The sequence below is a fragment of the Psychrobacter nivimaris genome, assembly GCF_043419765.1.
Taxonomy (GTDB): domain Bacteria; phylum Pseudomonadota; class Gammaproteobacteria; order Pseudomonadales; family Moraxellaceae; genus Psychrobacter.
In genome coordinates, this window is sequence record NZ_JBHOFX010000003.1 from 519,042 (window position 1) to 634,384 (window position 115,343).

Consider the following 115,343-nt stretch of genomic DNA (forward strand, 5'->3'; position numbering starts at 1 on the left):
TCGGTAAAGGCGTGACCTTTGATTCAGGCGGTATCTCAATCAAGCCCGGTGCGGCAATGGATGAGATGAAGTTTGATATGGGTGGCTCAGCCTCAGTACTTGGCACAATCAAAGCCTTGTGTGAAGCACGTCTACCAATCAACGTAGTCGGTGCACTAGCCTGTGCTGAAAACATGCCATCAGGTGATGCGACGCGTCCAGGCGATATCGTCAAAGCGATGAATGGTAAATCAGTTGAAATCTTGAATACTGATGCCGAAGGTCGCTTGGTACTAGCAGATACCTTGTGCTATGTGCAGCGTTATCAGCCAAAAGCCATCATCGATGTTGCTACCTTGACTGGCGCTTGTGTGGTTGCGCTAGGCCATGTTCGTTCAGCCGTATTTAGTAATGATGAAGACGTCCTGTTTGATTTAGAAAATGCCAGCAACCTATCAGGCGATCTTATCTGGCATATGCCTTTAGATGACGAATATCAAGCTCAGCTTGATTCACCAATCGCCGATATGCAAAACATCGGTGGTAAAGGTGCTGGTGCGGTAACTGCAGCCTGCTTCTTATCGCGTTTCATCGAAGAAGGTCAAGCATGGGCGCATTTAGACATCGCTGGTACTGCATGGAACTCAGGTAAAGACAAAGCAGCTACTGGTCGTCCTGTACCATTGTTTATGCAATACCTAAAAAACAGTGCAGAGATGGCTTAATCCATTTATGAAAATTAGTTTTTATGTATTAAGTGAAAGTAAGGCCCAAGATTTCTTGGGCTTTATTTGTCAGCTGACTCAGACGGCGCTTAACAAAAGCGCTCAGTCTTTGCTGATTTTAATTGAAGATGAGACATTACTAGCAAATCTAGATACGGCACTTTGGGCACAAGAGCCTACGAGTTTTATACCGCATCAATGTCTTTCTGATAATGACAATAAAAGTACCGATGATAGAGATACTGATGATAGCAACATCAACATTGCTACTTCTGAAGTATTAGCGCCTGTATTGCTAGGCAATCATATGCCAGCAGATTTTAATGGTATCGTGCTCAATACGACGACACGTCCCGTCAACGATTTTATGGCTACTACTAATAATTCAAAACCCTCCCGAGTCCTTGAGCTAATCCAGCCTGATGCCACAAGTACACAAGAAGGTCGCAATAAATATAAAGCCTACCAGCAATTAGGTTACGATCTGACCCACTTTAAGGTGTAGCTCTACTGTTTATTTCCCTCTTACCTTTCATAGCGAAATCTCTTCCTACCTTATATATCACTGCCTATATCACTACTTTTACTCTCTCATTGATGAGGTATTCTGAGTAGCTAGCCCTTGCCTATAAGTGCTGCATTCTTTTTTATACTAATTATATGACTCTATCATCCTTATGTTTGCACACAACAGCTACTGCTATGAGCGGTATGCGAATATGTCAAAAAATGCTACCATCCTTCGATAAATTTTCTGTTGTGACAATTCACTTACTTTTAACGGACTTGAGGGTGTACAGATGCGTTCATTGATTGCGATGTATCAGCGTATAGGGCTGGTGCCGCTTATTATTATTGGTTTGGTGTTAGGGGTATTGATTGGTTGGCTGGCGCCAAGTATCGGCACCGCCATAGGGTTGCTTGGTACACTCTTTGTCGGCGCACTAAAAGCAGTCGCTCCCATCCTAGTATTTATTTTGGTTATGGCAGCCATTAGTCAACATCGCAGTGGCAATGAAGTCTACGTAAAGCCGGTGCTTATCATGTACATGTTCGGCACTTTTTTGGCAGCGCTAACAGCAGTCGGTGCCAGCTTTTTATTCCCGACTGAGCTGGTCTTGATCAACGCCGATATCGCGCAAGTACCACCTGCTGACCTAAAAGAAGTCTTGACGAACTTGCTCATGAACTTGGTCGCCAATCCGATCAATGCAATCGCTGAAGCCAACTATATTGGTATCTTAGCATGGGCAATTATTATCGGTTTTGCCTTGCGCCAAGCCAGTGATACTGCTCGCAATGTTGTCGGTGATTTTGCTGATGCCATCTCACAAGTGGTTAAATGGATTATTGCTTTAGCCCCATTTGGTATCTTAGGCCTAGTCGCTAGCACGGTTGCTGAGACAGGCTTTGCTTCTTTGGCAGGCTACGCGCGTATCTTAATGGTATTAATCAGCTGTATGTTATTCATTGCTTTGGTTGCCAATCCGCTTATCGTCCTTATTAAAACTGGCAAGAACCCTTATCCACTCGTGTTCAGATGTCTGCGCGAATCAGGAATTACTGCCTTCTTTACACGTAGTTCAGCGGCCAATATTCCAGTCAACATGAACCTTGCCCGTAAACTTGGATTGCATGAAGACACTTATTCGGTGACTATCCCACTAGGTGCCACTATCAATATGGCTGGTGCTGCGATTACCATTAACGTCTTAACGCTTGCTGCTGCTCATACGTTGGGTATCGAAGTGACGTTTGCATCAGCGCTGCTACTCAGTCTGGTTGCTACGATTAGTGCTTGCGGTGCTTCTGGTGTTGCTGGTGGTTCATTACTATTGATTCCACTCGCTGCTAGCTTATTTAGCATTCCAAATGATATCGCGATGCAAGTGGTTGCGATTGGCTTTATCATCGGTGTGATTCAGGATTCAGCTGAGACTGCCTTGAACTCTTCAACTGATGTATTGTTTACAGCAGCAGCTGATCCGACGTATTCGCGTTAATTTTTTCTGAAGTGTTTTATATAGATATAAAAAAAGGGCCTTTAAAGGGCCCTTTTTTTATGCGGTATTTTACTGTTTTGATTACTTTAAATTGTCTATATCGACTTCGATGACTGGTGTTTGCTGCTCTATCTGACGTTTAAGTTGGCGCAGCTGCTCAACTTCATCTAAAAGCTCAAGTATCAATCCAATAGCAGGTACGCTGGCTTCAAAATCACGACTCAATCGCGATGCACGGCGCACTGTCGTCAGCTGATAACCAGTAAATTTTTCATGCTCTGGTACATCATACTCAATGATATTTTCTTCGATTAATTCGATGACCCATTGGCGCTCTTGGCCACAGGCAGAGACCAGTTCATCTAAGCTCATGATGATGTCTGTAAATTCAGTCGAGTGGTTCATAGCTATTATCCTCGTTTTCTCTTTATTTCATCGGTATCGTATTCATCTCTGCTATTCATTTATTACTTCAGTAATAAATAATGGTTGTTCATAATCTTGTTTAACGACTAATATTGGTATCAGCAAAGGCTTGTTTTAGCTGTTCATAAGCCTGTCTCGACGCATCACTACTGACATCAGGGTTAACAATATTTAGAGTTAGATACAAGTCGCCTGCTTGCTTGGCAGGGATACCCTTGCCTTTAAGACGTAAATTGCTACCGGACTTACTGTTCTTAGGAATGGTCACACCAAGCGTACCCGCTGGCGTACTGACGTTGATTTTTTCGCCCAGTGCCGCTTCCCACGGTGCAATATTCACGGTTTGATAAACGTCTGCGCCTTCTATACGAATATTGGCATCATGACGAATTTTAACCTTCAAAAACAAATCGCCATTTTTGCCATTACTGCTACCAGCAGCGCCTTGCCCTGCTAACCGAATTTGCTTACCGTCAGTGATGCCTTTAGGGATTTTTATCTTAAGGGTTTTATTGTCGTAGTCGACATTGCCATTGGGCTGACGAACAGGGACGTTTAGCTTAATGCTGTAGTCGTCGCCACTATAGACTGAAGATAAATCAACGGTAATCTCGGCATGCTGATCCTGACCTTTGCTATCTTGCGTCCCAAAGCCGCCACCAAATTGATCGAAGCCACTGCTTTGAGAGCGACTGCCGGTTTGTCCACCAGCTGACCCACGTGCACCGCGACCAAATGCTGAAAAAATGTCATCGAAGCGAAAACCACCATCACCAAAGGCCTCACCGTCACCAAACTGATCTTTGATATCTTCCCAGCGAAAACCACCTTGACCCGCACCAGTTTGCCCACTGCCACCAAACCCACTTGATCTACTTTGACCTGCAAACGGATTATTGAGCATAGCGTCATATTCAGCGCGCTTGTCTTTATCTCTGATCGTTTCGTAAGCGTTGTTTATTTCTGCAATTTTATTATCAGCGTCTGGATGATCACTGACATCGGGATGGTATTGACGAACGAGCTTACGGTATTTTTTTTTGATATCAGCGTCTGAGGCGTCTTTTTTGACCCCTAAAATGTCATAGTAGTTTTTCTCTGCCATGTTATTTTCCCCAAAATAAAAACATATTAGTGGTATCAGTCTGCCAATTTCAAACGATACGGTATAGATAGCTACTAGATTCTGCTATAGCAATTTTTGTAGCCTACTTATCATCATAACAATAATTACCACAAACACCGTTATATAAATATTACCAGTAATGATGCCAAGCAATATCTACAATATTCTGTAATACAGGTAAGCGAACGCTTTTACCTTGAGTTAGATTTTTTAAAAATTTAGTATTATCAGCTCTATATTGGAACTACAAGAATGCCAAAAATTTTCTATTTACAGGGTAGTAAGAATATAGCAAGGTTTTTTTACATTATATTATCTATTACTATTTGAGTTTTCATAACGATAATTATGCTATATCGATAGATTTGGTCTTTATATATTACCTATTTATATTGCGTTGTTGGCTTTCCAGTATTTTGTCGGCTTCTTTATGAGAATCACTCTTTATAAGTCTAATCCTAGTATCTACGTCATCATTATTTTTGCTAAAAAATAGTTATTTTTCCTTAAAAAACAGCTATTTGACCTCATGAGTTTTTTACACGGCAGTAATAATATGACAAGCTAGCTCTTGTAGAATCCCCTATTATTCATACTCATAGGGAGTATAGATAACGTAGGCAAAAGCATCTGTCTATTTTATTAATTGCTTAAAGGTATTAAATGTCTTATTTAATCAAGTCTTTGGTTGTCACTTTATCGCTACTACTTAGCACCACAGTTTTCGCAGCCAATACTAGTTACTACGGTAGTAAGTTTCATGGTAAGCGCACAGCTAGTGGCAGTATCTTCAATATGAACTCATTAACCGCTGCACATCGTACGTTACCGTTCGGCACGAAGGTACAAGTAACCAATCAAAAGACAAAGCAGAGCGTCGTTGTAAAAATCACGGACAGAGGACCTTTTATTAGAGGTCGTATCCTTGATTTATCAAAAGCCGCTGCTGGTGAAATAAACTGTCAGCTTTGTACGACCACGATGGAAATACTGTCGTACGGTGATGGCAAATATCGTAAGGAATAATGTAATAAAAAAGGGATGGCTTATGCCATCCCTTTTTTATGTCTGCTTATGTAACTAACTATCTAGAACGCTTTATGCGAACTTAGCTTCCATCTCTTCTAAAGTCGTCATTGATAGTAGTAATTTCTCTTCATTGTCGCTATGCTGCTGCTGTAGCGCTGTTTGCTCATTGAGTAATACAAGTAGGTCAGACTTACGGCTCTCTTCGTATAGCTCGGTATCAGCCAGTTTTTCTTCCAGCATTACAAGCTGCTTATCAATCTTAGCCAGGGTCTTTTCTGTTTCCTCTATCTCGCGGCGGATAGGTGCAGTCATTTTACGCTGTTCAGCGGCTAGTTTACGCTGCTCTTCTTTACTAAGCGCAGGCGTCACAGCTTTACTGTTTGACGAATTATCAGATGCCTTGTTGCTTACTTGGCTATTATCTGTTTCACGTGAAACAAACTTCTTACTCTCTTTTTTGCTTTTTTTCTTACCTGTATTCTTATCTGATGCGTTCTCTTGCTTGCGCTTCTCTGCTAGCCATTTACCATAGTCACCAATGTCGCCATCGAACTCTTCGATAATACCATCGTGTACCAGATACAGCTCATCACAGACATTAGCAATCAACTCTCGATCATGCGAGACCAGTACCACTGCACCTTTAAAGCCTTGTAAGGCGATAGTCAATGCTTGACGCATTTGTAAGTCTAAATGGTTGGTAGGCTCATCGAGTACAAGGACGTTTGGACGCTGCCAAACAATCAATGCCAAGGTCAAACGCGCACGCTCACCACCTGAAAATAGCTCGCTTGGTGTATCAATACGCTCACCGCGGAAATCAAAGCTACCCAAAAACGAGCGTAGCATCGCATCAGAGGTTTTGCCTGCTAGGCGACGTAACATCTCTATAGGCGTTGCTTTGGCATCTAGGATATCCATTTGATGCTGATTGAAATAGCCTAGCTTTAGGGTATCCGAAACACGATACTTCCCTGTTAGTACGCCAAGCTCACCGACTAAGGCTTTAATCAGCGTTGATTTACCAGCGCCATTCATACCTAGTAAGCCAAGACGGGTATCAGGTGTCACTTGTACATTGGCATTGTGTAGAAGCGGTGTCTCACTATAGCCAATATCTGCGTTGGTCAGCTCAATCAGCGGTGAGCTCATGTTTGCAGGCTCATAAAACTGGAACGAGAAAGGGTTATCAGCCATCATTGGTGACAGCTCTGCCATACGCTCTAACTGCTTAATACGGCTCTGTGCTTGCTTAGCTTTACTGGCTTTAGCACGGAAACGACGAATAAAGTCATCCAAGTGAGCCTTGGTCGCTTCTTGCTTTTCAAACGCTTGCTGCTGCTGCGCCATACGTTCGTGACGGGTACGGATAAACTGCTGATAGTTACCGGTATATAGGGTAATTTTTTGTTGCTCTACATGCAGGATATGACCGACTGTCGCGTCCAAAAACGCTTGATCATGCGAAATGACAATGACCAGACCCATATAAGCATTGATCCATGTCTCAAGCCACAGGATAGCATCCAAATCCAAATGGTTGGTTGGCTCATCGAGTAACATCAAGTCAGCACGGCTCATTAAGGTTTTGGCGAGGTTTAAGCGCATACGCCAACCACCAGAAAACCCTTCTACCGGCAGCTCATGCTGGCTAGTCTTAAAACCAAGACCTGCCATAATTTGTGCCGCTTTGGTTGGCGTACGATATCCGTCGATTTCATCAAACTGCTGGTGTAGCACACCAATTTGCTCATCACTCACGCTGCTCAAATCATTTAGCGCAGCATTAATCTCATACCACTGCTCATCACCGCTCAATACATAATCGATTGCAGACTGCGTCGTAGCACCAACTTCCTGTGCCATGTGCGCCACATGCCAGCTATCAGGAATACTGACTTCACCTTTATCAAGGGTGACCTCTGTATCGCCTGTACCCATCTGCGTCAGTAGTAGCGCAAATAAGGTAGATTTGCCTGTGCCGTTGTTGCCCGTCAGTCCAACTTTGTGACCTGGATGGAGCTGAAAGCTTGCACCTGCAAACAATTCACGACCATCACGGCGAACACCAACGTCTTTAAATTCGATCATATAATTTCTTCATCTCAACAATAATATAGATATAGGGCAATAAGAAACACACATAGGGTATGCCAACTGGCGGCTATTATTTCAAACGCTTGCTCCATAGGCAAACAATTAAATAACTATTTCAAAACTAAGTATTTATTACGCCAAACACCTTAAGTTGCACAAGCGACTCTTGAGCTCATACATGGTTGTTACTATTATAAAGGTTATGGCCGTAAAATACCGTAATATGACTAATAAGCTTTAAGACTGTCTAATATTATTAAGTAGTGTTTTATATAGTCACACGCTATTATTTTTTAGTCTGGTTATTGGTTTAGCCCATTGACGCAGTTATTTTAAAAAATACAATATCAAAATTGGGACACTGCTATTCATTAGTAAAATTCAATAGTTGCATCACTCTTGACAAACGAATCCGCACCCCCATTATGATATACTGCTAAAAGATAAGTGCCCTCTATCAATAGAGCCAATAAAATGTTGTGGTGGCACAAATACTATTTTGAAATTGTACAAACAGCTTATAATGCACTAATAGCTTTGCCATAATGACAGCACCCAATTAAATCAAACGCCGTGCGTATTTTTATTTGCAAGTACCCTATTGCAAACTCAAACAGGACGACGACCGCATTTGATCCTAGCAACTGAGGTAGATATGAACGAATCAGCCAACCAATTTAGTCCAAGCTCAAGCCAGCCAGTAGACCCAACCGTATTAAGCCTAACCGACAGTGCGGCGCAAAAAGTACGCCGTCTACGCGAAGAAGAAGGCGATAGCGATCTTATGTTACGTGTCTATGTGACGGGTGGCGGTTGTTCTGGTTTCTCTTACGGGTTTAACTTTGCCAACGATCTAAACGAAGACGATGCCAATTTTGATAATGGTGATGTGACGTTAGTCGTCGATTCGCTAAGCTATCAATACTTGCAAGGCTCGACCGTTGACTATACTGAAGGACTGGAAGGCGCACGTTTTGTGGTGACCAATCCAAATGCCACGACCACGTGCGGCTGCGGTTCGTCATTCTCTATATAAGCCAAATAGACGCGGTCGCGCTATGGTTATTAAGATAATGCGGTAGTATGCCAATACTATGTCAAATGGCTTGTAGGCATAATGAACAAAGCATCTATCTCTCAGGTAGATGCTTTTTTTATCAAAATGTCTGGCCAGAATAACGCTGTATTCGAGATGAATTTGTATTAAAAACAGGGTCAAAATCCTCACAAATCGCGTTGCCTAAAGCTTATCGTATTTGTAATTGTCCGTGGTTTTCAAGACAGCTTTGAGCTAAACTGACGGAATTATTGACCTAACATTTACCTATTTTATGGACAAACGCTTATCGTGTTTTGATCCGCCATAATAAATAACAATAGATGACTATTATGAGTAATTTTGCGAGTAGCTTTGTTAATTTCGAAATCCCTAATTGGTTTGATAGCCAACACTTAACGGGTATGCTCCGCGGTATTGAAAAAGAGGGCCTGCGCGTAAAGCCTGATGGTTTCTTGGCACAGACCCCGCATCCAGCCAAACTTGGATCAAAACTTACTCATCCTTTTATTACTACCGATTACTCAGAAAGCCTGCTTGAGCTCATCACTGAACCAAAGTCCTCACCAAAAGAAACCCTTAATATGCTGCGCCAATTGCACGTATTAGTCTATCAGGGCATACCTGAAGGTGAGCTGATGTGGCCATTATCGATGCCTTGTATGTTGTCTTCTAAAGATGAGGATATCCCACTAGCTGATTATGGTAGCTCTAATACGGGTAAGCTAAAAACCCTATATCGTAGTGGACTTGGTATTCGCTATGGTCGTCGCATGCAGACGATTGCTGGTTTGCATTACAACTTATCTTTTGGTGATACGTTGTTTGAGACATGGCAAGCCCAAACACCGACTGCACAAAGCCAAACATTGACAGAGTTTAAAAACGAAAAATACCTAGGGTTGATTCGCAACTTTAAACGTCTAACCAGCCTTGTTTTATATTTGCTAGGTGCCAGTCCAAGCGTATGTCCTTGTTTCTTGGCAGGGCGTGAGCACGATTTAGAATTGCTTAATGATTCGACCTATTACAAACCTGCTGCGACTAGCCTGCGTATGGGCAAGCTTGGCTATACCAATAGTGTGCAAGAGCAGCTTGATATCCGTTATAACTATCTGCCGGAATATGTCGATGGTCTACGCCGTGCCATTCAAACACCGCACGAAAGCTTTGCTAAGCTTGGCTTAGAAGACGAAGATGGCAATCCAATCCAAATCAACAATCATATTTTACAAATAGAAAACGAGTACTACAGCCCTATTCGTCCTAAACAAATCGCGATGAGCGGTGAAACACCAACCGAAGCGCTTGAGCGTCGCGGTATCGCCTATGTCGAATTCCGTGCTATCGATCTTGACCCATACAGTGACGTAGGTATTCGCCTATCTAGTGCTTGCTTCTTGGAAGTGATGGCGCTGTATTGCCTGTTCAGTGACTCACCAGACCTGCTACCTGAAGAAGAAGATACACTCGCTATCAATCTTGAGCGTGTGGTCAATGAAGGTCGCCGTGATGATTTGCACATTATCAATAATGGTCAAGAGCAGTCACTTGAAAGCTGGATGCTCACGCATCTAGAACGTATGCAGCCACTTGCTGCACTGCTTGATGCTCACTACGGTGGTAACGATTACCGTGCGGCCGTAGCATTGATGCAAGGCAAAGCAGGACACTCTGAGTCGACTATCTCTGCACAAGTAAATTCCGACAGTAAACGCTTAGGCAGCTTATGGCAGCTTGGATTTACATTGGCTCAGCAGCATCGCGAGTCTTTACTACAGCAGACACTTAGTCCAAATACCCAAGCTAAATACGAGGTATTGGCAGAAAAATCTATCTTGCAGCAAGCTGAGATTGAGCAGTCTGAAACAGAAGACTTTATGGAATTTTTACAGCAGTATCGCTAAGCTTTGATTGCTAGCTTTTAACTGCCAGTTATTGATTGCTGAGTTCTGATGACTAGTTTTCGATTGCTAAGGTCTAATTGCTAAGTCCTGACTATGAAATTTTGACTGCTTAATCTCGATTGCTACCCTACATCTATTATAGATAAACCCATAAGAGTAACCGCACAATGCGACAGCTAACCACTTACCGTAACCTGCAAGTATTTTTGGTGATAATGGCCATCATAGGCATGAGTTTTGCGCTGTTTTATCTACAGCGTCATTTAGGGCTTTCACCTTGCCCGCTCTGTATTTTTCAGCGTGTTGGTCTAATCGTCATGGGCGGATTCGCCCTGATATCAGCGTTGTTTAATCCTAAATCTAAAGTAATAAGACTACTATTATGGCTTGGTAGTCTAGTAGGTATCGGCTGGGCAACTGCGGTAGCAGCACGCCATGTATGGCTGCAACATTTACCTGCTGACCAAGTACCTTCTTGTGGTCCAGGACTGAACTATTGGCTTGATACCCTCCCTATCCTACAAGTATTCAAAGAAGTATTTGCAGGATCTGGTGAATGTGCCTCTGTTGATTGGACGCTTATGGGATTAAGTATTCCTGAGCAGTCGTTGATTCTATTTAGTGTGCTACTGATCGTACATGTCTTGATATTAATGCGTATCGTAAAATCTTCCAAGTAGTATCTTATGACTTAACAAGACGTTAGGTTTCTTTCCTAGTTCTGCTTTTAAAATAGACATTGCTATCTTCGATACAATGTCTATTTTTTTGTCTACTATTAACCCGCCCTTACAACCCATATTAGCGTTACCAACAGGTATCGCTCATGTCAACTTATGCCTTTTAGATATAAAGCCAACAACAAAAAGCCCACAGAGATATTTTCAAGCCTTTGATATCTTTAGACAGCTTACCTTATAAACGGATAAGCATTAGATATTTGTCGCTTTCTACTCATAAGCTATCTGTATTTTGAATATAAGATAATGCTATCAAGTTCTTAATTTATATTATTACTACGCGCCCATGCCTTATTATCCTTATCTTTGACAATGGCTTTACGTTGTCGATAGTATAGATGAGCTTGAAAAATACTTGTTAAAAACTGTTTTTGGTATGACCATGATATATTTTGCTCCCGTTCGCTCTACTACGCTTGCTATCGTAAAACGGTGGCGTCCTTCGTTACTTGTAGCGTCACTATGCGTGCTACTCGTAGGCTGTGATAGTGCCTCTTCCAGTACCGATAAAGACATGGTATCTACGCTTGCGTCGACTGGTTCTGAGTCGCAGGATGCTTCACAATCATTGCAAGATGACAATGCTAAAAATGCTGAGCTAGCGAGTAATGATGAGACAGGCGATATGGTGGAAGGGCAATCATTAATTGCTGCTGCTCAGTCAAATAAAGATACCTATGCAGACATCTCTCTGGAGCGATCAGAAGCAAAAAGCAGTATGCTGCAAGCAACATTGATGGGCGATTATGGCGGTATGGTCTCTTGTACAGATTGCGACAGTATCGACGTTACATTGAACTTATTCGCCGATGGTTCCGTACTAAAAGCAAGTTACTATCATAATCCTGAAAAACCAAAAACACCCCTACTCGAATCCGGTATCTACCGACAAGACAATGATAAAATCACCATTGTCTATGAAGGGAAAAATATCGAGACCTACCATATCCAAGACAACCACTTGATACGGATTGATGAACACGATAATTTAGAGGATGACTATACGTTATCACGAAAATAAAAGCGTCATCATGCTGACTGTTAGTTGGCGTATCTCTACATACTAAAACGACCAAATTACATTAGCTACATAGCGCCTACTTGTTAGGCGTTTTTTATTGGTCATCGAACAGGGTTTACTTTACAATGATTGCTTGTTTGCCCAGCTGATATATTGGTCATTGTTTATCAAAGTGGTTATTTTTACTGATAACAGCTAGGCACCTCACACTTTATTTTATTCGCTCTCTATTCTTTTCATTCAAGCGCGTACGGAACGTCTATGCATATTCATATCCTTGGTATTTGTGGTACTTTTATGGGCTCACTGGCATTGCTAGCACGTGCGCTTGGGCATACGGTCACAGGTTCAGATGCCAATGTCTATCCTCCTATGTCCACTCAACTCGAAAATGCTGGCGTGACTATAGAAGAAGGCTATCTGGTAGAGCACTTGCAACCAACGCCAGACTTAGTGGTTGTTGGGAACGCGATGAAACGCGGCATGGATGTGATTGAGTATATGCTAGATAATGGCTTGCGCTATACCTCAGGTCCGCAGTTCTTATCTGAGCAAGTATTGCAGTCACGCCACGTAATCGCTGTTGCAGGTACGCATGGCAAGACCACAACCACGACGATGCTTGCTTGGATATTACATTATGCTGGTATCGATGCAGGGTTTTTGATTGGCGGTGTGCCATTGGTTGATACGACTGACAAGCACTTACAGCAAGTGTTCGCGCACAGCAGCTATTTGGGTGCTGATAAAAGCGATGATGATAAATCTGGTTACTTTGTGATTGAAGCAGATGAGTACGACTCTGCCTTCTTTGATAAGCGCTCGAAGTTCGTTCACTATCGTCCGCGTACTGCTATTTTGAATAACCTTGAGTTTGATCATGCAGATATTTTTGCGGATCTCAATGCAATACAGACTCAGTTTCACCATATGGTGCGTATGATTCCAAGCACTGGCAAAATTATTATGCCAGCCGCGACCATTAGTTTAGAAGATACGCTAGCGAAAGGGGTTTGGACACCTATCTGGCGTTCTGCCGTCATCGACTCTACTTTAGCTGATACCAGCGAAAATACGCGTGCTTTAAAAGATAGTAGCGATTGGCAGGCTGAGCTAATTCAAGAAGACGGTAGCCAGTTCAAAGTCAATTTTGCCGCTAATGAAGAAGCAACTGCTATCGTAAACTGGTCAATGAGCGGTATCCATAACGTCAACAATGCATTAGTTGCTGTGGCTGCGGCCTATGATGTTGGGGTCAGTGTTGAGACTGCCTGTGCTGCTTTATCAGATTTTGCTGGTATCAAGCGCCGGATGGAGTTGATTGGCGACGTCAATGACATCTTAGTCTTTGATGATTTTGCTCATCATCCAACGGCTATTACAACCACATTAGATGGTGCCAAAAAGAAGCTGGCTGATAGACGTATTTGGGCTATCATTGAGCCGCGTAGCAACACCATGAAAATGGGCATTCATCAAGACAGCTTGGCTCAATCAGCGGCACTTGCTGACTACACGTTATGGTACGAGCCTACCGGTTTGGAATGGGGCTTAAAAGAGGTCATCGAAAAAGCTAAGGCTACTAGCGACGCTATCGGCAACCAACAAGTGCTATCAAGCATTGATGCTATTATTGAGCATATCGGCAGTCATGCAAAAGCAGGTGATGCGATTGTGGTCATGTCAAATGGCGGTTTTGAAGGGATTCATCAGCGTTTGTTAACCTCACTACATAATGGTTAACGCTTCTAGCTAAAATAAAGAAGCAGCTCTTATAAATAAACAGTTCTTCTTATTCTCTTATGTACAAACGCAGCTCATCTAATAGATGGCTGCGTTTTTTACTTCTAATATTTATATGCCTTCATTATATGAATTTGGCACTACAGATACCACGTTGATAAATGCTGTTAGCACCACTGCTACCTTTGTAACCTTTCGTTTACTTATTGCCCTTACTCGATAGCAAATCAGACTTTTTCCTCACATAGCCCCTACAGTAGTAACATTTTATGCTTACTTTTGCGTCCAGGGAGTGTTTACAATAGATTTATCAAAACTTGTAACACATTATAAATATTAATAATATTAGGAGAGTAACATGAGCTTTATTTGGATGATTATTGTAGGTTTAGTCGCAGGTTTATTAGCACGTGCTATCAAACCAGGTAATGACCCTATGGGTTGGATTATGACTATCGTATTGGGTATCGTTGGTGCAATGCTAGGTGGTTTCCTAGCTGGCCTAATCGGTATCAACGCTGATGGCGGTTTCACTGGTCTTATATTCTCAGTAATTGGTGCAATTATCTTATTGTTCCTATATGAAATGATTGTAAACAAACGCCGTGCATAATTAGTCATAAGCCATGCATAGTTTAGTCATAAATGATTACTAGCTAATTAAAATACTATATAAACAAAGCCTTGCATTAAGCAGGGCTTTTTTATGCCATTTATCATCGATAATTTAGTCTTTCTATATGCATATAGCATCATATGACTGCGAAAGTATTGATAAGCATTACTTTTGTCCCCATTTATCTTATAATATCAACCCTATTTTGTCCTTATCATTGAGGTGAGCGTTATGGCACTACTCCCTATCTTAAGTTACCCAGATCCTCGCTTGCGTACTATCGCCAAGCCTGTCAAGGAAGTGACTGCTGAAATCAAAACCTTAATCGCAGACATGATCGAGACGATGTATGATGCTCAAGGCATCGGGCTTGCAGCCAGTCAAGTGGATCATCATATTCAGCTTATCGTTATGGATTTGTCTGAAGACAAAAGCTCTCCTAGAGTTTTTATCAATCCAAAAGTCACGCCACTGGTAGAAGAAAAGCAACCGTATGAAGAAGGCTGCTTATCTGTACCTGATGTCTATGACAAAGTCGAACGTCCTAATAAGGTCCGTATCGAAGCGTTAGACGGTAACGGTGAGGTCATCGATGAGGTAGTTGAAGGATTGCTTGCTGTTTGTATTCAGCATGAAATGGATCATCTCAATGGCGTAATCTTCGTTGACTACTTGTCTCGTCTTAAACAGACGCGTGCTCGTGATAAAGTCCGCAAAGTTCTTAAAATACGTGAAAAGCAAGAAGCTCAATCAGCAGAAAAACAGACACAAGCCGTCAATTCTTAAAGCTCTACTCTTTATTCTTATCTCTTTATTTCGTCTTTATCCTTCACATAGTTACGTCTACAGTGGGTGTTAATATTTAGCATTCACTGTTTGGCGATAATTTTTCTAACCGATACAGTTTCCACAAAAGGTTTACTACTATGACAATGATCAAAATTGACCAATATTTTGAACCTGCCAGCTGGCAGAAATTCACCAAGGCTGCTGAAGGTCGCGAGACGCCTTTCTTAGTAGTTGACCTTAGTCGTATCGAAACCAAATACCATGAGATGGTAAGCCTGTTTCCTAATGCAAAATTGCATTATGCAATGAAAGCTAGCCCTGCAGTGGAAGTAATCGATCTACTAGCAAACCTTGGTTCAAACTTTGACTGTGCCTCTATTTATGAGCTTGATCGCGTGCTTGGTTGCGGCGTTGAGCCATCGCGCATCTCGTATGGCAACACCATCAAAAAAGCTGAGCATGTCAAATATGCCTTTGAGAAAGGCATCGATCTATATGCGACTGACTCAGAAGCGGATCTAAAAAACATTGCCAAACACGCTCCAGGCTCTAAAGTGTTTGTGCGTATCTTGGTGCAAGGATCAGAGACAGCAGAATGGCCATTATCACGTAAGTTTGGTTGCCATCCTAATATGGCAATCGACCTACTGGTTCAAGCACGCGAGTTGGGCTTGGTTCCTTATGGTATCTCGTTCCACGTCGGTAGCCAGCAAAAAGACGTCGCTGCATGGGATGATGCATTATCCAAAGTTAAATATATGTTTGACTGGATGAAGAACGAAGAAGGTATCAAGCTGCAAATGATCAATTTGGGTGGCGGCTTCCCGACCAATTACATCAGCGAAGTTAACCCTATCAAAGTCTATGCGGAAGAGATTACCAGCTATCTGACTGACGATTATGATGATGACGAAATGCCAGAGATTATTTTAGAGCCGGGTCGTTCGTTGGTTGGTGGTTCAGGCGTTTTGGTCAGTGATGTGGTACTGATCTCTCGTAAGTCTGATACCGATTTGACTCGTTGGGTATATACCGACGTTGGTCTATTCCAAGGCTTAATCGAGACGCTAGGTGAAGCTATCAAGTACCCTGTCTATACGCCTAAGATGGAAACGTCTACCAGTGAAGGTACTGTGGTGTTGGCAGGTCCAACTTGTGACTCAACTGATATTATGTATGAAGAAGCAGGTTATCAGCTACCAGAAGAGCTTGAGATTGGTGACAAAATCTACTGGCTCACCACTGGTGCTTATACCAACTCTTACTCATCGGTAGAGTTCAATGGCTTCCCACCGCTTGAAGTGGTCTATATTGATTAGTGCTTAATATTGTTCCACAAAAAAGCGCGGCACGGTTAATACCCGTGTCGCGCTTTTTTTGTGCGTAACGACTTAGTAACTAGTCAACTCGCAAAGAAATAGGCACGCTATTATTAGTATTACGGCTACCGTTGCTGGTGCTACTGCTTGAGTTTTGTGAAACTTGTCCAATCGTCACCCATTGTCCACGTGGTACGATAATCGTACTGTTCAATCTTTGACCTCGAATAGCATTGCTAGCACTGCCAGTAGAATTGTTAGTAGAACTCATGTGATTATAAGGTGAATTCGGCTGCACTAACCTTTCTTCCACTTGTGAAAGTTGTATTTCTACCTGCCCGCTAGGCAGCAGTCTTGGTGTGACGGCAATCCCTTGTGTCGTTGGTAGTAGTATTTGCTGCTGAATCACAATCTGTGGTTTGAAGTTATCGTTAGCTGAACGATGATAAGTTAAATGGTTATTAGCATTGTAGGTTTGAGTTAGCGAGTAGAGCGTACCTGTGCTGATACTCGCCGCACTGCCAGATAGTGTTTGTACTTGATATAGATTATTACCCTGCTGCTGGCTGCTACGCTGACTAATGCCCCCTGCACCTTGAATACCGCGATTAGTGATAATGACTTGACCCTGCTGAATACTACCTTGCCCGCTACTACTATTGCCAACACGTACGGCGACCGTCAATGCCTGTGGCTGACGGTCAATCTGAGACAACAATTGCTGTACCGCCTGATAATTGCGTACCGTCGTTCGCAGTACCAATTTATCTTGATAGGTAGTCACCGTACCACCGTCTGCGCTACTATTTAATTGTTGCCTAACTGCAGGTAACAGACTAGCCCCACCATAAGTATGGATAACATAGGTTTGAGAAGTACTGGCTTGTACGCTAATTGGTAGAACCGCTAGACTCAGTGCAAAGGCTGATAGGCTTGCAAGGTTGGTGGTACAAAAAGTATTTATCAGTTTATGCCTAACATAACGTTTGATACTATTCATACCTGCTCCCTTGCTGCTATTAAGTCATCGAGCTATCAGTTATAACGCTAAACTTGACCGTCAACCATAAATAGTCGTTAGTCACTTAATCCAAGTACATCTTGCATGTTGTACTGACCTACTTCCTGCTCAACAACCCAAGTTGCGGCACGTACGGCACCAGCGGCAAATGTCATGCGCGCGCGTGCACGATGGGTAATCTCGACCACTTCGCCATCTGCGATAAACATCACAGTATGGTCGCCTACAATTTCGCCACCACGTACTGCGTGAATACCAATTGTCCCAGATTCGCGCTCGCCAGTTTGTCCTTCGCGGCCATAAATAGCGACGTCTTTTAAGTTCTGTCCGCGGGCTTCTGCGACGGCTTCAGCCATCATATATGCCGTACCAGAAGGCGCATCAATTTTATGCTTATGATGTGCCTCAATGATTTCTACATCAGCATCATTACCAAACGCTTTGGCAGCCATACCGAGTAGCTTCAATGATAAATTAACGCCTGTCGAATAGTTGCCCGCATATACGATAGTGATTTTCTCACTTGCTTTTGCCAGTACTTGTTCTTGCTGTTCATTGAATCCTGTGGTACCGATGACCATAGCGACATTATATTCAGCACAAACTTGCATGTTTTTTTCAGTGGCGTCAGGCAAGCTAAAATCAATCAGTACATCGATATCGTTAATCACAGCGGCTAAGTCATCAACGATTTGCACATTTAAATGGCCGATAGCAGCAACTTCGCCGGCATCTGCTCCGACTAAGCTAGAGCCTTGACGCTCAATCGCTGCTGTTAATGTAGTTTGCGGGTTATTCTGTACTGCCTCGATAAGCATACGACCCATACGCCCGCCTGCACCGATTACCCCAACGTTGATAGATTTAGTATTTACTTGTTCGCTCATGTTTTTACCTTAGATTTTTTATATTTGATGAAACTATTTTTGACTATCATTTATCGTAAGTTTAGCAAATATCATCACACGAAGGGCTTTTTATACCATCAATAAAAAACCCAAAGGTTTCATGTGAAACCTTTGGGCTTATTTTAATACTAGTTACTTAGTTAGACTATTTCTTAATCGAACAAGTCGCCGATTTTTTTAAAGAATGACTTTTTATGTGGCGACTGTTGATGCTTGCTGTCATCATCCAAAGTGTCTTGGAATTGGCGTAACAAGTCTTTTTGCTCACGAGTCAGATTCACTGGCGTTTCGATAACCACACGGCAAATCAAGTCACCTTTCATGGTAGTACGGACTGGCGTTACGCCTTTGCCGCGTACACGCAGCAACTTACCGCTTTGCGTACCTTCTGCCACTTTGATTTTTACTTTACCATCTAAGGTTGGGATTTCGACTTCTTTACCCAATGCTGCATCAGTGATGCTTACTGGCACATCCATATATAGGTCAGCGCCTTGACGGGTAAAGACATTGTGCTGTTTGACCCGTACTTCGACATATAGATCGCCATTTTGTACGCCAGCGCCGCCCGCTTCACCTTCGCCTGCTAGACGAACGCGATCACCATCATCGACGCCTGCAGGGATAGAAACTTCTAACGTGCGTGATTTGTCTTTTACGCCATTGCCATGACAGTCTGAACAAGGGTTTTTGATCTGTTTACCAGTACCGCCGCAATGAGGACAAGCTTGCTGTACCGCAAAGAAACCTTGCTGCATACGTACTTGACCTTGGCCATGACAAGTCTGACAGGTAACCACATCGGAAGCATTTTTTGCCCCTTTACCATCACAGGTATCACAAGGCGCAGGAGCCGTGAAACTGATTTCTTTTTTGCAGCCACGTACGGCTTCTTCTAATGTCAGCTCAATCACATAACGCAAGTCAGAGCCGCGACGCGAACGCCCACCGCCGCCACCACGCTGCTGACCAAAGATATCACCGAAGTTACCAAAGATATCGCCAAAGATATCTTGGAAGTTACCGCCACCTGCGCCGCCGAAGCCGCCGCCACCCATGCCGTTTTCAAAAGCTGCATGGCCCATACGGTCGTAGGCTGAACGTTTCTCTTCATCACTCAATACTTCATAAGCCATTGAAGCTTCTTTGAATTTGTCTTCCGAATCAGGATCATCAGAGTTGCGATCTGGATGGTATTTCATGGCAAGCTTACGGTAGGCTCGCTTAATTTCTTTGCTGTCAGCGGTCTTGCTGACACCTAATATTTCATAAAAATCGCGCTTACTCATGCTCTCTCCTATCGTCTTTACAGCCACACCGGTTCGTCAAATCATCAGCTCAATTGATAATTGTCTTAATCTTATTCATGATTCTTAGCCATCAGATATGTATAACGTTTCACATGAAACATAACAATTCATTATGCTATAGAACCATAATGCTTAGACTTAACCAACAAATACGGTGAAGGCTGCTTAGCCAAATCAATTATAAAAAGTTTGCGCTATTTATGGAGATGGTCTGCTGATTTATCAAGCTCTTAAATGATGAAATTAGCAGTTGGCATTGCTGCGGCAAAAGCCAAACGATTCATTAAGGTTACTGCAAAGCTTTTCGTACCTGAGCGGTGCATAGTCGTGCTAATATTTACCGTCACATCTACGGTCATTTATACTCATAGTGATGACGCTTGCGACAAGGTATCAAGTCTTATGAAAAAGCTGGTTATTCTATTAATCATCATTGCGGTAGCAGTGTATGCAGGCTCGCCTTACTACAGTGCTTATCAGCTCAAAAACGCTTATGATGATAAAGACGGTGCCACTATCGCAGCGGCTATTGATTATGAGCAAGTGCGACCAAGCGTTCAAAATCAGCTAACCAGCCAATTTGCGACGACAATGACTAAGTATCCACTAATTTCTGAATTGGGCGGTGAGCCGTTGACCAAAGCCGCGAATGGTTTTATCGCGCAGGCAGTTGAAGGGGCCATCACGCCGCAAAATATCGAAAAGGTGATTAATACCCAAGGTCAAGCCAATACAGCAACCAAAGAGCTAGCCGCAGCATGGGCCATCGCTAGCGATCAAGTCGACTTGAAAAACCTAATTCAGAACTTAATCATTCAGCGCGGTGATGTCGATGCCGTGGTCAAAAGCCAAATGCAGCAAGTCATGAAAAAACAAGCTGCCGAACTTGAGCAGCAAGTCGCCCAAGGCAATGACAGTGAGAAGCCAACGCTGGGCTACTGCGGTATCAACTGCTTTAGTATTAGTGGTCAGGTAAAAGGCTACCCTCTCACTATCGAGATGCAGCGTGAAGGGCTTATCAATTGGAAAATCGTTGATATCGTCTTACCATAGAACATTCAAAAAGCTTTTGAGATGTAAAAATGTCTGAATAGAACCATAAAAAACCGCCTTATGAACTGATTCATAAGGCGGCTTTTTATGACTGGGCTTAACCGTCTAATATCTTAAAATTTTGAACTGCTGAAGCACTTAACCCTACCAATCGATTATTCAACACCCAAGAATTCTAAAAATTCTGGACTCTCAAAACTCGCCTGATACAGCACGCCATCTTCACGATAGATGGCAGGCGTCGCCATCACAGCAAGTCCAGCTGCTTTTTCACGATTGGGTGTCACATGGTCAACTGTACAACTTGCTGATGCAGGCGTCATTTCACCCTGTAGCATCGCCTTATCAAATGCCTGACGACGACTGTCTTCATTCGCTTGGCACCAGATACCACGCATCTGCTTCGGTGACGCCTCATATATCGGATAGCCAATGACATTAACCGTCACGCCTTTTGCATTGAGTGATGGCACTTGCTGATGCAAGCGGCGGCAGTAAGGGCAGTTCACATCATCTGCCACATAGATGACGGCTCTCTCAGTAGTGGTCGCTGGATAAGTAATCAGCTGGCTTTTGTCCAATGACGCAAACACAGACTGGTTTTTGCGTTTTTCAAAGTTCTCATCGAGGCCGATAAATTGACCATTTTCGATGACTGATATTTCACCATCGGTAATATACTGCGCATCGTCCGATAGTAAAAACGGCACGCCTTCTAGCGTTGCACCCCAGATGACACCCGGTACTGCGGTATAAAAGAATGGTGTTTTAGCGCTCATATTCTTAAGCGCACTCATATTTGCTAGCATGTCAGACTTGACACTCGTATTGACAGGTTTGCCTACTTGCGCACTCGTGCTACGTACTGGCGTTTTAGTGATAACTTGCTTACTTGGGTTTTTCTGTAGCTCACCCTGTATGACGTAACGACCATCTTCGGTGATGTGCAGCGGCAACTGGCCAGCCAAATTGACTTGATACATATTGGGCAGTTTGGATGGCACAATAGAAGTAATCTGTGTTTTGATACCTGCTTGGGTCAGTACTTGGCGCAATCGCTTATCAACAGTCGCACTCACTGCTTGAGCTGCTTGTGAATTTGTAGTGCTTTGCGTTACGTTATTGCTATTAGCATCCGCTGAACTTGGCTGAGCGCAAGCAGTGGTTGCTAATAGTATGATGCTGATTAGGCTAGCGGACTTTAATACAGGTAATGTCACAGAGAGATTCCTATCTGGTTTTTAATAATGACGATTTTCGATATTAAGACCAATTCCAAAGCTATTACTAACTGAAAGGTAGCAATCCACTTTCTGATTAGTCAGATTTTTAGAGTTGGTTTAAGGGGTGTCTGTCATAAAAATATAGATAAAAAAGACTGTAGCATATGGGATAGTTTTGCAAAGCACAAAATGGCTAAAGTCGCAAAACTGCTACTTAGCTTTAAGAGATAGGCAACACAGGTAGGTAGTAGACATAAATACAATATAGCAGACCGCAAAAAGCAGCACACTGGGTAGCGGCTGCTAATGGGTTTAAAACAATAATTTCAAGACAAATACTAAGGCCAAAGCTTAATAGTTTCAGTGCTCATTTATTAAAATTTGGCAACTTCTTCTGGCGTTAAGAAACGGCTATCGCCTTTTTCTAGGCCTTCTAGATTGATATGACCGATACTGGCGCGATGCAGCTCAGTGACTCGATTACCGAAGTAACCCATCATACGTTTGACCTGATGGTATTTGCCCTGCTCCAATGTTAGGCGTGCATGTTTTTCATCGATGAACTCAAGGACAGCAGGCTTGGTTGGCTCGTAATCCCCTTCAAGCAAGATGCCTTCCGCCACTTTCTTCACGGCTTTTTCTTGTGCATCACTGTCCATTGCATCTGCCAAAGTCAGCTCGTACACCTTTGCATGCTCATGCTTAGGACTGGTGACACGGTGCAGCCAGCCGCCATCATCACTCATGAGCAATGCGCCAGTAGTATCGACATCGAGACGTCCAGCGATACGCAGGCTACCCAATTCTGGTACAGCAATCAGTTCGGTGACAATTGGATACTCTTTAACTTTTAGCGTGCACTCGAAGCCTTCAGGCTTATATAACAAGATATAGCGATTGCCCGCAGCAACCGACAATGGCTCGCCTGCCCACATCACATCATCATTGACGACATCAACATGTAGACCAGGATCTTTAACCACTTGATCATTTACGGTAATTTCGCCGGCGTGCATGATCTTTTTTGACTCTTTACGCGACAGCTCGGTGGCTTTACTAATGAATTTATCTAAACGCATACTATTTACTACCATCGGTTTTATTATACCAGCCCTAAATCAGAAACTAACGACGCCAGCACTCAGCCGTGAGCGGCTCGTTATCTTCGATGGTTAGAAATGGTACTATAATGAAAAATTAAATGAACACTGTGCTCAATACAAAGCCAGTGAAAGTCAGACCAGTTTAACATATCCAACCTAAGCCTGATGAAATATGAGCTATCAAACACTAAAACGTGCCGTTACCACGCGACTCGAAATTAAAAAATCTGAGTTTATCGCTTACGCCTATCCGGTAACCTCTCGCGAGCAAGCAATGTTTCACGTGGAACAACTGCGCGAGCAATATGCCGATGCACGGCATTTTTGTTGGGCATACATCATCGGTGATCCAGATAATACCACTAGTGCTGGTTTCGATGATGATGGTGAGCCAAGCGGTACAGCGGGTCGACCGATATTGAATGTATTGCAGCATAAGTCGATCGGCAACGTAATTGTCATCGTGGTGCGTTATTTCGGTGGTATCAAATTGGGCGCTGGCGGTCTGACGCGTGCTTATGCAGGCTCTGCCCAAGCGGCCGTCGACGAGATGATACTAAACCCTTATGTACCGATGACCCAGATTCAAATACTGGCAGAGTTTGCGACTGAAGCGCAATGCCGCTATATGATAGAGAGCCTTGGCGGTCATATCGACGATGTCTCCTATAGCAAACAAGTGACCTTAACCGCCACACTTGCTGAAGCAGATGTCGAAAATTTAAAAGCGCGCTTAGCAATGGATGGTCGAGTATTGGATAAACCAGAAGACTAAAAATCTGACTAGCTATTCTCGTCGCAAATTTTGGACAGTTCTGTGTTCAATATATTTATTCGTTAAATTGTTTCAGTAGCTGTTTTCAATAACTGTTTTCAATAACTGTTTTCAGTAATCATGCGTTCACTGAAAATTATTGGTTTTCACAGGTACTGGCGTTATGATAAAAAACCCTTATCACACTACTCTATTTATTTTTTCACGATCATTAAATAAGACCAATATATGTCAACTTCAACCAAACCTTTTTCTCCAGCACCTTTTAAGCCGCCCTTTTGGCTAACCAATCCACACTTACAAAGCATCTTGCCTAAGTTTTTCGCGCCAAAGGCACCGACCTACCGCCGTGTGGTCGAAAAAGACTCACTGGACGAGAGCGATGTTGCCTATGATTTCTATGATGCGCATCCTGTAGAAGTGTCAAAAAATGGTGAGCTTGAGCAAACCCCATTGATTGTCCTCTTCCACGGGATGGAAGGCAGTAGTGACAGTCATTACGCTCGCGCACTGGCGTACCAAATGCACGCGCAGGGCTGGCACTTTGTGGTGGCACATTTCCGTAGTTGCGGCGGTATTCCTGCTAGTGGCACGGTGTTCTACAACGCAGGCGACACTGACGAGGTGCATCATGCGCTACAGAATTTGCGTGAGCAGTATGCCAATATCTATGCGGTTGGCGTCTCATTAGGTGGCAATGCACTGGCCAAATACATGGGCGAATATGAGGACAAAGTCCTATGTAAAGGTGCTGTTGTCATCTCCGCGCCAGTCGATATGTCTTCAGCTGCCATTACTATGCACAGCTTTTTGAGTCATCGTATCTATACGCCTTATCTGCTTAACCCAATTATCAAAAAAGCATTGGCGAACGACCTTACGCAAGATGAAATCAACTCTATCAAAGCTGCCAATCGTATCAGTGATTTCGATGATATCTTTACCGCGCCGCGTCACGGATATCGCTCCAAAAACGACTATTATCATACCGCATCCGCCATGCCATATTTGCGCAACGTCACTCACCCTCTGCTATTAATCAGTGCAAAAGACGATCCTTTTATTGGCTTCACTGCTACCCCAAACGATGTCTCTGAGAGTGTCACTATCTTAGATACTGACCACGGTGGGCACATTGGTTATTTGCGTTATCGCTCAGACAACGGTCAGTCCAAAAACAAATCGTCTGTCACCAATGATAAAGAGTCGAAGATTTCAAAATTCGATATCAACTGGATACCTGAAACTGTCAGCGCTTATTTTAATTGGATTGGTGTGGCTTCTACTAGCGAACCTTCTCAAGGTGTGATCTCTGACAATAAATAATCACTGTCATCAATGACAAAATAATAACGCCAACGTTCATAACTTTTTGAGAGTGTTTTATGTACCCATTTATCCGTTATGCTAGCACCATTGCTCATGCTGCCCTAAAGGCAAAAAAAGGCGACACACTGACGTTTAAGGACACCAGTGAAATTCAGTTTCGCTGCCGCTTATCCGATATAGATAATTTTTTGGAGATGAATAACGGCCGCGTATTTACGCTGTATGATTTGGGTCGTATGGACTTTGCAGTACGGACTGGGCTTGGCAAGCAGTTGTTAAAACAACGCTGGGGTTTGGTCATCGCTGGCAGCACTATTCAATACCGTAAGCGTATTCGCGCCTTTCAAAAAGTCACGCTCAAAACCAAAATCGTCGGTATCGACGCGCGCTGGCTGTATATTGAGCAATCAATGTGGGTCAAAGGACAGCCCTGCTCATCTGGACTACTGCGTACGGGTGTTACTAAGGGTGGTAGAGTGATCGACACGGCACAAGTACTGGCTGCACTTGGCCAATCTGACTGGGACCTACCGCCAACGGGTTACGTGGCTGAGTGGATCAAAAGTGATGCTGATCGTCCGTGGCCGCCTGTCGATACAGCTGACTAACTTAACGTTATAAGCTAGAAATTCATTACTTTTAACTTATTTAACAGATAGTACAAGCAAGCAACCTTATAGCTACTATTTCATAACAACTCATTATATAAATACATATAATAAATGTTAGGATAGTAGTGAGTACATACTCAGACAAAACAAATATAGTCTTATAAGGAGAATAATATGGCTAATAAAACAGATTATGTCGGTACGTTATTTGATAATAGCGAATCAAACCCAAGTAAAATTACCTTAGCGTTTACCATGGCAGGCGTGGCACTGAAAAAAGGCCATTCTGCTACTGTGATCTTAATGGTGGATGCTGTACATCTGGCAAAGCCAAATGCGCTAGACAATGTAGATATCGGCGATCCGTTCGAGCCAGCTGGTGAGTTACTAGAAGCCTTTATCGAAAAAGGTGGTCAAGTATTGGTCTGCGGCGCTTGTATGAAACACAACGGTGTAGAAGAGTCAGATATCGACAAGCGCTTTGAAGTGATTAGTGGTGATGATGTGGTTGAGCTACTGATGAATGCAAAAGGGTCTCTGCAGTTGAATTAATAGTAAATGTTAAAAATCGAAGTTATAAGAATGGGTCAATTTTCTTAGTCGTCTTTTTGGTGGCTTGAAGGATTGGCTCATTTTTTTAGGATAAATTAGCTCTTATTTAATGCTTTCTAATAATGAGAGCTAATCGTAGAACTTCACGTGATCTAACAAAAAATTCATTAAAATACTAAATCTTAACTCACTTAAATTATCTCTATTCAAATAATCTATCAAATATATTATAAATCTACTTAACATATGGCTAATGAATATTATTTGCCAGAGTAGAAACACTGTGATTAATCCAAGGAATAAAACAAGTCCAGTTTGTTCGATTAAAAAATATTTTAAACCAAAAAAAATAACTATTATTGAAAGAGGTTCAATCTCAAATGTGTTTATTGTCATAACTGTAAATAAAGAGATAAAAGCAATAAACAAAGCTAGAATTCTAGGTTTTGATTGAGGGTCATAGATATAATTAAACCAGTTGATTTTAGCATTACGATTGTACTTATCTTTCAAACTCTTCCATTCAGATAATTTTTTTACAAATTCGCAGATATCAGTTCGTGATCCAATTTTATCTCTTATCCAATATAATCTTACCTCATCTATCGTTACAAAGCTCTTATTATGGATTAGGGACTGCTTCTGTAATATTGATTTTTCATTCTTATCACGACATATAATAAATATTGTGAAACTTACCGCTCCTAACACAGCTGAATATAAAGAATCAGAACCTTGTCTAACGGCAACGAATAAAAGGTATATTGATACTATTGAGATTATTGGAGCAACAACGGTAATTAAAAAAATATAATGTTTAGGTAGGTTTTTGAAAGAGTATAATTGTGCATAGAAATCATCTGAAAGATTCTTAATTTGATTTTTATTTACAGTTGATTTTTTCTCATAACTTTTCCTCTCATCACAAGTGACTATTTTATAGCTATAATCACTCAAGTCATAATCTATAAGTGGCGAGTAATAATCGTTTTTATTCTTTCGTATTTTTTTATATATTTTTTTTAACATAGTATGATCAGTAACAGTGAGGGGGTATGCTAGAGTCAGCATGATTAACACATATTATATACTTTCTTTATTTTATTTCACTCGATGTTTTAACTACAACTACGTAGTCAAAACTCTCTCTTCTGACCTATTCAGCAACTAAATAAACACTATCTCACATACTGCTAGTCTAGCTCTGTTAAAGTAAGTCATGCAAACACCCTACTAAAAAGGCAGTCAGTCATGACCTTACTTGATACCCTAAACTTGACCTATCCTATCGTTCAAGCACCAATGGCAGGAGCAACCACACCTGAGCTGGTAGCGACGGTGAGTAATTTTGGTGGGCTGGGCTCATTAGGGTCTGGCATGACGGCACTAGATGTTTTGACCAGCCAAATTGATACTATTAAATCGCTGACCGACCGACCTTTTATGATCAATCTAATGGTGCTCTCTGAGCAGGACTGTGCGACCTTTAATACGGTAATGCCTGCTTGGTTAAGTCAATACTATCAAGACAATAATATCGAGTTTGCACTACCTGAGCGCCCAGCGCTAAGCTTTTTAGACCAGTTACAAGTGCTCTATGACAATCCCGTTCCTGTCGCCAGTTTTACCTTTGGTATTATCAGTGCCGAGCAAGTTCAGCGTCTGCAAAGTCTCGGCACGCGCGTCATCGGCACCGCCAACCATCCACTAGAAGCCAAAGCATGGGCAGATATTGGCGCAGATGCGGTATGTGTACAAGGGGTCGAAGCGGGTGGACATCGCGGTGGTTGGTTACCACAAAGTGAAAGCGATCCATTGGGATTATTGACTTTGATTGGCCAGACGCGCGCCTGTACTGATATTCCTTTGATTGCAGCAGGTGGCATTATGACGGGACAGGATATCAAGGCAGTACAAGCGGCAGGTGCTGAGCTTGCACAAATGGGGACGGCGTTTTTGACCACTGACCAATGCGGTATCAATGATACTTATAAACAAGCCTTACTCGATGCCAGTCACAGCAGACGCAGCTCAGAAACGCGCTTAACTCGATTATTTTCAGGTAAACTCGCTCGTGGTTTATTGAATAATTATCTACGTGACTTTGCCAAATTTGAAAGCGCTAATGAGCTACCGCCCTATCCTCAATTAAATGCCATGACCAAATTTATGCGAGCTAATGCGTCTCAGAACAGAGATGCAGAACATCAATCTCTTTGGGCTGGACAAGGGGTAGCTTTGGTCAAACAAGAGAGCACGCTTGAACTGCTTGAGCGACTGGTAAAAACGTTATAGGCTTGAATATTTTTATCAGTTCGCACTACTCTAACAGAAAATCTACCGCCGCAGCTGCATGAATAGCTGTGGTATCAAATACAGGTATAGGGCTATCAGCCTGTTTAATAAGTAAACCAATCTCTGTGCAACCCAAGATCACACCCTCTGCCCCTTGCGCTGCCAAATCTTTAATCACTTGACGATAATACTCTCGTGAGCTGTCTTTAAATTCACCGACACACAGCTCTTTTTTGATAATGCGATGTACTTCTACTCTCGCCTCATCTTCTGGTATCAATACTTGTAAACCCGCATCAATAAGACGCTGCTTATAGAAATCTTGAGTCATCGTAAACTGAGTACCAAGTAAGGCTATTTGGGTAAGATTTTGTTTTTTGATAGCATCAGTAGTCGCATCAGCGATATGAGTCAATGGCAAGTCTGTGGCGGAGCGCACGTCATCGACCAGTTTGTGCATCGTGTTAGAGGCAATCATGATTCCTTGTACGCCAGCTGCTTGTAGACGCTGAGCACTGTGAGCCATTATTACACCTAGCTCTTCCCATTTGCCTTGCTCCTGTAACGTATTGATCAACGCAAAATCTACACTATGAATCAATAAATCTGCTGAATGTAGTCCGCCAAGCTGATGCTTGACACCTTCATTAATCAGACGATAATAGCTCTCGGTACTCTCCCAGCTCATACCACCGATGATTCCTAATGTTTTTTGTTGAGACCCTCGTTGTTCTTGAGCTGCCATACTATACTCCTATTTGTTTTTGGTCTTAGTTATAGTAAGTTATCGTAGCAAAACCGACTGTTGAGAACGCGCTATTTTTAGAGATATTCCTTTTAGAAATAACCTCTTCAAAGAGCTTTAAAATGCTGCCTTAAAGACAATAATCATATTAATAAAATATCGCAAACCCTACCATTAATAATAACGATTTTACCTGTTTGACCTCACGGAGTATGATGAACACTGGTAGCCAATACCTTATCCATTTATTATGCCTGCTCACCACCTAACTATTAACTTACAACGTATGCCCGCATCATAGGCTGGGCGTAGCTAACATCAAGTAGGACAACCGAATACTATGGCCAACTTCCCCACTATCAGAATACGTACGCGCCGCAAATATTACCGCCTTATCTTTACAGGTCTGATGGCGATGATGATGTCACTGATTATCTCAACAGCCCTGTTGGTGGTCAAACAAGGCTTTATCGACGGATTTTTTATGGAGTTGATGCATTCGTGGGGACTGGCCTTTATGTTTGCGTGGCCAAGCGCATATATCTGTGCCTATCTAGTACAAGAGCATGTACTTAGTAGAATAGAGTTTTATTAAACAGTATCGATAGCTATCATAATTCTGAGTCATCGTCGTTATAAGATAGTTTAGATATAGGGCAAGCAAGTCAAGGTTCTATAGAGAATAGACTGAACTGGCCTAATGCCGTATTCCATATATATGCGATTGACTATCTAACGCTAGAGAATATTACTGATGTAAGCCAAGCTTTCTATAACAAAATCCCGTTAGCGCAAATGTATCCGACTCCTAGACGACCAGTCTATTTTTAAGTATAGTGTCTTTGTTAGTCGATAACCTCTAAGCATCATTATCATGGTATCGTTTCTACTAGAAGAAAAAATACATCGATGAATGATCTCAATGACATGATGTTTATAGTCGGTTATTCATACACTTATACGTAAATTAAATCATAAATACATAAAGGAAATCATCATGCGTAGTGCTATTCATAACAGCTTTGGCAAACCTTCTGACGTATTGAGCGTTGGCGACAGCCCCATGCCGCAGCCAGCGGCCAACGAAGTCCGTATCAAAACCATTCTTTCCCCTATTCATAACCATGACCTGCTAACCGTAAGTGGTCAATACGGCTATAAGCCTGAGATGCCAGCCATCGGTGGTAGTGAGGCGTTAGGTATTATCGATGCCGTGGGCGATGATGTCACAGATCTAAGCGTCGGCCAGCGTGTGGCGTGTGCCAGTGTGCACGAGACGTGGGCAGAGTATTTTGTTGCACCTGCTAGCATGGTATTTAACATGCCTGATAGTATCGAAGACGAGTTGGCTGCACAGCTGATCGCTATGCCGCTGTCTGCCCTAATGCTATTAGAGTTCCTAGAAGTAGATAGCGGTCAATGGATTATTCACAACGCGGCAAACGGCGCTGTGGGTAAAACACTTGCGATGCTAGCAGCAGCACGCGGCGTGAATACGATTAACCTCGTACGTAGTAAAGATGCGATAGAAGAGCTGACCTCGCTCGGTATCAAAAACAATGTCGTCACAGCTGACGATGACTGGAAAGATCAAGTTCGCGCCATCATTGGTGACGACAAGATTACAGCAGCCGTCGATTCAGTCGGTGGTGAGTCGAGCAATGAGCTACTATCATTACTGGGTAGCAAAGGCACGCTGGTCTCATTTGGTATCATGTCAGGCAAGCCAATGGCACTAGATGCTGGCAGCTTAATCTTCAAGCAAGCCGTTGTAAAAGGCTTCTGGGGCAGCAAAACCAGTCAAGAAATGGATCTAGACAACAAACAACGTCTGATCACTGAATTGCTAGAACGCGCATCGAATGGCGATTTGAAGCTACCGATCGAAGCCGTCTATAGTCTGGACGATATCGCAACAGCGGTCTCTGGAAAAGTACAATCAAGTAAAAAAGGCAAAGTGCTTTTAAAACCTTAATTCCTACACTCACCTCATAATTTCGTAATAAGGGCAAAAACCAGCGGTATTAGCAAATATAAAAAAGCCCCTGTGTATTAGCGATAAGATACGGTGGGCTTTTTTAACCATTCTGTTGTAGCAGTAATCATATCTATCGCCAAGCCAATCAGCGCAAATAATAAGATTTAATAAGGATATAACCATGTCAAACGATACAACATTCAAAGCATTAGTCGTTGAAGAAACCAGCGATGGTGAATTCAAAAAAAGCATTCAAGAGCGCAAAGTTAGTGACTTGCCAGAGAATGACTTGCTCATCGAAGTACATTATTCGTCGTTAAACTTTAAAGATGCGATGTCGGCTACTGGTAATAAACGAATCACCAAACAGTACCCGCATACCCCTGGTATCGATGCAGCAGGCGTCGTCGTCAGTGACAAGTCAGGCACGTTTACTGTAGGGCAAGAAGTATTGGTATTCGGCTATGATCTCGGTATGGACACAGATGGTGGCCTTGGTCAGATGATCTCAATCCCCGCAGAGTGGGCACTGGCTTGTCCAGAAACGCTCACCCTAAAAGAAGCAATGACATATGGTACAGGCGGCTTAACCGCAGCGCTAAGTGTGCAAAAGCTAGAAAAAATGGGCGCAAAACCAAGTGATGGCCCAGTTGCTGTGACTGGGGCAACAGGTGGCGTCGGTACGATCAGTATCGCTATCTTAAAGCAGCTCGGCTATGAGGTGATTGCATTCTCTGGTAAGCCTGAGCAAAGCGAGCATTTAAAGGCACTAGGCGCAAGCGAAGTACGTCATCGCGATACCATCAATGAAATCGGTAATAAGCCTGTTGGCCGTGAGCTATGGGCAAATGCCATTGATACCATCGGCGGCGACTACCTATCTAATTTGCTTAAGCAAACCAAAGCGGGCGGCGCGGTGACCAGTTGTGGTCTAGCAGGCGGCGCTGAGTTTTCGATGACGGTCATGCCGTTTATCACTAGAGCGGTATCATTATTGGGTATCGACTCGGTCTATATACCATTGGCTGATAAAGAAGCCATTTGGAAACGTGTTGCCACCGATATGAAGCTACCTAATCTTGAAAGCTATGGTGAAGAGATTAAGTTAGAGCAAACACCTGAATACTTAGATCGCTTTATGTCTAGCAAAGTGGTTGGACGTTATGTGGTGAATGTGAAGGGCTAAGTTTTTAAGAGTTAGTTTTATACATAAAAGGCAGCATCTATTTTGAGGTGCTGCTTTTTTTATAATTGGTTAGTTTCTGTCTACTAATACTTTAAAGAGCTAATTTATATAACTCACATTAAAACATTATTCAATTATGCCAATAAAATCTTGCAGAATAGGCCCTAATTCTGCATCTTCAAGGATACACCAACTTATAAATGCACTGTATGGAGCCGTAGCTTTGAGAAGTAGTTTGATTCGTTCAACGGCAATTGCTTTTTCTTCCGGTAAAGCAACTGGGTTATAGTAATTGTTTAACTGCTTTAAAAGCAGATTGTATTGGTCAAATACTTTTCTTCTTAAAGATGAAGATGAGACCTTTTTATTAGGTGTATGATCACTATTGAATACTTTATTTAAAAATTCAGCTGTTAGCTTAGTTTTTTCATCATCGTACTGAGCTTCAATTTGAAGATGTTTAGCATATGGCGTTGTTGGTGGTAAATGTTTAATAGCTTGAATAACATTAGTATTTGGATCACAGCAATCAAGAAGATCGTCATACTTAGCAAGCTTTATATTGTTGCAACGCGCACACGAGAAATATAAGTTATTCCAATCGAACTTTAGATCTTCATCACCTTTATGTGGAATGAAGTGTTCAACATTAATGTCTTGAGGTTCACTAGTTTCACAGATATAGCATTTCTTGTGAAATACTTTGTTGAGTGCTTCCCATACATCTTCAGAGTCATACCTTCGTCTATTGGCTAGCGATGCAGGGGTCGATTCACGCCTTACTACATTAAACATACTACTACCCCTTTGCTTTGTTAATTACTAGTTTTGCCGAATTAACAAAGTAAAGCGATTCAGAATCTAAAAAATCTTCATTTTGGACCAACTTATCTAAAAGCGCCTGAACCTCTTGAGGATCAGGCGGTTGCTTTTCCAAAAGTTTAGCGAGGGCCTCAATATTTTGTTGAAGTAAATTAGAAATGGGGAGTACGCCAAACAAACCTTCAAGTACTGCCTCGTACGAATACATAGATAGATCTTCAACTTGCTCTAGCTTTGACAAGTCATAAATCACAGCATCTTTAACAGATGAAACAACAAATGGTGAGTGAGTAGTAACAATAAACTGAACTTTAGGAAATGCCTTCGTTAGAAACGACAATATCTTCTTTTGTAACGACACATGAAGGTGGGCGTCTATTTCATCAATCATAACGATACCAGTTAACTTTTCTGGTTCAATAGAACGTAACGATACCTTAGTAATTAAGTCGGCATAGATTGCCATAATTGAAGAAAAGCCAGACGACAACGTCTGAAAGGTATAGGGGTTTTTATTTGGCTGATGCAGCTCAAAAGAAAACGAGTCAGACTTAAATTCTAATTTAAGTTGTTTGTCTTCAAAAAGGTTCTGTAAGTCAGCCTCTAGCTTGTTGAACCATCTATCAATACGCTCCGCTTCTAATAGATCATTATTGATTTTCTTAGATTCAGAAAAAGCTTGATTAGCTTTACTTGTTACTAGAAACTCTTCAAAGACTGAAGATGTAGTTTTCTTTTGATGTCGATTGGAGGCTGTTTCTTTATCTTTACTTTTAAGACTATTAATTGAAACGACAGAAGATGGTTTTAGGATATCTGACTTCCTACCCGCCTCAAATTGAAGAAGAACGGCTTGAAAATTTGTATGCTTTATAATAAAACCTTCGAGATCAGATAGACCTATTGGAGGATTCTCTAATTTTTCTATTTTCTTTTCAGCTTCTTCTTTTTGACTTCTCCAAGAGTCGTAACCTCTGTTTGTCGGGCCAACCCTCTTCATAGCTTGCTCACAGCCGCTAATATTTTGCTTAAGTTGTTGGATAGTAGAGTTGTTTCTTTCAACTATACTATCAATTAAATTATCGTAAACAAGGTTTAATAGTTGAGTTTTACCACAACCATTCCCACCAGTTAAGATCAACGTCTTACCATTAACATCGATATCTACTTCTTTATCAGTGTAAGGAATCTTAGTTTTAATTTTATTTAGATAGCCTGACATAGTGTCACCTCAATTGATATTAGCTGAATTGTATATCATTTGATTTACAATAGTGGATTCGACTTAGGAAAAACAGATAGAAAATGTGGAATGGCTTTGTCGCAGCTTTAGTGAGTAGATAAGATAATATAGGAAAGCGATAATAGCTTCAAAGCTTCCAAACCAAAAAAAACACCCAACCAAGTTGAGTGTTTTTTTATTACTATATTGAACTAATCAGATTTTTGGCTTGATGTTATTCCCACTCAATCGTTGCAGGTGGCTTGCTCGACACATCATAGGTCACGCGTGATACTTCCGCGATTTCATTCATAATGCGGTTCGATACCGTCTCGATCAAATCATATGGCAGATGCGCAAAGCGAGCCGTCATAAAGTCTACGGTTTCAACCGCACGTAGCGCGATTACCCATGCATAGCGGCGGCCATCGCCGACCACGCCAACTGATTTGATTGGTTGGAATACGGCAAATGCTTGTGCAGTCTTGTCATACCAGCCTGAACGCTCAAGCTCTTGCATAAAGATTGCATCAGCCAAACGCAAGATATCAGCATATTCTTTTTTCACTTCGCCAAGGATACGTACGCCCAAACCTGGACCTGGGAACGGATGACGATAGATCATTTTGGCTGGTAGGCCCAAGGTAATACCAAGCTTACGTACTTCGTCTTTGAACAAATCACGTAACGGCTCAATCAGTTTAAATGCCAAATCATCTGGCAAACCGCCTACGTTATGATGGCTCTTAATCACGTGTGCTTTGCCTTGATGTGACTTAGCAGATTCGATAACGTCTGGGTAAATCGTACCCTGCGCTAAGAACTCAACGACTTTACCATCGCTCTGCTCACTCACTTGACGCGCGCTATCAGCGAATACGTCGATGAAGGTTTTGCCGATGATTTTACGTTTTTTCTCTGGATCAGACTCGCCCGCCAACGCGTTTAAGAATAAGTCTTCGGCATCGACGCGGATGACTTTTACACCCATGTTTTCTGCAAAGATTTGCATGACTTGGTCGCCTTCGTGCAGACGCAATAGACCGTTATCAACGAACACACAAGTCAGCTGATCGCCAATGGCTTTGTGCAATAACGCTGCTACCACTGAGCTATCGACACCGCCTGACAGACCTAGCAATACTTGCTTGTCACCGATTTGCTCTTTTAATTGTGCGATACGCATCTCAGCGATGTTGTCTGGTGTCCAATCGCCTGCGCACTCACATATTTCATGAACGAAACGACCTAGCAACGCCTGACCTTGTAAGGTATGCGTGACTTCTGGGTGGAACTGTAGGCCGTAGTATTGCTTGTCATCATTGGCCATAATCGCGATTGGACAGCTTGGCGTACTAGCAATGATGTCGAAGCCTTCAGGTACTTCGATGACCTTGTCACCATGACTCATCCAAACGTTTAGCTTGGCAGCCGCGCCGTCAGTCTTGCTGTCTTCGATACCGTCAGTCAGCTGCGAGTGACCATTTACTTCGATAGTCGCCGCGCCAAACTCATGAATATCACTGGCATGAACTTGCCCGCCGAAACGATCTGCCATTGCTTGCATACCGTAGCAGATACCTAGTACTGGCACGCCTAGATCAAATACCGCATCGTTGATACGTGGGCTGTTTTCTGCGTGGACGCTCTCAGGGCCACCTGACAAGATGACGCCTTTTGCGCCAAAATCGATGATGCGCTGAGTGTCGATATCATAAGGGAACATCTCACAAAACACCCCAGAATCGCGCACACGGCGAGCGATTAACTGGCTATATTGCGAGCCAAAATCGAGGATTAAGATGCGATCTTCTTTGATTGCAGGAGTGGCAGCAGCAGTGGTCATAAATCGATATCCATCAATAGATAAATTGGTGCCCTATTTTAACAAGTTTACGCCCTCTATTGGCTATTAGATGGTTAATTATTAACAGTTATGCATAAATATTTAAATTTTCAGAAGGTAAGTGCTCGAAAACAACCCGACTTAAATAAATAATAAAGAAAACCAAAAGCACTTCATTACAGGGGTATCGCAATCAAACAAACAAAACTATGTATTTATCGTTACTATGCTCATAGCGGCTATGCTGACCATTGCCACAAAAATACGATACATATAACAGTAATAAAGATAGAAGCCATCTAAGAACCTATTTCAACCACGAGAAAAAGGAGTTCTAGACTTAAAAACTGAATAAGTGATAGTAAGTGATAGACAGTAACATCAAATACAAAGAGCAATATAAAGAGACAATGAAATGAGTAACTTTGATAACGAGCAAAATCGTCGGAAACCAGATAAGGGCGTGGGTAAACTTTCAAAAGAATACCTTCCAGATTATGTAAAAGCACGATCAAAGCACCATAAACCTCCACATCTAGGCACTTTTGATGTAGGGATGTCAGTACCACAGTGGCGTCCTGACCACGTACCTGACACCCGTATCGACAAATTTACGTTTTTTATGGTGTTAGCTATCCTTTTCAGTATCGCCGTACCTTTGATATTATTTCCCGAACAAGGTAAAGCCTGGGTAGGAATAGCACGTAGCTTTGTAGTTGATAACTTTGGCTTCGCTTATCTAGCGTTCGGTGTTCTCGCCATGATGTTCGTCATTTACATCGTGATATCTGACATCGGTAAGATCAAACTAGGCCGCCCAGAAGAAACTCCTGAGTTTTCAGATTCTTCTTGGGCGTCCATGTTATTTTGCGGCGGTATTGGTGCCAGCATTCTTTATTGGGGTTTGATTGAATGGGCTTATTACTACCAAGGTCCACCTTTTAACCTACCTGGTGGCTCACCTGATGCCATTCGTTGGGCAACCACTTACGGTATCTTTCATTGGGGCCCTGTTGCTTGGGCCATCTACCTAGTACCTGCTGTGCCTATCGCTTATTTTTATTATGTGCGTCAGACACCGATACTCAAAGTTAGCCAAACACTCATGCCTTTGTTGGGTGAAAAACTGGCAAGTAGTAACTGGGCGAAGTTGCTTGATGTCTTGTTTATATTCGGTATGGTTGGTGGTGGTGCGACAACGCTGGGACTTGCTTCTCCGCTTATCAATGAAGGCTTATACAATCTGTTTGGTTTGCCACGTAACACCACGATGCAGATTGTTGTGTTATTAGTGACCACCATGATCTTTGCATACAGTGCCTATCAAGGGCTAAAAGGCGGTATTCAAAAACTCTCCAACATTAACTTTTACTTAGCAGTCGCCTTTTTATTATTTATTTTGATTGTTGGGCCAACTGTCTTTATTTTGAATACAGGTTTAGAAGCGCTAGGGCGTTCTATCACCGAAATGCCACTCATGATGACGTATATCGAACCCTTTAAAGACTTCCAAGAGTTCGGCTTTGAACACACAACCTTTCCACAAGATTGGACTGTTTTTTATTGGGCATGGTGGCTAGTATTTGCACCAACTATCGGTCTGTTTATTGCCAAAATCTCTAGAGGACGTACCATACGTAATATGGTCTTAGGATCCATGTTCTATGGCTCGCTTGGCTGTGCCATGTTTATGATTATCTTAGGCAACTATGGCTTGTATTTGCAATTAACAGGTACGGTCGATGTGGTTGCCGTACTTAATAATGAGTCACCAACGGCTGCCATCTTTGCGATATTAAATAGCTTGCCGATGTCATATGTAGTCATCTCTGTGTTTACCTTTTTGGCCATTATCTTTACCGCCACAACCTTTGACTCAATCTCTTATATTTTGGCATCTGTCGTACAGGTAGAAGTAGACGATGAGCCGCATCGTTGGAATCGCCTGTTTTGGGCATTTACTTTGTGTTTATTACCCGCCATTTTGATGTTCTTGGGAGATCTACAAACCTTGCAGACGGCTTCTATTATCGCGGGTGCACCGCTTATTGTTATTCTGTGTATGATGATGATGTCTGTGATTAAAGCCGCTAGATATGATCTAGCTTATCAGCCTGATTACGGTCTAAAAACCATTCATATCGAAGAGCTACCTGACAATGCACCGTGGGAAGTAGGCGAAACATCAGAATCTCTAGAAGGCTCAGTCATGCATCAACATGAAGAGTGGGAGCAAATGCGTGAGGATACGGAAAATGCTGAGAACGCGAAAAATGATAATTAATTATTACTAATAAAAATCACTATTAACGTTGTTTTAGAGCAGTGAAAAGGCTGGACTACATTGGTAGACCAGCCTTTTTTATTATTTAGATTTTTTGTTATATAGCCACTTTATAACATCTTGACGCTATCACTCAGGGTTTAACAACATCACCCAACGCTGCATGAATGCGATTCAACCCTTCTATCAATACTTCTTTAGGACAGGCCACATTTAGGCGCATCTTTAAATGTCCTTCCTCACCATATTTAATACCAGCATTAAGCTCAACTTTGGCAGCTCTAAGCGCATCATACAGCACCTGATCGTCTTGGCTATATGCTGAGCAATCTAGCCAGATTAAGTACGATGCTTCTGGGCGCATGATTTTAATATCAGGCAAATGCTCATTTAAAAACTGCATCGTCAATTCAATATTGGCCTCGATATAACTAAGCGCCTGCTCTAGCCACTCACCGCCGTACTCATAAGCACTACGCATGGCTGTATACGCAAATAGATTCAGCTCATACTCATCATTTAACTGCTGCTGCTGGCTAATTTTTTTGACTAATTCCTTATCTGTTGCAAATATCATCGAGCCTTTGATGCCTGCGATGTTAAAGGTTTTGGTCATTGATGTCAGGCTAACCACGTTATGCTCGTAGCCTTTTGCTAGTGTTAGAAATGGTATAAATGTGTGATCCGTTAAGGTCAAATCTTGATGAATCTCGTCACTAACAATCGCCACATTGTGCTTTTTGCAAATCGCAAGTAGCGCTTCCAGCTCGTCCTTCGTCCATACACGCCCGCCAGGATTATGCGGATTACAGAGTAGATAAAGCTTAACCTCATGCTCGATGATTTTGGCTTCGATATCAGCCAAGTCCAGATGATACTTACCTTCGACTTCCTTTAATGCAGAGAGCACAAGCTTGCGACCATTTTGCTCAACCTTAATCATAAAAGGCGTATAAATAGGATCGTTGACCATTACCGCCTCGCCTACCTTGGTAAAGACATTCATCATCAGCGCTAGGCTTGGCACGACACCAGGGGAAAACAAAATATTTTGCTTCTCTAACTGCAAGTCATAACGACTGCCATGCCAGTTAATAATCGAATCGTACAAAGCGTCAGTAGGTTTGGTATAGCCCAAGATACCATGCTGCATGACTTGCTCAACCGCGCTTAATATCGGCGTGGCCGCCTTAAAATCCATATCTGCTACCCATAGCGCAATTGTGTCATCGGTATAGTGCCACTTGAGTGAGCCGGTATCTCGTCTGTCGATTATTTCATCAAAGTTATATTGCATTGGTACTCTTCTTATTTAGCATAATAATGGTTTGGAACGTTAAAAACACAGCGCAGTATATCCATTATATTATCAATATACGCTACGCTATCTGCTCTAGTAGATTAAGGCGCATTCGATTTTTTACAAATAATTAAAGTGCTTTTAGACTCTAATTATCCATTTATCGGCTTAAATAACCGACAAAGATATAAAGTAAACATTATTTTAATAATGGTTAAAAATTAATGCTACATTAAGGTTTCGGACTCTATCTATCATAAAGTTATTTGTGCCAGAGTGCGCTGATGTTGCCATGATTATAATCTATCAACATCTACCCAAACTATCTAATAAGCCATCAAGGCTAACAAAAAGGAATGAAGAATGAAAATGGACTTTTTAACGAAATCAGTACTAAAGATTAGTGCGCTCACCTTTGCCATTGCCGCAACCGCTTCTTGCACTGCTATGGCAACAGGAACTGACCATCAAACTGCAAACGCAGCTAGCAGCACCGCCATCACTCTTGGAAACGCTGCTACGACTAGCGGCACCAATGATACCGTTGCCATTGGTAGTCAGGCCAATACAGGATTAAACTCAGCTACTGCCGTTGGCGGTCAAGCGAACGCTGCCGGTCTAGGCTCAACCTCTATCGGTTGGCAATCAAAAGCCACTGCCGAACGTGCACAAGCTTTTGGTCATCTAGCCAATGCAAGTGGTGTACGCTCTACCGCTGTCGGTGAGGCAGCTATGGCAGGTGGCAATAATGATACGGTTGCTGTCGGCAATAAAGCCAATGCAGGCCTAAATTCAGCCACTGCCGTTGGCGGTGAAGCCAATGCTGCAGGTCTAGGCTCAACGTCTATCGGTTGGCAATCTAAAGCCACTGCTGAACGTGCACAAGCATTTGGTCATCTAGCCAATGCAAGCGGTATGCGCTCTACCGCTGTGGGTGAAGCGGCAGCAGCACAAGGCGCAACTTCGGTGGCGGTCGGTAATAAATCTATGGCAGGCGGCATGAACAGTATCGCTATCGGTAACGAGGCAAAAGCTTCTAAAGACAACCAAGTCGTCTTAGGTAATGCCGGACAAGTTCAGTCTAGTACTGCTGCACAATCAGGTACGGTCAGAATCGTCACTATCGATGACAACGGCACTTTGGGTACGATGATGGTTGACTACTACAAGTCGGCTAAATAATCGTCAATCACAGCCTAGTTTCTAACGCTGGTACAGATGTAATTAGCTACACTCAATAAAATAAAAAAGACCTCGCAATTGCAAGGTCTTTTTTGGTTTGCTTGGTGGTATTTTGGAGTGCTGCGTTAGATTTTGTGGTTATCAGAGTTATTATAAAATTGGAGCTAATCCTGCCATCCGCTATTATCTGCTTATAGCTGTCGTAATCGAAACTGCTAACTACATTTATACCAACCTCCTGGACTAAAAACTAATTTTGTGACATGCTTGACAATATAGCGAAATATTGAATTAAATCGTGTACTAATAGCGCCTTAATTCATATAATTCCTATATTACTTTAATATTGTTTATAAAACAGGCGTCTAAATGTCATTTAAAGTGTTAGATTTATTCTCGGGTGCAGGCGGAATGGCTGAAGGCTTTCTTCAGGCTGGTTTTGTCATACCCTATGCAAGTGATATAAGTGAGCAGGCTAAAGAAACCTACACAAACCGTCATGAACAGTTAGGCCATGATATTAAGTTCTTTCAAGGTGATATAAATGAGTTAAAAACTTCAGAGAACTTAAAGAGGTTTCTTGGTAATGATATAAATAACATTGATGTAGTTACAGGTGGACCGCCGTGTCAGGGGTTTAGTTTGGCAGGAAGACGGGACGAAAATGATACTCGTAACAAACTAATCCATAGCTATATTGAGGTACTTGAAGCCGTTAAACCTAAATACTTCGTGATGGAGAATGTATTAGGTATTTTATCATCTGAAATTAGCAACTTTCAGGGACTAGCTAATCCCTATAAGAACGAGAAGCTAACTACAATTTTAGATAAAGAGTTTGAGCATATAGGCTACTCACATGTGGTACGTAAGGTTATGGACGCCAGTCAGTATGGTGTACCTCAGAAACGTATGAGAGTGATATTTCTAGGGACGAGAGATGATGTCTATCCCAAATTAAAACATCCAGAGCCAGCAGTAGAGTATTTGAATTCTGCTCAATCCGCTATTGAGGATTTAGAAAATATTGATATAGGGAAAAAGGTTTTACAATACAATAAGTCTGCTACCTCGATCTATCAATTGGATTCTAGAAAAGGTAGAACACCTAATATAGATGGAAAAACAATTGAAGCTACCTCTCTTTATAATCATGAAGCTAGTAGACATACCACAATTGTGACAGAACGATTTAAGAGTCTTAAACCAGGCGAAAACATTCGCAATATGCTCAGCCGCCTTTCGACTGAAAAGGCAAAAAAACTAGCGACCAAGAAGAATAACTGTAAAAAAATCATAGCTGACCAACCTTCGCCAACCGTATTAACCTTACCAGACGACTTGGTTCATTATAAGAAAAATAGAATCATGACGGTTCGAGAAATGGCCCGACTTCAGTCATTTGATGATAGCTTTGAATTTTTAGGAAAGCGTACAACTGGTGGAAGTAGACGCAAAAGTGAGACTCCTCAATATACGCTTGTAGGTAATGCTGTTCCACCACTCTTAGCCAAAGCAATTGGTAATGAAATAATGGCATGTTTAGTTAAGTCTAAATCAATTGATACTAAAAATAGCGAAGTAGCGTCAAAGGAGCTGCTAAATGAAATTTAAAACAAGTTCTGGTATTAAGAGTATTGTCGGTAAAGACTTAATAACGGATCGTTATGTTGCCATATTTGAGCTTGTTAAAAATAGCTATGATGCTAGAGCTACAGAAGTAATTGTTTCTTTTAACACTTCTGATGATTCTGAAAATGGCGTTGGCACGTTGGACGACGGAAAAATTTACATCGTCGATAATGGCACTGGGATGTCTAAGGACGATTTAGATAATAAGTGGCTCAAACTTGCCTACTCAGATAAACAAGAAGGTTCTTTTGAAGAAGATAATTCTGAAGACAGTTTAAGAGAAGTTAAAAATCGCGTATTAGTTGGTTCTAAAGGAATTGGTAGGTTCTCTAGTGATAGTTTGGGTTCGGTCATTGTTATACGTACAAAGATTAAGCATGAAAATATTGAACATCAGCTGACTGTAAACTGGGATGACTTTGACAAAGATCTTAAAACACTTTTTGAAGATGTAAATTTAAAATATCAGGAAAATAGTTTACTATCTCGTACCGATGTAGAAAGCTATACAATTATCGAAATTGCTAATCTTAGAAATGTTTGGGATGACGAACAGCTAGAAGGTGTTACTGAAAAACTTAGGAGGTTAAAAAACCCTTTTACTAAAGATGATGACTTAGATATCTATTGTGGTGTCAATATATTTGATTTGAACCAAAGAAATGATGTTAATAAATCTAATCTTATCTATAGTAATATTGCAGAAGTCCTTAAAGAAAAAAGTATTAATATAACTGCATCTATAAGTTGCTCAAATAAGGGAGAGCATAAAACTGTTATTACGTTGAGTGATAGAGGTAATTTAGTATATAGGGTTGAAAAAGTAGATGATTCAATTTTGACACATGTCGATAAAATGGACATTTCGGTAAACTATCTAACTACTAGTGCTAAATCTACCTTTACAAGGCGTATGGGGATCCAGCCAATCAACTATGGAAATATTTTCATATATCGCAATGGTTTCCATGTTAGCCCTTATGGGGAAGAACACTATGACATCTTTGGTTTAAACCTTAGAAAAACACAGGGTTATAGTCGCTATTTGGCTACACGTGAGCTTATAGGATTTATTAGCATAGAAGATAGCGCAAATTTCTTTAAAGAAACCTCTTCAAGGAATAATGGTTTTATTGAGAATGGTTATTTCAAAGCTCTTAAAGATTTCTATATGGACTTCATACAACGCCCACTTGAACGTTATGTTCAAATAATAAACTGGGGAGAGATAAGAGATACAGGAGAAGAAATTCATCTGACAGATACTAGCATTGAAGATAGTGTCAAAGATAATTTCAAAAAGTATATTTCTAGAAGCAACTTTAAAATTTTAGATTTTAACTCGGGTTTAGATTTTGAAAAAAACAAACCAGAAAAGATTATTGAGCGCATTGAAGAAAAAATAAAAAACCCTAATTCTAAAAAAAGTTCTAAGAAGCTGGATGAAACCAAAATACTCAGTAAGCAGTTTAAGGAACTTGAGAAAGAGAACATTGAAAAAGAGAAGTTAGCTTCGAAAAAAATGAAAGAGACTGAACTTCTTAAGGTTCAGAACATGAACTTAATCAACAAACGAAGGGATGAGTCTTATGGTGAGCAAATAACTCACCATATTACTTTACTTGCAGAAAGACTAGATGATGCTTTGCACAATTTATTATCAATAAAGTCTAGGATTAACCATGAAGATGAATATACATTCCTAACCTCAATAGACGATATAATGTCAACAAAACTTGAGATGGAAACTCTAAGAAAGCTTCTGTTGGGTACAAGCTATGACTTGAAGGCAGGGGGCGTTATCAATTGGTATGATATTACGGAGTGGTATTTAGATAAAGGTGGTAGACGCACTTATTATCCTGACTACGATAGTAATTGCCATTTAAACCTAGACCCTAAGTTGAAAAATGATAAATCAATCTGGTTAATTGATTCAAGTCATTTAGAATTAGTTATGATGATTGAAAATTTGTACAGAAATGCTTTTGAGCATGGCGCAACTTTCATAGACTTTACTTTCCAAGATGATGGGATAAATATAGTTAGTAACTCCAAAAAAATAGAGACCACAGCTTTAAACTCAATATTCGACTTAGGGTTTTCAACTAAACCTAATGGTACTGGAGTTGGCCTATCTCAAGTAAAACAGTTTTTGAAAGACGTAGGTTTAGATATTAAAGTATCTAATAAAAATGATTTAGTACATTTTGATATTTACAGAAAAGCTTAAGGTTAATTTATGCGTTTAGATTTTGATTATATTATCGTAGATGATGATTTGAAGCGGTCCAGAACAAGAAGACGTGTTGAGAAAATCCAAAGAGTTGTTGATAATAAAATAAGAAGTAAAGGATTAAATCCGAAACCTAAGCTTTTTGAAAGTCTTGATAAGTTCTATCAAGACGAAGCTAATCTAGATAAAAATCGATATGATTTATATCTAAGTGATAATAATCTTGGAAACAATGGGAATGTAACACAATGGAATCATACTAATGACGGTATTCAGCTATACCTAGATCTTCATTCAAAATTTCCATGCGATTTTATATTATATACAGGATCTACTCAGGATGAGATTATAGATACCCTGATTAATCATCTAAACTCGACAAAAGACCCTGGATTATTCTCTCGCTTTACTTTCATAAGTCGTTCATCTGATATAAATGATAACTGGCATGGTAATATTGAAAAAATTGTAGATCTTATAGTATCAAGTCGAGAAGAAATGAATACCATGAGAGGTCTTTATGCCCAACTCACTTCTCAAATTCACTATTATATAAATGAAGAGTTTGGAACTGACTTCAAATTCAGTAAAGCTATAAACCATCTAAGGAGAAATATCTCCCTTTATAATCTGACTAATGATGATATAAATAGGCTCCATGATATTCGTCGTATACGTAATGGACTTATGCATAATGACGAAAAAAAATGTACTCAAAGCCCTCATACATATTATTTAGTTTATTACAAAGATGATGCCAATACGATAGAAAAAAGAATTTATATTAGCGACTTTAATAATGTTAGAGCTGATTTAAAAGGTATATACGAAAAAATTCGGACAGCTTTTAATATTGCATAAATTGATTAAAAGAGAAATATAGCTTCTACAATATTTCTCTCATATAGAAATATTACTCTAACACCCCTTAAACTCAGCCTCACGTCTCTCAACCATCGCCATCACACCCTCTTTTGCATCTTCTGAATGAAACAGCGGTGGCAGATAACTATAAATATTAGCCAATGCAGTCGCGGCCCCATTTCGACTGGCATCTTGTGCTGAAGACAACGCCCCTCTCACACCCAAAGGCGCAGCTTTGCAGATCTCTTGTGCCAACGTCAATGCACGCTCGTACTCAGTACCGTTCGCCACTACTTCGCTGACCAAATTCAGTCTATCAGCCGTTTGCGCATCAAATGCTTTGCCCGTGAGTAGATACGGCATGGCTTTTTGCCAACCTGCCGCTGCGACAAAGCGTACCGTTGCCCCGCCAAATGGCATGATACCGCGCTGGACTTCCATTTGAGCAAAGTTGCAGTTATCACTAGCGATGACTACATCACTATTTAGCATCAGCTCGATAGCCACGGTGAAACAAGTACCTTTTACCGCGACGACCACAGGTTTGGTACGCAGTTTTCCACTGATACCCCATGGGTCGATTTGATCGTCATTAAACTCAAACACGCCATCGTTTAGCTTGTCTTGTAGCTCTACCAAATCTAGCCCAGCGGTAAAGTGATCACCATGCGCAAATATCAATGCACAGCGTAAGTTGTCGTCTGCCTCGTAGCGAGTCATGGCGTCAGATAGTTGGGCAATCATATGACTGTCAAAGGCGTTGCGTTTATTGGCACGATTTAGCCCGACAAGGCATACGTGGCCTTGCGTATTATAAGTGATGCGGTTTTCTGTGGCGTTACTATCCGTAGTCATGGTTCCATCCTTGTTAAAGTAATCATTGGCGTTTGATAAATAGTTATATAGTCAAATCTCGATCATTTATCGGTAGAGATTGAGCGATAAGTCACCTTTAATATAGACACCCTCGTTCTATAACACAAGCAATAGAGATGACTCGCATAGTACAAAAATCGATAAAAGTTGACCTCATTTACGATAAGTGCAACTATGTTGCAGGTCTAAATATGGTTCAGAGTATTTTATGGAATTTTGGCACGGTTTTTTGCTCATCACCAGCGTACACCTATTGGCTGCGGCCTCGCCTGGCCCTGATTTTGTCTTAGTCTCGCAGCAGACATTAGCAAAAGGTCGACGCACAGGTTTGATTTGTAGTCTCGGTATTACTTTAGGTCTTGCCGTCCATATTATCTATTCTGTATTAGGACTGGCGACTGTCATTGCTCATTCGCAGCCATTATTGACTACTATTAAATGGTTAGGTGGCGGCTATCTAATTTACTTAGGTTGGCAAGGTATCCAAGCAAAGCCTAAAAAGCCATCAACGCCAATTGAGGACATAGCCTCAAACTCTGATACTTCACAAGAGAAGTTTATCAATCAAACAGCACTGTCCGATAACCCTATTTCCCTTCAAAAATCCTCTGATAATACAGAATCAACGTTTGCCACCATGCGCCGTGGCTTTTTTTGCAATGTCTTTAATCCAAAAGCACCCGTGTATTTTGTGGCGATATTCACGCTCGTATTGTCACCTGACATACCGCTGTGGCAATTGGCCATTTATGGCGTATGGATGATGTTGTTACAGATGGCGTGGTTTAGTACGGTCGTCATGCTACTCTCTATCCCTGCGATTCATCGCCGCTTTCAGCGTTTTGAACATTGGATCGACCGTATATTGGGTACAGCGATGATAATATTGGGATTAAATCTGATTTTACGTAGTCGATAAGACATTCGTTACTCGTGAAATCTGCTAAAATGGTCGATTATATTCAAACATCAAAGCCACACACTATGACCCGTATTCCAGCAAATAGTACACACAGAAACAGATCGCCGGCGACCGCGAAGAAACTCGGTCAGCTACACCCACGTAACCCACACCAAGGTCGTTATGACTTTGCGGTATTGACTCGCGCCTTACCCGAGCTTGCTGACCATACCATTACCAACCCTAAAGGTGAGTCGACGATTAACTTCTCGGATCATCAGGCTGTTCGTGTGCTAAATAAAGCACTGTTGGCAAACTATTACGGTGTTAAATTTTGGGACATTCCTGAAGGCTATCTATGCCCGCCTATTCCTGGACGTGCCGATTATATTCACTATATCGCGGACTTGTTGGCGCAAACCACTCACGTAAATGCTGATAATACACCGCCGACGGGCAAGGAAATTCATGCGCTTGATATCGGTACTGGTGCCAGTGCTATCTACCCTATCGTTGGTAGTCAAAGCTATGGCTGGCGCTTTACAGCAAGTGACATTGACCCTATCTCAGTCAACACCGCAGCGCTGATTTGTGAAGCCAATCCAAAGCTGAAAAGTGCGGTCAAGGTAAAGCTGCAGCCTGAGCCTAAGTTTATCTTTAAGAACATCATTGGTCGTCAAGATTATTTTGACGTAGTGGTTTGTAACCCTCCGTTTCATGCTTCATTAGAAGAAGCGATGGAAGCCAATAGCCGTAAGCAACATAACTTGCAGCGCCATCGTGGTAAGAATGAAAGCGAACAAATCAGCCGCAGTTCAACCAAATCAGGCAATGCTGCGCAAAACTTAAACTTCGGCGGTCAGCACAAAGAGCTATGGAGTGAAGGTGGCGAAATTGCCTTCTTGACCAAGATGGCTAAAGAAAGCCAGAGCTTTGCTGAGCATGTGGGTTGGTTTACTACTTTAGTATCAAAATCTGAAAACGTTAAGCCATTGCAATTATTGTTAAAGCAGCTAAACGTCGCTCAAATGCGTATTATCGAAATGAGCCAAGGTCAGAAAAGCACTCGTGTACTAGCTTGGCGTTTTGACACTGACGAAGAGTAATCACTAAGCAAAACTACTAACTTGAGTTTCACGTGAAACAAAAAAGCACCGTTTAGATATTCAAAGCGGTGCTTTTGCATTTATGGAAAGTGAAAATCTAAATGACTTAGCTAAAAAACATCACTTTTAGACCAATCGCGATAAGCACGATACCGCCCAATGCTTCAGCTTTATTTTCTAGCCATGTGCCTGAGCGATGTCCCAAATAGATCCCGAGCCAGCCAAATATAGCGGTTACTACAGCGATAATCAAGCAAGCTAACCACGCGTTCAGTACCAATAAATTCAGCGTAAACCCTGCCGCCATTGCATCAATACTAGTTGCAACTGCTAACGTAAACATAGTGCGGTGATTGATATGTCCATGCTTACTCGTGGCTGTTACTGTATCACTATCAGTGTTAATAGCATCATCATTGACGTCCAGATCATCATTGTCAGTATCTGACTCATCGGCAGTAAACACTTCGTAAAGCATTTTGCCACCTAGAGTAATCAAAATAGTGCCGCCAATCCAAGGTGCAGCAGCGGCCAGCCAACCCAACATTGCTGCACCCAATAAGTATCCAATAAGAGGCATGATACCTTGAGCGATACCAAAGTAAAGCGCAGCATAGATAGCCAAGCGCAGTACATATTGACGACTGTATTTTTGAGCCTTAGCACCCAACCCTATCGACACTGCAAACGCATCCATCGCTAAAGCAATAGCGAGTAAAATTACTTCAACCATTTGATTCCCACAAATTATAATTATTAAGTAATAGCAACGCTAACAAATGAGTTTCACGTGAAACAAAAATACCGCCTTGAATATCAAAGCGGTATTTTTATAAATTATCAGTAACCAGTTTCAAATTTAGATATCTAAGTTCGACACTGTTAGCGCATTTTCTTCAATGAAGATACGACGCGGTTCAACGTGATCACCCATTAGACAAGTAAACATGTGATCAGCAGCGATAGCATCTTCGATGGTGACGCGTAGCATACGACGGTTTTCAGGATCCATCGTCGTATCCCATAGCTGATCGGCGTTCATCTCACCTAGCCCTTTATAACGCTGGATAGCTAGACCACGACGCGCATCGAGCATCATTTGTTGCCAGAGGTAATCGAAGTCGCGTACTGGGATGTCTTTAGTCGTCCCTGCACTTGCTTCACGGCGGATAAAGGCATCGCTCTCAAGCAACGTATTCCACTCGCTTGATAGACGTAACAACTTGCCATACTCACCCGAGTTGATAAAGCTAGCATCTAACAGATAATGGTGTGCCAGTTGATGCACATATACCGTAACGCGTGGTAGCCACTGTGCCTTGGTAGATAAAGCTTCACTATCTGACGCTTCGCCTTCTTCAGTACCTACTACTGGCGTCATACCCAATAAATCTGCTGCGGCTGCATCCATATTTTTTGGCTGCGGCGCATGGATATTAACCAATTCAATCTCAGGGCTTAGATCGCTACCGAAGTGATCAAGCTTAGTCTGCATCGCTGCTTTCCAATCCTGCATGGCAGACTCATCATAAGTCATATCAGTGCTAAGTTTTGGCGTATGCGTCAATGCGTCCAAAATTACCGCTGGGAAACGAATCTGCAAACGCGCTTTGATCAACTGCGTTTGGTTATAGTCATTAAGCAGTGTCTCAAGCGCTTGACCAGTAATCGCAGGCGCATCAGCACTGATATGCAGCTTGGTATTATCAATTGTTGAAGACAATAGATACGCTTTAAGCGCTTCGTCATCTTTTAGATATAACTCTTGACGGCCTTTTTTCACTTTGTATAGCGGTGGCTGAGCAATATATACATAGCCGCGCTCGATCAATTCAGGCGTTTGACGGAAGAAGAACGTCAATAGCAACGTGCGAATATGTGAGCCATCAACGTCGGCATCGGTCATGATGATGATTTTGTGATAGCGTACTTTATCAGGATTATACTCATCAGGACCGATACCACAACCTAACGCAGTAATCAGATTACCCACTTCAGCAGACGATAGCATCTTGTCAAAACGAGCACGCTCGACGTTTAGAATCTTACCTTTTAGTGGCAAGATTGCTTGCGTTTTACGGCTACGACCCTGTTTAGCTGAGCCACCTGCAGAGTCACCCTCCACAATGTATAGTTCAGATAATACTGGATCTTTTTCTTGGCAATCGGCTAACTTACCAGGCAGACCTGCAATATCCAAAGTGGTCTTGCGACGTGTCATTTCACGTGCTTTACGAGCCGCATCACGTGCACGCGCTGCATCGATAATCTTGTTAGCAATGGCTTTACCAGCACCTGGATTCTCTAGCAGATAGTCATTGAACTTGTCATGCATCGCTGATTCAACAGCAGATTTCACTTCGCTTGATACTAGCTTATCTTTGGTCTGACTTGAGAATTTTGGATCTGGTACTTTTACAGAGACAATTGCAGTCAACCCTTCACGAGCATCATCACCCGTTGCAGCAACCTTTTCTTTTTTGAATAGGTTTTCACGATCCATATAACTGTTTAGGCAACGCGTCAATGCAGAACGGAAACCAGATAAGTGAGTACCACCATCTTTCTGCGGGATATTGTTGGTGAAGCACAGTACTTTTTCGTTATATGTATCTGTCCACTGTAGCGCGACTTCTACGCTGATACCATCATCTTGCTGACTGGTAAAATGGAATACTTCATTGATACCGTCTTTACCAGCATTGATATAGCTAACAAACTCTAGCAAGCCACCTTTATGCTCAAACTCATGACGCTTATCAATACGCTCATCAGTCAAAACAATACGCACACCAGAGTTCAAAAATGATAGCTCACGTAAGCGTTTTGCTAAGATGTCGTACTCAAAGATCGTACCAGTAAACACATCACTGCTAGGATAAAAGCGGATTTGTGTACCTGTTTGATCGGTTGCTTCCATCTGTTGGATATCGCTATCAGGTACGCCATCAGTATAAGTCTGATGATAATGATAGCCTTCACGCCAGATATTCATCTCAAGCTTTTGAGACAGAGCGTTAACTACTGATACACCTACACCGTGCAGGCCTCCTGATACTTTATAGCTATTATCATCGAACTTACCGCCTGCATGCAAGACAGTCATAATAACCTGAGCTGCTGATACACCTTCTTCTGGATGGATATCAACAGGCACACCGCGTCCGTTATCCATCACACTGACAGACTCGTCTTCGTGAATAACGATATCAATCTGATCACAGTGACCAGCAAGCGCCTCATCGATAGAGTTATCCACTACCTCAAAGACCATATGATGCAAGCCTGTGCCATCATCGGTATCACCGATATACATACCAGGACGCACACGTACGGCCTCTAACCCACGCAATACGCGAATATCTTTAGAACTATAATCAGAAGGCAATACTTCTGAAACTACAGTAGGCACGGCGGCTTCAGTAGCACTGTCGTCTATCAATTGCTCGTGGTCAATAGGTAATGAATCACTCATGTACATTCCTTAATCTAGCCATAATCAGCCATTTACGATTAGCGCACTTATAAAAAGTCCGCTACATAGTGGCATCTTAGAATTAACGTCTATTATTCATAATCTAAAGTGCATATGAGCAGCTAAACCACTAACCACCGTTAGCCTCAAAAAAGGCCGCACAGAGATAAAATTAGCAAATTACTTATTAGTAATAGTCTTTGTTTTTCTAACCATTGTTAAAACTATTGAAATAAATAAAATACATAATTATCAAATACTTATAGATAATTGAAAAATAGAAATCTTTTCTATGATGCTGTCAAATAAATTGCTGAGCACAGGACAAAAATAAAGGGTTATTTTAACATTTTTTTGCTTCTAAGTCACTGTTTACTGAGAGTTTTACGGTCAGTGGCAGGTCGTTTTAACATAGTAACTATCAGGACAGATAGTAGTGGCTAGTGTACTGAATAATGAGTGGTGAAGGTAGATGGGTAATCATCAAAAGTATAAGCAGAAGAATGAAATATTAGTTAGTAAACAGAATCTTACCTTGTTTCACGTGAAACGTATTTGGTTGTGACCAAAGTTCATTAACTAAAGGTAAAATATCATCTGTCAGACTGGTCATGAATACTTGGCAAGGGAGTTTAGCGAGGGTCGATAGCAGTATTTCTATAGCTCTATCATCCAATTCTGCAGTGATATCATCTAGAAGTACAACAGGTGTTGCTCTCGATGATAAATCATCATTGATTGAGTTACTGCGCTCTTCATCGTTTAGCAACAGTGGTAGCTGCGATAGGCGTAATGCAGTAATAAGCAGTTTCTTTTCACCGCGAGATAATACATTTGCTGCCTGCTCTTTCAAAGTTGGTAGTTTGGTTTGGATACTATTTGCTGAAGCTGCTGTTCTAGCATCTGTCGTTTGGTCGCTTATAGACTCATCAGAACGCCAATGCACATGAATATCAGCACGATGATTGCCTATACGAGTATATCCCAATTGCAAATCCTGCTCTAATCGCTCATTAAGCTGCACATCTAGCGCGACACTGGTGTCATAACCAGCGTTATAGCTCAGGCTCAGTTGCTCAGCGTAAGAAGGCAATAGCTGTACGATACTCTTGGCAAAATAAGGCTGCCATTCAGTAAATACTTGCTCGCGATAATGATGAATCAAAGCAGCATGGTTGCTCAACCCTTTATCCCATGATTTCAGCTCAGCAAGCTGTACTTGGGTTAAATGACGAGTACTTTTTAGTAAACTATTGCGCTGTTTCAGGAGACGTTGATAAGCCATCCATTGTGGATGAAACCCTTGTTTCATGTGAAACACTAACCAATCTAGCAGCTGTCGACGGCTCGCACTTCCCTGCTCCAACATATCCATTGTCGATGGATCTATCAGTAACGTAGGTAGCTGCTCTGTTAAGATACTTTGGTTATAAACAGTGGTTTGATTGAGACGTAGGATAGTCGTAGCATCTGCTTGCTTTTGAATAGCTAAAGTACGACTATCATTTAGCTTAGCATGAACAGTTGTATTATTCTGATGATGCTGGATATAACGTTTAGGCTGGTGATGACGAAAGCTCTTACCTCTTGATAATAAGAATATAGCTTCTAGCAACGAGGTTTTACCACTACCATTTGCACCAATAATGACGTTGCAAGCAGCAGGCTCTAAACTAATTTGAGAAAGGTTTCTAAGATGGGATATTTGTAGACGTTCAATCATGGTATCGATAGCCGCCCATTAAAGCCTACTAGTTTAGCGGGCAAAAGTTTATTAAAAATCAATATTCCGTATTGGAAACCAAACTCTTTGAAACGTACTATTTCTATTCGATTTTGTTTATTTACAAAGAAAAACTCACTATATACGCATTGGCATAATGACATATTGATGGAACTCATCATTTAGTTGATTGACCAATACAGAGGCATTTGATTGGCTCATATGCATTTGTAAATCGCCTTGGATGACGCCTAATACATCTTGCAGATAAGCAGCGTTAAATGACAACTCCATTGGCTCACCTTGATACTTAGCTTGTATCATCTCGACTGCTTCATCCTGCTCAGCATTATTAGCACGTACTTCGACCATACCATCACTAGCAAAATTAAAAACCACACCACGAGATTTTTCATTACTCAAGATGGCAACACGACGTAGAACATCTGTCATTTTTTCCTGACTGAATAAAGCCAACTTGTCAGTATTGCTTGGCATCACACGGCGATAATCAGGGAACTTACCATCAATTAAACGTGCGGTAAATGTTACCATTAGATCTTGGCTGACCTGCCCTGCACTATCTACATCGCCAAATGGTAAGCTTACTTGTAAAAACTCTCGACCGAAGCTCAGAGTAACTACGTTATCCTGATCACCCAACATTTTACCAAGCTCAGAAGCCAAACGCTCAAGTTCGATTACTGCCTTACGTGGCAAGATAGCCTGCATATTGAGATCTGCGCTTACATTGATCACACTACGGGCTAATGCCAATCTATGGCCATCTGTTGCTACCGTTGTCAGTTGTTGCTGTGAAACGTCAAACAACATACCTGTTAAGTAATAGCGTACATCTTGAATCGCCATTGCAAACTGTGTTTTATGAATCAAATCTGTCAGACGATTACGGCTAATGGTCAGAGGGGTGATATTTTCAGGGTTACCCAAGCTCGGATAGTCTTCACTTGGCAATGTTCCTAATGTAAAACGACTCTTACCACTAGTTAATAAGCAACGCTCATTTGCTTGAGTTGCTAGATTAACTTGCGCTTGGGCAGGTAGCGATTTACAAATATCTTTTAGCTTGGTTGCAGGAAGCGTCGTTGTACCTGCTTCTACACAAGCACCAGCAGGCAATTTCAATGTCGATGTCAGCTCTACCTCTAAATCCGACGCTGTTAAGATAAGCTCAGAATCTGATAGCTGTAGCTTGATATTACCCAATATAACCATATTGTGGCGTTTATCAGCGGCTTTGGCGATCAAGTTGATAGCTTTTAGTAACGATTCTCGATTGATCGATAATTGCATGCTTAGTTACTCTTATTTGAATGATTCTTTTATAAAAATTTGTCGTAATGACTCAATAATACCTTGTCTGCTGACGATAATCTACAGAGCATCTGTGCACTTGTATTTTCGATATTATAAACCATCTGTCGTTACTAAAACACAATGATATCTGGCGCTTTTATCCTGCCTGTAACATTAGAGCTAGGGTTTTATAGTCCTTATCAAATGCAGGATCTGCTGCTCTTAACTCATTTACTTTATCGCAAGCGTGCATCACCGTCGTATGGTCGCGTCCACCGAACGACTGACCAATTTCAGGGAAGCTATCGCCTGTTAATTCACGCGACAAAGCCATCGCTATTTGACGTGGTCTTGCAATACTACGCGTACGTTTACGCCCCATAATATCTTTGACCGTGACATCATAGTACTCAGCAACTATCTTACGGATGTTATCCATATTCACTGCCTGCACACGCATCGCAACGATGTCTTTTAGTGCGTATTGCACCATCTCAAGAGTAATCTGTGCCCCTGTTAAGTTAGCATTGGCAAACACCTGATTTAGGGCACCTTCTAAACGTCTGACATTAGACACCACATTTTGCGCAATGAATAGCGCACATTCCTTTGGTAATACCATACCGTAGGAGGCTGCTTTTTTCTGCAGAATTTGCACTCGAGTATCGATCTCAGGGGGATCAACAGCGACCGTTAACCCCCAAGAAAACCGTGATCTAAATCGTTCATCAAATTCCGTCATTTGGGAGGGATGTCGATCAGAGGCTAGAATAAGTTGTTTATCACCACTAGTAAAATCTGCAAATAATGTTAGAAACTCATTACTACTTTTAGTCTTTCCTGCCAATACATGAATATCATCTACAATTAATAAATCTACTTTTTTTATTTTCTTTTTAAAATCTTCTATTTTATTATTTCTTAATGAATAAACTAATTGGTTTATAAATTTTTCAGAAGTGAAATAATAAAAACTTTGATTATTTTTTAAATAGCGATGAGCTACAGAATGCATTAAATGCGTTTTTCCCAATCCAGAAGGGCCATATATAAATAAAGGATTGTGACGATTTTTCGATTGGCGCTTACCAAGCTCATAACAAGCCTTGTAAGCCAAGTTATTGGACTTACCTGTAACAAAGGTTTCAAAAGTAAATTCGGGGTTCAGATAGCTTAATGATTTTGTATCAGCAGACTCAACTGGCTCATTATGACGCATGTTCGCGTCGATATCTGCTTTTGCGTTGTTATGATGAATAGATTCAAATTTATGTTCGGATGGGGTAGGGGAGACGTCGTCTTCTACAAACAAAGAACCTGATTGACTGTTATCTTCTGCATTGCGGCCAGCATTATCAACACGTACAACGACCTCTTCAATACTACCTTGACTGTGTTTGGTCACCAACTGCTGAATATCTTGAAGATGATTCTTCTTGATATACGTCACAAAATAATCATTGGGAGCAAGAATGATCAAAGTTTGTGCTTCTTGATGAGCTGACAGAGGTCTCAGCCACATAGTAAACACGTTGTCTTTGACGTTATAACGCAAATCGTTTAGACATTTATCCCAAATATTTGCTGTGTCTATCATGAAAAGTACTGACCTTGTAATTTGAAATAATAGTTATTTTTTAGCAATATAAATTGCTACCTAAGCCTCGATATTACACGCAACAACTAACCAAAGAGTTCGTACTGATATCCTATACGAAGGTGTATATCAAGTAGCGCCTAATTTAACACAGATACCCTGTGGATAAAACCTTGTTTTTTGTGGATAAGACTGTGGACAGTTCTGTGCATAACTTTTACAAGCTAGTTATCCATATTTAACCCACAGTTTATCCACAGGCTTACCCATAGCCTAGTAAATTGATAATAAAAAGGAAAATAGACTTAACCACAGATAATCATAGTCCCAATAATAACAATACTATATTTATATTAATCAATTATTATTATAGTGTTTGAGCCAACCTGTGGATAACTTTGTAAATTATAGAATATATAACTATAAAATTTGGTTAACTAGAAATAGGTTTTAAGGAAATATCTTTACTAGATTTGTATGAGGTATTTCCTATTTAGGGACAAAGCAAATTAGTTTATTGACCAAAACTATACTGAATGGTATAATCCTCCGTTATTACGAATTTAGTCCATTATTTTGATAGGTGAGTTATGAAACGTACATTCCAACCAAGCGTGATCAAGCGTAAACGTACTCACGGTTTCCGTGCTCGTATGGCAACTAAAAAAGGCCGTCAGGTCTTAGCTCGTCGCCGCGCTAAAGGACGTCATCGCCTTACTGTATAATCAGTAGATTGCGATAAGCATGGCTAACAGTGCTTGTTGTGTTCTTATTGTTTATAGATTGCGATAGTCAATCATCACAACTGACACTTAGCCATATATTAAAAGCGCCCACATAGGCGCTTTTTTTGTCTCTATAATTTGTTATTATTTCTTCTATCGTTATTCTACTAGGTTGTACTATGTCCAATACTCTATCAGATACACCTGCAGCTAGTTTCACTAAACAGCAACGCCTGCTTACCCCTGCAGCCTTCCGTGAGGTATTTGACGCACCTGAGCGCAAGATTCATCAGAGTCATTTAATGGCTTTTGTACGCGCCAACGAGCATGCACAGCCGCGAGTCGGTATGGCTATTACTAAGCGTAAAGTACCTACTGCTGTCGCTCGTAATCTAATCAAAAGATATGTGCGTGAAGAGTTCCGTACCAAAGCTTTTAAAATGGAAAATAAAGATATTGTTTTTATTGTCAAAAAATCTATTAAAGATATAGATAATAAAGAACTAAAAAATCAAATAATTAATATTTTAAAAAAAATAGAAAAAAAATAAAATGAATATTTTTTTTAAAAGAATATTTATAAATAAAATTTTTTATAAAATATTTTTTAATTTAATTATTTTATATCAAAAAATAGTTAGTCCTATAATACCTGCTCGTTGTCGCTATTATCCAACATGCTCAAATTATGGCAAACAAGCTTTAACATGGCATGGTGCTCGTAAGGGTGGTTGGTTGTTGTTAAAACGTCTTAGTAGGTGTCACCCTTTAGGTGGGCATGGTATAGACTTTGTACCCTTACCCTTAGCTTCTTATATATATCAATACATATCTTTGACTGATATACCAAATACTGACAATCAGGGTTTGGGTGTCTATCGAGACATTACTAGCTATGCTTCACAGCTTAATTATTTGATGAAATCAACATAAAGTCGACATCTTTAGTCTCAGATAGATACTTTATTGAGTTACCCACAAGTTATCCACACTCTTGGTATCATTTGAGACAGATTTTTAGTAAAATGATGCACATTTTATGTAAATGACTACTGATGCAGTTGCAATGTGACAGGACAGCTGTGTAGTACAGTCATGACACATGCCCTAATTTTTCATTCCCTAATTTTTTAATCTAGGAAAGGTTTATGCAAAAGATATTTCGGGTGATGATCATCATTGCGATGCTAATTACCGCTTATCTGCTGATTTTGGCATGGCGAGATGATTATGCCGATGCTCCAGCTGTAGATGCGGTGCCAGAAACTACGAGTTCGGTAGGTGCTGACATTCCTTCTACTACTGGTGCAGCAGGTGATATCCCGGTACAGACATTACCTGTGGATAATAGTGCTGTGACAGCGACTCCTGCGAAAAACGCTGGTCTAATCACGGTAACAACTGATCGCTATGATATAAAAATCAATCCAGAAGGTGGTGATATTGTTTATGCTGCGCTCAAGCAGTATGACGCAACGCTCGATAGCGATAAGCCTTTCGTATTGTTAGAAAACAATAGTAACCGTGTGTATGTGGCTCAATCTGGACTTATTGGTCAGAACGGTATTGATACAGCAGAAGGTAGAGCGACTTATAGCCATACTGCTAACAATTATGTGATGGAAGATGGACAGCAAACGTTGTCAGTGCCGCTTACTTACAAAAAAGACGGCGTGACGATTACCAAGACTTTCACTTTCACTGAAAATAAATATCCAATCGATATTAGCTATCAGATCCAAAACGCGTCTACCAATGCTTGGCAAGGTCAGATGTTTGCACAGTTAAAGCGTGATGATAGTAAAGATCCTGGTATGTCTGATAAAGGCGCGCTGAGCATGGCGACTTATCTAGGCGGTGCTTGGGGTACACCAGATGATCCTTATAATAAGCTGAAATTTGGTGACTTTAGTGATGGTGAATTGACGACAACTAGCGATAAAGGCTGGGTTGGTATCGTACAGCATTACTTTGTATCTGCTTGGACGCCTGAAAACTTCACTGGCAAATTCTTCACACGTGAAACAGGTAGTGATTACTTTATCGGCTTCAATAGCCAACCAGTGAACGTAGCACCAAACAAGCAAGTTACTTTAAATGCAACACTGTATGCAGGTCCAAAAGTTCAGTCTGAGCTAAAAGACGTTGCGGTAGGCCTTAACAAAACAGTTGATTATGGTCTGCTGTGGCCAATATCAAAGGTCTTGTTTGCTATCTTGGAAGGTGTGCATAAGGTTGTTGGTAACTGGGGTTGGTCAATTATTTTACTGACTATCTTAGTAAAAATTGCCTTAATGTGGTTCTCTAATAAGAGCTACTACTCGATGGCTAAAATGCGTGCCATTGCGCCAAGACTCAAAGTGCTTAAAGAAGAGCATGGCGATGATCGTATGAAAATGTCGCAAGAGATGATGGCGATATACAAAGAAGAAAAAGTCAATCCGATGGCGGGTTGTCTACCGATTTTGATGCAGATGCCGATTTTCTTAGCCTTATATTGGGTATTAGTAGAAAGTGTTGAGCTGCGTCATGCACCATGGATTTTGTGGATTCAAGATCTATCAGCGATGGACCCATGGTTTATCTTGCCGTTGCTAATGGGTGCGTCGATGTTTGTGCAGCAGCAGTTGAACCCGCAGCCAGCAGATCCGATGCAAGCAAAAGTCATGAAATTCTTGCCGATTATCTTTACTGCGTTTATGCTATTCTTCCCAGCAGGTTTGGTTTTATATTGGACAGTCAACAACTTGTTTAGTATGACTCAGCAATATATCGTCAATAAAAAAGTCGATGAAGAGCAAAAGCGTCGTACGGTAAAAGTGGTCGATTAACTAGCTCTTTTTCAGAAACACCAAAAACCATCGCGCAAGCGGTGGTTTTTTTATAGGTGGTGGACAAGTGGTAAATGTTATCCGCAGCTTATCAACATTATCCACAGCTTATAAATATTAAAACGAAAATATATCTGATGCGGCTACCTTTCAAAGTTTGCTTTGTCAGTATGAGTCCAGACGTCTATAATGGAGCTTTTAAATATTGAGAGTCATTGTGGATTCCTTAGAGACAGCATTAGCCGTACCTAATTCTTCTGAAAAGTCTAATACATCTGGATTGGCCACAATTGCTGCGATTGCAACGCCGCTCGGGCGAGGGGGTGTGGGTGTCATACGTCTATCAGGCAGCCGTGCTTACGATATGGCATGTGCTTTAACAGGTAAGTCTGCTTTTACGCCGCGAATGGCCAGCTTTTGTCGTTTTTATCAGGCTGATGGCACTGTTATTGATGAGGGATTGGTCTTGTTTTTCAAAGGTCCGCATTCATTCACAGGTGAAGATGTGATTGAGCTGCAAGGGCATGGTGGTGTCATTTTACAAAACCAATTGCTCGCGCGCGTATTTGAGCTAGGTGCCAAGCAAGCGAGTGCAGGAGAGTTCTCTTACCGTGCTTTTGATAACGATAAGTTGGACTTGGTGCAGGCAGAAGCAATTGCCGATGCGATTGATGCGACCAGTGCTGCCGCGGCCAGTAGTGCAATTCGCTCACTAAGCGGTGAGTTTTCACAGAAGATTAACCAGTTATTAGAACAACTCATTCATCTTCGTTTACATGTTGAAGCAGCGATTGATTTTCCTGATGAAGAGGATGTGGACTTTTTGTCTGATGGCGTCATACAAAGCAAGCTTGAGCAAACGCAAAATAAGATACAACAAGTTTTAGCAACGGCAAAGCAAGGTCAGCTTTTGCGCGATGGTATCCATGTCGTGCTAGCAGGTAGGCCAAACGCAGGTAAATCTAGCTTGCTCAACCGTCTTGCAGGACAAGAACGTGCTATCGTGACTGATGTCGCTGGTACTACACGTGATACGCTGCAAGAGACAGTTGTGTTAAATGGTTTGACGCTACATCTGACCGACACAGCAGGCCTACGTGAGACAGAAGATACTGTAGAGCGTATCGGAATTGAGCGTGCCCGTACTGCCATCACGCAGGCTGATATGCTATTGATGGTCTATGATGTGACTCGCGATGTTGAAGAAGAGAGCACACCGTTACAGCTTGCTGAACAGTTATTTGGTGAACTGCCAGAAGCTAAACGTTTACTAATTATCGCTAATAAGAGTGATTTATTGAGCGATAATAATAGAGAAGAAAGTGCTGCTAAGACTCAAGCTGAAATCAAGAATAGAGGTTATCAGCAAGTTAATGTTTCATGTGAAACAGGTGTTGGTATTGATAATTTGGTTGAAGCACTATGTGAGAAAGTAGGCTTTCATCCACCAGAAAATAGCTTAATCGCTCGTACCAGACATTTAGACGCGCTTAGACGGACAGCTAATTTCTTGGCAGAAGCCCATGAACAATTAACCGTATTCGAAGCAGGTGAGTTGGTTGCTGATAGCTTACGTCAGGGACAGCAGAGTTTGGGTGAAATTACAGGTGAGTTCAGCGCCGATGACTTATTAGGTAAGATATTTGGTAGCTTTTGTATTGGTAAATAAATGGTAAGTAGTCTTTGTTATTATCCAGTAAACCTAGCTAACTTAGAAACACTGCTCTTATTCTCAATCGTAAAATAAGGAAATGCTATGCACTGTCCGTACTGTAATGCGTCAGAGACCAAGGTTATTGACTCACGTCTTGCTGCGGAAGGGGCACAAGTGCGTCGACGCCGTTCGTGTAACAGCTGCCAAGAACGTTTTACGACTTTTGAGATGGTAGAAGTTGTCATGCCAAGGATTATCAAATCAAGCAACAAGATTGAACCTTACGATAATGAAAAGCTGCGCCGTTCTATTTTACTACCTTTACAAAAGCGTCCCATCACTATCGATGAGCAAGAGGCGATGATCAGTCGTATCGAAAAGCGTGTTAGGCAGATGGGCGAGCGAGAAATCAGTAGTAAGGTCTTGGGTGAAATCATCATGAGTGAACTCAAAACTTTGGATGATGTCGCCTATGTACGCTTTGCTAGCGTGTATCGCGACTTTCAAGATATCGATGCATTTCATCAGGAAATTGCCAATATTCGTCCAAATGAAAAATAAGCGAAGCAAGCTTTTAAGTAAGCCCTAGTTGATAAGTGAATCCTAATTATCAGTCAGCTTTCAAACCCTATTTTCTTATATAGAACTATCAATCATTTATTAAGCCTAGCCTTATGTCTATTCAAAGTCATGCTCAAGATGCTCAAGACCGCTACTTTATGATGCTTGCTATCGAACAAGCGAAGCGCGGTTTGTATACTACTAGACCTAATCCTGCAGTGGGCTGCGTTATTGTCCATGCAGAGCAAATTGTTGGTCAAGGGTTTCACCCGAAAGCCGGTGAGCCACATGCAGAAGTATTCGCGCTGAAAGAAGCTGGTACACAGGCAGCAGATGCAACTGCTTACGTTACATTAGAGCCATGTAGTCATACGGGACGTACACCGCCATGTGCATTGGCATTAGTTGCCGCGAATGTGAAGCGCGTTGTGATTGCAGGTCTAGATCCTAATCCGCAGGTTGCAGGTCGCGGTGTGAAACTATTAGAGCAAGCTGGCATTGAGGTAACAGTCGGTGTCCTGACAGAGCAAGCAGAGGCTCTAAACCGTGGTTTTCTAAAAGCTATGCGAACTCAGATGCCCTATGTACGATTGAAAATAGCAACCAGTCTAGACGGTCGTACAGCGATGGCATCTGGCGAATCTAAGTGGATTACCTCGACAGATGCTCGCGAAGATGTACAAAAACTGCGAGCAAAAAGTGGCGTGATTATCACAGGTAGTGAAACCGTAATAACTGATAACCCACAGCTCAATGTGCGCTCAAGACAATTGGATATGCCACCTGAGAAAATACCTAATCCTAAAATAGTCATACTTGATAGGCGCCAGCGTTTAAAGCACAGCCTACAATCTGATTATCAACTGTGTCGGCATCTAGATACTATCTATTGGCATGAAGATGATTTGCCGGCGTTGTTGGCTAAGTTAGTCAGTGAGCACCAGTGCTATGATGTGTTGGTGGAAGCAGGTGCTAGCGTTGCAGGTAGTTTTTTGAGTCAACAGTTGGTAGATGAGTTAATCGTGTATCAAGCACCTTGTTTACTTGGTGATGACGCTCGTCCAATGGTTGATTTCAATCCTATGTCCCTTGCTCAGCAGTTACGTTTTGATATAGAAAGTCATCAACAGCTTGGTCCAGACCTCAAATTAACTCTATTACCTTTATAAATATTCTTCGTATAAGCATATTGTCCACAAATTATAAAAAAAAGCTTAGAATATGGATAAATCAATTATTAACTTACGTGTTTCACATGGAACTGTGTATAACTTTGTTTCACATGAAACACAAAAGATGTTTATATCTCGATTATTTTAATAAATATTTATATAAATCAATACCTTAACAGTTTATTCATAAATAAATAGGTTTCATGTGAAATTTTTATTTGTTGTGGATAACTATGTATTTATAGCGGCTTCTAACTATATCTATATTGATTTATCCCTACTTATCCACAATCTATCCTATTAAAGGTCAAATCTATTGATGTTTCACTGTCAGTTATTTGAACAAGTTGTGATAAAGAATTGATAGATGATTTGATAAACTAAAATATTTGCCTATGAAGGCAATACAGTAATGAGACGAGGGTAATATGTTTACTGGAATTATAGAAAGCGTTGGAAAAGTTAAATCTATGCAGGCGACAGGCGGTGACATACGTTTAACAGTAGAGTCTGATGACTTAGATTTCAGTGATGTGAAGCTAGGCGATTCTATTGCATCAAATGGTATTTGTTTAACTGTGGTGGAGCTCGGAAGTAACTACTATTCTGTTGATGTCTCACGTGAAACTATTGCTAGAACAGCATTAGAAGGTTTAAAAGCAGGTCATACGGTCAATCTAGAAAAAGCCATGCTACCAACGACTCGTTTTGGTGGTCATATCGTCGCTGGTCATGTAGATGGCGTAGGGGTCGTTAGTAAATTACAACAAGATGCTCGTTCTATCTATATTGAGATTGAGATACCCCAGGATCTGGCGCACTATACAGCGACCAAAGGCTCTATTACAGTAGATGGTATTAGTCTGACGACCAATTTAGTGCGTGACAATATTGTTTCTCTAAATATCATTCCGCATACTGCTCAAGTGACGAATATCGCTAAGCATTGGTTAGTAGGTAATAAAGTTAATATTGAAGTAGATATCGTTGCCCGTTATTTAGAGCGTCTATTAAATAAATCTCAATCTGGCGGTATGAACGCGTCAAGCCCGCAAAGCCAAATCACAGAAGCATTTTTGGCCAATAATGGGTTTATGAAATAACAATTAAGCTTGCCAAAATATCATCCTCGCACCAAGTTTTCGACCCTATCGATATTACTTTGATTAAATGATATCGATAGGGTGTTTTTTATTTGCACTAGAGATTTATTGTATGAAACTCTGCAAAACAGATTCTAAGTCTTTTTTGCTAATGGGTTTGGATAAAAACTCGTCCATACCAACTTGCATACAAGCCTCGCGATCTTCTTCTGTATTATTTGCAGTTAGCGCCACAATCGGTATTTTATCACCTTGCGAGCGAATCACTTGTGTGGCTTGTAAGCCATCCATAACGGGCATTCGGCAGTCCATCAAAATCAAAGAAATCTCTTCACGTTGGCTTTTGAGTTTCTCAAGTGCTTGCTGTCCATCTTCTGCGACAATACTACGATAACCAAGCTTACTTAACATCTTACAGGCTATCTTTTGGTTAGTAGGACTGTCTTCTACAACCAAAATCAGTGGAGACAAGATTTCTTTCTTAGGTGTATCTTCTACAAAAGATAGACTGCTGTCATATTGATGTTTGACCAATATGTCTAGTGTTTTCCTTGCAAACAAGGTTAAGCGTAGCAGTTCAGACAGTAATAAACTTGCGTCCAAGGGTTTGGTCAAAAACCCATCATATTGGCCTAGTAAAGTAGAAGGGATATGCCTTTCAAGTTTCATGCTAAGTAATATCTTCGGTAGTGAAGGCGTAACGACTAGGTCGTTTAACACTTCTTGTTGATCGCTATACTTGTTGCTCGCATGAGCTAATGAGGTGATGAATTCGCTGTATTCATAATCTAATAACAAGACAGGAATGACGGTTTGCTCATCTTGTTTTAATTTATTTTTTAGCTGCTGTACAGTCGCTCTATCTAAAGTGCTGAAGATAGTCACAGATATCGTTAAGTACTCGCACAAACGTTGTAAATGTTCAGCAACTAGAGGCTGATTGATGACAGCGATAAGGTGAATATGGGGCAGCTGCGAACAACGATGATATACCGATTGATAAGTGGTCTGAGGATAAGGAAGGTAGAGGCTAAATATCGTCTCTTTATCCACCGTATTACTTAGTTCGATAAAACCGCCGAGTAACTGAGCAAAGCTATTGGCATCACTCAAGCCAATATTACTGTCTTCAACTAAGTTATGATTGCTTTGATTCAAGATATTGACTAATTGATTTTTTCTCTCAGGAGTAATAGTTGCTCCAGTGTCTTTTACGCTAAACCGAATCCAATAAGATGTCTGCGTAGGCATTGTCGTGTCATTGTTAGGAGTTAAAGGCTGATTACTTATTCGCGTTACTTTATCTTCAGGTACACGATCAACAGTGAGCGCGACATAGCCTGATGTTGTAAAACTAATAGCGTTTTTCAATAGGTTTAATAGGATATGGTGCAGTCGAATGTAATCAGTTTCGATGTAACGAGGACAGTCCGGCGCAAAGAAATAAATCAATTCTAACCCTTGTTGTCTTATTTCTTGTGTGACTAAATTGCTAACTTCTTTGCTTACCTTATAAATATCAACCGTTTCGATACTTAGACGTGTTTTTCGGACTTCAACTTCCTCTGTTGCTAGCGTCTCATTGAGCACAGTCAACATGCTTTGACTGGTTGTAATCAATGTATTTAGAGTTTTTTTGCCTTGAGCCGTCAATGTTGAAGGGTCGATGGGTTCCAACGAATCAATTATTTTCTCTAGTGGTAACCTTAACTTACGACCTATAAATGCTTGGGCTTCGTTTGATTCATCAATTTGTAATTGCAGTTGTTGGTTGTGCAGCTGTAGTTGTTGAGATTGATGGAAAATTTCATCAACATTATTAAAAATCACAGTAAAACCGTGAACTTGCCCATGTTCGCCAAACCATGGTGTTACGTGTAGTTGGTAGGCTTGTTTGTTTTCCAAGCCATAAACTATGAGTGTGCGAGTAACGCGTAAACTTGAGATGGTTTTTAACAGTATTTGAGTGGCCTCGTCTTTCCCTTCAACGAAATCAGTCAGCTCATAGCTCTGTTCACTTTGTGTAGGAGGGGTAAATACTTGCTCAAAACGCTGATTATAGAAACTAATTTGACCATGTCGTATACTCATCAACATCGGTAAGGGTGCCTGATCAACCAGACGTTCTAACCGATGAGTCAATGTTTTTATACGCCGATAGTCATTATGTAGTTGGTAGCTGACGCGACTTAGCGCATGACCTAACAGCATGAACTCGGTAGTAGATTTCTTTTGTAGAAAAGGCGGCGGCGTATAAGATTCTTTTGCGCGGCTACTCAAATTATCGGTATAAACCAGTAATTGCTCCCAGTTAGTACGGCGATTGAGCATATAGAGCAATGCCATGAAAAATAGTACGATGGCGACCATTAAAGGAAGCCAATAACGGTAAGATATCCAGTCGACAATAAAAGGTTCATGGCGTAATACGATATAAATCTGATGTCCGCTTTTTAGATTAATGATTCCTGTTAGTTCATTACTATTGACAGTATAAGAGCTATGGTCGCTGCTGCTAGAAGCTGATGTACCGATGGTAGGGAACGCAACGGTAGAAAAAGCAGATTCATTAGGACGAGTATTATGATGAATATAGGTCTGTCCAGAAGGCATCATCAAAATCAGCTGATAACTAAGGTGATCAAAAGTAGGTTGTTCTAAGATTTTTTTTATTTCACTATCTACAGGCGCTGCATGCTCAATAATACTGTGCTGTAAAGAATAAAAAGTATCTATGCTATGTTGCTCACTATGTTTTTTCATCCCATCAAACAGTGTGACATAGTACAGCAGTAACATAACCGTGAGAGACAAGGTATAAAAAATCAATAAGCGCTGTAAGGACTGAAACTGTTGCATGAAAGCGTGGCCCTATCTCGACACGAAAAAATATAATGAAATAAAAACGAAGTTTCTACATACAGTAGATGAATTATACGACAGTTGAATTGTCTAAAATATTTAGTGCTACCTTCTATTTATAGCAGAATAACGGCTTACTGTTTACAGAGAGTGGTTATTAACACCAAATTGTTTTGTAAAAGATATAAATAGAACGTTCGATGCCCTTGATATTATAAAGGCAAATAATGTCATTGGTTATCATGAAGTGAGGTCATTACAATCATGGCACTGCGCCGTAAACTCACCTATAATGAACAAATAAACCTTATATAATGCATGATTATGACTACAACAGCTCCTACCTTTGATACATCCAACTCGCTTACTGACAATGATAACCCAACTACTAACCGATTAAGGGTAGTATTTGCGGGTACGCCTGAATTTGCTGCTATTAGCCTTGAGTCATTAATTAAGCAGCAAGAAGCGCTGAATATAGAGATAGTCGCTGTTTACACGCAGCCTGATCGTAAAGCAGGTCGTGGTCAAAAACTGTCAGCCTCCGCGGTAAAAGAAGTTGCATTGGCAAATGATATCGCTGTCGAGCAACCAGTCACTTTTAAAAAGTCTAGTGCAGAAGGTCTAGCTGCTAGGCAAGCTCTGCGCACTTATCAACCAGATGTGATGATTGTTGCCGCTTACGGGTTGATCCTACCTATCGGTGTATTAGAGACGCCTACTCATGGTTGTTTGAATATTCACGCTTCACTGTTGCCACGCTGGCGTGGTGCTGCACCTATCCATCGTGCACTCTTGGCCGGAGATGATGAGACCGGCATTACCATTATGCAGATGGACAAAGGTCTTGATACGGGTAGTATGCTTTATAAAGTCAGCGAAAGTATTGCCTCTGATGATACCGCTGCTAGCCTACATGATAAGATGGCTGCACTTGGCGCGACAGCCATTAGTACGGTGCTAAAAGACTTAGCTGCTTATCAAGCGCAAGCTATCGCTCAAGATGGTAGTCAAGCCAACTATGCTGAAAAGCTGGTCAAAACCGAAGGCGAAGTTGATTGGTCGCAGCCTGCTGCCGCTATTGAACGCCAAATTCGTGGGCTGACACCATGGCCAGGTGCTTATACTTTCCTAGCAGGGCAGCGCGTTAAAATACTGGCTAGCTTACCTGTAAATACATCGCAGCAAACGAATAAACCTGCTGGAACTGTTATCAGTGTCGGACGAAAAGCGATCTTAGTCGCTTGTGGTAAAGAGAGTGATGCTGAATCATCAGCCACCACTTTAACCATTACTCATTTACAGTTTGCGGGTGGTAAGCCGATGACTGCTGAACAAGTTTGCCATGGCAACCAATTAAATGACGGCGATCAATTTACGTCAGAAACAAAATAACGTTACTTATATTTAACCTACTTGCACAAGACGCTATGGATCATACGTCAAGGAAATGAAATTTAATGAGACAAAACAGTACTGCGCCTAGAAACAATAAGCTCAAACCATCAAGCAATCTTATTATGAATGGCAGCGTACGCGTGCGTGTGATTCGTACCTTACTGGCTATTCAAAATGGTCAGTCGCTCTCAAGCGTCCTTGATCCATTGTTGAATAGTCTACATGATGGTGACAAAGGCTTTGCTCATGCGTTACTGCTCACGACATTGCGCCAATGGCACGCGCTGGCACGTTTGCTCGATAGCTTAGCAGACAATCCTATCGACGAGATTGAGGTGCGTACCACCATTCAAGTAGGCTTAGTACAGTTGCTTTACTTAGAAGTGGCTGACCATGCTGCAATTCATGAAACCGTTGAGGCTGCAAAAGAGATTGAGTTCGCTCACTCGACTGGTTTGGTGAATGCTATTTTGCGTAAGGTCGCTAAGAATCCAAGCAAATTCCGTAAGAAGTGCGATAAAAAACATAGTCTACCAAATTGGCTTGCTTACCAGCTTAAGCAAGATTGGAGCGAGCAGTATGATGAGCTGACACAAGGCTTACGCCAACCAGCACCGATGTTTTTACGAGTGAATTCGGCGGTTACTTCGGTAGAGGATTATCAGCATGCATTGGATGGCGCAGAAATTGATGCAGATATCGTCGAGCTAACGACTGGTTTTAATGTAGCAAACTCATCAGAGTCTGCCACTTCTACCACGCTATCAACCAAAGGTCTTAGACTACATCAAAGCACTGCCGTTAACGCTTTGCCTGATTTCGCCTTAGGAACGGCTAGCGTACAAGACATGCATGCTCAGCTCGCTGCACCAATTATTAATCAAGCATTGATGGCTAAACTTAGCGCTGAAAAATCTGATACGGAAAATACGAATAATGAGATACATATTCTAGATGCTTGTGCAGCACCTGGTGGTAAATTGGCTCACTGGTTAGAGCTTATAAGCGCTAATGATGAATCATCGTTGTTTCACGTGAAACAAGACAATAATGAGATATCATCTGAAACGTCACCTGCGATTACTGATATCAAGGTAACGGCTATCGATAACGAAGCACCACGTATCGAGCGTATTCGTGAGAATTTACAGCGCCTAAATCTGAGTCAGCATGATTTGCAGCAAGCAGATAACAGCATTGGATTGAACATTGTCTGTGCAGATGCGACCAGATGGCAGCATGGCAAGAATAAAAAAGCAGCGACAAATGAATCAGTATTTGATGCGATATTATTGGACTCTCCTTGTACCGCGACTGGCGTGATTCGTCGTCATCCTGATATCAGTATCTTGCGTACCGAAGAAGACATCGAGCAAACGGCGCTGCTACAAGCAGACATCTTGCATAATCTATGGCCACAACTCAAAGCTGGTGGTTATCTGCTGTACGTGACATGTTCTATCTTAAAGCAAGAGAACGTCGAGCAAATGCAGGACTTCATCACTCATCATAATGATGCGGTAGCGATTGAGTTTACCGAAGATTGTAGTTGGGGTATCGAACAAGCGATTGGTCGTCAGTGCTTACCGATTGATAGCGTGAATGGTGATGGCTTCTATTATGCGCTGTTGATGAAGAGTTAAAGTAATGACTACTCAAGCTAAAAAAGTATTGGGTGATTTGCGGCAGTCATACTTAATGTTAGAAAATGAAACGAATTATGAGAGTTTTAGAGTACTATGGGTTGCTGCTATTACTCTAGCGAGAGCAATTGGACATATATTAGATAAAGTTGACTCTCTACAATCTGAACTAATGAAAATAACTGTCAGTAATAAATGGAAAAGTCTTAAAGAAAACAAAGAAGCAGCAGCTAATAAAATATTCTTTGAGTTCATTGAAGATGAAAGGAATAAAATTCTAAAAGAATATGAGTTTGGACTACTGTCTTCCCCTATTGATTTATTTGTTGTAGATACTGACTCTATTCCTAGTAAATTTACGTTGGGTGATGGGATTTATATACCTTTACAAAATGGATTTTATGTTGGGACTGATTGTAGAGACGTTCTAGCTGAAGCTATTCAGTGGTGGGAAGAGTACATAAACGAGATAGATGTAGAAATAAAATAAATTTACTATTCAGTAGCTAGAAAAATTGACAGGACAATCTAATGAAATATATCAGTACCCGTGGTCAGACAGCGCCGATGGATTTTAGTGATGTGCTTTTGATGGGTCTTGCCCCAGACGGTGGTTTGATGTTGCCTGAGCATTATCCAAATATCGATAGTGCAACCCTTGATGAATGGCGTACGCTCAGCTATCCGCAGCTTGCGATGGCGATTATGCAGTGTTTTGCCACTGATATTCCTACGGCTGATTTGCAAGATCTTATCGAGCGCACTTATACCGCTGAGGTGTTTGGTTCTGAAGAGATTGTTCCTGTCCGCAAGCTCGAAGACAATTTGTATATTCTAGGATTATCAAACGGTCCGACATTGGCATTTAAAGACGTTGCCATGCAGTTTTTGGGCAATGCCTTTGAGTATGTGCTTAAGAAAAAAGACGCGCGTATTACGATCATTGGTGCAACCAGTGGTGACACGGGTAGTGCAGCAGAGTATGCATTGCGCGGCAAAGAAAATATCGAAGTCTTTATGCTGTCACCTCATGGCAAAATGAGTGAATTCCAGCGTGCGCAGATGTATAGCTTGACCGATGATAATATTCATAATATTGCTATCGATGGTATGTTTGATGATTGCCAAGACATCGTTAAAGCGCTACAGCAAGATGCTGAGTTTAAGGCCGCTTATAACCTAGGCACGGTAAACTCTATCAACTGGGGTCGTATCCTAGCGCAGATTGTTTATTACTTTAAAGCTTACTTTGCGGTCACGACGAGCAACGATGAAAAAGTCAGCTTTAGCGTACCATCAGGTAATTTCGGTAATATTTGTGCCGGTCATATCGCTCGTGAAATGGGACTGCCAATTGACCGTCTGATTGTTGCAACCAATGAAAACGACGTTTTAAATGACTTCTTCAATCAAGGCGCTTATCAGCCGCGTCCGACTGAAAAAACCTATGTAACCTCTAGTCCGTCGATGGATATTTCAAAAGCCTCTAACTTTGAGCGTTTTGTTTATTTGCTATTAGAAAAAGACAGCGTACGCGTTCATGAGTTATTTGAAGGGGTGAAATCTGGTCAAGGTTTCGATTTATCTGAGCTAATGGAAGCAGTTAATAATCGCTATGGCTTTGCTGCTGGTAAATCTACTCATAGCGACCGCTTGCAGACTATCAAAGCGCTTTATGAGCAGCATGGTGAATTGGTTGACCCACATACCGCAGACGGAATTAAAGTCGCCAAAGAGCTACAGCTAGATGGCGAAATCATCGTTTGTGCAGAGACAGCATTACCCGTTAAGTTTGCGGACACTATTGTTGAGGCTATTGGTCAGATAGATATCGCTCGCCCAGCACATACTGAAGGGTTAGAAGATTTATCACAGCACGTAGTGGTACTGGAAAACAAGGCTGAACTGGTTGCTGAACAAATTCGCCAACATGTCGCACCGAATTCTGCTTAAGTAACTACGGTCTTTAGGCTTCTTATCAACAAGGAAAAGTATCCGTGTAAAAGTTACACCATTGTAATAAAGTGTTTATGATTGTGTTATGGTAGATATAATTGTAATATTAGAAACGGCGTCAGCAAGTCATCATCGTGCTAGGCGCTTTTTTAGGAATTATTCTAGCCAATTACACTGAACAGTTACCCTGTAATTTTCATAAGAATTTTATTAATAAGTTACTGATATAGTTAAATTTTTATTAATTTAAAGTGTTTTTACAGTGATAAGTTAAGTACGGTTCTTTATGATAAGCACAGTGGTACATATTGTGGATATAACGATGAAGATGAGCTTAAAAAAGATAGCAAAAGCACTGTTAATTACGACGTTTAGTAGTGCCATGTTGATGACCACAGCCCACGCAAACAATCCACCACCTACTATCAAGGCAGACGCACCCAATCGTTATATCGTGAAAAAAGGCGATACATTATGGGATATCTCAGGTCGTTATCTAGATAGCCCTTGGCGTTGGAAAGAAATTTGGGCCACTAATAAACAAATTAAAAATCCAAACCTTATTTACCCTAATGATGTTCTCATCCTTTGTGTGATTCAAGGTAAAACGCTAATTGGTGTTGATACAGGTGAAGGTTGTGCTGGCGTTGAAAAGCAGCTTACTGGGAATGTAAGTACAAGTACTGTGGCTCTTACCTCGACGGCTAACAGTGTTCCTCCTATTCCATTATCTGCTATTCAGCATTGGCTTGATAAAACACTTATCGTTAATCCTCAAGACTTTAATACCACGCCTTATATTTTGGCTTCTAAAAACCGTAACTTGATTACTGCGAGCGGTGATAAAGTCTATGCTAAAGGCGTACCGCTTATCGTGGGTCAGCGTTACGGAGTCTACCGTGAGGGTGAGCTATATGTAGACCCCAAAACGCAAGAAGTGATGGGTTTAGAAGTTACTCAGGTAGCGACTGGTCTTGTTACTTCTACAGAAAGTAATGGTGTGACTAGCTTGCAGCTTATTGATAGTTATGGCAAAGAAGTACGTGAAGGGGATCGCGTATTCGTAGAGTTAGATAACGCTATTCCTCCTGTCTTTTATCCAACGCCTGCAAGTGTTAGTCGCGGCGGTATGATCGTACGTGTGATGGACTCTATCAGCTCGGCTGCGAAGGGGAGTGTGGTCGCCATCAATTTGGGTAGCTTACAAGGTGCTAAGCCGGGTGATGTGCTGACGGTTTATCAAAAAGGGCCTTTGGTACGTGATACTAAGGACAATGACACACCGGTACGTCTACCAAACGAGCCAAGTGGTATGGTGATGGTTTTTAATACCTTTGACCACATCAGCTATGCTTATGTACTTGATTCTGAGTTACCACTTAATATTGGCGATCAGTTATTACCACCTCCTTATTTATAAATAGCTATAAGGTTTTATTAAGCAATATATTAAACTAAATACTAATCTAAGCTTGCCTATACGAGACAGATGACAATGACGGCAGTCACCTCTTCTTTATCCGACGATCAGCGCGCTATCTTAGCGCTGTGGTACGAGGTGAATGCGTCATTATCTGCTTATCACAAATTGATCACTTCTTTCGGTTATCCGCAGCTTGCTTGGCAAGCTAAAGTAGAGGCATGGAAGCAGCTCGGTATTCACCACACCCATCTCAAACGTCATGAGCAGCCAGAGCAAACACTTGCCAATATCGATAAGATTCAGCAAGCATTGATAGATGGGCGCTATGGTCTGCTATTCGCTGATGACGCCGATTATCCTGCCCAACTTTCACAAATCTACGACCCACCGCCCTTATTATTTTATCGTGGGGATAGCGCGCGCCTACATCAAGCACAAATAGCTATAGTAGGTAGCCGCAAACCCACCGCGCATGCGCAAAAAATAACGTTTGATATGGCGCAGTACTTAGCGCAAGCAGGTTATATCATTACTAGCGGTCTAGCTATGGGTGTAGATAAACGCGCACATTTAGGTGCATTAGCACAGGCAGACCCTGACTATCAGGGACGGACGGTTGGTGTGATGGGTACGGGGATCGATGTAAACTATCCCAATCACCGGGATCAGTTATTTATTCAAATTGTTGAGCAAGGTGGCTGCATTATTAGTGAGCTACTACCACACACTCAGCCGCATAAACATACTTTTCCGCGTCGCAATCGTTTGGTAGCTGGGCTGAGTCTCGCGACCATCGTAACGGAAGCGACAATCAAAAGCGGCTCGCTTATCACAGCACGTCTCACGTCTGAACAAGGTAAACAGGTCTTTGCCATTCCCAGTCATATTGACAATAGCAATGCAGAAGGTTGCCATCATTTAATACGTGAAGGTGCGACCTTGGTTTATCATCCTCAGCAAGTACTAGAAGACGTCAACGGTCAGCTTGACTATGATAAAGGCGCTTATAGAACAGCGAACGCTACCAATTCTATTAGTAATCACTCTAATATTAATCAGACTTCCGATGCGTTTGATATAGAGAAAAAAGCAATCAAATCTACTAGCCAGCAACCATCCTCTGATATAAAGCCTGCGCGCAGCACAGTCATTGTGCCTGAGAATTTAGCTGCAATTTATGAGCAGCTTGACTGGCATGGGCAAGATTTAGATGCGCTTATTAGTGCAACCAAGCTTGCACCGCCGCAGTTGATTGGTCAGCTAATGGAGCTTGAGTTAATGGGTCTTATCAGCGAACAAGGTGGACGATATTTACGCATTTAAAATATTGCAAATATTCCTTATTGGACACTGGCATAGATAGCCCTTAGTTATAGACTCTCCTAGACAATATCTTTCTTGTGGTATTATTAGAATTTACTTCTACGAACCATTTAAGTCATGAGCCAACCTACACCTCTTATTACTAATTCTGCCATCCAAGCTGCTAAGTGGCTAAAAGAAGGACAACTGCTCGCGTACCCCACAGAAAGCGTTTGGGGTATTGGTTGCGACCCTTATGACCAAGCAGCTGTTCAGCGTATTTTGGATATCAAACAACGTCCACAAGCCAAAGGCATGATAGTCGTCACTGATAGTGTGTCTCGCTTAGCCCCTTTACTAGCATCCTTAGATGATGTTCAGCGCCAGCAGGTTATTGATAGTTGGCAGACAGACGATAGTAGAGATGAACAGCACAATCGCCAAGCACATACTTGGTTGTTACCGATTCCTCAGCCGCTTGCGAGCACTGTGCCCACTTGGATTACCGGTCAGCATGAGACTATTGCTGTTCGAGTTATCTCGCATCCTACAGTTCGTCAGCTTTGCCAACAGATGGTCAGTGAAGAGAATCCATTTGGTCTATTGGTTTCTACAAGCTGCAACCCATCAGGGCAAACGCCTGCTAGCACTTTTGAAGCCGCCTATGCTTATTTTGATGAGCAAATTGGTTATTTGCAGGGCGATACTTTAGGTTATACCTTACCTAGCCAGATTCGTGACGCAACAACAGGTTTCGTCGTTCGATAGCGTTGTCTATACAAACTCTTAAACTTCTCAGAAGCGATTGCTTGCAATGCAAAGTGATAGGTGTCGCTGTGCCTTATCTAATTGAGCATTTATAAATTAACCATTTGCTAGCTTGCCTATTTGCTCACCTTCCTTTACCAAAAGTATGTAAAAGTCGTTTTGATAAAAACCACAAAAAAGCAGACGATGGTCATAACGGTCTGGTTTTTATTGAACGATAAGTACTTCAACAATAAGCAACTTAACGATAAGTCATAGTGGCGATATTTGAGGCATATGGGGAGTAGGGCATGAAGGTTTTGATTAGTGGCGGTTCAGGGTTTTTGGGAAGTGCGTTTAGTCGAGAGCTAATGGCACGGTCTCGCGCGCAAAATAAAGACGTAACGATTACTTGGCTAACTCGTAATAGTAGTCAAACACACCCCGATGATATCAATATGATGACTTATGACGAGCTTGTGATGTCTGATATGAGCTTTGATGTCATACTGAATTTAGCAGGTGCGGGGATTGCTGACTCTCGTTGGAGCGATGAGCGCAAAGAACAGTTAATGGCGAGCCGTATCAAACCTACTCAGTCGATACTGGGTTTTATCGCACGTGCTAGCACAAAGCCTAAGTTACTGGTGAGCGGATCAGCAATCGGTTGGTATGGTACGCAAGGCGATAAGCCACTGACTGAAAACAGCGATTATGAGACAGATTTTGCTCATACACTATGTGATGAATGGGAGCAATTAGCGCTTAAAGCGACCGAACACGATGTTCCTGTGGCTATCGTCAGAACAGGTGTGGTTATTCATCCTGAGGGCGGAATGGTGGCTAAACTGTTGCTACCATTCAAACTTGGTGTCGGTGGACAGTTGGGTGATGGACAACAAATCATGAGCTGGATTAGCCGTGAAGATTGGGTTAGTGCGGTCATCTTTATTATCGAGCAGCAACTTAAACTTACTAGCGACTCAGATGTCAATCACCCCAATAGCTTAGCTCAAGATAGTACACCTATTAATGACAGCACTATCAAATCTGCAAGCGGTACCGCAAATGATACAAATGCAGTCGTATATAACCTTACTGCTCCGAATCCTGTGACCAATCATACTTTTACCAAAGCACTTGGCTCATGGCTACATCGCCCCACCTTTTTTACTTTACCAGAGTTTTTGCTTAAGCTGATGTTTGGCGAAATGTCGACCTTACTTATCGATGGTCAAAAAGTGCTGCCACAAGCGCTATTAGACGCAGGTTATTCGTTTAAACACTCGACACTGCAGCAAGCATTAGAAAACCAAAAATAGTTATATGGGTGTTGTTTCATGTGAAACATTAGAGCTTATTTTCTGATAATCACTTACTGAACTGTATTTATATCTAAGGGCGGTCCATGCGTTACGCATTTTTCTTTACCATCTTTCTACTATTACAATTGTTTAGCTTAGGTACAGTATTGAGCATACAGTGGTGGCTTCAGCCTTGGATAACGCCAACATTACAAACAGTGATATGGGTCAGTGTATTTATTATTACTAATGGTCTATTAGTATTGAGCGTAAAGAGAGCATTTGCTAACAGTTATCGCTGGGTTAGTGGGTGGATGCTGATCATGCATTTTATGATACTGACAGCGTTGGCAGTGAGTCTACTCTACGGAGGGTATTTACTAATAATTTCTTTATCAGGCACTACGTTGCACCAATCGAATGAGATGACTATAGGGCTAAGAGTACTAGCGCTATTCCTATTTATAGGATTATTTATTTATTCGCTATATAATGCCTATGCTCCTGTTATACGCAAGCTGTCTATTAAGATAGATAAACCTTTAACCAAGCCGCTACACATTGCAGTTGCTAGTGACTTGCATATAGGGCGATTATTTGGTGTGAGAGCCATAGATAGATTGCAGCAACTTATGATTCGCTCTGGTGTAGATATGCTGCTGATGCCAGGGGATATTATGGATGATAATACAGATGCCTTTAATGAATATCATATGGAGCGAAACTTAGCAGAACTGTGCCGTAGTCTGCCACGTGGTGTCTATGCGACATTGGGTAATCATGATTTGTATGGTCATGAGCGACCTATTAGCGAAGCGCTGCAAAATGCAGGTATACAATTGTTAAACGATGAGGTGCTCTGTATCGAGCATGAGGGTCAACCAGTATGGTTAGTTGGACGTTTTGATAATCATAAACGTCAACGTGTAGCAACTACCAATCTACTTGCGCAAGTAGATACGTCGCAGCCAGTGATATTGTTAGACCATAGACCGAGTGATATAGCTAATCACAGTCAATTACCTATAGATTTACAAGTCTCGGGACATACCCACAACGGTCAAGTATTTCCCGCTAATTTTATCGTAAATGCTATTAATCGATTAGGCTATGGCTATGAGCAGATTGGTAAAGGACACTTCGTCGTGTCCTCTGGTTATGGTTTTTGGGGAATTCCCTTTCGATTGGGATCGCGCTCAGAGATTTGGTTAATTACACTATCTGGTAATACAAATTAGTTATAGAAACCGATAATTAGCTAGCAAGCGGTCTATGCAGCTAACCGCGATTGTGTACTGATGATCTCACGTACAAAGCTGCTAAACCCATGAATGATATTGTTTGTCTCTTGTCCAAGACCTTGGTGAACACTCATAAAGTGAATAAAGCCATGCGGTGCACCAAGCACAGTATACGTCTCTACAGCAACGCCGTAACCTTTCAGCTGCTTTGCATAAGCAAATGCCTCGTCACGCAATACATCGAGCTCAGAAGCCACAATGTAAGTTGGGCAAACTTTACTATTATCACCGAGCATAGGTGAGTTCAGTATATGCAATCGGGGCAGCGGACTATTTTCCAAGCAAGCAGCATCAAATACTGCTACATCAGCATGATCTAATAGTAGACCCTCACCATATAGCTCCCAACTAGGATAATCTGTTTCAATATCAGTAACTGGATACAAAGGCATCTGCGCTAGAGGTTCGGGTAGTTTTTCTAATAGATTAAACGTTTTCTGACCATCTATCCCTAGGTCTGCCCATGCGCTTTTGCTCGGTGCGGTCAGCTGCTGCGCGATTAAAGTTGATAAACCACCACCTGCGCTATCACCTGCTAAAACGATACGAGAAGGTAATGCGCCCAATATGTGACAGTGCTCAACCAACCAATCATACGCAGTGATACAGTCTTTTAATGCTGCTGGAGCAGGGCATTCAGGCGCTAAGCGATAATCGACACTAACCACAGACCAGCCAGTCTGCTCACATACCGCATGACAGAACTCATGATGTGTATCGACATCACCAATGCAGAACCCACCACCATGAAAAAACAGCATGACTGTTTCATCAGGATTATGGATACGTTTTCTTCTAAAACCAGATTTTTTGCCGCCTGCTTTATAGCAACGAACAGTCATGTCGCCATTATCCGCATTGGCAATCGTTTCATCTTTCCAGCTAATAGGTGAATCACTTTTTTTAGTGAAGGGCTTTATATTGCTTAGCATAGTCGTATTGGCTTGTTGCCATACTCTAGGTGATTGCATGGCTACCGCATCAGCAGTAAATCTCTCACGCAATTCGGGCATTGGGGTTAATTCTAACGGCGTTTTGAGGTAGCTATTTACTGCAAGGATGAGACGCAGGTGAGCGTTTGCATGTAGGTATTGTTTTGAATTAGGGCCTTTAAGGTAACCAATTACCCCTTCTAAAATAGGGTCTGGTAAGTAGCCCAGACTTTTCATTGCATAGTGCAATGTATGCGGCTGATAGTTTGCCACAGGGTTATAAGCGAGTATTTTTTCTTTAACGCTCAGACGTTTTTCTAATGAGTCATACGTTTGTGCATCTTGGTTCGATGACTCTCTTGACGCTGGATTTTCTTTTGACGCTAAGTGCAATGTCATCAATGCTTTATTAAGCAAAGTATTGATAGATAAATTTTTTGAATTAGACATAACAGCTCTCATAAATGATTTTCAGCGTGCATTTGAATGTAGGCGATAATATTTATAGCAATGATAAAATAGCTAGCAGAATAATAGAGTATCGTTTGGTAATAGCTTGATTAATAAGCGTAAAGCAATTGGAATAAATAGCGGTTTTTTGTTCTTTTTGTGAGCAAATATTGAGATTTATTGACATGGGACAAAAATGTTTGACGCATCGTATTAATGACACTTCACGAATATTTGTCATAAATGGTAAAAATTCCTTTGCTCTAGGCTTGAAATTTGTCCTCATCACCTTTATCAAGCAGCTATTGAAGCGTATTAAAAAAACAATGAGTCAGAAACATCGAGCATTTAATAAAGGCATAGTAGGGCTAGTAATTATTCGGTCTACTGTGCCGTCTCTTAATCTTCATTATTGAAATTCCAAGGAGCTATCATGAGCGAGCAAAACCCGAACCACGAAAATCTTGACCAAAATGTGGCACATGAGAATATTGATCACAATGACAGTATCTTAGAAGAAACCATGAAAGAGTTTGATCCACAGAATAATTCAGGTGAAGAAACGACTATCGAAAACGAAATCAACCTTGATACTTTCAAAGCACGTATTGCTGAGCTAGAAGGCGAAGTAAAACAAGCCAAAGAAGGTACTGCCCGCGCTAATGCTGAAGCTTATAATGCGCAAAAACGCATGGAGCAAGAAGCGGATAAGAGCAAAAAATTCGCACTACAGAAATTTGCTAAAGAATTGTTAGACATCGTTGACAATTTAGAGCGCGCTATCGAAAATGCCGATGCCAATGATCCAGTCGCTGAGGGTGTGCAATTAACGCACAAAGCATTGGTTGCAGTATTGACCAAAAACGGCGTAGAAGTGGTCGATCCACAAGGCGAAAAATTCAACGCTGACTTCCATGAAGCAGTGGGTATTGACCCAGAAGCAGCGGCAGATACAGTGGGTACGGTCTTACAAAAAGGCTATAGCCTAAACGGTCGTCTATTGCGTCCGGCCATGGTTCGTGTTGGTCAGTAATATTTTTAGGGCTAAACCCTACTAATATGAAGGTTTTTCACAAAAAATGACATGAAACACAGTTTTTGCGTGATTATCACCTTGAAAAATACAACGGGTAAACCGATATATAGCAACAAGTGACCGACTACGGTCTGGATAAATAAGTATTTATAGTTCAAAACAAATTAGGAGCAATTGATTATGGGTAAAGTAATTGGTATTGATTTAGGTACTACTAACTCGTGTGTAGCAGTAATGGAAGGTGACAAAGTTAAAGTCATCGAAAATGCTGAAGGTACTCGTACAACACCATCAATCGTCGCTTATAAAGATGACGAAACGCTTGTTGGTCAGTCAGCTAAGCGTCAAGCAGTAACCAACCCAAGCAACACTTTGTTTGCGATTAAGCGTTTGATCGGTCGTCGTTTTGATGACAAAGTCGTACAAAAAGATATCGGGATGGTTCCTTACAAAATCGCTAAAGCAGACAACGGCGATGCATGGGTAGAAATCAATGGTAAAAAGCTTGCGCCACCACAGGTTTCTGCTGAAATCTTGAAAAAAATGAAAAAAACAGCAGAAGATTATCTTGGTGAGAGCGTGACTGAAGCAGTTGTAACTGTACCTGCTTATTTTAATGACTCACAGCGTCAAGCAACTAAAGATGCGGGCAAAATCGCTGGTCTTGATGTAAAACGTATCATCAATGAGCCAACTGCTGCTGCACTTGCTTATGGTATGGACAAGAAGCAAGGCGATAGCACTGTTGCTGTATATGACTTAGGTGGTGGTACTTTCGATATCTCAATCATCGAAATCGCAGACGTAGACGGTGAGCAACAGTTCGAAGTACTAGCGACCAACGGTGATACTTTCCTAGGTGGTGAAGACTTTGACTCAGCATTGATTGACTTCTTAGTTGCTGAATTCAAAAAAGAGCAAGACGTTAACCTAAAAGGTGACTCTCTTGCGATGCAGCGTCTAAAAGAAGCGGCTGAGAAAGCGAAGATTGAGCTATCAAGTGCACAAAGCACTGAAGTAAACTTGCCATATATTACTGCTGATAGCAGTGGTCCTAAGCATTTGGTTGTAACTATCAGCCGCTCGAAACTAGAGAGCCTAACTGAAGAATTAGTACAACGTACAATGGGTCCTTGTAAGACTGCACTTGAAGATGCTGGCCTAAAAATTGGCGACATCAACGATGTAATCTTGGTCGGTGGTCAGACTCGTATGCCACTAGTACAGCAAAAAGTACAAGACTTCTTCGGTCAAGAGCCACGTAAAGACGTGAACCCTGATGAAGCAGTTGCAGCTGGTGCAGCGATTCAAGGTGCCGTATTGTCTGGTGACAAAACTGACGTATTGCTACTTGATGTAACGCCATTGACCCTAGGTATCGAAACGATGGGCGGTGTTATGACACCAGTTATCGAGAAAAACACCATGATTCCTACTAAGAAATCACAGGTATTCTCAACGGCTGAAGACAATCAGCCAGCTGTAACGATTCAGGTATATCAAGGTGAGCGTAAAATCGCTAATCAAAACAAAATGCTTGGTCGTTTTGACTTGACGGATATTCCACCAGCACCACGTGGCCTACCGCAAATCGAAGTGTCTTTCGACATCAATGCTGATGGTATCATGAACATCTCTGCAACGGATAAAGGTACTGGTAAAGCGCAAAGTATCCAAATCAAAGCGGATTCTGGTTTGTCGGACGAAGAAGTCGAACAAATGGTTCGCGATGCAGAAGCCAATGCTGCTGAAGATGAGAAGTTCGCTAACTTAGCGCAAGTTCGTAACGAAGCAGATGGTCGTATTCATGCCGTACAAAAGGCGCTAAAAGAAGCAGAAGATAAAGTCACTGATGAAGAAAAATCAACAGTAGAATCTGCTATCACTGAGCTTGAAGCTGCAGCGAAAGAAGATGACCATGACGAAATCAAAGCCAAGCTTGAAGCATTAGACAATGCATTCTTGCCAATCAGCCAAAAAATCTATGCTGATAGCGGCGCTGGTGCAGAAGGTATGGATCCAAGCCAGTTCCAACAAGGTGCAGACGATGCTGGTAGCAACAAAGCTGATGATGACGTCGTTGATGCTGAGTTCACTGAAGTAGACGAAGACAAAAAATAATACCAAATCCAAAAACGCGATTAGCTGTGTCAAACTCGCTTAGTCTACTCAATGTAGTACTTACGCTCGTTTTCCTTGCTACTCAAGTTTTTGAAAATGGTATAGTTGATACAAATCGATAACTAGTTAAATTAAAAAACGCATCCTTCGGGGTGCGTTTTTTTATGGCTGCTATTTCTAACTGTTGTTATGCCTATTAGCCACCGTTCCTACTAGCCACTATTTTTACTATCAGTTAATAAATTAAGGTTTAAACGCGCTCACTATGAGCACTTCATAGGTTAAATTAACCACGAGCTGTCCTGTGTTATCCTTTTCTGAAAAAAGTTGCCAATAGTCTGACTCAAATTGCTGTAGACGAGACTTTGTCCATATAAAGGTTTGAGTATCGTCTGATTGTATTTGCGTTTGATTGGTCGATACGCCAGTGAGCTTCATATGCTTTAGGATAGCGTAGGGGGTAGGAAATGGTAAATCAAAGCGCTGAATTGAAAGTTTGATATTCTTAAAGCCAGCACCATCTAATGCCAATTGCCATTCGTCGATATCTGGGTAGTGAAGTCCTTGGCCAGTAAGAGTCTTAATTTGCAAAAAGTTATTTGGTGTAAACGTACTAAAGACTAGTTGTCCTCTAGATTGTAAACGCTGCGTTGATTGCGTGACGAAACTCAACGGACTATCAAACCATTGCACGGCATTGGCACTAACTATCAAGCTATGATTTTCTGCTAAATCTATGGTTTCAGCATCACCAATAATGATTTCAGCAGTTGGCAGTATTGATTGCAATGTAGCTGTCTGCTCATCACATAACTCATTGATGATCCAGTGCTCGCTCTGTATATGCTCAGCGAGTAGGCGAGTCATTTGACCTGTACCTGCACCCACTTCTAGCACACGGGCTTGTTCGGTATTAGCAATACTGTCTAATAAATACTGACAAACGATCTGCTGAACATTGGCATGCTGGTCATAGTCGCTTGCATTGGCAAAGTGGCGAGCGATGGTTTGTTTTCTAACACTGAGGTCATTAGCTGTGTTGAGTGTTGTCATATGCTTTATTATGTCCAAGTGCGCCAGTTATCTATCAATAGTAAGAGTAAAGTTTTTGTCAAACGATAAGGTTACAACTGCTGTATCAATCGCTCGCAGTCTTCGTTAGTCAGTTTGGCATTCATAACTAAGCGAATGCGAGCAGTATTTGTAGGCACAGTAGGTGGCCTGATAGGTAGCGCGTAAAATCCAGCGGCTTGCAACTGTTGTGCTTTGGCAAGGGTACTCGCGTTATCGCCTAATATATAAGGAACGATAGGGGATTCATAGTATATATCTTGCAAGGTTGGCGATACACGGTGCCGTGTGTCAATGGCTCGGCTAAGCGTGGTAGATAACTGTGCTAGATGCGCACGTTGGTCAGTTAAGGTCGGCATCTTTGCTAAAATAAATCGTGTCCATGCATGGTTTATCGGAGGGAGTGCGGTACTAAAAATCAGTGGACGCATGGCATTGATCAGCCATTGTTTGACGATTTCATCACACATTATATAAGCACCCACTGAAGCAAATGCTTTACCAAAGGTACCCACCAAGTAGTCAATATCCGCCAAGGTATGTGTTTCTTCCGCCAACCCTAGACCTGTATGGCCAAGCACTCCAACAGCATGTGCTTCATCGACATAAAGCTCAATACGATCATCTTTGGATTTCAATTGTACTAGTTCAGGCAAGTCAGCACGGTCACCATCCATACTAAATATACTCTCGGTGACAATAATGATGCGTTCAACCGTCTCGTCTGCTTGTTCAATACACTTGGCCAAATGTTCATAATCGTTGTGACGGTAACGACGATAGGTGACAAGTTTACTTTGGCTCAGGCGCAGCCCGTCGATGATGCTGGCGTGTACTAGTTTGTCAGCCAAAATGAGCGTCTTGACTGGCAAAGTTGTTAATGCTGGCAAGATACCCAGATTGGCATGATAGCCACTGTTTAAGACCAGCACTGACTTCGAATCGGTTAAACTCTGTTTTTCTATGGCGATTTGATACCAGCTTTGTAGTTCTTCTTCTAGAGCTTCTAACTGTATATCGTTGCCTGTTAATAGGCGTGAGGAAGTGGCACTCATTTTAGGAGTGTGTGTAACAGATAGCTGTCCCACTTGAGCTAGAAATTGAGCTTGCAGCTCAGTATCACCTCCTAAGCCAAGATAATCATTACTCGCAATATTAAGTAAAGCCTTACCATCGCTAATCACATGTCGCCCGTCATGCTTTAGGTTTGGTAATTGACGATACTGCTGCTTTGCTTTTAAGTCTACAAGTGCGCTTTGCAAGCGCTTAGTGATAGAATTTTGCATTTTCTCTCTCTAATTATTGTTATATCAGCCATGGTTAGCTGACTTGTCTAGCAAGAAAACTGTGAAATGAGTACGGATTATTGCATAAACTGAGTGGATGTAACAAAAGGTTTCATATCTAAGCCTTTGTAACCCACACACTGATAAACACTTTCAAATCTTAACTTTCATACCATTAAACACTGACAGAGTGGCTGAAATAGTTTGTTACTATGTATTCATCGTTAGCAGACAAGGCGATAGGGCCACAAGGCCAATATAAATAAATAACTTGTTTGTCCAAATTTCTTTCAAGGAGCTAATAATGAAAACTCTACAAAAAACAATACTTGCACTAGCAACTGGTTCTTTACTTTCTGTAGGTGCACAAGCTGCTGTTAACTATGGCAACGGCTACACAGGTCAGCCATATGTTGCTGCTAAAGTTGGTCAGTTTGATCTAGATGTTGATGGCGCTGATGACCCAACTGCATACGGTGTAACTGCTGGTTATAACTTTGATCCTAACTTCGGTATCGAAGCAGAATACGTAGGTTCAGATGATGCTGACTATAGAGGCGGTGACATCGATGCTAAGACATACGGCGCTTATGGTACTTACCGTTATGCATTCCCAAATAGCGGCTTATACGCAAAAGGTAAGCTAGGTGTTGCAAAAACTGAAGTAGAAGCTAACAACACTAACTTTGCTGGTGCTTCTGACTTCTCAGACGACGATACTAATATCGCTGGTGGTGTAGGTCTTGGTTACGCAGTAAACTCTGACTTCAGTGTTGAAGCTGAATACGACATGCTAGGTAGCGACGCTGATCTTATGACTGTTGGTGCACAGCTAAAATTCTAATTACTTAGAAAATAAGCTTTTAGCTAAACAGCTATAATAAAGAAACGATCACTTTAAGTGGTCGTTTTTTTTGCTTAAAATTTATGCAGAAGCTTTTAGGACGGTAATTTATAAGTAGCTAATAGGCAATATATCATTATCGTTAAAGCGTTGTTATCCTTAAAAATGTGCTACATTAAAAACTGGAATGATAAAGACAGGAATGGTGGCAAGGATGGAGATACTTTGGATGATTGAACCTTGGCATTGGTTAGTATTAGGCTTCTTATTATTAATCGTTGAGATGTTTGTACCGACGTTTGCCAGTCTGTGGTTTGGTGCCGCTGCCATCATCGTTGCAGCGCTATCATGGCTGTTGCCTATTTCTGTTTCTGTTCAGATTATCGTCTGGTTAGTGCTCTCTGCTGTGTTCTTACTGGCTTGGTTCAAGTTTATCAAACCGTTGTCAGTAGATCGTACCAAAGCTGGGCTAGGCGGTAGTGTCATAGTTGGTGAAGTGGGGATGATTATCGTGTCACCGCAGCTAGATAAAGCTGGAACGGTCAGATTTAGTGTTCCTATCGTTGGTGCGGCTGAATGGATGTGCCGTACGAGAGGGGAGCAGGTGGCAATCGGCGATAGAGTGGTAGTGACGGATATCGTTGGCAACGAGCTGATTGTGAGCAGTACAAAAGCGCAGACAGCGATGCATAAAAGTATGCAGGTATAATAATAAGGGATGAGTTATGGAAAGCTTTAGTATTGTCATGGTGGTATTGATTGCACTGGTGGTATTCACTGTTTTTAAAGGCGTACGCATTGTACCGCAAGGTTATAAATGGGTAGTTCAGAGACTGGGTAAGTATAGCCAAACGCTAGAGCCTGGACTCAACCTCATCATCCCTTATGTAGATGATGTGGCTTATAAAGTAACGACCAAGGACATCGTACTCGATATCCCGTCACAAGAAGTCATTACTCGTGACAACGTCGTTATTATTGCAAACGCTGTTGCTTATATTAATATCGTGCGTCCTGACAAGGCGGTCTATGGTATCGAAGATTATGAGTACGGTATCCGTAATCTAGTACAAACGTCATTGCGCTCAATCATTGGTGAGATGGATCTTGATAGTGCATTGTCCAGTCGCGACGAGATCAAAACCAAGCTAAAACATGCGATTTCAGAAGACATCGCAGATTGGGGTATTACTCTTAAGACAGTAGAGATTCAAGATATTAATCCTTCGCAAACCATGCAAGCGTCTATGGAAGAGCAAGCAGCGGCAGAGCGTTTACGCCGTGCAACCGTGACCCGTGCTGATGGTCAAAAGCAAGCTGCTATCTTAGAAGCGGATGGTCGCTTGGAAGCGTCACGCCGTGATGCTGAAGCGCAGGTGGTACTAGCCAGAGGTTCTGAAGAGTCGATTCGTTTGATTACTAGTGCGATGGGCGAGGAAGAGATGCCGATCGTATACTTGCTAGGTGAGCAGTATATCAAAGCGATACGAGAGCTGGCTGAATCTGATAACTCCAAAATGGTGGTACTACCAGCAGATATCTTAAGTACCGTAAAAGGTATGGTGGGTGATAAATTAAAAGTGTAAAAGTCATAGCAACATTAAAAAAAGACCTCGTTTGAGGTCTTTTCTATGTTTAATAACTGGACTAAAGTTTCGCTAACTTAGATAACTTTCGAAAAGCGGTTTTGGTGTTTATTTTCTAAGTATTCATCAAATACCATGGCGACGTTACGACCAAGCAAGCGACCTCTAGGTAAGACGCGAATACCTGCTGCATCCATATCAATCAGTCTGTCATCTTGCATAGCGCCCAACTGCTGAATCTCATTAATAAAATAGGTGATGGCATCGATACCAAATTTTTGATTCACATCTTTAAAATCGAGATAGTCATGACACAGTAGGTTCATGATGACGTATTCACGCAAGCGATCTTTAATAGAGGTTTTTATGTACTTTACCGCAGGCATGACAGTCGGATTGATTTTCGCCATATCAATCTTGGCTTGATAGCTCTGTAGATCAGTATCGTTTTGCAAAATATAGCGCGTATTGGCATTAGAAATCTGACTGATTGATGAGACACCAAAACCTAATAAGTCACAGTCACCCATGATAGTGTAACCCTGAAAATTACGATGTAATTTACCTTCGCGCTGGGCGATAGCCAACTCGTCATCAGGTTTGGCAAAATGATCGATACCGATATATTGATAGCCAGCTTCGGTCAATGTGTTAACAGTACTGCCGAGCATCGTCAGTTTGGCAGCTGGACTGGGCAAGTCTTCATCTTTTATCTGACGCTGGGCTTTAAATCGCTCAGGCAAATGCGCATAGTTAAAGACTGACAGGCGATCTGGCGACATCTTGATGATACGATTTACGGTTTTGTACAAAGTATTAGGTGTTTGATGCGGTAAACCATAAATCAAATCAATATTGATAGAGCGAAAACCAAGCTCACGTGCTTCTATTAGCACGCTTTCAATAAGCTCTGCTGAGTGCACACGATTAACGGCGATTTGTACCGTTTCGTCTAAATCTTGCACACCTAAGCTGATACGATTGAAACCGAGATTACGTAATATCTGTAGGGTGTTTTCACTCAGCTCGCGAGGATCAATTTCGATAGAATAGTCACCTTTATCTTCTGGCAAAAACTCAAACTGAGTCTGTAAAAACTCCCATAAGTGCACCATCTCTTCGTCGCGCAAAAACGTTGGTGTACCACCGCCTAAATGTAGCTGTTTGACCAATGGTTTGTCGCTGCCTTCTGGCGCAGATAACAAACGGCGCTTATGAGTAATTTCAGCGATTAAATACTGCAAGTAATCGCCAGAATCACTGTTTTTTTTGGTAATAATCTTATTGCAAGCACAGTAGTAGCAAAGGTGGCGACAAAACGGTATATGAAAATATAGCGACAAAGGAGCGCGCGCTTCACGATTCTGCAGGATTTTCGTCTCAAGGCCAATAGCTTCAAAGCTGTTTGTTTCAAAGCTATCTGGTATTGGCGTGAACTCTAGAGCTGTCGGATAAGATGTATAACGTGGCCCTGAGCGATTGTACTTATTGATGATTGCCTCGTCAAATGCTGGTAGCTGCTTGCTAGTAATGCTGCCGCGTGTACTGGCATAAGGGTTGTCAGGCTGCATAACAGGGCGCACAGTCGTGGGCGGCTCGTCCGCACGGTTGTAGGGCTGCTGAGTGTTCTGTTCTGAATAGTCTGTCATGCGATATTCCTCGTTTTTACTCTAGATACTGCTGGTTTTTATATGATCAATGATTTCGGATTTGGTGTTTATTTTTCGTTTGTATCAATGATTAATAATAAGATTCGAATACGTCATCGGCAGCAGTATGTATCGCTAAATGTATAGTAGATAGTATAACAAATCCTTGTTAGCAGTGGGGTGGTCGGTGAGTATTCTTAAATATTAAAATAGAGCTATCATTTACACATAAAAAACCTCAGAACGACGCTGAGGTTTTGGTGATTCTCTCTACACCAGCAATAAAATACGACATTTGCGCGTTGATAAATAATACTTTATTATCAATGACACTCTGTATTAGGAAGATACTGATGTCGTTTGCCCAAGTCTATACCCGTTCGGTGGTTGGTCTGCATGCTCCCAAGGTCATCATTGAGGTGCATCTATCGCAAGGACTGCCCGCATTGACCATCGTTGGGCTACCTGAGGCCGCCGTGCGTGAGAGTAAAGACAGGGTACGCTCTGCCATTCTTAATTCAGGTTTCCAGTTTCCTAACCGCCGCCTCACGATCAATTTAGCCCCTGCTGATTTGCCTAAAGATGGCGCGCGTTTAGACTTACCAATTGCTATCGGCATACTGGCAGCAAGCGGACAGCTTGAGCCAGAGGTACTATCAGGATTTGAGTTTATTGGCGAATTAGCGCTCAATGGCCAGTTGCGACAAGTAACTGGTAGTTTGGCAGTCGCACGAGCAATCAAAGCTGAGAAATTGGCAATAGCATTGTCGCAGTTAGCAGCGAGTGACCAAGGGCAAAACAATCCAGATACCTCGCCGCCGACAACACCACAACTGATCGTACCGATTGATAATGGTCGTGAGGCCAGCCGCGTTGATGGCGTAACGATACTAGCTGCTCAGAGTCTAAAAGCGGTTTGCGACCATCTACAGTCGCTCGTTGACCCAAGTGCAAACTATGAGAGTTTAGCAGTGGTACAGCCAAGTCTTGCACAGCAGCATGTTGGCTATCAAGTGGATTTAGCTGATGTCAAAGGACAGCATCATGCTCGCCGCGCGTTAGAGATTGCCGCTGCGGGCGGTCATTTATTGTTATTTACAGGGCCACCAGGGTCAGGTAAGACGCTTATGGCATCACGATTGCCAACGATATTGCCAGACTTGAGTGATGAGGATGCACTAGAGGTTGCCAGTACCTATTCGGTGGCAGACAGCGATTATGACTATGGGACGCGGCCGTTCAGACAAGTGCATCATACGATCTCGGCAGTAGCACTAGTCGGTGGTGGCTCACGTCCCAAACCAGGTGAGATTACACTAGCTAATAAAGGCGTTTTATTCCTAGATGAGTTACCAGAGTTTGATCGGAGTGTGCTGGAAGTATTGCGTCAGCCGCTAGAAGCCAAACAAATTACTATTAGTCGCGCTAACTCTCAAATGACTTTTCCGGCGAATTTTCAACTGGTCGCTGCGATGAACCCTTGCCCATGTGGCTATGATGGCGATACATCAGGACGTTGTCGCTGTCGACCTGAGCAGATCAAACGCTATCAAGACAAACTATCTGGGCCTCTCTTAGATCGTATTGATTTGCATATCACCGTACCTGCATTACCGATTGCCGATTTGCAAAATAGTCAGATAGGTGAAACCTCTAAGCAAGTACGGGCTCGCGTAGTGGTCGCGCATCAGCATCAAATGCAGCGCCAGCAAAAGGTTAATAATGAGCTTAGCCCTAGCGAAATCGATGAATATATCCAGCTAGGCGACAATGAAAAGCAGTTATTGCAACTTGCTCAGCAGCGTCTAAATTTATCAGCGCGTGGCTACCACCGAGTATTACGAGTAGCGCGTACAATCGCGGATTTGGCTAACAGTACCGACATCAACAGCGCCCATGTATCTGAGGCGCTGAGCTATCGCAGTAAAGCGTAATCCCTATTTGAGAAAGTTACACCGTGATAATTGATAGATTCCATATACACTAAGCTCTATCTTTCATAATCCAAGCAACCAAGTCAGCAAAGTGGTCAAATGCTTCGGTCGGATTTAATTCGCGAATATCTTGCCCGTAGTTATAACCATAAGACAGGCCGAGCGTGTCCATATTGGCGTTCTGTCCAGCCAACATGTCGTTTCTAGAGTCTCCAATCATCACTGCTTGCTCGACACTAAAGTTGAGAGTCTCACAGACGTGTAGTAGGGGCGTTGGGTCTGGTTTTTTGACAGGCAAACTATCACCGCCCATTACCGCGCTAAACAAATCTTGCCAGCCAAATGACTGTAATATTTTCGGTACAAATCGAATGGGCTTGTTGGTGACTAAAGCAAGTGTATAGCCAGCAGCGTGCAGTTGTTTTAGTCCGTCATCGACATCTGGATAGGCAACGGTTTTACTACCACTAAGATTCTTATAAGCCTCAAAAAATATTTGCTCTGCGTGATCGGCTTCCTCGACCGTTAGCTCACCCTCTGCTACTTCTACTTTACCAACCAAAGCGCGCTCTACGAGCAGTCGTGAACCATTTCCTATCCAGTTCCGTATCATCTCGATAGGGTAGGTATCTTTGCCTAATGTGGTTAGCATGGCGTTGGTGGCGTCGGCCAAATCGGGTACGCTATCAATGAGTGTTCCATCAAAATCAAAAATTAAAAGCTGCTTATTCATTGTTCCTCACTATTGGAAATCGTTATATTTATTATATTGGCCATACCTTAGCACAGTAGTATTTCGAGACCAGTCAATTTAGTTATCTGTTGTGCTGAATGTCTTGAGTATTAGCAACTATTCGACATCTTTATAGCGTTCACGATGCTCTTTTTTCATTCTTAAATAGTCTTCATTTTCACGGCACTCGTCCCATTTAACTTTAAAGATCCGTGCAGATTCTGCTTTGACTGGGTCTTCCTCTTGTCGTGGCAATTCTTCGCGGCCATGAGCGCCGCTTTGACCTTTTTTATCATCAGGTACTGCGCCTTTATATTTTTTACCACTTTTATGATTGGCATAGCGACGAGCACGGGTATAGCCCATTTGGATAAACTTGCGCGCCATATCTGCGCCGACGAAGTCATTATCAGCCAAGTAATCTAAAAACATCTGATAGATAGCTTCACTGCTCTCGCGGGCGATGTCGGGAGTCGCAAAACGCCAATGAGGTAAAATCTCAGACTTATAAGGCTCTACCAGTAATACGCCTTGCTCACCGCGACCGACACGGTATAACTCAGGCTGAGCGCGCAAATCCAAACTCTTATAATCCAAGTCGTAATCAAACTCTCTCATATCTATGACCTATTATTTTTATCTACTCGTATATGGTTATTGAGTATACTTAGCCAAACTGTTTAGAAAAAAGCACAAAAATGTTATGCAACCGTGACAGTAGGTATTTAGCATCAAGAGCGTTCAGTAGAAACGGTTATGGTAAAGTCAGCTGTGAGACTTATGAAAGCTATGAGTATGACGAATAAAATGCTACGAGAGATGTTATGTTGAGAAATAAGATAAGTGTAAATGAGCTGAGCCGCTTGCTATTACCCAAAAACATACTTGTAGCTTGGCTATTGCTAACGATAAGCGTACTAGCCAATACGACCGCCCACAGCGCGTGGTTTGAACGTTTGATTCCGCAAGGTGAGACGTATACGGTACGCGAGATAGATCGCGATTTGGCATTTGTGATAGACGGCTTTATCTATGATGCGCGTACATCTTGTTTTTTAGCAGTGGGTGACCGAGTGATATTTTTTGAGGGGCGTCACGGTATTGATTACCGCGCAACTATATACGACTTGGATTCGCGTGAGCGCTGTAATTTACTACTGCGTGGTCGGTTGTACGAATAGTAGTCGGCTATACGAATAAGAGCAACATATGAATAGAACGAACGCTAAAGAGTACGGTAAAATTTAAACATAAAAAAGCCCCGAACATTGCTGTTCAGGGCTTTTAGAATTCTATTAACGAATGGTGGCTCGAGGCAGGATCGAACTGCCGACACACGGATTTTCAATCCGTTGCTCTACCTACTGAGCTATCGAGCCGTCTTCGTTGAGGCGCTATTAAACTAAATATAGGCTCAGCTGTCAAGCAATTTTTGCATTTTATCGAATAAAAGGCGATAAATAATTAGATATTGGCAAAATTAACCGTTTTAGCGCTCAGTTTAGTCTTTTACACGCAACAGTTCGTACTCGCTCATGATGCGGTGAATATCAGCGTCAGCAGGGATAAATTCACGTACGCCTTTTCTAACTTCGCAATCATAGACCAGTTTAATAAACTTGGCATCGATAGCACGTTTACGATTCTCCGGATGGACAGTGAGATATTGCAGGCGCTTAGCATTGGTCTGCCCGTCATCAAAGCAGGCGACAGCGGCGATAGGCTTATCATTGAACATCCCGACATAGAGGTACTGTCCACGTTTAAACCCTTGCTCAACGATATTTAATACCTCGAGACCGTCAGGCTGTGCATCATCACTATCGTACAACGCTTGCAAGCGCTCTGCTAGCTCATTGTCGCGAGCAGGTTTTTTGATAAGTGGCGCATCCAAACTATTAATGGCGATCGCTTCTAAAGGCATAGCAGTTCCTATAAATAGAGGGTTTCTATAGTATAAATTAGCAATATAAGACAGCACGATGTCATAGCGTGTAGTGCCGTAAGTAAGGGTCTTCAAAGTCAGCGCGAGTCATGATTGATAATACTGAACACACTATTTTAGCAGAATGAGGTGATTTTGTGCGTGGTTTACCGCTTGGTCGTGGCAGTAAATGTTAGGGTTTGCTATGATGAGGCTATATAATATTTGGTATGTATAAACCCTAATATGTTGATATCTTTTGTATATATCATTTTTTAATACATTTTTTGCTAAGGTCTGTCCCAGACACTAGTAAAATATTTTGGGTAGGTTTTTGCCTTATTTATTGACCGCTTTTCACTGATAAAAAACTGATAGAGAGTAGCCATGACAGCCAATGCAACGACGACTGCTGCCACACCTGAGCAAACTGAGTCAAAAAACGTAAATCTATATGGTCGCCCTGAACGTATCGCGACCGTTGAACGTATCACTGCCGAAACGCAAATCACCTGTACCGTCAATCTGGATGGTACAGGTAAAGGCACGGTAGACACTGGCGTACCATTTTTGGATCATATGATTGATCAAATCAAGCGTCACGGTTTGTTTGACTTAGACATCAAATGTACCGGTGATACGTTTATTGATGACCATCATAGCGTCGAAGACACTGGCATTACCCTTGGCCAAGCCTTTAACAAAGCATTGGGTGACAAAAAAGGCATTCGTCGTTATGGGCACTTTTATGCGCCGCTAGATGAGTCATTGACCCGTGCTGTCGTCGATCTATCAGGTCGTCCTGGTTTGCATATGGACATTCCATTTACGCGCTCGCACGTCGGCCGTTTTGATGTTGATTTGTTCAGTGAGTTCTTTTACGGGTTCGTCAATCACTCATGGATGACCGTGCACTTAGATAATCTAAAGGGCAAAAATAGCCATCATCAGATCGAATCAACCTTTAAAGCCTTTGCTCGTGCATTACGTATGGCCTGTGAATACGATGAGCGTGCGTTGAACACCTTGCCATCGACCAAAGAGGCTTTCTAAGGCGCATTTAAGGCTCTTCTACGGTGTCAGTCAAGCTTGGCGTACTAGTTGTACAGCCTTCGCTTGACTTCCTTGTAGCAAAACCTTATCTACACCCGCGATAATAGAAAGGGCAATAGCCAACAATATAAATGGCTAACGATATAAATAGTAAAGTAGTCAAAATATTTAAAAATGAGAACCAATCGATGACTAAAGTAGCACTACTAGATTATGGTATGGGCAACCTGCACTCTGCTAGCAAGGCCCTATCGGTAGTCGGGGCAGAAGTCTCTATCACCAATGATCCAAAAGTTGTGGCAGCGGCTGATAAAATCGTCTTCCCTGGTGTGGGTGCGATGCGTGACTGTATCGCTGGCATGTGTGATGCAGGCATTGATGAAGTGATACGTCATGCGGTGTTTAACAAGCCCGTTATGGCCATCTGTGTGGGCATGCAGGCGTTGTTTGAGCAGTCAGCTGAAAATGGTGGCACGGACTGCCTAGGCATCTTAAACGGCACTGTAGAAGCGTTTGACCCTACGTGGAAAGACAAGCAGGGTGCAACGATAAAAGTACCGCATATGGGCTGGAATACCATTAGCGGTATGGATTTTGACCATCCGCTTTGGCACGGTATCGAAGACAACGCGCATTTTTACTTTGTGCATAGTTATTACTGTGAGCCTGCTGATAGCTCACAAATAGCGGCGGTATGTGACTATGGTCAACCGTTCTGTGCCAGTGTGATCCAAGACAATTTATTTGCCACCCAGTTCCATCCAGAAAAGAGCCATACTGCTGGCTTGCAACTGCTCAAGAATTTTGTAGAGTGGGATGTGTAAGTAGGCGATAAACGTGAAGTGAATATTTAATTTAGTAGAAGGTAGATTATCAATTGTATAATCTGCCTTTTTTATGCTCAGCCGTCACTTTGTAGCTGCCATTCTTTAGCTATTATAGTTTAGCCATCATGGTTTAGTGATACGCTCAGTTATTTTCTACTCGCTTATATTTGGAATATCTCAGTGGATTTTACTGCCTTTAAAATGAATGTTGTGGAAACAACGGGCCTTGCCAAAGATGCCTTACATATCTATGTCGGTGTCGGTGTTTATCTGCTGTGTCTGGTTGCGCTGCGTCCTATTATCAAAAGCCAAGGTATTCGGTCATTTATTGCTCTGATCGTCGTGACTTGCATTGCGCTGTTGGGTGAGTATTTGGACAATCGAGATACGATTGAATCGCTTGGCTTGACAGGCTTAAGCCGTGATCAGATACTCGCGAGTATCCGCGACTTGATTAATACCTGTATGCTGCCGTACGTGCTCTTTGCCCTGAATAAGTGGACAACCATATTTCGACCAACCAATAAATCGACTTCATTGACCAAACGCCATAAAAAAACGGACTATTAATTAGTCCGTTTTTTCGTTTTGCTATTTGAATTTATAATTCTAGCAGCTCATCTTATTTCTTGGCTTCATCATACAGCTCACGTACGACTTCACCAATCGCTTTGATACCATCAGTGAGCGTCTGCTCATCGGCGGCGATACTCATGCGGATACACTCGTGCGCATGCTGATAATCGCTAACATCGACACCAGGGAAGAAGTACTCACTTGGCACAATAAGCGTACCTTTTTCTTTGAGTCGCTCGTATAGATCCAGCGTGCTAATCGGCAAGTCTTTAAACCATAACCATAAAAATATCGCGCCTTCAGGCTTATGAATGACCAGAGGATAATCGCCCAAGGCTTCTTTTAACAGCTTCACCGCGAGGGTCGCCTGCTTTTGATAAAACGGCTTAATCTCATTATCGGCTAACTGCTTAATACGGTCGTTTTCTACCAGTGGCGTGGCAATTGCTGCACCAAAGCGTGTCGGCGCTAGATTGACCACGGCATTCATCGCGCTAACCGCTTCAATGACTTTCGCATCGGCCACGATAATACCAGTACGCATACCAGGCAGACCAATTTTCGACAGGCTAAAGCACAGAATCGTATTATTATCCCAATTCAGGTGCGCGTCAGAGTAGATGATATTGGGGAAGGGCATACCGTAGGCATTATCGATGATAAGGGGTATGTCATAACGTTTGGCAATCTCGGCCAAATGCGCCATTTCTTCATCAGTCAGCACGTTGCCCGTCGGGTTGGTCGGGCGTGAACAGCAAATCGCGCCGATACGACCTTCCTTTAGCGCTGGCAAGTTTTCTAACGCGTCAAAATCGACACGATATTTAAAGAAGCCTTCCTCACCATCATGCGTCACTTCATCGATATGTGGTAATACGGCGGTGAAATGCTGACCTTCCACATGCACATCGCTATAGCCAATATACTCAGGGGTCAATGGCAGTAGAATAGACTTGTCGATAGACTTGCTATTCTCATCAGCGAACGCACCGCCAAACAGATTAAACAGATAGAAGAACGCATTCTGTGAGCCATTGGTCAGGGCGATGTTTTCTGAAGTCAGATTCCAATCATAATGACGGTTAAAGAAGCCAACCAACGCATCGATAAAGGCGGCATCCCCTTGCGGATTAGAGTAGTTCGCCATGCTGATAATCGCGCTACTATTAGGCACGCCTGTATCGTTATCAACACCTAGCGCCTTATATGTCTCCAAAAACAACTCATTGACGGCATCAATTTTGGCAGGGTTACCACCGCCCAGCATATTGACAGGCTGATCGCTTTTTAGCGCATCGCCCAGATCATCCATCAATTGTGAGATGCCAGTGGGCTGGGTAAATTTTTGACCGAACTTTGAGAATTTCATAAGACTACCATGCTGTTTTGGAGGATGTTGTAAGAAGGGATTTGATTGATAAAAGTTAGGCTAGTATAGCAAATGAGGGCTAGGTAATCCCCCCAATAAATAAGCAAACTGGATGGTTGATATTGGTTTATATGCTTATACGTTCTGTGCAGCAAAAAACGCCTTCTACAGGAATAGAAGGCGTTCTGTTTTTGTAGCTAATCCTACTTTGCGCTTGTAGTTGACCATCTATGGCGCACATCCAACCAATCCACTACTGCAATCAGGGCCGACATACTCCTCTCGTAGAATTTTGCAGTAGTAAATATAGCTTTACTCACAGACTGTACTTTGAAAAGTTAGTAGCGTGAGTTATAACAACAATGTTGGGATGGTAAAAAACATAGATTATTGAAAATAAAATAATTTTTAACGATAGATATTAACCTTTGTATATGTAATGATATGACATTTAAGAAGCATCGCTATTTAATCAATTAGAAGACTTTATATGCAAATAATAGAACTTGAAGTTAATAAACTATATGGATACATAGATAAGAAAATAAATTTCTATGAAGATATTAATTTACTTGTTGGTATAAATGGAGCTGGAAAGACTAGTATATTAAACATACTGAATTGGTTGTTACAGCCTGCTGTGGCAAGACTAAGCGTGACTGAGTTCAATAAAATAACTCTTAAGTTCTATTATAAAAATACTTACTATAGTTTAGTATGTGAGCATATTAAAAATGAATTAATATATAGCTTATACAGTAGTGATGGTGAAGAGTATTACCCCTTGAATGTGCCTATATCTCACCATCCAAAAATTATAGGAAATAATAGAGATATAGAAACTCATCTCATGGATCAGTATAAGTATTTACGTCCTGACGAAAATGAAGAAAAAATTTGGAATTTTATACATAGCTTACCTAACCCTGTAGTTATTGGTTTGGATAGAAGCATATATGCTGAGGAATCCAATGGAGAACTATATATATCAAATAACTCTAATATAAATAACTCTGAAAGTTCAACAAGTCATGATAGTCCTTTAGATAGAATAAAAAAGATAGTTAATATGAATTATAGGAGAAGAAAAAATTCGATATTGACTATGACAAATAAATTGAAAAATTCACTAATGATATCGGCTTTTGATGAAAAGATTACCAAAAGTATATTAAATGATAAGGATTTTAAGCTCATAACCACAGAGGATATTAATTATTCTGAAGCTAAACTTCGAAAATATTTTAGAAACTTAGAAAAAGAAGTAGGAAGTGGTAAGGATAACATTAAAATAGATAGATACTTTGAAAACCTTAAGTACGTTGTACGAGATTATGAAAACAATAAAGAAGATGAAGTATCTGAAATTATTTATAAGCTTAATATTAACCAGTTTTCTAAAGTAGAAGATTTGTTAAAAGATTTTGAAAGGTTTGAAAAAAGAACTCATAGTGTGATGAGAAAAATAGATGAATACTTAGATACTTTAAACTTTTTTCTTAAAGATTCGTCTAAAAGAATAGTTTTTAAAGAAGATACATCTGAAATCGCTTTTCATACATTGGACAAACAAGGAAATATTTTATTAAAGAATAAAGATATTAGAAATCTATCTTCAGGTGAGCAACAGATCCTTATACTTTTTTCATATATTGCCTTTAATAAAAATGAAGGGAGAGTTTTTATTATCGATGAGCCCGAACTATCATTACACATAAAATGGCAAGAGCATTTTCTCGAAAAACTGAACATAATTAGGCCTGAAGGTACTCAGTTAATACTAGCGACACATTCACCTATTTTAGCTAACAAGATGAGAAACAAAGCTATACTTTTACTACCTTATACAGAAGAAGGTAGGTAAAATATGTTTGGATTTCCAGAACTTACGAACTCTTTTCTTTTAGGTCAAGATTTATTTTACCAACAATTTAATAAAGTAAATTTTTATGTAGAGGATACGGAACAGGAAAACCTATATTATCAGATTTTGAAAAATCTATTTCCAAATATAGATTTCGACAAAATATTTCCTTTAAATGGCAAAGATAATGTACAGGACGCTGCTAGAGAAAATCTTAATTGTAAAGATAAGGTATATATTGTAGATTTAGACTTTGATGATATATTAGGAAAAAAAATATATTTGAGAAATCTTTTTTATTTAGAAAGGTATTCAATTGAAAATTATCTATGTAATGAAGAGTCAGTTTGGGAGCTAATAAGAGAGAAAAATCCAAAATTAAAAAATTCAGACATAAATTCTATCGTAGATTTCAATGTCTTGAAGTACCAATGGAAGCATGCTTTTGAGAAACTGAATGCTTTATTTTTGATAATTAATAAATATAGTTTACCAGATTCATATTACGGTATAGAGTGTTATAGGGACTATATTATAGAGGATGATGAACTGTCACTCAAAGGTTCATTTATTGCCACATATCATGAAAATGTGAAAAATAGTTTTATCAACATGCATCCTTCGTTGGATTTTAGAACGGCCTTTAATGATAGTATACGTAATTTCAATAACTTAGAGAAGATTATAGTTACTACACCAGGGAAGTATATCCTAAACTTATTAAAACATCAGCTTAGAAAAGAAAAGCTAATCGATGAGTGCGAATTAGAAAGTTTTACTTATAAACTTTCTAAAGCATCTAGCTTTGAAAGCTTGTTTCCTGTTAGAGATAGAATAGTTATTTTTATAAACTCTTAAAAAAATATATGAGGCTATCCTAGATAAGGAAAGTTGTTTAGGATAGCTCCAAAATTTGAGTGCTAAACTCCAATTGGAGAAGAAGTCTAGCCCAGATCGATAAGAATATATTGACGTAGACAATAATGATAGGGACTATGGATGATTGTGGTTGCTTGCATGGGACACACCTAAACGTAGTAGCACACATACCAGCGGTAAAACAGACTAAATAGTAGCAAAAAGAGTGATTAGCTACTTAAGCCATTCAAACCCCTAAACCATCGCCCTGACCCGTGCCATAATCCCACGTCCAATCACCAATCTCACATAAATAATGGCAATGGCAAACAGTAATACAACTAATGCTGCACCGCCAATCGCCAAGCTCGTCCACGGCACACTAAACTGTAGATTAAACCATTGCGTGATGGCTGCCCATGCGCCAACGCTAGCGATAACCACCGCAAAGGTCGCCGCACTAATACCAAGCACGCCCAGCTCTAAAATATTGAGCATATACAAGTCGCGCTTTTGCATACCGAGCAGTCTAAATGACGCACTGTCCTTCATACGATCTTGCGAAGTAGACAGCAGCGAGCTGATCAGCACCATGACCCCAGTGAGCAGGGCAAGCAAGGTGAACACATAGACCAAGCGGCTCATTTGTACCACCAGCTCTTGAATTTGCTTTGCGATGGCAGTGCCATCGATCGTGGTGACAGCAGGGAACTCGCGTACCAGTTTGCCTTGTAGTTCTGGAATGGCGTCTTCTGTTACGTGGACAGTAGCAAACTGAATCTGCGGCGCAGCGGACAGCACGGACGGCTCAAATAAGAAATAGAAATACGGGCTTGGGCCACGCTCATAGCGCGTGCGAATACTGGTAATTTGCCCGATGATTTCGATACCTTGAATGTTAAAACGTACCTGATCGCCCATGCCGACATTGAGCATACCTGCAGCAGTGTCCAAGATAGATAAGGGTTTGATTTGTTCATTTGCCGCATCGATAGGGGTGTATAGCGCGTCGTCAGTGAGCGATTCAGTGATGTATTCGGTATCCATGACCGTATCTGCATAGCTCAAGTTAAAGACACGCGTGGGATCATCAAACCCATCAGCAGGCTCGATATCTTTTGCCGCCACATCATTGGCCGTCTCCACACGCGCACGAATGACTGGATAATAAGTGACGGGCGCTTCAATGATCGCATCAATCTCATCATGTTGATCGCTCTGCACATCGAGCAAAAACAGATTGGGTGCGTCTTCAGGATAGGCATTGATAAACTGCGCATTGATACTATGATTGAGCGTGGTGATAAGCGTCAGTACCGCCACCGATAGCGATAAGGTGACAAAGAACAACGCAGATTGGTTGCCCTTGCGCGCCAGATTATGAATGGCGATACGCTGCATCCAGCTGACCTTGGTATTGCTCGCTAACTTGTTAAGCAGCCATAGCCACCCACGCGCCAATAGCCAAAATATCGCCACAAAGCCAATCAAGCCGCCCAATAACTGCGCGCCTAATGACAGTGAACCCACTTCATAAGCAAAGAAGGCATATAACCCTGCCAGCACCAAGCCATACCATAGTAGTGGCACGCGTCGATACCAAGGCAATTTTTGTGTTTGCGTGCTTGCTCCTTGATTGAGTAGGGTAGCGGGTTTGGTCGTGCTAAGTGCGCTCAAACCACGCTGCGCAATCAGCAACGTCAGGGCTAAGGCAATCACAATGGTTTTAATCGCACTGATTGGATTGATGGCTAGACCGACGTCGGCAGGCAAGATAGCCACCAGATACGGCTGACCGATTTTGAGCAAGCCCAGACTAAGGGCAACCGCTGCGACACAAGCAATTACGGTCGTGATGATAAGCAGCTGATAGTAGCTGCGTTTGAGTGAGCCAAGTGGCTCTCCGAGCGCCAATCGAATGGCATTATTGGACTGCTGCTTACTGACAAACGCACTAATGACGCCGTACATGGCGACAGCAGATAGTAGCAACACCGCGATGACCAATAATTTTAAAAACATCAGCACATTATCAGAGATACGCGATACCGAAGTATCTGCGGACTCAGCATCAGATAGCTCGATATCAGGATAATTGGTCAGGATATCTGTGAGCTTGTCACGTTGAGTGGTTATTAGCTCTGGGTCGCCTGCCATCTCAATACGATAGTTTATGCGGCTACGTTGACCCAATAGGTTGGTCGATGGGAGTGCATCTTGTGTCATCAATACACGTCCACCAAAACCAAAGGTGGTCAGTGGACGGTCAGGCTCTTTGGTCAGTACATCACTGATCGTAAATTGCCCATCGCCAATGGTGATACGGTCGCCGACATCGGCCTGTAGACTACTGAGCACTTCTGGCGCGACGATCACACTGTCAGATGTTAGCTGATCCCACAGTGGCTGTCCTGAAGCAAGCTCCGCTGTGCCGTATAGGGGATACGACGGAGAGACGGCTTTGACGCTGGCAAGCAAGGTTTGCTCATCATTGACCAGCATGGCGCTAAATTGATAGTCATACACGATCTGTGTATTAGGGATAGTTTCTACCTGTGACAATACTTCGCTTGGCCAGTCTTGCTTACTGTTTAGGATTAGATCCCCACCAACGAGCGCGCGCTGATTGTCATTGATGTAGCTATCGACAGACTGCTGCACAGAGTCGAGGGTCAGGTAGGTTGCAAGCGACAAGGTCAAGGTCAGTAGAAACAATACCGGATATACCCAGCGCTGCCACCAACTACGGCTGAGTGCTTGCGAGCCTAGTGTTTTAAAGCCTAGGGTACGGGTAAATAGTTGACTAAGGATGCCGCTAGGATAACTGGACTCTTGATGCATACTGGTATCAGTCTTTTTTGTATCAGTCGATTTGTTGTCTGTGGGCTTAGTATTCATTAAGATACAATCCAGTTATTCATGTAGGTACAATGCGGCCGTCATGCATGGTGATGACGCGATCTGCCATCTCGGCAAGTGCAGGATCGTGAGTCACGACCACCAGTGCCGAGCCAACCTGTTGGCGTAAATCCAATAGCAGCTGCATGACTTGATCGGCGTTTTGCTCGTCTAAATTGCCCGTTGGCTCATCAGCAAACACAATCTTTGGGTGCGATACCAGTGCTCGTGCCACTGCTGTACGCTGCTGCTCACCACCTGATAATTGATTGGGTAAGCTGTTACGTCTATGACCTAAGTCGACCGCATCTATCAGCTCGTCTACCCGTGATGGATTTGGACGTCTGGCAATATCAAGTGGAAAGGCGATATTTTCAGCGACGGTCAGTGTGGGAAGTAGATGAAATGACTGAAAGACAAAGCCCATATCCTGCTGACGAATGACGGCTAGCGCATCCTCGTCAAGACTGCTAAGCATTTGACCTGCCAGCGACACCGTACCACTATCGGGATAGTCTAATGCTGCGAGTAAACCTAACAAAGTAGATTTACCCGAGCCTGATTTACCCATGATGACCACAAACTCGCCAGCATTAACGTAGATATCTACGTCTTTAATGATGGACAGATTTTGCTCACCGACTTGCACGGTTTTATTTAATTGTGAAGCGGTCAGTAGGGATTGTGTCTTAGCGTCTGCTTGTAGCGTTGCTGTGGCAGTCGAAGATGATGATGTCATTACAGTATCTCGTTTAATGGTCTCGTTAAATAGTCTCGTTTGTCTTATTTTTTGTCATATTGTCTTGAGCAGTCGTAGCTGTGTTATCGGTATCGGTTGTTTTTAGCTCTTCTAGTTCTTCTAGCTCTTTTAACTTAGGCTCTAGAATAGGCAAGATATTGTTGTTAACGATAATCTCGTAGCCTTCTTTGGTCGGATGAATCGCATCAGCTTGGTTAAGCTCTCGGTCACCGCCGACGCCCTCTAAAAAAAACGGAATAAGCGTCAGGTTCATATCTTTCGCAATGCGAGGATAAATGTCTGAGAATGCCGCAACGTATTCACTGCCTAGATTGTCATAGATCGACATACCGCCTAAGATGACGATACTGCCATTGTCTTGCAGGAGCTTAACCGCAGTACGAATATTGGCTTCAATTGTCGCTACATCGATACCACGTATCGCATCGTTAGCACCGATGGTCAATATGGTGATGTCGGGTTTGGTTTGCGACACCCAGTCCAATCGATTGACCAATCCCGTACTGGTTTCACCGCTTAGACCTGAGTTGATAACTTTGGCATTAGCGTAGCCCATCTCTTGTAGACGATCTTCTAACTGAGCAGGGTAGTTGTCATCTTTGTCCACTCCCAGACCTTCTGTCAGGGAGTCACCAAGCGCTAGAATAGTAAGTGATGAGGATTTGACCTGTTGATCAGTTGTTGCTGAGGTTTCAGTGGCTACTGGAGCAGTGCTGGCTTGACTGTTAGTCGCTTCAGTACTGGTACTCTGCGTATCATCAGCAGATGTCGTTTCAGCATCTTTTTGACAGCCACTGATAGCCATTACAGCCGCGAGCATAGCGATAGCAGGCAAGCGCTGAGCAAAACGAGAGGGAAATGTCATCATGGGTGTTATGTCCTATATGCAATCAAACCAGTGTCTAGTCAAATCCTATCTAAACCAGATACAGTAACAGTCGGATGAATCGTCAGGCTCGCTCAGTCTACTATTGGTAGTACTTTCACTCACCTTCCTTTTATCCGGGTTATATTGAGTATCCAGATTATATTAAGTATCTAAGTTATATTGAACTGACTATAGCAAAATAAGACAGCGACCTATATTGCCCTAAGGTTAATTTAAGACCGCTTTATTGCGCGTTAGCAATCATGGCCTTATGAATAACAAAGGCTTATAGCAATCAAATATATTTACCATCGACCATTACTGGACGACTAACAAGCCAAGCAATCACGACGTTGACAATCATCAGTATCAGCATAATAAAAAGCGGCATACTCCAACTACCAGTCATTTCATGTAGCCAACCTGTACCTAACGGTCCAAAAAACGCAATGACATAACCCACTGCTTGAGCCATACCAGACAGCTCACTTGCCTGATTGGTCGTATAGGTGCGCATAGAGAACAGCATCATGCTCAAGGTAAAAATCGCTGAACAGCCCATGCCCATCATGCCTGACCATAGCCATGCCAAGTCAGTCGATAGATAGCTGACGCCCAATATGCCAACGACATTTAGCACAGCGGCGAACACTGCTAGCGCTTGAATAGGGCGGCCACGATTGACCAGCCAAGTTAAACTTAATATAGAGACTGGTGCCATAAACTGAAATACAGAACCCATTTGTCCAGCACTGACGGCAGATAGTCCCTTACTGACCCAAATCGATGGTAAAAAACTGGCAACGGTGTAAAACAATAATGACTGCAATCCCATAAAAATAGCAATCTGCCACGCAAAGGTGGTTCGCCACATGGAGATATCAGAAGAGCCTAACGCCGCAGGAATAACCGCTTGATGGTTGGATGAACCCAAACGTACACGTAAGAACAGCCAGATAACAAAGGCAAACACACCTAGTATCGTCCAACCGCCTAATGCCCACTGCCAACCAACTTGCTCAGATAACGGTAATACGACGCCTGCGACGATACCTGCTGCTGTGGTCATCGTCAGACTAAACAGACCAGTAATCAGCGGAATATGTTGCGGGGTACGCTGCTTAATGACAGGCGCTGCTAAAGTATTAGCGAAGCCGATAGCGAGGGTAAGCAACAAAGTACCAATTAAAAACCCACTCCATGTCGGAATAACGGTACGAATAATCATCCCTACCGTTAACAGTCCAATCATGGCAATCAGTGTGTTCTCAAGCCCAAATCGTTTGCCAATCGTTGGGGAGATCAGAGCCCCAACAGCAAAGCTCAGCATAGGAACCGCCCCTAGCCAACCTATCTGAAATTCAGAAATCTTGAGCGCGTCTTGTACCACTGGGGCGATAGAGCCAAGCGCCACGATAGGCGCCCGCATATTGGTCGCCAGCAAGATCATGGCACACAGTACCAACCAAAAGGTGAAGCGCGAGGAAGGTCGATTGGATGAAGAGGGTAGTTTGGATGAGGTAGACATAGCAGCACAACGATGACAGCGGAAAAGAACACGTTATTAAACAGCGTCAAGAAATTGCCGCTTATAAAATAACACCAGAAAGCATTTACTCAGATACGTACCTAGACGGTAATCGATATCGTAAATTAGACCGAAAAATATATGTAGCGCGTAAGACATACATTCGCTGAACTGACTTTGCTAAATTGGCAGGCAGCTTAGTAAAAATGTATGGGTAGTTACTTCGAGTTACGGCTATAGAACAGTGATAATAAGAGATGGCGGTAATGACAAATCTTAAATAAGCAGTCTTATCGCACAATAAAAATAGCGCCAAGTCACTTCTGAATGACTTGACGCTATTATAAGAACATATGTCAGGTAAATGCTACCAGCGTATGGTAACCAATAGGCTATTAAACCGATTTACCCAATTGAGCAGCTCTCAATGCATTCTCTTGTTGTTCGGCGATTAGTGAATCGCACTTATTGGGATCATTACCACAAAACGAGCAATTTTCATCACCCATCAATTTGGCAACACCGCCACAAGACCCTCTAAGCGGCTTTTTTTTGACCATATAACCGACGCCCATAAAAATGAAAAATAGGACAAATACGGTGAAAGTAATGGCAAGCATAGGAAGCAGTTGGCTAAGCATAGAGGAAACCTCATTTTAAAAAATAGGGCAGTTATTAATAGTATTACCTAAGTCAATGACAGCTAAGCACCGTTAATAACAACTGTATAATAGTATAGCAAATTTTAGTGCGGCTCGTTGTGCGTTAACGTATTCTCTTGTTTCACATCTATCACTTACCAGTGGCGTTGAGAGTTTGCCATCTAGAGCTTGGAGAACGTTTAGAGCTTTTTATCAGCACGTAACGCTTTCATCGCTGGTGTCTGTACCACTTGCCAATCGTCAATGTTATCGTCAGCAGCTTCGTTGGACATATCGTCAGAACCCTTTGCTTTTACATCGTCAGCTAGTACCACGAACATAGCCGCTAGATTTTGCGTTTTAGCGACGTTTAGTGCCTTGTGATAAGGCATCGCGGTAAGGGCGGTTGCCCATGCATCTGCCAACGCGACAGAGTCCGCTGCGACAGTGACTGAAGGTGCACCACCTGCAATAGGGTTGCCCGTTGTCGGGTCGATAGTATGGCTATAGCGTTTGCCATCGAATATGACAGAGTTGCGATAGTTGCCAGAGGTCGCCAGATGCATTTGGCTAGCCGTATTCTTTGGTTGGCGAATAGCAGATATGGTCTGACGTTCGCTGACCGTACTGCCTTCAATAGGGGCGTCAATCGCAATTTGCCATGGCTGCTGCTGGTTGTTCACACCAGAGGTGGCAATTTCACCGCCGATCTCAACCATATAATTACGAATTTGATAATCATCTCTCAACACATCAGCGATGACATCGACGCCATAACCTTTGGCAACAGCAGAAAAATCTAAACCAACGCCGTCTTTGGTCTTATAGATGGTATCGTCTTTTTTTATGATGCTCTCAAAATCGACCAATGCTTTGGCTTGAGCAATCTCTACTGCGGTCGGTGGACTTTGTAAACGCTCGACCGTCATGGTACTTCCAAAGCCCCAGGTGTTTACGAGTGGCATAACGGTAGGATCAAAAGCGCCACCGGATTGCTGATAGACAATTTTCGAGACATCTAGCACACGACTAAAATCAGCATCGATGGTGATAGGTTTGTCTTTGCCCAAACGATTGAACGTAGATATCGTTGAGTCGTTTTGATAAGTAGACATACTATCGTTAATTTGTTTCAGGCGCTCGTCTACCGCAGCTTGTATGGCAGCTTCGTCCGCATCATCAGGCAACTGATAGCTAATATGGTAGCTCGTTCCCATCGTCTCACCGATCAGATAGTTATAGTCTGGGGTTTGCTGGCAAGCGCTGAGACCTAAAGTACTAGCAAGGCTGACGACGCTTACTAATGTAAGGTGCAGAGGTTTTTTGGAAGATAAGCTGGATATAGTGTTTTTCATAATATTTTCGGTATGGCGTAGAAATGAGTAGGGTGTAAAACAAGCCACGCTTATTTTACACCCCTTGAACCCAAAAATACCAACGAAGGCACCATTCAGCGACAATTCGTTCGGTTAAGTAGCTTACTTCACTTGTGACTCACGTATGAGCTTATAGAGTTTTGGCGGAGAGACGCGGTTGACCCGTGTGGCCAGTTTTTCTTTGCGACCAGCGACGATGATATATTCCTCTCCCTTGGTGAGCGCCTTCATGACTTGTTTGGCAAACTCAGTCGCAGTCAGACCGTTATTGGTTGCTTCATCCATCGTACCCTGTGCGCTACCGTCGCCAGTCAACGCATTGATAGAGATATTGGTCTGAATAAACCCGGGGAATATCGTGGCTACTTCGATACCTTGGTCATGTAGCTCAGCACGCAAGCTGTTTGCCCACATATGCAGCGCTGCTTTGGCTGCCCCATAAGCGCCGCAATATTGTGTACCCAATAGGCCTGCTACACTCGAGACCATCACGACTTTGCCGCCGCCTTGTGCAATCATGTCAGGCAACGCAAGTCTAGTAAGACGCGTCTGAGCAAAGTAATCTATTTCCATGATTTGACGTTCAACTTTTTCAGCTGTGTCCATGATGAGCGAACGCTGACTGATACCAGCGTTATTGATGAGCCAGTCGATTTTTCCTGCCTGAGCTTTAGCAGTATCATAAGCTTCTTTGGTTTGATTGGCATCACTAATATCAAAAGGAACAACGATATGCTTGTTAGCGCGTTTGCAGCTGTTTTTGACCACCTCTAACTTATCGCTGTCACGTCCACTTAGAATAATCCTAGCTCCGCGTTTGGCGAAGGCAACGGCTAATGCTTGTCCAATACCACTAGAAGCACCTGTAATCCAAATGGTCAAATCTTTGTATTTCGTTTTCATAAGAGTCCTTTCTCAATGTTTAGATAGTCCATCATATAGGATAATAAGGCTACTCTACTAGCTAGATTTGTAGCCTACGAAGCCACGACTATGTGTAAAAATCGCACAAAAAAAGAGCCTCAATTGAGACTCTTTTTTATATTCTTAAACTTACTTTGCTAGATTAATTATCTAACTTAACCACCAAAATCATCAAGCATGATGTTTTCGTCTTCCACGCCCATGCTGTGTAGCATGTCGATTACAGCAGCGTTCATCATCGGTGGCCCACACATGTAGTATTCACAGTCTTCTGGGTTTGGATGATCTTTCAGATAGTTTTCGAGCAATACGTTATGGATAAAGCCTGTTGGACCTTCCCAGTTATCTTCTGGTAATGGGTCAGACAGTGCAACATGCCACTCAAAGTTATCGAATTCTTCTTCTAGCTGATCATAGTCTTCAACGTAGAACATCTCACGAATAGAACGAGCACCATACCAGAAGCTAATCTTACGATCAGTGTTCAAGCGTTTGAGCTGATCAAAGATATGCGAACGCATTGGGGCCATACCAGCACCACCACCAACAAAGATCATTTCAGCTTCGGTCTTCTTGGCAAAGAATTCACCATAAGGACCTGAAACTGTCACTTTGTCACCAGGTACTAAGCTAAATACCCATGAAGACATTTTGCCTGGTGGAATACCGTCAGGACCACGTGGCGGTGGACTGGCAATACGGATGTTAAATTTGATGAGACCTTTCTCTTCAGGATAGTTAGCCATTGAGTAAGCACGGATAACAGGCTCATCAACTTTTGAGACATAGTTGAAGATACCGAATTTTTCCCAGTCCTCTCTATACTCTTCATCAACCACAAAATCTTTGTAGTGCACTTCATGCGGTGGCGCTTCCAACTGTACATAACCACCAGCGCGGAAGTTTACTTCTTCGCCTTCTGGAATTTTTAGTACCAGCTCTTTAATGAAAGTGGCAACGTTATCGTTAGAGATAACTTCACATTCCCATTTCTGTACATCAAAGAACTCAGGATCAATCTCAATTTTCATGTCTTGCTTTACAGCTACCTGACAAGCTAAGCGCATGTGATTGCGGATTTCACCTTGAGTAAAGTAGCCTTCTTCGGTGGGTAAAATAGAACCACCACCTTCAATAACGCGGCAACGACACTGCGCACAAGTACCACCACCACCACAAGCTGAAGATAAAAATATACCTTCGCCCGCTAGCGTTTGTAGTAGTTTGCCGCCAGCTGGTGTCACCACATCATTATCGGGATTATCATTAATATGGATAGTGACATCGCCTGAACTGACCAGTCTTGAGCGCGCCGCCAAAATAATAGCGACGAGGCCCATGATGATCAAGGTAAACATAGCAACGCCACCAATCGCCGTAGCGTAATCCATGGTAGGTATCCTTAATCTATGGGGTAGGGGTGAGGGGGCATAATCTATGCTGTACCCAAACCTCTACCGAATAAATGAATTAAATAAGTCAAATAGCTAATGAAAGCTTTGATCTTAGCGGTTTAGATGGACATACCACCGAACGACATAAAGCCGAGCGACATAAGACCAACCGTGATAAAAGTAATACCAAGACCACGCAGCGGTGCTGGAATATCTGAGTATTTTAGCTTTTCACGGATACCCGCCAATGCGGTAATAGCAAGTGCCCAACCGAAGCCTGCACCCACACCATAGACAACAGATTCACCAAAGTTATAGTCACGTTCAACCATAAATAATACACCACCCAAGATGGCACAGTTTACGGTGATTAGTGGTAAGAATACCCCAAGCGCGTTATATAGACTCGGTACAAACTTGTCCAAGAACATCTCTAGGATCTGTACGGTGGCTGCAATCAAACCGATATAACTTAGCAATCCTAAGAAGCTCAAGTCGATATCAGGGAACCCTGCCCATGCCAGCGCACCATCTTTTAGGATGAACTGGAATAGTAAATTGTTTAGTGGAACGGTAATTGCCATCACGACAACAACAGCAACACCTAGACCAATCGCTGTAGAGACTTTTTTGGATACGGCCAAAAAAGTACACATGCCTAAGAAGTAGGCAAGCGCCATGTTCTCAATAAAGACTGAGGTTATAAATAAACTAACATAATGTCCCATTAGTGACCGCCTCCATGTGCCATGCCTTTAGACTGCGGCTTCATTACAAACTCAGCTTCTTCAACTTGTTCTGGTTTCCAGATACGGACAACAGCGATGAACAAACCAATGATAAAGAACGCTGATGGTGGTAACAGTAATAAACCGTTTGGTATGTACCAACCGCCATCAGTGACTGGCTGTAGAATCGTAATACCAAACCAAGTACCAGCACCCAATAGCTCACGGATAGTTGCGACGAATAGTAGTACTGCTGAGTAACCAAGACCATTACCAATACCATCTAAAAAGCTTGGGATTGGTGGGTTGCTCATAGCAAATGCTTCAGCACGGCCCATAACGATACAGTTCGTGATAATCAGACCAACGAAAACTGACAAACCTTTACTGACGTCATAAGCAACTGCTTTTAGTACCTGATCAACCAAGATAACCAACGAAGCAATAATCGTCATCTGTACGATGATACGAATGCTTGATGGAATCTGCTTACGGATAATCGAGATAAAGAAGCTTGAAAATGCCGTTACCAAAGTCAATGCTACACACATGACCATAGCGTTAGCCATGCTGGTGGTGACAGCCAATGCCGAACAGATACCAAGGATCTGTAGGGCAATAGGGTTATTATCAAAGATAGGCGTGGTTAAAATGCTTTTAGTGTCAGCCATGTTATGCCTCCTTGCCGTTTGCTACTGGTAGCTTGGCTGCCAATTCGGTTTTAGGTTGAGCTGCCAGCTTTGATTGATTTGCTTGCGTGTCTGCACCTTCAACCGTTTGGCTGCTCTTTTCGCGTAGCGTATCTAGATAAGGTTTATAACCTTGCTCGCCTAACCAAAACTGAATCATGTTGCTGACGCCGCGGCTAGTCAATGTCGCACCGCTGATGCCATCAACCCAGTTCTCTTTTGGGTTACCAGCTTTGGTTACACCAGTGGCAACGTTACCATTCTCGTCATAAGACTCGATACCGCTCCACTTTGCACGCCACTCTGGCTCTTCGATACGAGCGCCAAGGCCTGGGGTTTCTTTATGCTCGTAGAAACTGATACCTTTGATGGTATTCATATCACTTTCGAGCGTTAAGAAACCATAGATAGTGCCCCATAGACCGTAGCCTTGAATTGGCAATACAACCGTTTCTGGCTGACCTGCGTCATCATTTTTGACATAGACTTTGGCATATTTTGGCTTACGACCAATACCAGCAGGATCGTTGTCACCCAAGTCTTCACTTAAAGCTTGGTTTTTTGTCGCTTGACTGGCGTCATAAGCATTACGATCAGGGATGCCAGCAGTTTTTAGCGCATCGTCATCGAGATAAGTACCTTCGTTTAGATCAATGATTTTCACTTCAAAGTCTTTAAAACGTTCGGCGACATCATCTGCTGTATCAGACTCAGCGTCATACATATCAGCCGCAACTAAGATGTTTTTGTTGCGGTCTAAACGAGCGTTTTCAACTTGCGCAGGCTTTAGACCAACAGCCACTGCTGAGACCAACACTGAACACACCAAGCATAGCGTCAAAGCCACACTGATGGTTTTCGCGTTATTACTTTTGGGCTTGGACATAGCGAACCCTCCGAGCGGTTTGGCGTTTGATATTTGCTTGAGTCACAAAGTAATCAAACAATGGAGCAAATAAGTTGGCGAATAGAATGGCCAGCATGATGCCTTCTGGGAAAGCAGGGTTGATGACGCGAATCAATACGGTCATAAAACCAATCAAGATACCGTAAGCCCAGCGGCCTTTGTTTGTATGCGCAGCTGATACTGGATCGGTTGCCATAAATACAGCACCGAAAGCAAAGCCACCGATAACTAAGTGCCAGTAGAACGGCAAGCTCATCATCATGTTGTCTTCAGAACCAATCATGTTGAATACAAGAGACGTCGCAATCAGACCGACCACACAACCTGCCATAATGCGCCAAGAAGCGATACGCGTCCATAGCAACACTGCAGCGCCCATTAGGATAGCTAGCGTCGATACTTCACCGATACTACCTTGCATATTACCTAAGAATGCATCACTCCACGTGATGGCATTACCATAGACATCGACGAAGTCCTGAGGAACCACACCAAGGGCTGCAAGGCCAAGAGGCGTCGCACCTGAGAAACCATCTACTGCTGTCCATACTGAGTCACCAGACATATAGGCTGGATAAGCAAAGTATAAGAATGCACGACCCGATAGGGCAGGGTTAAGGAAGTTTTTACCAGTACCACCGAACACTTCTTTTGCGACAACCACACCGAAGATAATACCTAGGGCAACTTGCCATAAAGGAATATCAGGTGGTAGACATAATGCAAATAGAACTGAAGTCACAAAGAAACCTTCGTTAACTTCGTGTCCACGGACGACAGCAAAGATAATCTCACAGAGAATACCCACTGCAAACGTCACGATATAAATAGGCAAAAACTGCATCGCACCATAGACGAAGCTTGCCCAGATACTGTCTGGGTTATAGCCTGCCATGCTAGTGATCACAGTACGCCAGCCTTCAGGCTGCAAGCCAAGCTGAGCGATAGCGGTTAGTGCTTGATGACCAATGTTGTACATACCCCAAAACATCGCTGGGAAGGTACATAGCCATACAGTAATCATAATACGTTTTAGGTCAATCCCGTCACGTACATGTGATGATGCATAAGTGGTTGAGCTTGGTTGACGTAAGAACGTATCAAACATCTCAAAAATAGCGTAATACTTTTCGTGTTTGCCGCCTTTGGTGAAAGATGGCTCCATACGATCGAACATATTGTGTAAGAATTTCATCGTGGTTAGCCCTCCAGCTCAATGCGCGTTAAGTTATCACGCAAAATATCACCGAATTCATATTTGCCAGGAGATACAAAGGTGCATAGTGCCAAATCTTCTTCGTCCAGTTCAAGCACACCCAAATCTACTGCGCTAATGATGTCTTCGACAATCAATGCACGTAGTAATTGAGTTGGTAGGTAATCTTGTGGCATGACTTCTTCATAGACACCGATTGGTACCATCGCTCGTGGTGAGCCGTTACTTGTCGTAGTAAAGTCGTATTTTTTGCCACCAAAGAACTGCGAA

The 115,343-nt window shown here is 42.0% G+C and carries 100 protein-coding genes and 1 tRNA gene (2 of these 101 cut by a window edge); 57 read left to right on the plus strand and 44 right to left on the minus strand.

Features of this window, described 5'->3' with window-relative positions; genetic code table 11:
* The 3 genes from ACHEVO_RS08935 to sstT form a co-directional block, all read left to right on the plus strand.
* On the plus strand, positions 1-704 hold the final stretch of the coding sequence (locus ACHEVO_RS08935) for a leucyl aminopeptidase (RefSeq protein WP_394124661.1). The gene continues 952 nt to the left of window position 1, outside the view; 704 of the gene's 1,656 nt are visible here — the last part of the coding sequence; the start codon falls outside the window, past its left edge; it ends in the stop codon at positions 702-704.
* Between the two features lie 7 nt (positions 705-711).
* The gene (locus tag ACHEVO_RS08940; RefSeq protein WP_394124662.1) at positions 712-1,209 is read left to right on the plus strand and encodes a DNA polymerase III subunit chi; all 498 of its coding nucleotides are present in this window, start codon (positions 712-714) and stop codon (positions 1,207-1,209) included.
* A 295-nt stretch (positions 1,210-1,504) separates the two neighbouring features.
* Entirely contained in the window at positions 1,505-2,707 is a 1,203-nt protein-coding gene (gene sstT, locus ACHEVO_RS08945) for a serine/threonine transporter SstT (RefSeq protein ID WP_057757687.1), read from the plus strand.
* Between the two features lie 81 nt (positions 2,708-2,788).
* Here the strand turns inward: sstT and ACHEVO_RS08950 are convergent, their stop codons facing one another.
* Together ACHEVO_RS08950 and ACHEVO_RS08955 are read right to left on the minus strand one after the other, a co-directional pair.
* The gene (locus tag ACHEVO_RS08950) at positions 2,789-3,112 is read right to left on the minus strand and encodes a chaperone modulator CbpM (RefSeq protein ID WP_102083164.1); all 324 of its coding nucleotides are present in this window, start codon (positions 3,110-3,112) and stop codon (positions 2,789-2,791) included.
* Positions 3,113-3,212: 100 nt separating this feature from the next.
* Positions 3,213-4,238: a DnaJ C-terminal domain-containing protein gene (locus ACHEVO_RS08955; RefSeq protein WP_394124663.1), complete on the minus strand. Its 1,026-nt coding sequence runs from the start codon at positions 4,236-4,238 to the stop codon at positions 3,213-3,215.
* A gap of 684 nt (positions 4,239-4,922) precedes the next feature.
* Between ACHEVO_RS08955 and ACHEVO_RS08960 the strand changes: the two genes are divergently transcribed.
* Positions 4,923-5,285 carry a septal ring lytic transglycosylase RlpA family protein gene (locus tag ACHEVO_RS08960; protein WP_057757673.1) on the plus strand — a complete coding sequence of 121 codons (363 nt, stop codon included), beginning with the start codon at positions 4,923-4,925 and terminating at the stop codon, positions 5,283-5,285.
* A gap of 72 nt (positions 5,286-5,357) precedes the next feature.
* Here the strand turns inward: ACHEVO_RS08960 and ACHEVO_RS08965 are convergent, their stop codons facing one another.
* Entirely contained in the window at positions 5,358-7,379 is a 2,022-nt protein-coding gene (locus tag ACHEVO_RS08965; protein WP_394124664.1) for an ATP-binding cassette domain-containing protein, read from the minus strand.
* A 661-nt stretch (positions 7,380-8,040) separates the two neighbouring features.
* Here ACHEVO_RS08965 and erpA point away from each other — a divergent pair.
* The 8 genes from erpA (at position 8,041) to ACHEVO_RS09005 (ending at position 16,577) form a co-directional block, all read left to right on the plus strand.
* Positions 8,041-8,421, plus strand: a complete 381-nt coding sequence (gene erpA / locus ACHEVO_RS08970) for an iron-sulfur cluster insertion protein ErpA (RefSeq protein WP_057757666.1) — start codon at positions 8,041-8,043, stop codon at positions 8,419-8,421.
* Between the two features lie 353 nt (positions 8,422-8,774).
* The gene (gene gshA / locus ACHEVO_RS08975) at positions 8,775-10,349 is read left to right on the plus strand and encodes a glutamate--cysteine ligase (protein WP_394124665.1); all 1,575 of its coding nucleotides are present in this window, start codon (positions 8,775-8,777) and stop codon (positions 10,347-10,349) included.
* Positions 10,350-10,516: 167 nt separating this feature from the next.
* Positions 10,517-11,029 carry a disulfide bond formation protein B gene (locus ACHEVO_RS08980; protein WP_102078206.1) on the plus strand — a complete coding sequence of 171 codons (513 nt, stop codon included), beginning with the start codon at positions 10,517-10,519 and terminating at the stop codon, positions 11,027-11,029.
* Between the two features lie 436 nt (positions 11,030-11,465).
* A complete protein-coding gene (locus tag ACHEVO_RS08985) occupies positions 11,466-12,110 on the plus strand; it encodes a copper resistance protein NlpE N-terminal domain-containing protein (RefSeq protein ID WP_394124666.1) in 645 nt (214 codons plus the stop codon).
* A 261-nt stretch (positions 12,111-12,371) separates the two neighbouring features.
* Complete coding sequence (gene mpl / locus ACHEVO_RS08990; RefSeq protein WP_394124667.1) at positions 12,372-13,853, plus strand: UDP-N-acetylmuramate:L-alanyl-gamma-D-glutamyl-meso-diaminopimelate ligase; 1,482 nt, start codon at positions 12,372-12,374, stop codon at positions 13,851-13,853.
* Between the two features lie 358 nt (positions 13,854-14,211).
* Positions 14,212-14,466, plus strand: coding sequence for a GlsB/YeaQ/YmgE family stress response membrane protein (locus ACHEVO_RS08995; RefSeq protein WP_057757652.1), 255 nt, complete (start codon positions 14,212-14,214; stop codon positions 14,464-14,466).
* 234 nt (positions 14,467-14,700) lie between these two features.
* Positions 14,701-15,255 carry a peptide deformylase gene (gene def / locus ACHEVO_RS09000; protein WP_057757649.1) on the plus strand — a complete coding sequence of 185 codons (555 nt, stop codon included), beginning with the start codon at positions 14,701-14,703 and terminating at the stop codon, positions 15,253-15,255.
* A 146-nt stretch (positions 15,256-15,401) separates the two neighbouring features.
* Positions 15,402-16,577, plus strand: coding sequence for a type III PLP-dependent enzyme (locus ACHEVO_RS09005; RefSeq protein ID WP_394124744.1), 1,176 nt, complete (start codon positions 15,402-15,404; stop codon positions 16,575-16,577).
* Between the two features lie 79 nt (positions 16,578-16,656).
* Here ACHEVO_RS09005 and ACHEVO_RS09010 read toward each other — a convergent pair whose 3' ends face one another.
* The 4 genes from ACHEVO_RS09010 to ACHEVO_RS09025 all read right to left on the minus strand — a co-directional run bounded on the left by ACHEVO_RS09010 (position 16,657) and on the right by ACHEVO_RS09025 (position 20,175).
* Positions 16,657-17,577 (minus strand): hypothetical protein, encoded by a 921-nt coding sequence (locus ACHEVO_RS09010; protein WP_394124668.1) that lies wholly within the window; start codon positions 17,575-17,577, stop codon positions 16,657-16,659.
* 77 nt (positions 17,578-17,654) lie between these two features.
* Positions 17,655-18,485, minus strand: coding sequence for a 4-hydroxy-tetrahydrodipicolinate reductase (gene dapB / locus ACHEVO_RS09015; RefSeq protein WP_394124669.1), 831 nt, complete (start codon positions 18,483-18,485; stop codon positions 17,655-17,657).
* 173 nt (positions 18,486-18,658) lie between these two features.
* Entirely contained in the window at positions 18,659-19,795 is a 1,137-nt protein-coding gene (gene dnaJ / locus ACHEVO_RS09020) for a molecular chaperone DnaJ (RefSeq protein ID WP_057757637.1), read from the minus strand.
* 251 nt (positions 19,796-20,046) lie between these two features.
* A complete protein-coding gene (locus ACHEVO_RS09025; protein ID WP_267442830.1) occupies positions 20,047-20,175 on the minus strand; it encodes a hypothetical protein in 129 nt (42 codons plus the stop codon).
* 43 nt (positions 20,176-20,218) lie between these two features.
* On the opposite strand from ACHEVO_RS09025, the gene ACHEVO_RS09030 reads away from it, so the two are divergent.
* Positions 20,219-20,869 (plus strand): DUF2939 domain-containing protein, encoded by a 651-nt coding sequence (locus ACHEVO_RS09030; protein ID WP_394124670.1) that lies wholly within the window; start codon positions 20,219-20,221, stop codon positions 20,867-20,869.
* A gap of 155 nt (positions 20,870-21,024) precedes the next feature.
* Here the strand turns inward: ACHEVO_RS09030 and ACHEVO_RS09035 are convergent, their stop codons facing one another.
* Both ACHEVO_RS09035 and ACHEVO_RS09040 read right to left on the minus strand, forming a co-directional pair.
* Complete coding sequence (locus ACHEVO_RS09035) at positions 21,025-22,089, minus strand: disulfide isomerase DsbC N-terminal domain-containing protein (protein ID WP_394124671.1); 1,065 nt, start codon at positions 22,087-22,089, stop codon at positions 21,025-21,027.
* 377 nt (positions 22,090-22,466) lie between these two features.
* Positions 22,467-23,171 carry a pseudouridine synthase gene (locus ACHEVO_RS09040; RefSeq protein WP_057757631.1) on the minus strand — a complete coding sequence of 235 codons (705 nt, stop codon included), beginning with the start codon at positions 23,169-23,171 and terminating at the stop codon, positions 22,467-22,469.
* Between the two features lie 196 nt (positions 23,172-23,367).
* Here ACHEVO_RS09040 and ACHEVO_RS09045 point away from each other — a divergent pair, with 196 nt between their 5' ends.
* The 4 genes from ACHEVO_RS09045 (at position 23,368) to ACHEVO_RS09060 (ending at position 26,462) form a co-directional block, all read left to right on the plus strand.
* Positions 23,368-23,970: a YigZ family protein gene (locus ACHEVO_RS09045; protein ID WP_394124672.1), complete on the plus strand. Its 603-nt coding sequence runs from the start codon at positions 23,368-23,370 to the stop codon at positions 23,968-23,970.
* A gap of 228 nt (positions 23,971-24,198) precedes the next feature.
* Complete coding sequence (locus ACHEVO_RS09050) at positions 24,199-25,296, plus strand: YheT family hydrolase (protein ID WP_394124673.1); 1,098 nt, start codon at positions 24,199-24,201, stop codon at positions 25,294-25,296.
* A gap of 59 nt (positions 25,297-25,355) precedes the next feature.
* Complete coding sequence (locus tag ACHEVO_RS09055; RefSeq protein WP_057757622.1) at positions 25,356-25,907, plus strand: acyl-CoA thioesterase; 552 nt, start codon at positions 25,356-25,358, stop codon at positions 25,905-25,907.
* Between the two features lie 177 nt (positions 25,908-26,084).
* Positions 26,085-26,462, plus strand: a complete 378-nt coding sequence (locus ACHEVO_RS09060) for a DsrE family protein (protein WP_394124674.1) — start codon at positions 26,085-26,087, stop codon at positions 26,460-26,462.
* Between the two features lie 129 nt (positions 26,463-26,591).
* Here the strand turns inward: ACHEVO_RS09060 and ACHEVO_RS09065 are convergent, their stop codons facing one another.
* The gene (locus ACHEVO_RS09065) at positions 26,592-27,491 is read right to left on the minus strand and encodes a hypothetical protein (RefSeq protein ID WP_394124675.1); all 900 of its coding nucleotides are present in this window, start codon (positions 27,489-27,491) and stop codon (positions 26,592-26,594) included.
* A gap of 222 nt (positions 27,492-27,713) precedes the next feature.
* Here ACHEVO_RS09065 and ACHEVO_RS09070 point away from each other — a divergent pair, with 222 nt between their 5' ends.
* The gene (locus ACHEVO_RS09070; RefSeq protein ID WP_394124676.1) at positions 27,714-28,757 is read left to right on the plus strand and encodes an NAD(P)H-dependent flavin oxidoreductase; all 1,044 of its coding nucleotides are present in this window, start codon (positions 27,714-27,716) and stop codon (positions 28,755-28,757) included.
* Between the two features lie 25 nt (positions 28,758-28,782).
* On the opposite strand, the gene ACHEVO_RS09075 is transcribed toward ACHEVO_RS09070, so the two are convergent.
* The gene (locus tag ACHEVO_RS09075; protein WP_394124677.1) at positions 28,783-29,502 is read right to left on the minus strand and encodes an aspartate/glutamate racemase family protein; all 720 of its coding nucleotides are present in this window, start codon (positions 29,500-29,502) and stop codon (positions 28,783-28,785) included.
* Between the two features lie 340 nt (positions 29,503-29,842).
* Here ACHEVO_RS09075 and ACHEVO_RS09080 point away from each other — a divergent pair, with 340 nt between their 5' ends.
* The 3 genes from ACHEVO_RS09080 to ACHEVO_RS09090 all read left to right on the plus strand — a co-directional run bounded on the left by ACHEVO_RS09080 (position 29,843) and on the right by ACHEVO_RS09090 (position 32,666).
* Entirely contained in the window at positions 29,843-30,097 is a 255-nt protein-coding gene (locus tag ACHEVO_RS09080) for a DUF2798 domain-containing protein (RefSeq protein WP_102078218.1), read from the plus strand.
* 402 nt (positions 30,098-30,499) lie between these two features.
* The gene (locus ACHEVO_RS09085) at positions 30,500-31,477 is read left to right on the plus strand and encodes a zinc-binding dehydrogenase (RefSeq protein WP_394124678.1); all 978 of its coding nucleotides are present in this window, start codon (positions 30,500-30,502) and stop codon (positions 31,475-31,477) included.
* Between the two features lie 184 nt (positions 31,478-31,661).
* Positions 31,662-32,666: a YhdH/YhfP family quinone oxidoreductase gene (locus ACHEVO_RS09090; RefSeq protein ID WP_394124679.1), complete on the plus strand. Its 1,005-nt coding sequence runs from the start codon at positions 31,662-31,664 to the stop codon at positions 32,664-32,666.
* A 126-nt stretch (positions 32,667-32,792) separates the two neighbouring features.
* On the opposite strand, the gene ACHEVO_RS09095 is transcribed toward ACHEVO_RS09090, so the two are convergent.
* The 3 genes from ACHEVO_RS09095 to guaA form a co-directional block, all read right to left on the minus strand.
* Positions 32,793-33,461, minus strand: a complete 669-nt coding sequence (locus ACHEVO_RS09095; protein ID WP_394124680.1) for an HNH endonuclease — start codon at positions 33,459-33,461, stop codon at positions 32,793-32,795.
* 4 nt (positions 33,462-33,465) lie between these two features.
* Positions 33,466-34,710 carry an AAA family ATPase gene (locus tag ACHEVO_RS09100; protein WP_394124681.1) on the minus strand — a complete coding sequence of 415 codons (1,245 nt, stop codon included), beginning with the start codon at positions 34,708-34,710 and terminating at the stop codon, positions 33,466-33,468.
* A gap of 235 nt (positions 34,711-34,945) precedes the next feature.
* A complete protein-coding gene (gene guaA, locus ACHEVO_RS09105) occupies positions 34,946-36,556 on the minus strand; it encodes a glutamine-hydrolyzing GMP synthase (RefSeq protein WP_394124682.1) in 1,611 nt (536 codons plus the stop codon).
* Between the two features lie 415 nt (positions 36,557-36,971).
* Between guaA and ACHEVO_RS09110 the strand changes: the two genes are divergently transcribed.
* A complete protein-coding gene (locus ACHEVO_RS09110) occupies positions 36,972-38,840 on the plus strand; it encodes a BCCT family transporter (protein WP_394124683.1) in 1,869 nt (622 codons plus the stop codon).
* A 133-nt stretch (positions 38,841-38,973) separates the two neighbouring features.
* Here ACHEVO_RS09110 and ACHEVO_RS09115 read toward each other — a convergent pair whose 3' ends face one another.
* Positions 38,974-40,137, minus strand: a complete 1,164-nt coding sequence (locus tag ACHEVO_RS09115) for a MalY/PatB family protein (protein ID WP_394124684.1) — start codon at positions 40,135-40,137, stop codon at positions 38,974-38,976.
* Between the two features lie 366 nt (positions 40,138-40,503).
* Between ACHEVO_RS09115 and ACHEVO_RS09120 the strand changes: the two genes are divergently transcribed.
* The 4 genes from ACHEVO_RS09120 (at position 40,504) to ACHEVO_RS09135 (ending at position 46,051) form a co-directional block, all read left to right on the plus strand.
* Positions 40,504-41,322: a hypothetical protein gene (locus ACHEVO_RS09120; protein WP_394124685.1), complete on the plus strand. Its 819-nt coding sequence runs from the start codon at positions 40,504-40,506 to the stop codon at positions 41,320-41,322.
* 369 nt (positions 41,323-41,691) lie between these two features.
* The gene (locus ACHEVO_RS09125) at positions 41,692-42,936 is read left to right on the plus strand and encodes a DNA cytosine methyltransferase (protein ID WP_394124686.1); all 1,245 of its coding nucleotides are present in this window, start codon (positions 41,692-41,694) and stop codon (positions 42,934-42,936) included.
* Entirely contained in the window at positions 42,926-45,187 is a 2,262-nt protein-coding gene (locus ACHEVO_RS09130) for an ATP-binding protein (RefSeq protein WP_394124687.1), read from the plus strand. The genes ACHEVO_RS09125 and ACHEVO_RS09130 overlap by 11 nt, the downstream gene beginning before the upstream one ends.
* A 9-nt stretch (positions 45,188-45,196) precedes the next feature.
* Positions 45,197-46,051, plus strand: coding sequence for a hypothetical protein (locus tag ACHEVO_RS09135; RefSeq protein ID WP_394124688.1), 855 nt, complete (start codon positions 45,197-45,199; stop codon positions 46,049-46,051).
* 57 nt (positions 46,052-46,108) lie between these two features.
* On the opposite strand, the gene ACHEVO_RS09140 is transcribed toward ACHEVO_RS09135, so the two are convergent.
* The gene (locus ACHEVO_RS09140; protein ID WP_394124689.1) at positions 46,109-46,909 is read right to left on the minus strand and encodes a crotonase/enoyl-CoA hydratase family protein; all 801 of its coding nucleotides are present in this window, start codon (positions 46,907-46,909) and stop codon (positions 46,109-46,111) included.
* Positions 46,910-47,138: 229 nt separating this feature from the next.
* On the opposite strand from ACHEVO_RS09140, the gene ACHEVO_RS09145 reads away from it, so the two are divergent.
* Positions 47,139-47,849, plus strand: a complete 711-nt coding sequence (locus tag ACHEVO_RS09145; protein WP_394124690.1) for a LysE family translocator — start codon at positions 47,139-47,141, stop codon at positions 47,847-47,849.
* 29 nt (positions 47,850-47,878) lie between these two features.
* Positions 47,879-48,937, plus strand: a complete 1,059-nt coding sequence (rlmF, locus tag ACHEVO_RS09150; protein WP_394124745.1) for a 23S rRNA (adenine(1618)-N(6))-methyltransferase RlmF — start codon at positions 47,879-47,881, stop codon at positions 48,935-48,937.
* Between the two features lie 106 nt (positions 48,938-49,043).
* Here rlmF and ACHEVO_RS09155 read toward each other — a convergent pair whose 3' ends face one another.
* The 5 genes from ACHEVO_RS09155 to dnaA form a co-directional block, all read right to left on the minus strand.
* Positions 49,044-49,670 carry a manganese efflux pump MntP gene (locus ACHEVO_RS09155; RefSeq protein WP_379543440.1) on the minus strand — a complete coding sequence of 209 codons (627 nt, stop codon included), beginning with the start codon at positions 49,668-49,670 and terminating at the stop codon, positions 49,044-49,046.
* A 126-nt stretch (positions 49,671-49,796) separates the two neighbouring features.
* Complete coding sequence (gene gyrB, locus ACHEVO_RS09160) at positions 49,797-52,412, minus strand: DNA topoisomerase (ATP-hydrolyzing) subunit B (RefSeq protein ID WP_114701477.1); 2,616 nt, start codon at positions 52,410-52,412, stop codon at positions 49,797-49,799.
* A gap of 511 nt (positions 52,413-52,923) precedes the next feature.
* On the minus strand, positions 52,924-54,135 hold the full coding sequence (recF, locus tag ACHEVO_RS09165; RefSeq protein WP_394124691.1) for a DNA replication/repair protein RecF: 1,212 nt from the start codon (positions 54,133-54,135) through the stop codon (positions 52,924-52,926).
* Between the two features lie 138 nt (positions 54,136-54,273).
* The gene (gene dnaN, locus ACHEVO_RS09170) at positions 54,274-55,449 is read right to left on the minus strand and encodes a DNA polymerase III subunit beta (RefSeq protein WP_101204766.1); all 1,176 of its coding nucleotides are present in this window, start codon (positions 55,447-55,449) and stop codon (positions 54,274-54,276) included.
* Positions 55,450-55,609: 160 nt separating this feature from the next.
* Entirely contained in the window at positions 55,610-57,049 is a 1,440-nt protein-coding gene (dnaA, locus tag ACHEVO_RS09175) for a chromosomal replication initiator protein DnaA (protein WP_101204765.1), read from the minus strand.
* Positions 57,050-57,639: 590 nt separating this feature from the next.
* On the opposite strand from dnaA, the gene rpmH reads away from it, so the two are divergent.
* The 8 genes from rpmH to ACHEVO_RS09215 all read left to right on the plus strand — a co-directional run bounded on the left by rpmH (position 57,640) and on the right by ACHEVO_RS09215 (position 65,095).
* Entirely contained in the window at positions 57,640-57,774 is a 135-nt protein-coding gene (gene rpmH, locus ACHEVO_RS09180; protein ID WP_007394757.1) for a 50S ribosomal protein L34, read from the plus strand.
* A 179-nt stretch (positions 57,775-57,953) separates the two neighbouring features.
* Positions 57,954-58,325 (plus strand): ribonuclease P protein component, encoded by a 372-nt coding sequence (gene rnpA, locus ACHEVO_RS09185; RefSeq protein ID WP_394124692.1) that lies wholly within the window; start codon positions 57,954-57,956, stop codon positions 58,323-58,325.
* Position 58,326: 1 nt separating this feature from the next.
* A complete protein-coding gene (gene yidD, locus ACHEVO_RS09190) occupies positions 58,327-58,707 on the plus strand; it encodes a membrane protein insertion efficiency factor YidD (RefSeq protein ID WP_394124693.1) in 381 nt (126 codons plus the stop codon).
* Between the two features lie 215 nt (positions 58,708-58,922).
* Positions 58,923-60,605, plus strand: coding sequence for a membrane protein insertase YidC (gene yidC, locus ACHEVO_RS09195; RefSeq protein WP_102094844.1), 1,683 nt, complete (start codon positions 58,923-58,925; stop codon positions 60,603-60,605).
* A gap of 280 nt (positions 60,606-60,885) precedes the next feature.
* A complete protein-coding gene (mnmE, locus tag ACHEVO_RS09200; RefSeq protein WP_394124746.1) occupies positions 60,886-62,274 on the plus strand; it encodes a tRNA uridine-5-carboxymethylaminomethyl(34) synthesis GTPase MnmE in 1,389 nt (462 codons plus the stop codon).
* A gap of 87 nt (positions 62,275-62,361) precedes the next feature.
* A complete protein-coding gene (gene nrdR, locus ACHEVO_RS09205; RefSeq protein WP_057762240.1) occupies positions 62,362-62,820 on the plus strand; it encodes a transcriptional regulator NrdR in 459 nt (152 codons plus the stop codon).
* Positions 62,821-62,933: 113 nt separating this feature from the next.
* Positions 62,934-63,989 (plus strand): bifunctional diaminohydroxyphosphoribosylaminopyrimidine deaminase/5-amino-6-(5-phosphoribosylamino)uracil reductase RibD, encoded by a 1,056-nt coding sequence (gene ribD, locus ACHEVO_RS09210; protein WP_394124694.1) that lies wholly within the window; start codon positions 62,934-62,936, stop codon positions 63,987-63,989.
* 431 nt (positions 63,990-64,420) lie between these two features.
* On the plus strand, positions 64,421-65,095 hold the full coding sequence (locus tag ACHEVO_RS09215) for a riboflavin synthase (RefSeq protein ID WP_394124695.1): 675 nt from the start codon (positions 64,421-64,423) through the stop codon (positions 65,093-65,095).
* A gap of 105 nt (positions 65,096-65,200) precedes the next feature.
* On the opposite strand, the gene ACHEVO_RS09220 is transcribed toward ACHEVO_RS09215, so the two are convergent.
* On the minus strand, positions 65,201-67,954 hold the full coding sequence (locus ACHEVO_RS09220; RefSeq protein ID WP_394124696.1) for a response regulator: 2,754 nt from the start codon (positions 67,952-67,954) through the stop codon (positions 65,201-65,203).
* A gap of 327 nt (positions 67,955-68,281) precedes the next feature.
* Here ACHEVO_RS09220 and fmt point away from each other — a divergent pair, with 327 nt between their 5' ends.
* The 9 genes from fmt to ACHEVO_RS09265 all read left to right on the plus strand — a co-directional run bounded on the left by fmt (position 68,282) and on the right by ACHEVO_RS09265 (position 78,968).
* A complete protein-coding gene (fmt, locus tag ACHEVO_RS09225) occupies positions 68,282-69,352 on the plus strand; it encodes a methionyl-tRNA formyltransferase (RefSeq protein WP_394124697.1) in 1,071 nt (356 codons plus the stop codon).
* Positions 69,353-69,417: 65 nt separating this feature from the next.
* Positions 69,418-70,998, plus strand: coding sequence for a transcription antitermination factor NusB (locus ACHEVO_RS09230; RefSeq protein ID WP_394124698.1), 1,581 nt, complete (start codon positions 69,418-69,420; stop codon positions 70,996-70,998).
* Positions 70,999-71,002: 4 nt separating this feature from the next.
* Positions 71,003-71,488, plus strand: coding sequence for a hypothetical protein (locus ACHEVO_RS09235; RefSeq protein ID WP_290178166.1), 486 nt, complete (start codon positions 71,003-71,005; stop codon positions 71,486-71,488).
* 41 nt (positions 71,489-71,529) lie between these two features.
* Positions 71,530-72,951, plus strand: coding sequence for a threonine synthase (gene thrC, locus ACHEVO_RS09240; protein ID WP_394124699.1), 1,422 nt, complete (start codon positions 71,530-71,532; stop codon positions 72,949-72,951).
* Positions 72,952-73,276: 325 nt separating this feature from the next.
* Complete coding sequence (locus ACHEVO_RS09245; RefSeq protein ID WP_296210590.1) at positions 73,277-74,374, plus strand: LysM peptidoglycan-binding domain-containing protein; 1,098 nt, start codon at positions 73,277-73,279, stop codon at positions 74,372-74,374.
* 75 nt (positions 74,375-74,449) lie between these two features.
* Complete coding sequence (gene dprA / locus ACHEVO_RS09250; protein WP_394124701.1) at positions 74,450-75,700, plus strand: DNA-processing protein DprA; 1,251 nt, start codon at positions 74,450-74,452, stop codon at positions 75,698-75,700.
* A 117-nt stretch (positions 75,701-75,817) separates the two neighbouring features.
* Entirely contained in the window at positions 75,818-76,447 is a 630-nt protein-coding gene (locus tag ACHEVO_RS09255; RefSeq protein ID WP_394124702.1) for an L-threonylcarbamoyladenylate synthase, read from the plus strand.
* A gap of 290 nt (positions 76,448-76,737) precedes the next feature.
* Positions 76,738-77,748: a TIGR01777 family oxidoreductase gene (locus ACHEVO_RS09260; protein WP_394124703.1), complete on the plus strand. Its 1,011-nt coding sequence runs from the start codon at positions 76,738-76,740 to the stop codon at positions 77,746-77,748.
* An 86-nt stretch (positions 77,749-77,834) separates the two neighbouring features.
* On the plus strand, positions 77,835-78,968 hold the full coding sequence (locus ACHEVO_RS09265) for a metallophosphoesterase (protein ID WP_296210597.1): 1,134 nt from the start codon (positions 77,835-77,837) through the stop codon (positions 78,966-78,968).
* Positions 78,969-79,000: 32 nt separating this feature from the next.
* Here the strand turns inward: ACHEVO_RS09265 and ACHEVO_RS09270 are convergent, their stop codons facing one another.
* Positions 79,001-80,413 (minus strand): alpha/beta hydrolase, encoded by a 1,413-nt coding sequence (locus tag ACHEVO_RS09270; RefSeq protein WP_394124704.1) that lies wholly within the window; start codon positions 80,411-80,413, stop codon positions 79,001-79,003.
* 433 nt (positions 80,414-80,846) lie between these two features.
* Between ACHEVO_RS09270 and grpE the strand changes: the two genes are divergently transcribed.
* Positions 80,847-81,446 carry a nucleotide exchange factor GrpE gene (gene grpE, locus ACHEVO_RS09275; RefSeq protein ID WP_057762215.1) on the plus strand — a complete coding sequence of 200 codons (600 nt, stop codon included), beginning with the start codon at positions 80,847-80,849 and terminating at the stop codon, positions 81,444-81,446.
* Between the two features lie 183 nt (positions 81,447-81,629).
* Positions 81,630-83,570 carry a molecular chaperone DnaK gene (dnaK, locus tag ACHEVO_RS09280; RefSeq protein ID WP_057762214.1) on the plus strand — a complete coding sequence of 647 codons (1,941 nt, stop codon included), beginning with the start codon at positions 81,630-81,632 and terminating at the stop codon, positions 83,568-83,570.
* A gap of 243 nt (positions 83,571-83,813) precedes the next feature.
* On the opposite strand, the gene ACHEVO_RS09285 is transcribed toward dnaK, so the two are convergent.
* Complete coding sequence (locus ACHEVO_RS09285; protein WP_394124705.1) at positions 83,814-84,623, minus strand: methyltransferase domain-containing protein; 810 nt, start codon at positions 84,621-84,623, stop codon at positions 83,814-83,816.
* 71 nt (positions 84,624-84,694) lie between these two features.
* The gene (locus tag ACHEVO_RS09290; protein ID WP_394124706.1) at positions 84,695-85,927 is read right to left on the minus strand and encodes an 8-amino-7-oxononanoate synthase; all 1,233 of its coding nucleotides are present in this window, start codon (positions 85,925-85,927) and stop codon (positions 84,695-84,697) included.
* Positions 85,928-86,231: 304 nt separating this feature from the next.
* Between ACHEVO_RS09290 and ACHEVO_RS09295 the strand changes: the two genes are divergently transcribed.
* The 3 genes from ACHEVO_RS09295 to ACHEVO_RS09305 all read left to right on the plus strand — a co-directional run bounded on the left by ACHEVO_RS09295 (position 86,232) and on the right by ACHEVO_RS09305 (position 88,357).
* A complete protein-coding gene (locus ACHEVO_RS09295; RefSeq protein ID WP_201547565.1) occupies positions 86,232-86,771 on the plus strand; it encodes a porin family protein in 540 nt (179 codons plus the stop codon).
* A gap of 214 nt (positions 86,772-86,985) precedes the next feature.
* A complete protein-coding gene (locus ACHEVO_RS09300) occupies positions 86,986-87,480 on the plus strand; it encodes an NfeD family protein (RefSeq protein ID WP_394124707.1) in 495 nt (164 codons plus the stop codon).
* 16 nt (positions 87,481-87,496) lie between these two features.
* Positions 87,497-88,357 carry an SPFH domain-containing protein gene (locus ACHEVO_RS09305; RefSeq protein ID WP_057762202.1) on the plus strand — a complete coding sequence of 287 codons (861 nt, stop codon included), beginning with the start codon at positions 87,497-87,499 and terminating at the stop codon, positions 88,355-88,357.
* A 77-nt stretch (positions 88,358-88,434) separates the two neighbouring features.
* On the opposite strand, the gene hemN is transcribed toward ACHEVO_RS09305, so the two are convergent.
* Positions 88,435-89,928 carry an oxygen-independent coproporphyrinogen III oxidase gene (hemN, locus tag ACHEVO_RS09310; protein WP_394124747.1) on the minus strand — a complete coding sequence of 498 codons (1,494 nt, stop codon included), beginning with the start codon at positions 89,926-89,928 and terminating at the stop codon, positions 88,435-88,437.
* A 431-nt stretch (positions 89,929-90,359) separates the two neighbouring features.
* Between hemN and ACHEVO_RS09315 the strand changes: the two genes are divergently transcribed.
* Positions 90,360-91,940 (plus strand): YifB family Mg chelatase-like AAA ATPase, encoded by a 1,581-nt coding sequence (locus ACHEVO_RS09315; protein WP_394124708.1) that lies wholly within the window; start codon positions 90,360-90,362, stop codon positions 91,938-91,940.
* Between the two features lie 49 nt (positions 91,941-91,989).
* Here ACHEVO_RS09315 and ACHEVO_RS09320 read toward each other — a convergent pair whose 3' ends face one another.
* Positions 91,990-92,673 carry a phosphoglycolate phosphatase gene (locus ACHEVO_RS09320; protein WP_394124709.1) on the minus strand — a complete coding sequence of 228 codons (684 nt, stop codon included), beginning with the start codon at positions 92,671-92,673 and terminating at the stop codon, positions 91,990-91,992.
* Between the two features lie 117 nt (positions 92,674-92,790).
* Positions 92,791-93,291 (minus strand): DUF4385 domain-containing protein, encoded by a 501-nt coding sequence (locus ACHEVO_RS09325; protein WP_394124710.1) that lies wholly within the window; start codon positions 93,289-93,291, stop codon positions 92,791-92,793.
* Between the two features lie 206 nt (positions 93,292-93,497).
* Here ACHEVO_RS09325 and ACHEVO_RS09330 point away from each other — a divergent pair, with 206 nt between their 5' ends.
* Complete coding sequence (locus tag ACHEVO_RS09330) at positions 93,498-93,854, plus strand: hypothetical protein (RefSeq protein ID WP_394124711.1); 357 nt, start codon at positions 93,498-93,500, stop codon at positions 93,852-93,854.
* Between the two features lie 122 nt (positions 93,855-93,976).
* Here ACHEVO_RS09330 and ACHEVO_RS09335 read toward each other — a convergent pair.
* Both ACHEVO_RS09335 and ACHEVO_RS09340 read right to left on the minus strand, forming a co-directional pair.
* Positions 93,977-94,052 (minus strand) — tRNA-Phe (locus ACHEVO_RS09335).
* A 122-nt stretch (positions 94,053-94,174) separates the two neighbouring features.
* Positions 94,175-94,597 (minus strand): hypothetical protein, encoded by a 423-nt coding sequence (locus tag ACHEVO_RS09340; protein WP_394124712.1) that lies wholly within the window; start codon positions 94,595-94,597, stop codon positions 94,175-94,177.
* Between the two features lie 387 nt (positions 94,598-94,984).
* Between ACHEVO_RS09340 and hisB the strand changes: the two genes are divergently transcribed.
* From hisB to ACHEVO_RS09355, 3 genes are all read left to right on the plus strand, one after another.
* On the plus strand, positions 94,985-95,650 hold the full coding sequence (gene hisB, locus ACHEVO_RS09345) for an imidazoleglycerol-phosphate dehydratase HisB (RefSeq protein ID WP_220455963.1): 666 nt from the start codon (positions 94,985-94,987) through the stop codon (positions 95,648-95,650).
* A gap of 188 nt (positions 95,651-95,838) precedes the next feature.
* Complete coding sequence (hisH, locus tag ACHEVO_RS09350) at positions 95,839-96,474, plus strand: imidazole glycerol phosphate synthase subunit HisH (RefSeq protein ID WP_394124748.1); 636 nt, start codon at positions 95,839-95,841, stop codon at positions 96,472-96,474.
* Positions 96,475-96,678: 204 nt separating this feature from the next.
* On the plus strand, positions 96,679-97,047 hold the full coding sequence (locus ACHEVO_RS09355) for a hypothetical protein (RefSeq protein WP_218870062.1): 369 nt from the start codon (positions 96,679-96,681) through the stop codon (positions 97,045-97,047).
* A gap of 52 nt (positions 97,048-97,099) precedes the next feature.
* Here the strand turns inward: ACHEVO_RS09355 and ACHEVO_RS09360 are convergent, their stop codons facing one another.
* Complete coding sequence (locus ACHEVO_RS09360; RefSeq protein WP_394124713.1) at positions 97,100-98,422, minus strand: valine--pyruvate transaminase; 1,323 nt, start codon at positions 98,420-98,422, stop codon at positions 97,100-97,102.
* 490 nt (positions 98,423-98,912) lie between these two features.
* On the opposite strand from ACHEVO_RS09360, the gene ACHEVO_RS09365 reads away from it, so the two are divergent.
* Together ACHEVO_RS09365 and ACHEVO_RS09370 are read left to right on the plus strand one after the other, a co-directional pair.
* The gene (locus tag ACHEVO_RS09365) at positions 98,913-100,286 is read left to right on the plus strand and encodes an AAA family ATPase (RefSeq protein ID WP_394124714.1); all 1,374 of its coding nucleotides are present in this window, start codon (positions 98,913-98,915) and stop codon (positions 100,284-100,286) included.
* 3 nt (positions 100,287-100,289) lie between these two features.
* The gene (locus ACHEVO_RS09370; protein WP_394124715.1) at positions 100,290-101,144 is read left to right on the plus strand and encodes a DUF4435 domain-containing protein; all 855 of its coding nucleotides are present in this window, start codon (positions 100,290-100,292) and stop codon (positions 101,142-101,144) included.
* A gap of 255 nt (positions 101,145-101,399) precedes the next feature.
* On the opposite strand, the gene ACHEVO_RS09375 is transcribed toward ACHEVO_RS09370, so the two are convergent.
* From ACHEVO_RS09375 to ACHEVO_RS09435, 13 genes are all read right to left on the minus strand, one after another.
* Positions 101,400-104,042, minus strand: a complete 2,643-nt coding sequence (locus tag ACHEVO_RS09375; protein WP_394124716.1) for an ABC transporter permease — start codon at positions 104,040-104,042, stop codon at positions 101,400-101,402.
* A gap of 19 nt (positions 104,043-104,061) precedes the next feature.
* The gene (locus tag ACHEVO_RS09380) at positions 104,062-104,781 is read right to left on the minus strand and encodes an ABC transporter ATP-binding protein (protein WP_394124717.1); all 720 of its coding nucleotides are present in this window, start codon (positions 104,779-104,781) and stop codon (positions 104,062-104,064) included.
* A gap of 25 nt (positions 104,782-104,806) precedes the next feature.
* On the minus strand, positions 104,807-105,670 hold the full coding sequence (locus ACHEVO_RS09385; protein ID WP_394124718.1) for an arylesterase: 864 nt from the start codon (positions 105,668-105,670) through the stop codon (positions 104,807-104,809).
* Between the two features lie 295 nt (positions 105,671-105,965).
* A complete protein-coding gene (locus ACHEVO_RS09390) occupies positions 105,966-107,198 on the minus strand; it encodes an MFS transporter (RefSeq protein WP_394124719.1) in 1,233 nt (410 codons plus the stop codon).
* Positions 107,199-107,593: 395 nt separating this feature from the next.
* A complete protein-coding gene (nqrM, locus tag ACHEVO_RS09395; RefSeq protein ID WP_057762175.1) occupies positions 107,594-107,839 on the minus strand; it encodes a (Na+)-NQR maturation NqrM in 246 nt (81 codons plus the stop codon).
* Between the two features lie 200 nt (positions 107,840-108,039).
* Positions 108,040-109,194: an FAD:protein FMN transferase gene (locus tag ACHEVO_RS09400; protein WP_394124720.1), complete on the minus strand. Its 1,155-nt coding sequence runs from the start codon at positions 109,192-109,194 to the stop codon at positions 108,040-108,042.
* 123 nt (positions 109,195-109,317) lie between these two features.
* Positions 109,318-110,118, minus strand: coding sequence for an SDR family NAD(P)-dependent oxidoreductase (locus ACHEVO_RS09405; protein WP_394124721.1), 801 nt, complete (start codon positions 110,116-110,118; stop codon positions 109,318-109,320).
* Positions 110,119-110,294: 176 nt separating this feature from the next.
* Positions 110,295-111,530 (minus strand): NADH:ubiquinone reductase (Na(+)-transporting) subunit F, encoded by a 1,236-nt coding sequence (gene nqrF, locus ACHEVO_RS09410; RefSeq protein WP_102078341.1) that lies wholly within the window; start codon positions 111,528-111,530, stop codon positions 110,295-110,297.
* A 122-nt stretch (positions 111,531-111,652) separates the two neighbouring features.
* A complete protein-coding gene (nqrE, locus tag ACHEVO_RS09415) occupies positions 111,653-112,261 on the minus strand; it encodes an NADH:ubiquinone reductase (Na(+)-transporting) subunit E (RefSeq protein WP_011281361.1) in 609 nt (202 codons plus the stop codon).
* Positions 112,261-112,932, minus strand: coding sequence for an NADH:ubiquinone reductase (Na(+)-transporting) subunit D (locus tag ACHEVO_RS09420; RefSeq protein ID WP_057762168.1), 672 nt, complete (start codon positions 112,930-112,932; stop codon positions 112,261-112,263). Before ACHEVO_RS09420 ends, nqrE begins: the two co-directional genes overlap by 1 nt.
* Before the next feature lies 1 nt (position 112,933).
* Positions 112,934-113,836 carry a Na(+)-translocating NADH-quinone reductase subunit C gene (locus ACHEVO_RS09425; protein ID WP_394124722.1) on the minus strand — a complete coding sequence of 301 codons (903 nt, stop codon included), beginning with the start codon at positions 113,834-113,836 and terminating at the stop codon, positions 112,934-112,936.
* A complete protein-coding gene (locus ACHEVO_RS09430; RefSeq protein ID WP_057762164.1) occupies positions 113,817-115,052 on the minus strand; it encodes an NADH:ubiquinone reductase (Na(+)-transporting) subunit B in 1,236 nt (411 codons plus the stop codon). The genes ACHEVO_RS09425 and ACHEVO_RS09430 overlap by 20 nt, the downstream gene beginning before the upstream one ends.
* 5 nt (positions 115,053-115,057) lie before the next feature.
* Positions 115,058-115,343, minus strand: the final stretch of a protein-coding gene (locus ACHEVO_RS09435) for a Na(+)-translocating NADH-quinone reductase subunit A (RefSeq protein WP_394124723.1). 1,067 nt of this gene lie beyond the right edge of the window; 286 of the gene's 1,353 nt are visible here — the last part of the coding sequence; its start codon lies beyond the right edge, outside the window; its stop codon occupies positions 115,058-115,060.

What these genes read in the sequence shown, in the direction of transcription:
- ACHEVO_RS08940 (WP_394124662.1), top strand. Translation starts at nt 712, where the DNA reads ATGAAAATTAGTTTTTATGTATTAAGTGAAAGTAAGGCCCAAGATTTC.
- sstT (WP_057757687.1), top strand. Translation starts at nt 1,505, where the DNA reads ATGCGTTCATTGATTGCGATGTATCAGCGTATAGGGCTGGTGCCGCTT.
- ACHEVO_RS08950 (WP_102083164.1), bottom strand. Translation starts at nt 3,112, where the DNA reads ATGAACCACTCGACTGAATTTACAGACATCATCATGAGCTTAGATGAA.
- ACHEVO_RS08955 (WP_394124663.1), bottom strand. Translation starts at nt 4,238, where the DNA reads ATGGCAGAGAAAAACTACTATGACATTTTAGGGGTCAAAAAAGACGCC.
- ACHEVO_RS08960 (WP_057757673.1), top strand. Translation starts at nt 4,923, where the DNA reads ATGTCTTATTTAATCAAGTCTTTGGTTGTCACTTTATCGCTACTACTT.
- ACHEVO_RS08965 (WP_394124664.1), bottom strand. Translation starts at nt 7,379, where the DNA reads ATGATCGAATTTAAAGACGTTGGTGTTCGCCGTGATGGTCGTGAATTG.
- erpA (WP_057757666.1), top strand. Translation starts at nt 8,041, where the DNA reads ATGAACGAATCAGCCAACCAATTTAGTCCAAGCTCAAGCCAGCCAGTA.
- gshA (WP_394124665.1), top strand. Translation starts at nt 8,775, where the DNA reads ATGAGTAATTTTGCGAGTAGCTTTGTTAATTTCGAAATCCCTAATTGG.
- ACHEVO_RS08980 (WP_102078206.1), top strand. Translation starts at nt 10,517, where the DNA reads ATGCGACAGCTAACCACTTACCGTAACCTGCAAGTATTTTTGGTGATA.
- ACHEVO_RS08985 (WP_394124666.1), top strand. Translation starts at nt 11,466, where the DNA reads ATGACCATGATATATTTTGCTCCCGTTCGCTCTACTACGCTTGCTATC.
- mpl (WP_394124667.1), top strand. Translation starts at nt 12,372, where the DNA reads ATGCATATTCATATCCTTGGTATTTGTGGTACTTTTATGGGCTCACTG.
- ACHEVO_RS08995 (WP_057757652.1), top strand. Translation starts at nt 14,212, where the DNA reads ATGAGCTTTATTTGGATGATTATTGTAGGTTTAGTCGCAGGTTTATTA.
- def (WP_057757649.1), top strand. Translation starts at nt 14,701, where the DNA reads ATGGCACTACTCCCTATCTTAAGTTACCCAGATCCTCGCTTGCGTACT.
- ACHEVO_RS09005 (WP_394124744.1), top strand. Translation starts at nt 15,402, where the DNA reads ATGATCAAAATTGACCAATATTTTGAACCTGCCAGCTGGCAGAAATTC.
- ACHEVO_RS09010 (WP_394124668.1), bottom strand. Translation starts at nt 17,577, where the DNA reads ATGAATAGTATCAAACGTTATGTTAGGCATAAACTGATAAATACTTTT.
- dapB (WP_394124669.1), bottom strand. Translation starts at nt 18,485, where the DNA reads ATGAGCGAACAAGTAAATACTAAATCTATCAACGTTGGGGTAATCGGT.
- dnaJ (WP_057757637.1), bottom strand. Translation starts at nt 19,795, where the DNA reads ATGAGTAAGCGCGATTTTTATGAAATATTAGGTGTCAGCAAGACCGCT.
- ACHEVO_RS09025 (WP_267442830.1), bottom strand. Translation starts at nt 20,175, where the DNA reads ATGACCGTAGATGTGACGGTAAATATTAGCACGACTATGCACCGCTCA.
- ACHEVO_RS09030 (WP_394124670.1), top strand. Translation starts at nt 20,219, where the DNA reads ATGAAAAAGCTGGTTATTCTATTAATCATCATTGCGGTAGCAGTGTAT.
- ACHEVO_RS09040 (WP_057757631.1), bottom strand. Translation starts at nt 23,171, where the DNA reads ATGCGTTTAGATAAATTCATTAGTAAAGCCACCGAGCTGTCGCGTAAA.
- ACHEVO_RS09045 (WP_394124672.1), top strand. Translation starts at nt 23,368, where the DNA reads ATGAGCTATCAAACACTAAAACGTGCCGTTACCACGCGACTCGAAATT.
- ACHEVO_RS09050 (WP_394124673.1), top strand. Translation starts at nt 24,199, where the DNA reads ATGTCAACTTCAACCAAACCTTTTTCTCCAGCACCTTTTAAGCCGCCC.
- ACHEVO_RS09055 (WP_057757622.1), top strand. Translation starts at nt 25,356, where the DNA reads ATGTACCCATTTATCCGTTATGCTAGCACCATTGCTCATGCTGCCCTA.
- ACHEVO_RS09060 (WP_394124674.1), top strand. Translation starts at nt 26,085, where the DNA reads ATGGCTAATAAAACAGATTATGTCGGTACGTTATTTGATAATAGCGAA.
- ACHEVO_RS09065 (WP_394124675.1), bottom strand. Translation starts at nt 27,491, where the DNA reads ATGTTAAAAAAAATATATAAAAAAATACGAAAGAATAAAAACGATTAT.
- ACHEVO_RS09070 (WP_394124676.1), top strand. Translation starts at nt 27,714, where the DNA reads ATGACCTTACTTGATACCCTAAACTTGACCTATCCTATCGTTCAAGCA.
- ACHEVO_RS09075 (WP_394124677.1), bottom strand. Translation starts at nt 29,502, where the DNA reads ATGGCAGCTCAAGAACAACGAGGGTCTCAACAAAAAACATTAGGAATC.
- ACHEVO_RS09080 (WP_102078218.1), top strand. Translation starts at nt 29,843, where the DNA reads ATGGCCAACTTCCCCACTATCAGAATACGTACGCGCCGCAAATATTAC.
- ACHEVO_RS09085 (WP_394124678.1), top strand. Translation starts at nt 30,500, where the DNA reads ATGCGTAGTGCTATTCATAACAGCTTTGGCAAACCTTCTGACGTATTG.
- ACHEVO_RS09090 (WP_394124679.1), top strand. Translation starts at nt 31,662, where the DNA reads ATGTCAAACGATACAACATTCAAAGCATTAGTCGTTGAAGAAACCAGC.
- ACHEVO_RS09095 (WP_394124680.1), bottom strand. Translation starts at nt 33,461, where the DNA reads ATGTTTAATGTAGTAAGGCGTGAATCGACCCCTGCATCGCTAGCCAAT.
- ACHEVO_RS09100 (WP_394124681.1), bottom strand. Translation starts at nt 34,710, where the DNA reads ATGTCAGGCTATCTAAATAAAATTAAAACTAAGATTCCTTACACTGAT.
- guaA (WP_394124682.1), bottom strand. Translation starts at nt 36,556, where the DNA reads ATGACCACTGCTGCTGCCACTCCTGCAATCAAAGAAGATCGCATCTTA.
- ACHEVO_RS09110 (WP_394124683.1), top strand. Translation starts at nt 36,972, where the DNA reads ATGAGTAACTTTGATAACGAGCAAAATCGTCGGAAACCAGATAAGGGC.
- ACHEVO_RS09115 (WP_394124684.1), bottom strand. Translation starts at nt 40,137, where the DNA reads ATGCAATATAACTTTGATGAAATAATCGACAGACGAGATACCGGCTCA.
- ACHEVO_RS09120 (WP_394124685.1), top strand. Translation starts at nt 40,504, where the DNA reads ATGAAAATGGACTTTTTAACGAAATCAGTACTAAAGATTAGTGCGCTC.
- ACHEVO_RS09125 (WP_394124686.1), top strand. Translation starts at nt 41,692, where the DNA reads ATGTCATTTAAAGTGTTAGATTTATTCTCGGGTGCAGGCGGAATGGCT.
- ACHEVO_RS09130 (WP_394124687.1), top strand. Translation starts at nt 42,926, where the DNA reads ATGAAATTTAAAACAAGTTCTGGTATTAAGAGTATTGTCGGTAAAGAC.
- ACHEVO_RS09135 (WP_394124688.1), top strand. Translation starts at nt 45,197, where the DNA reads ATGCGTTTAGATTTTGATTATATTATCGTAGATGATGATTTGAAGCGG.
- ACHEVO_RS09140 (WP_394124689.1), bottom strand. Translation starts at nt 46,909, where the DNA reads ATGACTACGGATAGTAACGCCACAGAAAACCGCATCACTTATAATACG.
- ACHEVO_RS09145 (WP_394124690.1), top strand. Translation starts at nt 47,139, where the DNA reads ATGGAATTTTGGCACGGTTTTTTGCTCATCACCAGCGTACACCTATTG.
- rlmF (WP_394124745.1), top strand. Translation starts at nt 47,879, where the DNA reads ATGGTCGATTATATTCAAACATCAAAGCCACACACTATGACCCGTATT.
- ACHEVO_RS09155 (WP_379543440.1), bottom strand. Translation starts at nt 49,670, where the DNA reads ATGGTTGAAGTAATTTTACTCGCTATTGCTTTAGCGATGGATGCGTTT.
- gyrB (WP_114701477.1), bottom strand. Translation starts at nt 52,412, where the DNA reads ATGAGTGATTCATTACCTATTGACCACGAGCAATTGATAGACGACAGT.
- recF (WP_394124691.1), bottom strand. Translation starts at nt 54,135, where the DNA reads ATGATTGAACGTCTACAAATATCCCATCTTAGAAACCTTTCTCAAATT.
- dnaN (WP_101204766.1), bottom strand. Translation starts at nt 55,449, where the DNA reads ATGCAATTATCGATCAATCGAGAATCGTTACTAAAAGCTATCAACTTG.
- dnaA (WP_101204765.1), bottom strand. Translation starts at nt 57,049, where the DNA reads ATGATAGACACAGCAAATATTTGGGATAAATGTCTAAACGATTTGCGT.
- rpmH (WP_007394757.1), top strand. Translation starts at nt 57,640, where the DNA reads ATGAAACGTACATTCCAACCAAGCGTGATCAAGCGTAAACGTACTCAC.
- rnpA (WP_394124692.1), top strand. Translation starts at nt 57,954, where the DNA reads ATGTCCAATACTCTATCAGATACACCTGCAGCTAGTTTCACTAAACAG.
- yidD (WP_394124693.1), top strand. Translation starts at nt 58,327, where the DNA reads ATGAATATTTTTTTTAAAAGAATATTTATAAATAAAATTTTTTATAAA.
- yidC (WP_102094844.1), top strand. Translation starts at nt 58,923, where the DNA reads ATGCAAAAGATATTTCGGGTGATGATCATCATTGCGATGCTAATTACC.
- nrdR (WP_057762240.1), top strand. Translation starts at nt 62,362, where the DNA reads ATGCACTGTCCGTACTGTAATGCGTCAGAGACCAAGGTTATTGACTCA.
- ribD (WP_394124694.1), top strand. Translation starts at nt 62,934, where the DNA reads ATGTCTATTCAAAGTCATGCTCAAGATGCTCAAGACCGCTACTTTATG.
- ACHEVO_RS09215 (WP_394124695.1), top strand. Translation starts at nt 64,421, where the DNA reads ATGTTTACTGGAATTATAGAAAGCGTTGGAAAAGTTAAATCTATGCAG.
- ACHEVO_RS09220 (WP_394124696.1), bottom strand. Translation starts at nt 67,954, where the DNA reads ATGCAACAGTTTCAGTCCTTACAGCGCTTATTGATTTTTTATACCTTG.
- fmt (WP_394124697.1), top strand. Translation starts at nt 68,282, where the DNA reads ATGACTACAACAGCTCCTACCTTTGATACATCCAACTCGCTTACTGAC.
- ACHEVO_RS09230 (WP_394124698.1), top strand. Translation starts at nt 69,418, where the DNA reads ATGAGACAAAACAGTACTGCGCCTAGAAACAATAAGCTCAAACCATCA.
- ACHEVO_RS09235 (WP_290178166.1), top strand. Translation starts at nt 71,003, where the DNA reads ATGACTACTCAAGCTAAAAAAGTATTGGGTGATTTGCGGCAGTCATAC.
- thrC (WP_394124699.1), top strand. Translation starts at nt 71,530, where the DNA reads ATGAAATATATCAGTACCCGTGGTCAGACAGCGCCGATGGATTTTAGT.
- ACHEVO_RS09245 (WP_296210590.1), top strand. Translation starts at nt 73,277, where the DNA reads ATGAAGATGAGCTTAAAAAAGATAGCAAAAGCACTGTTAATTACGACG.
- dprA (WP_394124701.1), top strand. Translation starts at nt 74,450, where the DNA reads ATGACGGCAGTCACCTCTTCTTTATCCGACGATCAGCGCGCTATCTTA.
- ACHEVO_RS09255 (WP_394124702.1), top strand. Translation starts at nt 75,818, where the DNA reads ATGAGCCAACCTACACCTCTTATTACTAATTCTGCCATCCAAGCTGCT.
- ACHEVO_RS09260 (WP_394124703.1), top strand. Translation starts at nt 76,738, where the DNA reads ATGAAGGTTTTGATTAGTGGCGGTTCAGGGTTTTTGGGAAGTGCGTTT.
- ACHEVO_RS09265 (WP_296210597.1), top strand. Translation starts at nt 77,835, where the DNA reads ATGCGTTACGCATTTTTCTTTACCATCTTTCTACTATTACAATTGTTT.
- ACHEVO_RS09270 (WP_394124704.1), bottom strand. Translation starts at nt 80,413, where the DNA reads ATGTCTAATTCAAAAAATTTATCTATCAATACTTTGCTTAATAAAGCA.
- grpE (WP_057762215.1), top strand. Translation starts at nt 80,847, where the DNA reads ATGAGCGAGCAAAACCCGAACCACGAAAATCTTGACCAAAATGTGGCA.
- dnaK (WP_057762214.1), top strand. Translation starts at nt 81,630, where the DNA reads ATGGGTAAAGTAATTGGTATTGATTTAGGTACTACTAACTCGTGTGTA.
- ACHEVO_RS09285 (WP_394124705.1), bottom strand. Translation starts at nt 84,623, where the DNA reads ATGACAACACTCAACACAGCTAATGACCTCAGTGTTAGAAAACAAACC.
- ACHEVO_RS09290 (WP_394124706.1), bottom strand. Translation starts at nt 85,927, where the DNA reads ATGCAAAATTCTATCACTAAGCGCTTGCAAAGCGCACTTGTAGACTTA.
- ACHEVO_RS09295 (WP_201547565.1), top strand. Translation starts at nt 86,232, where the DNA reads ATGAAAACTCTACAAAAAACAATACTTGCACTAGCAACTGGTTCTTTA.
- ACHEVO_RS09300 (WP_394124707.1), top strand. Translation starts at nt 86,986, where the DNA reads ATGGAGATACTTTGGATGATTGAACCTTGGCATTGGTTAGTATTAGGC.
- ACHEVO_RS09305 (WP_057762202.1), top strand. Translation starts at nt 87,497, where the DNA reads ATGGAAAGCTTTAGTATTGTCATGGTGGTATTGATTGCACTGGTGGTA.
- hemN (WP_394124747.1), bottom strand. Translation starts at nt 89,928, where the DNA reads ATGCAGCCTGACAACCCTTATGCCAGTACACGCGGCAGCATTACTAGC.
- ACHEVO_RS09315 (WP_394124708.1), top strand. Translation starts at nt 90,360, where the DNA reads ATGTCGTTTGCCCAAGTCTATACCCGTTCGGTGGTTGGTCTGCATGCT.
- ACHEVO_RS09320 (WP_394124709.1), bottom strand. Translation starts at nt 92,673, where the DNA reads ATGAATAAGCAGCTTTTAATTTTTGATTTTGATGGAACACTCATTGAT.
- ACHEVO_RS09325 (WP_394124710.1), bottom strand. Translation starts at nt 93,291, where the DNA reads ATGAGAGAGTTTGATTACGACTTGGATTATAAGAGTTTGGATTTGCGC.
- ACHEVO_RS09330 (WP_394124711.1), top strand. Translation starts at nt 93,498, where the DNA reads ATGTTGAGAAATAAGATAAGTGTAAATGAGCTGAGCCGCTTGCTATTA.
- ACHEVO_RS09340 (WP_394124712.1), bottom strand. Translation starts at nt 94,597, where the DNA reads ATGCCTTTAGAAGCGATCGCCATTAATAGTTTGGATGCGCCACTTATC.
- hisB (WP_220455963.1), top strand. Translation starts at nt 94,985, where the DNA reads ATGACAGCCAATGCAACGACGACTGCTGCCACACCTGAGCAAACTGAG.
- hisH (WP_394124748.1), top strand. Translation starts at nt 95,839, where the DNA reads ATGACTAAAGTAGCACTACTAGATTATGGTATGGGCAACCTGCACTCT.
- ACHEVO_RS09355 (WP_218870062.1), top strand. Translation starts at nt 96,679, where the DNA reads ATGAATGTTGTGGAAACAACGGGCCTTGCCAAAGATGCCTTACATATC.
- ACHEVO_RS09360 (WP_394124713.1), bottom strand. Translation starts at nt 98,422, where the DNA reads ATGAAATTCTCAAAGTTCGGTCAAAAATTTACCCAGCCCACTGGCATC.
- ACHEVO_RS09365 (WP_394124714.1), top strand. Translation starts at nt 98,913, where the DNA reads ATGCAAATAATAGAACTTGAAGTTAATAAACTATATGGATACATAGAT.
- ACHEVO_RS09370 (WP_394124715.1), top strand. Translation starts at nt 100,290, where the DNA reads ATGTTTGGATTTCCAGAACTTACGAACTCTTTTCTTTTAGGTCAAGAT.
- ACHEVO_RS09375 (WP_394124716.1), bottom strand. Translation starts at nt 104,042, where the DNA reads ATGAATACTAAGCCCACAGACAACAAATCGACTGATACAAAAAAGACT.
- ACHEVO_RS09380 (WP_394124717.1), bottom strand. Translation starts at nt 104,781, where the DNA reads ATGACATCATCATCTTCGACTGCCACAGCAACGCTACAAGCAGACGCT.
- ACHEVO_RS09385 (WP_394124718.1), bottom strand. Translation starts at nt 105,670, where the DNA reads ATGATGACATTTCCCTCTCGTTTTGCTCAGCGCTTGCCTGCTATCGCT.
- ACHEVO_RS09390 (WP_394124719.1), bottom strand. Translation starts at nt 107,198, where the DNA reads ATGTCTACCTCATCCAAACTACCCTCTTCATCCAATCGACCTTCCTCG.
- nqrM (WP_057762175.1), bottom strand. Translation starts at nt 107,839, where the DNA reads ATGCTTAGCCAACTGCTTCCTATGCTTGCCATTACTTTCACCGTATTT.
- ACHEVO_RS09400 (WP_394124720.1), bottom strand. Translation starts at nt 109,194, where the DNA reads ATGAAAAACACTATATCCAGCTTATCTTCCAAAAAACCTCTGCACCTT.
- ACHEVO_RS09405 (WP_394124721.1), bottom strand. Translation starts at nt 110,118, where the DNA reads ATGAAAACGAAATACAAAGATTTGACCATTTGGATTACAGGTGCTTCT.
- nqrF (WP_102078341.1), bottom strand. Translation starts at nt 111,530, where the DNA reads ATGGATTACGCTACGGCGATTGGTGGCGTTGCTATGTTTACCTTGATC.
- nqrE (WP_011281361.1), bottom strand. Translation starts at nt 112,261, where the DNA reads ATGGGACATTATGTTAGTTTATTTATAACCTCAGTCTTTATTGAGAAC.
- ACHEVO_RS09420 (WP_057762168.1), bottom strand. Translation starts at nt 112,932, where the DNA reads ATGGCTGACACTAAAAGCATTTTAACCACGCCTATCTTTGATAATAAC.
- ACHEVO_RS09425 (WP_394124722.1), bottom strand. Translation starts at nt 113,836, where the DNA reads ATGTCCAAGCCCAAAAGTAATAACGCGAAAACCATCAGTGTGGCTTTG.
- ACHEVO_RS09430 (WP_057762164.1), bottom strand. Translation starts at nt 115,052, where the DNA reads ATGAAATTCTTACACAATATGTTCGATCGTATGGAGCCATCTTTCACC.